Origin of the sequence: Nostoc sp. PCC 7524, from assembly GCF_000316645.1 — a bacterium.
Classification (GTDB): Bacteria; Cyanobacteriota; Cyanobacteriia; order Cyanobacteriales; family Nostocaceae; genus Trichormus.
The window spans coordinates 1384116-1499458 of record NC_019684.1; the positions used below are offsets into that span (position 1 = coordinate 1384116).

54 protein-coding genes and 7 pseudogenes (1 of these 61 only partly in view) are annotated in these 115343 nt (G+C 42.5%); 19 read left to right on the forward strand and 42 right to left on the reverse strand.

Annotated features, from left to right (window positions below; genetic code table 11):
• Nucleotides 1-271: 271 nt before the first annotated feature.
• From NOS7524_RS05905 to NOS7524_RS05915, 3 genes are all read left to right on the forward strand, one after another.
• A complete protein-coding gene (locus NOS7524_RS05905; protein WP_015137569.1) occupies nucleotides 272-484 on the forward strand; it encodes a hypothetical protein in 213 nt (70 codons plus the stop codon).
• 6 nt (nucleotides 485-490) lie between these two features.
• Complete coding sequence (locus tag NOS7524_RS05910) at nucleotides 491-907, forward strand: hypothetical protein (protein WP_015137570.1); 417 nt, start codon at nucleotides 491-493, stop codon at nucleotides 905-907.
• A 447-nt stretch (nucleotides 908-1354) separates the two neighbouring features.
• Nucleotides 1355-2320, forward strand: a complete 966-nt coding sequence (locus NOS7524_RS05915; protein ID WP_015137571.1) for a J domain-containing protein — start codon at nucleotides 1355-1357, stop codon at nucleotides 2318-2320.
• Between the two features lie 285 nt (nucleotides 2321-2605).
• Here NOS7524_RS05915 and nifD read toward each other — a convergent pair whose 3' ends face one another.
• Nucleotides 2606-4048, reverse strand: a complete 1443-nt coding sequence (nifD, locus tag NOS7524_RS05920) for a nitrogenase molybdenum-iron protein alpha chain (RefSeq protein WP_015137572.1) — start codon at nucleotides 4046-4048, stop codon at nucleotides 2606-2608.
• Nucleotides 4049-4182: 134 nt separating this feature from the next.
• Nucleotides 4183-4644: pseudogene (gene nifH / locus NOS7524_RS05925) on the reverse strand (nitrogenase reductase); the annotation flags it as partial.
• 109 nt (nucleotides 4645-4753) lie between these two features.
• Here nifH and NOS7524_RS05930 point away from each other — a divergent pair.
• The 3 genes from NOS7524_RS05930 (at nucleotide 4754) to NOS7524_RS05940 (ending at nucleotide 6979) form a co-directional block, all read left to right on the forward strand.
• Nucleotides 4754-6181 (forward strand): tyrosine-type recombinase/integrase, encoded by a 1428-nt coding sequence (locus tag NOS7524_RS05930; RefSeq protein ID WP_015137573.1) that lies wholly within the window; start codon nucleotides 4754-4756, stop codon nucleotides 6179-6181.
• A 65-nt stretch (nucleotides 6182-6246) separates the two neighbouring features.
• On the forward strand, nucleotides 6247-6501 hold the full coding sequence (locus NOS7524_RS05935) for a UPF0175 family protein (protein WP_041555582.1): 255 nt from the start codon (nucleotides 6247-6249) through the stop codon (nucleotides 6499-6501).
• Nucleotides 6494-6979 (forward strand): DUF3368 domain-containing protein, encoded by a 486-nt coding sequence (locus NOS7524_RS05940; RefSeq protein WP_015137575.1) that lies wholly within the window; start codon nucleotides 6494-6496, stop codon nucleotides 6977-6979. The genes NOS7524_RS05935 and NOS7524_RS05940 overlap by 8 nt, the downstream gene beginning before the upstream one ends.
• Before the next feature lie 87 nt (nucleotides 6980-7066).
• Here NOS7524_RS05940 and NOS7524_RS05945 read toward each other — a convergent pair whose 3' ends face one another.
• The 7 genes and pseudogenes from NOS7524_RS05945 to nifS all read right to left on the reverse strand — a co-directional run bounded on the left by NOS7524_RS05945 (nucleotide 7067) and on the right by nifS (nucleotide 13307).
• Nucleotides 7067-7312 (reverse strand): hypothetical protein, encoded by a 246-nt coding sequence (locus NOS7524_RS05945; protein WP_015137576.1) that lies wholly within the window; start codon nucleotides 7310-7312, stop codon nucleotides 7067-7069.
• 196 nt (nucleotides 7313-7508) lie between these two features.
• Entirely contained in the window at nucleotides 7509-7721 is a 213-nt protein-coding gene (locus NOS7524_RS05950) for a type II toxin-antitoxin system HicA family toxin (protein WP_015137577.1), read from the reverse strand.
• Between the two features lie 11 nt (nucleotides 7722-7732).
• Nucleotides 7733-7957, reverse strand: a complete 225-nt coding sequence (locus tag NOS7524_RS05955; protein ID WP_015137578.1) for a type II toxin-antitoxin system HicB family antitoxin — start codon at nucleotides 7955-7957, stop codon at nucleotides 7733-7735.
• A gap of 185 nt (nucleotides 7958-8142) precedes the next feature.
• A complete protein-coding gene (locus NOS7524_RS05965) occupies nucleotides 8143-10053 on the reverse strand; it encodes an AAA family ATPase (protein ID WP_015137579.1) in 1911 nt (636 codons plus the stop codon).
• Nucleotides 10054-10350: 297 nt separating this feature from the next.
• Nucleotides 10351-10782, reverse strand: a pseudogene (locus tag NOS7524_RS05970) (AAA family ATPase); the annotation flags it as partial.
• Between the two features lie 217 nt (nucleotides 10783-10999).
• Complete coding sequence (gene nifU, locus NOS7524_RS05975) at nucleotides 11000-11902, reverse strand: Fe-S cluster assembly protein NifU (protein ID WP_015137580.1); 903 nt, start codon at nucleotides 11900-11902, stop codon at nucleotides 11000-11002.
• A 202-nt stretch (nucleotides 11903-12104) separates the two neighbouring features.
• On the reverse strand, nucleotides 12105-13307 hold the full coding sequence (gene nifS / locus NOS7524_RS05980; RefSeq protein WP_015137581.1) for a cysteine desulfurase NifS: 1203 nt from the start codon (nucleotides 13305-13307) through the stop codon (nucleotides 12105-12107).
• Between the two features lie 109 nt (nucleotides 13308-13416).
• On the opposite strand from nifS, the gene xisF reads away from it, so the two are divergent.
• Nucleotides 13417-14961, forward strand: a complete 1545-nt coding sequence (xisF, locus tag NOS7524_RS05985; RefSeq protein ID WP_015137582.1) for a fdxN element excision recombinase XisF — start codon at nucleotides 13417-13419, stop codon at nucleotides 14959-14961.
• A gap of 323 nt (nucleotides 14962-15284) precedes the next feature.
• Here the strand turns inward: xisF and NOS7524_RS31150 are convergent.
• A pseudogene (locus tag NOS7524_RS31150) lies at nucleotides 15285-15595 on the reverse strand (IS982 family transposase); the annotation flags it as partial.
• A 259-nt stretch (nucleotides 15596-15854) separates the two neighbouring features.
• Between NOS7524_RS31150 and NOS7524_RS05990 the strand changes: the two are divergent.
• The gene (locus NOS7524_RS05990) at nucleotides 15855-37475 is read left to right on the forward strand and encodes a DUF4347 domain-containing protein (RefSeq protein ID WP_015137584.1); all 21621 of its coding nucleotides are present in this window, start codon (nucleotides 15855-15857) and stop codon (nucleotides 37473-37475) included.
• A 234-nt stretch (nucleotides 37476-37709) separates the two neighbouring features.
• Nucleotides 37710-37967, forward strand: a pseudogene (locus NOS7524_RS05995) (CRISPR-associated endoribonuclease Cas6); the annotation flags it as partial.
• A 48-nt stretch (nucleotides 37968-38015) separates the two neighbouring features.
• Here the strand turns inward: NOS7524_RS05995 and NOS7524_RS28225 are convergent.
• The gene (locus tag NOS7524_RS28225) at nucleotides 38016-38348 is read right to left on the reverse strand and encodes a 4Fe-4S binding protein (RefSeq protein WP_015137585.1); all 333 of its coding nucleotides are present in this window, start codon (nucleotides 38346-38348) and stop codon (nucleotides 38016-38018) included.
• A 102-nt stretch (nucleotides 38349-38450) separates the two neighbouring features.
• Nucleotides 38451-39896, reverse strand: a complete 1446-nt coding sequence (gene nifB / locus NOS7524_RS06005; RefSeq protein WP_015137586.1) for a nitrogenase cofactor biosynthesis protein NifB — start codon at nucleotides 39894-39896, stop codon at nucleotides 38451-38453.
• 71 nt (nucleotides 39897-39967) lie between these two features.
• Between nifB and NOS7524_RS06010 the strand changes: the two genes are divergently transcribed.
• Nucleotides 39968-40162 carry a hypothetical protein gene (locus tag NOS7524_RS06010; protein WP_015137587.1) on the forward strand — a complete coding sequence of 65 codons (195 nt, stop codon included), beginning with the start codon at nucleotides 39968-39970 and terminating at the stop codon, nucleotides 40160-40162.
• Nucleotides 40163-41017: 855 nt separating this feature from the next.
• On the opposite strand, the gene NOS7524_RS06020 is transcribed toward NOS7524_RS06010, so the two are convergent.
• The 3 genes from NOS7524_RS06020 to NOS7524_RS06030 form a co-directional block, all read right to left on the reverse strand.
• Nucleotides 41018-41329 carry a CHAT domain-containing protein gene (locus tag NOS7524_RS06020; protein ID WP_041555201.1) on the reverse strand — a complete coding sequence of 104 codons (312 nt, stop codon included), beginning with the start codon at nucleotides 41327-41329 and terminating at the stop codon, nucleotides 41018-41020.
• Complete coding sequence (locus NOS7524_RS28000; RefSeq protein ID WP_068969768.1) at nucleotides 41266-41883, reverse strand: filamentous hemagglutinin N-terminal domain-containing protein; 618 nt, start codon at nucleotides 41881-41883, stop codon at nucleotides 41266-41268. Before NOS7524_RS28000 ends, NOS7524_RS06020 begins: the two co-directional genes overlap by 64 nt.
• Before the next feature lie 124 nt (nucleotides 41884-42007).
• Nucleotides 42008-42922 carry a DUF928 domain-containing protein gene (locus NOS7524_RS06030; RefSeq protein ID WP_235622404.1) on the reverse strand — a complete coding sequence of 305 codons (915 nt, stop codon included), beginning with the start codon at nucleotides 42920-42922 and terminating at the stop codon, nucleotides 42008-42010.
• A gap of 219 nt (nucleotides 42923-43141) precedes the next feature.
• Here NOS7524_RS06030 and NOS7524_RS06035 point away from each other — a divergent pair, with 219 nt between their 5' ends.
• Together NOS7524_RS06035 and NOS7524_RS06040 are read left to right on the forward strand one after the other, a co-directional pair.
• On the forward strand, nucleotides 43142-44146 hold the full coding sequence (locus NOS7524_RS06035; protein WP_015137589.1) for a zinc-dependent alcohol dehydrogenase family protein: 1005 nt from the start codon (nucleotides 43142-43144) through the stop codon (nucleotides 44144-44146).
• A 471-nt stretch (nucleotides 44147-44617) separates the two neighbouring features.
• Nucleotides 44618-46840 (forward strand): CHASE2 domain-containing serine/threonine-protein kinase, encoded by a 2223-nt coding sequence (locus tag NOS7524_RS06040; RefSeq protein ID WP_015137590.1) that lies wholly within the window; start codon nucleotides 44618-44620, stop codon nucleotides 46838-46840.
• Between the two features lie 182 nt (nucleotides 46841-47022).
• Here the strand turns inward: NOS7524_RS06040 and NOS7524_RS06045 are convergent, their stop codons facing one another.
• Both NOS7524_RS06045 and NOS7524_RS06050 read right to left on the reverse strand, forming a co-directional pair.
• Complete coding sequence (locus NOS7524_RS06045) at nucleotides 47023-47406, reverse strand: tetratricopeptide repeat protein (protein WP_015137591.1); 384 nt, start codon at nucleotides 47404-47406, stop codon at nucleotides 47023-47025.
• Between the two features lie 216 nt (nucleotides 47407-47622).
• The gene (locus NOS7524_RS06050; RefSeq protein WP_015137592.1) at nucleotides 47623-49455 is read right to left on the reverse strand and encodes a ShlB/FhaC/HecB family hemolysin secretion/activation protein; all 1833 of its coding nucleotides are present in this window, start codon (nucleotides 49453-49455) and stop codon (nucleotides 47623-47625) included.
• Nucleotides 49456-49664: 209 nt separating this feature from the next.
• On the opposite strand from NOS7524_RS06050, the gene NOS7524_RS06055 reads away from it, so the two are divergent.
• Complete coding sequence (locus NOS7524_RS06055) at nucleotides 49665-55001, forward strand: CHAT domain-containing protein (protein WP_015137593.1); 5337 nt, start codon at nucleotides 49665-49667, stop codon at nucleotides 54999-55001.
• Between the two features lie 285 nt (nucleotides 55002-55286).
• On the opposite strand, the gene NOS7524_RS06060 is transcribed toward NOS7524_RS06055, so the two are convergent.
• Nucleotides 55287-57434, reverse strand: coding sequence for a pentapeptide repeat-containing protein (locus NOS7524_RS06060; RefSeq protein WP_015137594.1), 2148 nt, complete (start codon nucleotides 57432-57434; stop codon nucleotides 55287-55289).
• A gap of 189 nt (nucleotides 57435-57623) precedes the next feature.
• Here NOS7524_RS06060 and thrS point away from each other — a divergent pair, with 189 nt between their 5' ends.
• The 4 genes from thrS (at nucleotide 57624) to hisI (ending at nucleotide 61786) form a co-directional block, all read left to right on the forward strand.
• A complete protein-coding gene (thrS, locus tag NOS7524_RS06065; RefSeq protein WP_015137595.1) occupies nucleotides 57624-59465 on the forward strand; it encodes a threonine--tRNA ligase in 1842 nt (613 codons plus the stop codon).
• A 76-nt stretch (nucleotides 59466-59541) separates the two neighbouring features.
• Nucleotides 59542-60591 (forward strand): CobW family GTP-binding protein, encoded by a 1050-nt coding sequence (locus NOS7524_RS06070; RefSeq protein WP_015137596.1) that lies wholly within the window; start codon nucleotides 59542-59544, stop codon nucleotides 60589-60591.
• Nucleotides 60592-60688: 97 nt separating this feature from the next.
• Nucleotides 60689-61339, forward strand: coding sequence for a GTP cyclohydrolase I FolE (gene folE / locus NOS7524_RS06075; protein WP_015137597.1), 651 nt, complete (start codon nucleotides 60689-60691; stop codon nucleotides 61337-61339).
• Between the two features lie 102 nt (nucleotides 61340-61441).
• The gene (gene hisI, locus NOS7524_RS06080; protein WP_015137598.1) at nucleotides 61442-61786 is read left to right on the forward strand and encodes a phosphoribosyl-AMP cyclohydrolase; all 345 of its coding nucleotides are present in this window, start codon (nucleotides 61442-61444) and stop codon (nucleotides 61784-61786) included.
• A 159-nt stretch (nucleotides 61787-61945) separates the two neighbouring features.
• On the opposite strand, the gene NOS7524_RS06085 is transcribed toward hisI, so the two are convergent.
• From NOS7524_RS06085 to NOS7524_RS06170, 19 genes and pseudogenes are all read right to left on the reverse strand, one after another.
• Nucleotides 61946-62185 carry a hypothetical protein gene (locus NOS7524_RS06085; protein ID WP_015137599.1) on the reverse strand — a complete coding sequence of 80 codons (240 nt, stop codon included), beginning with the start codon at nucleotides 62183-62185 and terminating at the stop codon, nucleotides 61946-61948.
• A gap of 7 nt (nucleotides 62186-62192) precedes the next feature.
• Nucleotides 62193-62621, reverse strand: coding sequence for a hypothetical protein (locus NOS7524_RS06090; RefSeq protein WP_015137600.1), 429 nt, complete (start codon nucleotides 62619-62621; stop codon nucleotides 62193-62195).
• A 20-nt stretch (nucleotides 62622-62641) separates the two neighbouring features.
• Nucleotides 62642-64528: a hypothetical protein gene (locus tag NOS7524_RS06095; RefSeq protein WP_015137601.1), complete on the reverse strand. Its 1887-nt coding sequence runs from the start codon at nucleotides 64526-64528 to the stop codon at nucleotides 62642-62644.
• A 19-nt stretch (nucleotides 64529-64547) separates the two neighbouring features.
• Nucleotides 64548-66170, reverse strand: coding sequence for a phage tail protein (locus tag NOS7524_RS06100; RefSeq protein WP_015137602.1), 1623 nt, complete (start codon nucleotides 66168-66170; stop codon nucleotides 64548-64550).
• Nucleotides 66151-67104 (reverse strand): baseplate J-like protein, encoded by a 954-nt coding sequence (locus tag NOS7524_RS06105; protein WP_015137603.1) that lies wholly within the window; start codon nucleotides 67102-67104, stop codon nucleotides 66151-66153. Before NOS7524_RS06105 ends, NOS7524_RS06100 begins: the two co-directional genes overlap by 20 nt.
• 42 nt (nucleotides 67105-67146) lie before the next feature.
• Nucleotides 67147-70623, reverse strand: coding sequence for a baseplate J/gp47 family protein (locus NOS7524_RS06110; protein WP_015137604.1), 3477 nt, complete (start codon nucleotides 70621-70623; stop codon nucleotides 67147-67149).
• 6 nt (nucleotides 70624-70629) lie between these two features.
• On the reverse strand, nucleotides 70630-71016 hold the full coding sequence (locus NOS7524_RS06115; protein WP_015137605.1) for a GPW/gp25 family protein: 387 nt from the start codon (nucleotides 71014-71016) through the stop codon (nucleotides 70630-70632).
• Entirely contained in the window at nucleotides 71016-71729 is a 714-nt protein-coding gene (locus tag NOS7524_RS06120; protein WP_015137606.1) for a phage baseplate assembly protein V, read from the reverse strand. Before NOS7524_RS06120 ends, NOS7524_RS06115 begins: the two co-directional genes overlap by 1 nt.
• Complete coding sequence (locus NOS7524_RS06125) at nucleotides 71726-72790, reverse strand: phage late control D family protein (RefSeq protein WP_015137607.1); 1065 nt, start codon at nucleotides 72788-72790, stop codon at nucleotides 71726-71728. The genes NOS7524_RS06120 and NOS7524_RS06125 overlap by 4 nt, the downstream gene beginning before the upstream one ends.
• 3 nt (nucleotides 72791-72793) lie before the next feature.
• The gene (locus NOS7524_RS06130) at nucleotides 72794-73453 is read right to left on the reverse strand and encodes a CIS tube protein (protein WP_015137608.1); all 660 of its coding nucleotides are present in this window, start codon (nucleotides 73451-73453) and stop codon (nucleotides 72794-72796) included.
• Nucleotides 73450-74877 (reverse strand): hypothetical protein, encoded by a 1428-nt coding sequence (locus tag NOS7524_RS06135; RefSeq protein ID WP_015137609.1) that lies wholly within the window; start codon nucleotides 74875-74877, stop codon nucleotides 73450-73452. The genes NOS7524_RS06130 and NOS7524_RS06135 overlap by 4 nt, the downstream gene beginning before the upstream one ends.
• A gap of 4 nt (nucleotides 74878-74881) precedes the next feature.
• Nucleotides 74882-75364 (reverse strand): phage tail protein, encoded by a 483-nt coding sequence (locus tag NOS7524_RS06140; protein ID WP_015137610.1) that lies wholly within the window; start codon nucleotides 75362-75364, stop codon nucleotides 74882-74884.
• Between the two features lie 9 nt (nucleotides 75365-75373).
• A pseudogene (locus tag NOS7524_RS31075) lies at nucleotides 75374-75508 on the reverse strand (DUF6760 family protein); the annotation flags it as partial.
• A gap of 17 nt (nucleotides 75509-75525) precedes the next feature.
• Complete coding sequence (locus tag NOS7524_RS06145) at nucleotides 75526-75888, reverse strand: hypothetical protein (RefSeq protein WP_015137611.1); 363 nt, start codon at nucleotides 75886-75888, stop codon at nucleotides 75526-75528.
• 116 nt (nucleotides 75889-76004) lie between these two features.
• Nucleotides 76005-76445, reverse strand: a complete 441-nt coding sequence (locus NOS7524_RS06150; RefSeq protein WP_015137612.1) for a phage tail protein — start codon at nucleotides 76443-76445, stop codon at nucleotides 76005-76007.
• Nucleotides 76446-76477: 32 nt separating this feature from the next.
• Nucleotides 76478-77578, reverse strand: a complete 1101-nt coding sequence (locus tag NOS7524_RS06155; RefSeq protein ID WP_015137613.1) for a phage tail sheath family protein — start codon at nucleotides 77576-77578, stop codon at nucleotides 76478-76480.
• Nucleotides 77579-77635: 57 nt separating this feature from the next.
• Nucleotides 77636-79081 (reverse strand): phage tail sheath family protein, encoded by a 1446-nt coding sequence (locus NOS7524_RS06160; RefSeq protein ID WP_015137614.1) that lies wholly within the window; start codon nucleotides 79079-79081, stop codon nucleotides 77636-77638.
• A 43-nt stretch (nucleotides 79082-79124) separates the two neighbouring features.
• Nucleotides 79125-79826: a carboxypeptidase regulatory-like domain-containing protein gene (locus NOS7524_RS06165; RefSeq protein ID WP_235622405.1), complete on the reverse strand. Its 702-nt coding sequence runs from the start codon at nucleotides 79824-79826 to the stop codon at nucleotides 79125-79127.
• Entirely contained in the window at nucleotides 79816-80409 is a 594-nt protein-coding gene (locus NOS7524_RS06170; protein ID WP_015137616.1) for a DUF4255 domain-containing protein, read from the reverse strand. The genes NOS7524_RS06165 and NOS7524_RS06170 overlap by 11 nt, the downstream gene beginning before the upstream one ends.
• 426 nt (nucleotides 80410-80835) lie before the next feature.
• Between NOS7524_RS06170 and NOS7524_RS27740 the strand changes: the two genes are divergently transcribed.
• Both NOS7524_RS27740 and NOS7524_RS06180 read left to right on the forward strand, forming a co-directional pair.
• Nucleotides 80836-83208 (forward strand): eCIS core domain-containing protein, encoded by a 2373-nt coding sequence (locus NOS7524_RS27740; protein WP_015137617.1) that lies wholly within the window; start codon nucleotides 80836-80838, stop codon nucleotides 83206-83208.
• Between the two features lie 180 nt (nucleotides 83209-83388).
• Nucleotides 83389-85476: an ATP-binding protein gene (locus NOS7524_RS06180; protein WP_015137619.1), complete on the forward strand. Its 2088-nt coding sequence runs from the start codon at nucleotides 83389-83391 to the stop codon at nucleotides 85474-85476.
• Nucleotides 85477-85938: 462 nt separating this feature from the next.
• Here the strand turns inward: NOS7524_RS06180 and NOS7524_RS06185 are convergent, their stop codons facing one another.
• The 5 genes and pseudogenes from NOS7524_RS06185 to NOS7524_RS29255 form a co-directional block, all read right to left on the reverse strand.
• A complete protein-coding gene (locus tag NOS7524_RS06185) occupies nucleotides 85939-87576 on the reverse strand; it encodes an IS1634 family transposase (protein WP_083882639.1) in 1638 nt (545 codons plus the stop codon).
• Nucleotides 87577-87936: 360 nt separating this feature from the next.
• Nucleotides 87937-88323, reverse strand: a pseudogene (locus NOS7524_RS06190) (response regulator); the annotation flags it as partial.
• A gap of 157 nt (nucleotides 88324-88480) precedes the next feature.
• Complete coding sequence (locus NOS7524_RS06195) at nucleotides 88481-89194, reverse strand: rhomboid family intramembrane serine protease (protein ID WP_015137621.1); 714 nt, start codon at nucleotides 89192-89194, stop codon at nucleotides 88481-88483.
• Nucleotides 89195-89415: 221 nt separating this feature from the next.
• Nucleotides 89416-92703: a PKD domain-containing protein gene (locus NOS7524_RS31155; protein WP_442789475.1), complete on the reverse strand. Its 3288-nt coding sequence runs from the start codon at nucleotides 92701-92703 to the stop codon at nucleotides 89416-89418.
• Between the two features lie 864 nt (nucleotides 92704-93567).
• Nucleotides 93568-115343: pseudogene (locus tag NOS7524_RS29255) on the reverse strand (hypothetical protein) (its annotated part continues 8317 nt past the right edge of the window); the annotation flags it as partial.

The following is a 115343-nucleotide window of genomic DNA, read 5'->3' on the forward strand; positions in this document are numbered from 1 at the left end:
ATTAACTGATTTTCACGATGAAATAGTTTACCCAAGCTGAATGAGGATTTAATCAATCTAGGCGATCGCCTACTCTGTGTCTTTTTTGGGCGTAGCTTACCGTAGCGATCGCCTAGCTAATCAAGTTAATTTCACTATGTTTGTTGAGAGCGATCTTCGTGGTGTAATCTAGGCATCGCTAAAATTTAGACAGGCGTATTCATCAGCTTTGAGAAGAATCAAGTTATTATTAATTAAGCTGTAGAGTAATTATTCTTGAGGTAGAGAACTTATGACCCTATCTGAGATACTTCCTGCCGTTAGGCGACTTTCAGCAACAGAAAAACTCAAACTCATTCGGATTCTAGCAGAGGATTTGGACGTAGCTGAGGATATTTTGCCATTAGAACCTTTCAAAACTTACGATTTACCAACTCCATATAATAGCTTTGGAGCAGGTGCAATTTTGATGGATGCACTCAAGCAATCCGATATAGATCATTAATGATGTATGCGATTTAAGTATTCAACTCTTAGCCCAACACAAAACGAGTTTGATAGTTTACCAAGACTACCACTTGTTTTACGGCGAGGCGATAAAAGTATTGAAACAATTGGCTTAGTGGATAGTGGAGCTACCGTTAATGTTTTACCCTACGAGTTAGGTCTTCAGTTAGGATCAACTTGGAATGATCGCCAAGCTATTATTCAGTTAGCAGGAAACCTCAGTAATCAGTCAGCTATACCTTTATCTGCATCTGCTGAAATTGCAGATTTTCCAGCAGTTGAGTTAGTGTTTGCATGGGTGCATAGTCCAAATGTACCGCTAATTCTCGGTCAAACCAACTTTTTTCTTGAGTTCGATGTTTGCTTTTATCGTTCCCAGCTTGAGTTTGAAGTCAAACCAAAATCCTCAACAGCAAGTTAATTAGGCTTTGTTTGGAATGTGATGGCGATCGCCTACAATAGTTGCTTGATGCGATCGCCTATTGAATCAAGGTAATTGCATGATGTTTATTGGGTGCGATCGCTAACTTTAGCCATTGGTGCGATCGCCAGCCCATGAAGCTAACTCAATCATAGTTGTAGAGTGATTTAGGGGAGCTTACTGCCGATATCTCCAACAATGTGCGTTTTGTTCGATTTCATGAAGAATCAAGTTAATTGCACACTAACCTAAATCAGATTGGGTAATCCGTTTATTATGTTCGGTTTACACCCCATTACACCTCATAGCTTTTTTTATTTGAAAATGTAATAATTTTTTAATCTTAAATACTTAATATTACTGAGTATTTGGAGTTGCATCAGTGCTTGTTCTGTGTCCGATAGATTTAAAATTTCCACTGCCAACAACTCATAATGCAGGTAAATTATGGACGGCTTAGAGCAATATTACCAGATTTTAGAGATTTCCACTGATGCCTCGGTTGATGAAATTAAGCAAGCTTACAGGGATTTAGCTCAGATATGGCATCCTGATCGTTATGCCTATAATCCTAAATTACAGCAAAAAGCAGAAGCAAAGTTTAAGAGTATAAATGTTGCGTATGAGAAGCTAATGGAACATTTTGAAGAATGTACTTCAAATGACTTCGCTAATGATGTTCAACCTGACTATCAAGCACATACCAATGATGAATCTTCAAACGAAGATGAAGGTATGTTAACTAAATTTGTGAAAGGCTTGTTTAAGTTGACACTAAAAGATCAGCTAAATCTTGAATCTGATATTAAGCGTTTTTCTTCTGTGTTTTGGTGGAAAGCAGAACGTCTAGCTGCTGTCGGGACACCTGGTGCTATAACTGGAGCTATTGGTGGGCCTGTAGGTCTAGCAGCGATACCACCTGAACTTGTTTTGTGTGAGAGGAATGCAACTATAGGAGCATTCGGCATAGGTCATTTGTTAGGGTGTCATATTGATTATAATCTAGATAGAGAAATAATCCTTGCTATCTGGGCTGGTGAAGGAACTTTAGAAACAAGAGTTCCGGCAGGAAAAGTTGGCATCAAAATTAACAATAAAGCTCCGTCAGCATCAGCATCTCGTGGTTTGATGGGAGCAGTCATTACATCATCTTTAATTAAAGGAAGTGCTAAATTTTTAGCAAAGCTTTCGGCTAAATTAATTTCCAAAGCGGTTGCTAAGATCAGTGCAAAGATTGCTGCAAAAACTGGAGGCGCAGCAATCCCTGTTCTGGGCGGATTTATTTCTGGAGGCACGAACGTATGGTTAGTGGAGGGATTTATGGATGCGGCGGAACAGTTCTATTCTGCTCAAAATATGAGTCAGGCTGTCTACTTAGTTTTGAAGGATAATCAACTTATATCTGATTTATAAGTAGGCAGTAGTAGCAAGTAGGGTGCGTCAGCATTAACTAATTTCCGTTATGAGATAGTCTACCCAAGCTGACGCACCCTACAACTAGCTTGTTATCATATCGATTGGATGCGATCGCCTAACCACCACAAATTAATCTAAAATAATATCAACAAAAATAGTTTTTCATTTTACAATTTTCATATAGCTGAAATCTAACCAAAACCCAAAAACCAGACCCGATAAGAGTTATATTGTCTTAAGCAGCAAAAATATACTGTTCTCAAATAACCCTACAAACTGCATTTAGGCTAAAAATAGACTTATTTTTCTCCCACTACCAAAAAACCTTACCTCATCTGACATTTGCACCCCATCGCTAGGTTCGGAGTAATCCCAAGAGTGCATTTGACGGAAGGGAAGACCCATCTTTTGGAAGACGTACTTCTCTTTAATACCAGAAGCGATTAAATCAGGCTTCTTAGCTTTAACGAACTCTTCAAATTCGTAGGCGGTAACGTCATCATAAATGATGGTGGCGTTATCGATGTAGTGGGTGGTACGTTTGTAGTCGTCGTTGTGAGCGAACTCGTAACCTGTACCAACAACTTTGATACCCAAGTCTTCAAACGCGGGAACAACGTGACGAGGACGTAGACCACCTACGTACAACATTACGGTGTTGCCTTCGAGGCGAGGACGGTACTTCTCAACCACAGCGTTCATGATTGGAGTGTACTTAGCAATTACCTTCTCAGCGTTTTCTTGAATCTTGGAATCAAATTTAGCTGCGATTTCACGTAAAGAAGCAGCAATCTTGGTGGGGCCGAAGAAGTTGAACTCCATCCAAGGCATACCGTAAGCTTCTTCCAAACTACGGCAGATGTAGTTCATAGAACGGTAGCAGTGGATGAGGACTAACTTAGCAGCAGGTCCTTGGATTAACTCGTTGAGTGTACCATCACCAGACCACTGAGCTACTACACGTAAGCCCATTTCTTCCAACAGCATACGGCTAGCCCAAGCATCACCACCGATGTTGTAGTCACCGATTAATGCTACGTCGTATGGGCTTGGCTCGAAGTCAATTTTGTTTTCTTTCTTAGCCTTGTCGAAGTGTGGGAAGATCCAGTCACGGATAGCGTCGTTAGCGATGTGGTGTCCTAAAGACTGAGATACACCACGGAAACCTTCGCAACGTAAGGGGATAACTGGCTTACCGATTTGCTTAGAAGTTTTCTTAGCAACAGCTTCGATGTCATCCCCAATTAGACCAATGGGACATTCAGATTGAATGGAAACACCACGGTTGAGGGGGAACAGAACGTCAAGTTCTTCGATGAGTTTAGTGAGTTTCTTGTCACCACCGAATACGATGTCGCGTTCTTGGAAGTCGGAGGTGAAGTGCATAGTACCAAAAGAGTTGATACCAGTTACACCTACGTAGTAGTTACGACGACCAGACCAAGACCAGTAACCGCAACCTACAGGCCCGTGGCTGATGTGGATCATGTCCTTAATAGGACCCCAAACCACACCTTTAGAACCTGCATAAGCACAACCACGAGCAGTCATTACACCAGGAACGGATTTGATGTTAGACTTAACGCCGCAGTCAGACTTGCCTTCTTCGTGAACGTTGAGGTGTTTTTCGCGTTTTTTGCGAGATTTTTCGGGATAAGCTTTCAGAACTTCTTGGACGAGTTCCTTATTTTCTTCTACAAGATTCTTCTTTTCTGGAGGTGTCATAGTCTGCCTCAGTGACTCTTACGAATGGGGAAAAAGGATATGGAGAGGGGAGAGGGAGAAGTGGGAAGGGAGAGTGGGAAGGGGAATTGCTTCCGCATCTTCCTTTCTCCGTGTCTCCTACATTACGGCATTATCTATTTGGTAGCTTCTGCGGGCTTACCAATGATTTCAGAGTGCTTGGTGTCGTCGTCTAATAGACCGTATTCGATCAACAGAGCTTCTAGTTCATCCATTTCCATTGGTGTAGGAATGGTGAGTTTGTCGTTGTTGATGATCTTCTTAGCCAATGCACGGTACTCTTGACCTTGGTTGCTGTCTGGTGCGTACTCGTTAACGGTCATCCGACGCAATTCAGCGTGTTGAACGATGTTGTCACGAGGTACGAAGTGAATCATTTGGGTGTTCAAACGTTCAGCCAAGTTCATGATTAACTCGTCTTCACGGTCAACTTTACGGCTGTTACAGATCAAACCACCTAAACGTACACCACCGGAGTGAGCATATTTCAAAATACCGCGAGCGATGTTGTTTGCAGCGTACATCGCCATCATTTCACCGGAGGTAACGATGTAAATTTCTTGTGCTTTACCTTCACGGAAAAGAGCAATGATATGCTCTTAATAGCCGAAAATGTTCATTTTTAACAATGTTTGCTGTCATCAATGTCAATGATGGACAGTTTTTTTATTAGGGTAAATCTAGGGTATGAACAGAACACAGGAAGCATTTGCCGATTTTCAACAAACAGCCATCACTGATGGAGGATATTTAGGCAGAATGCAAGCAGTTACAAATCAAGAAAATCACCTGGCGGAAAAACTGGAAATGGAGTTAAAGGCGGTAAATGCTAGACTAAAAGCTGCTAGGGTGAATGTTTCCATCAGAAAATCTGGTAAAGCACTACAACTGAGAACTACCCTACCCATTAAACCAGGGGATGTTGATAAAAACGGTATAGGAACAAAGCAATACGACATTTCTTTGAGTATTCCGTTTAATTTTGATGGGTTAAATACTGCCGAAGAAGAAGCCCATGAGCTAGGAAGACTAATAGCAAGAAAACAATTTCAATGGAATGATAAATATTTAGGCAAAACTCGCAAGAAAACTACAGCAAAAACAATTGGTGATTTGATTGCAGATTTTGAGAACAATTATTTCCAAACTCGAAAACGTACTTTGAGAAGTGAAAATACATTTAATAGTTATCGCTATATTGCTCAAGCACATTTGCCCAAGGATAAACTAGCAAACGATGGCAATTTTATTGAAGCTGTAAACTGTTGTAATTCATCAGATAGTGTCAAAAATGAGTTAATTAAAGTTATTAGGGTGTTGTGTAAGTGTTCTGGTTTGGAAGTTCCAGAATTAAGTAATCTGAAAATAAAACCTGCTGCTCAACGAAAGCGTGATATACCGACTGATGCAGAAATAGAACAGGAATATCTCAAGTTTGAGACTTACGCCCTGAATCGTCCTAGTAAATTATTGACAAGGGAAGATAGGAATAATTGGAAGTTGTGGCGTTGGGTATATGGAATGTTAGCTACTTATGGATTAAGACCTAGAGAAATTTTTCTCAATCCTGATTTAGATTGGTGGTTATCATCAGATAATACGATGAATACTTGGCGTGTGAATGAAGAATGTAAAACAGGGGAAAGGGAAGCATTACCTTTATATCCCCGTTGGGTGGAAAGTTTTAACTTAAAAACTGATACAGAAGCCATTGACTTATTGAAAGCAAAAATCCAAAATAAAGTTTCTAGTCAACAGATTAATTCAGCACGACATGGTACAGACCGATGGTTTAGATTTGTCGGTATTACTTTTCAACCCTATGATTTACGTCACGCTTGGGCTATCAGAGCGCATTTAATGGGAATACCAATTAAAGCTGCTGCTGATAATTTGGGTCATTCTGTGAATATGCACACATCGATTTATCAAAAATGGTTTAGCTTGGAAAATCGCAAGGTTGCTATTGAAGAAGCAATTAAGAAAAAGTCTAAGGTGCAAGAATTACAAGATATGGTGATTGAACTTCAGCAAGAAAATGAGATGTTGAGACTAGAAAATGAAAAATTGAAGTTACAAATAGAAAACAAAGATTTGATTCGTCTAATGAATTAGATACAATGGCTAATAGTGGCTAATAGATGTTAGCCCAGGAAAAATCTGTAAATCCAACTGAATCTATGACCATACAAATTAGTATCGAACTACCAAATGATGTATTTTCTGCACTCCGTAGTAATCCAGAAACTTTTGTAAAGGAAATGCGTTTAGCGGCAGCTGTCAAATGGTATGAGGTTGGTACGATTTCTCAATCTAAAGCTGCTGAAATTGCTGGAGTGAGTCGCCATCAGTTTCTAGAAGCATTGCATCGCTATAATGTTTCACCTTTTCAAGTAACTCCCGAAGAATTAGCTGAGGAGTTGGAGCGTGACTAGACGATGGGTGGTAAATGCTTCTCCATTAATTGTGCTGAATAAAATTAATCAGATTCATCTGCTGTTTGATCTCTGCGATGAAGTTGTTATTCCTAGTGGTGTGGTTCGGGAAATCTGCGTTGCACCAGATGATGATCCTGCCAAACTCTGGATTTTGAATGAAGGATCTAGCTATATTCAGGATGTCGTACAGATTGATCCAGTAATTGCCGCATGGGGTCTGGGTTTAGGAGAAAGTCACGTTCTCACCTGGATATACAACAATCCTGGCTATGAAGCAATTTTAGACGATCGCGCCGCTAAAACAGCCGCTATGGCTTTAGATATTCCTGTGCGGGGAACTTTGGGTGTAATTCTACTAGCGAAACGGGAAGGAAAGCTAGAAGCCGCTAGACCAATTTTTGCACAGTTGATTCAGGTTGGTTTCAGAGTCAGCACAGAAGTTGCAGAGTCAGCACTGAGGTTGGTTGGTGAGTAGGGCGATGTGCTACGCCTCGCCTTCTTGCGATCGCGTGGCTTGTTGCAGAAATGCTCTATCATTTAATTCTTGGGCGCAGCTAGAAGGCTAAGTCTGCACGGTAAGCATATCAGATAATGTTTGGGCGGCTTCATGGGCATCATAGGGAGACCAGACAACAGCTTCCGTCGATGCTAGTTGCTCTAATAGCAGGTTTTCCGGTTCGTGAACATCAGTTGATTCGAGATTACATCCTTCTTCTTTTGCTACCTCTAACAAGAGAAAATGGATGAGGCGTAGTTTGTCTTGGTGGGATAGCTGGCTGACAGCAGGTATTAAGTGATTGAGAGACATATTGCCACTGATGAAAAATTGGGCGTTGCTGAATGAGATATGAATTTATCTCACGCATTCGCCGCTAGGCGTTCCGCTTGCGGTAGGCGCAAAGGCGCGAAGGTACAAAGGAAAAGAAAGGTATTTCTGGCATTTCATATTCTGATTCAGCAACGCCCCTTTTTTGATATTTTACATTGCTCATATGCTCAAATTCTTATAAATCCTCTGGTTTTAATCCTGTTTTTTTAGCGATACGAGCGAGCATTTTTGAGCCAATTTCATCACTATCCCGAAACGCAAATACATAGTCATCCCAACCTTCTCTTTCTAAGATTTTATGCGACCCTGTTTGTCTTTTAACGATCCATCCAATTTTTTCTAGTGCAGCTAACACTTGTCTGGCTTTTGTCGATGACCACTGACTCATATCACCATCCTTTATGCTGCAATAAAGGTGAGACTGGTTAAACCTAAGCTAATCTCCCCGTGTTCTAGTTTGTCAGCAATCACTCGCAGAGCTAAAGCCTGCACATTAGATATGGCTTGTTGTTGAGTCGCAGCATAAACCATTACACCTGGTATTTCTATAATCTCTGCAATCCAACGACCGTCATCTTCTTGTTCAACTTCAATAGTCAAGTGAGTAGATATCGGACTTTGCATTATATCAACTCCGTTTTTTTATTCATAACAATGTTCATACTCAGATGAATGCTAAACCATTCTAGCTTTGCGATCGCCTTCCCCAAACCAAGCATTAGAAGTGCAGTACACATAGATTTTTGAATATATTCTTTTACTTTAGAATATAACAATTTTATATCGGCTCGTACACAAAACATGAAATACTATATCCAACTTTTTACTTCATTTATCCAATCTGGGACTTTATACGTATTGCCTATTTTCTCAGTATATCTTACTGCAAAAATATATTTATTTTTACCTATATTAAAAAACTTCTCAATATTTTCTGCTTGGGTTTTTGTTATATCCAGTGCAAAATAAACACTCTCTTCAGACACATCATTTTTTTCTTCTAAGAAGCCGAGTAACTCAGGAAATTCTTCCTTAAAAGAAATTAAAGTATCATAGAATTGCTTACCGTTAAGTACATCTTCAATTTCTGTCTTCGGAGCAGTAGGATTTGAACTAATTTTAATTAATTTTGTAACTCTTTCTTGCTCTGAATTGATTATGCGTTTACAAATTAAATTCGTATATTCTTTTGTATCGTAATTAACTAAATCTCTATCAGTGTCAGATAAAAGAATTATTTTCCCTTTAATTTCATCTTTAAACTCTTCATATGAAACCAGTAGGTGATTATATAGTTTTTTAATTTCAGAAGCGCCACCTACAGGAATTATTCTGAGTTTCTTCTTCTCTACGATGTCCTCAAAATATTTACTGAAATAAATTTTCTCTGAAGAACCTTCACAAATTATCCAATTATAAGGCTCATCATTCATTGAACTTGTTATAACTGATTGCACAAAATCATTAATACTTTTTAGCCTAATATCATAAGGTAAATTCCCTCTTGAAGCGTTCTTAAGTTGTCTAATTTGCTCACGATAATTCGTTAAATTAATTAAATCAATCTTATTTTCACCATCTTTCTTAGAAATGATCGCAATACTACCTTTCTCTATAGTTGGAAAGAAACCATACCAATGAGATGCAAATATCAACTGCCTGCATACATGACTAATTTCAAATAGTGAATTAAATTGATCAAAGCAGGCTGACATATGAAGAGAAGATTCTGGTTCGTCTACTGCGATAATTAAATTTTTCCCTCCTTCCCTACGATACCTAAGTAGACTGTAAGCTACATCTATAATTGCTTTCTGTTTTTCTCCAGAACTGAGAGCGCCTATTTCTAACCATTGATCACCCTGCTTTTTACTAAGCTTTCTAACATTAAAGAATGCTTCAATAATCAAATTATAAATATCATTTTTTTTAAGATTTCTTTGTCTAGTTGTTGGTGTTCTGTAAGAATAAGATTTTAATTCTCCAGATAGTATTGATAAAAAATCATTTAATTTTCCATTAATAGCACTTATTTGCTCCGATGTAACTATTTTTTCTAATGATTCAGATAATGTTTCTCCCATGAGAACCTGAATTTCTTTTGTTTCTAATCTAGTAAATAGCTCTGTATCAATTTCTTTTGGTATATAAATATATTCTATTCTGCTTTTAATTTCTATAACGAAGTTATTCAAAATATTTAACTGATCTTCATTGAAATCTTTATCAAATTCATTCTGAAATAATGCCTCACCAACTTTTTTGCAGTTAAAAATACTTAAACTAGGTTTTCCATTATAATCTACGCCTATAGGTAAAATATAATATTTCTCTATATTTTTATTTTGTTTAATCTTAGAAATTTGTGCAGAAAAGGTCTTAAAATGGACTGCATTGACCGGGGCAATATCTTCTTGTTTAATATTCAAAACCGTATCATTTAACGCTTCAGCTTTTGATATTAAATTGTCTGGTAATAAATCTTTTTCGATAAAAAATACTGGTACAATGTGAGCTATCACACCGCTTCCACTCTTTTTAGTAGCTATATTTAGGTTCCATGCTCGACCATTAAAGAAACAGTCAAAAGCCTCCAGTATTGAACTTTTCCCTACTCCGTTATTACCTACTAAGCCACAAAAATTCTCATCATCAGTGAGAGGAATATAATTGATTGCTTGGTATGTTTTAATATATCGTAGAAATACGCCTATGATCATTTATTTATAAACGTATGTAATTTAATATACAATTAGTTTGGCTTTTTATGATTTTATCATATAAAAAGCAAACAGTAGAGATGATATTAATAAATTATTATACATAAGATCCATAACCTATTTCTAAAAAACAATGTATACATCTTTACAATAGGGATAAAATAGGGTAAATAAAGGAATATGGACAAAACAAATTATTAATTTCTCTATTTTTTCCCAGGGAAAAATTAGGGTGATATAAAATCAAAACTCCAAATCAATTACATAATCAAAAACTTTAGCAAACACAGCTTAATCTTCACGGATAGGCATAGCGAAACCACCGCACACAACGTCACCCAATACGTCGTAGGATACGAAGTCTAGGTCTTGGTAAGCACCGTTTTCTTCTAGGAAGTTAATAGCGGTGATGATACCACGACCAGCGCAACCTACACCGGGTTCTGGACCACCAGATTCTACGCACTTAACACCACGGAAACCGGTCAACATTACTTCGTGGAGTTCTAAGTCTTCTACTGCACCACGTTCAGCAGCCAAGTGTAATACGGTGGTTTGAGCTTTGGAGTGGAGCATCAAACGGGTGGAGTCAGCTTTAGGGTCGCAACCTACAATCATGATGCGCTGACCCATTTCTGCCATAGCTGCTAGGGTGTTTTGGGAGGTGGTAGATTTACCGATACCGCCTTTACCGTAGAAAGCTATCTGTCTAATGTTTTCGTCAGTCATGGTTCTCTTTTCCTGCTAGTAGTTGGTTAGTTGGTTGGTGGGTCTTTGCGTTTTGTTTGTCGGCTGCTCACGCCTATTGAAGCTCGGCGGTGAGCTTAGTGTAGAACGTCACCGAAAGGAGGCGATCGCTCTACAGAAAACACACTAGAATTTGTACTCATGATGGTTCGTTATGTAGTTGTAAAAGTTCTTTTGACAGTTAACAGTCAACTGTTAACTAGACTGCTTCGACTACTAGGCTGGGGTTGATGCGATCGCGTAGTCTCGATTCAATCGCTATCTTTAAGGTAGCTGTAGAGCTAGAACAAGAGCCACACGCGCCTTGCAGCACTACTTTAACAATATCGCCGTCTACATCGTAGAGTTCTACATCTCCGCCGTCGGCGATCAATACGGGTCTAACTTCTTCGTCTAATACTTTTTGGATGAGGGCAATCTTTTGAACGTTAGTTAATGGTCGTTTCTGCCCAGAATTAGCAATTTCTTTAGTGGGGTTTACGCCATTTGTGTTGAGATTCGTTACGGCGTTCTTTTCCTTTACATCTTTAATGATATCATCAATCTTAGCTAAACAGGAACCGCAACCGCCACCAGCTTTGATGTAATTTGTTACCTGTTCCGCATTAGTAAGGTGATTTTCGATAACTACACGCCGAACCTTATTTTCGCTGATACCAAAGCAAGTGCAAACTAATGCCCCTTCATCATCGTCATCATGGGCAGCTAGAGGAATGCCACGATAGTTATAGATAGCAGCTTCGAGAGCTTCCTGCCCCATCACAGAGCAGTGCATTTTAGCTTCTGGCAAGCCACCGAGGTAATTAGCAATGTCTTTATTAGAAACTTTCAGGGCTTCATCCAAGGTCAGACCCTTAATCATTTCTGTCAAGGCGCTCGAAGAAGCGATCGCACTGGTGCAGCCAAAGGTTTGGAAGCGAGCATCCAAAATCTTATCAGATTCAACTTCAACTTTGATGTGCAATCTCAGCGCATCACCGCAAGCAATACTACCTACTTCTCCCGTGGCAACCTTCACGCCAGGTTCGCTGTTTTCTTCGATAACCCCCTGATTCTTGGGATCGTAAAACAGTTCTAATACTTTATCTGTGTAGTCCCACATATTTAGTTCCGAGTGCTGAGTGATGAGTGGAGAGAGGTGACAGGTGACAGGTGACAGGTGAGCCACTGCGGTGGACGGGTTCCCCGGCATATAGCAAGTGGCGAACCCCTTTAGGGGTGACAGAGAATTATCTGTTTCCTGCAACCTATAAGCAAGGCGATAAGTGATATCAAATCGTCTGTAACCTGTAACCTGTAACCTATTACCTATGAGCCAATGTTTGTTCTTGGGATTGCAACCAACCCGCTTCATCATTTTTGAAGGGGGAGAGGGCGCGGAGGCGTTCAACAATTTCGGGCATAACCTCGATTACTTTGTCGATTTCGGCTTCTGTGGTGTAGCGACAAAGACTGAAGCGAATCGAACCGTGTAAGGTGGTGTATGGTAAACCCATTGCCCGGAGGACGTGGGATGGTTCCAATGAGCCAGAGGTACAGGCGGAACCGGAGGAGGCACAGATACCGTATTTATTTAACAACAGCAGGATGGCTTCACCTTCGATGTATTTGAAACCGATGTTGGTGGTGTTGGGCAATCTCTGCGTAATATCACCGTTAACTTCGCACTCAGGAATTTTAGCAAGTAAGGTTTGTTCTAGGCGATCGCGCAGCCGTTTTTCTCTCGTAGTCGCTTCTTCTAGGTGCAGCATTTCCAATTCTGCGGCTTTACCTAAACCGACAATTCCCGGTACATTCTCTGTACCTGCACGCCGTCCCCGTTCTTGGTGTCCTCCAATCATTAGGGGACGGAATCTCACACCACGGCGCACATACAATACACCAATCCCTTTGGGTGCGTGGATTTTGTGACCAGACATCGTTAACATATCTACAGTGCTGGTCTTCATATTCAGAGGTATCTTACCTACTGCTTGCACCGCGTCTACATGGAAGATTGCGCCTTTTTCCTTCACCCGCATCCCAATTTGCTCAATGGGGAAAACAGTCCCGGTTTCGTTGTTGGCATACATAATCGTCACCAGGGCGGTGTTACCTGTCAACGAGGCTTCTAGTTCATCTAGATCCAATTGCCCCTGACGATTCACCGAAAGATAGGTAACACTATAACCTTGGGTTTCTAACTGTTTGCAGACATTTAAGACTGCGGGGTGTTCTACCTGGGTAGTGATGATGTGGCGTTTTTCTGGTTGAGCTAACAAGGCGGCGCGAATGGCGGCATTATCACCTTCAGTACCACAACTTGTAAACACAATTTCTGATTCATCCGCACCCAATAGGGCTGCAACTTGTTCTCTCGCTGTTCTCACTGCCTTGGCCAGTTGCCCGCCAAAGGTGTGCATACTAGATGGATTACCGTAATATTCGGTCAGGTAGGGCATGATCGCCTCTACAACTTCTGGATCTACCTTAGTGGTAGCATTATTATCCAAATAAATAACACTCATCTTTATACCCCTAAGATTTCACCCTGACGCTTTTGTAATTGTTCGGAATATTTCTGTGAATAGAAGTATCTGCTATCAAATATAATGAAGGTTGTGTCTATGGGTTGTTATGGAAGTTTGGGGTTACGCCAGAGTTAGCAGTGAGGAGCAGCAAGCCGATAAAGGTGCGTTGCGTAAGCAAATCGAACGCTTGCAGAATGCTGGCTGTGCAAAGGTATACTGGGATATTCAATCACGAACAACGGAAGTCAGGGAAGGGCTACAACAATTAATTAATGATTTGCAGACATCTCCAACAGGTAAAGTAAAATCACTGCAATTTACCCGAATTGACCGGATTGGCTCATCATCGCGGCTGTTTTATTCATTATTAGAGGTATTACGATCTAAAGGGATTAAATTAATCGCTCTAGATCAAGGAGTTGATCCTGACAGTCTAGGCGGAGAATTAACAATTGATATGTTACTTGCTGCTGCCAAATTTGAGGTCAGAATGGTAACGGAGAGATTGAAAAGTGAACGTCGTCATCGGGTAACTCAAGGAAAAAGTCACCGAGTTGCACCATTGGGATATCGTATCGACAAAGATAAATATGTCCGCGATGAATCACCGTGCATTTGTTTGCTGGAAGGACGCAGAGAATTAACTGTATCTGACTTGGCTAGGTATATTTTTAACACTTTTTTTGAGTGTGGTTCAGTTGCGGCGACTGTGCGTAAATTACACTCAGATTTTGGTATAGAAACAAAAGCTTTAAATTGGCATAAATTAGAAAAGTCATCACAAATTGTTAGTGATGACGACTTAGATAAAATTGTATTTACGCCCAATAAAACTAACCACCCCTTGCGTTATCCGTGGTCTGGTTTAAGATGGTCAATCCCAGGCTTAAAAGCATTATTAGTAAATCCTGTTTATGCTGGAGGATTGCCTTTTGATACTTACGTTAAGTCAAAGGGAAAACGCAAACATTTTGATGAATGGAAGGTGAAATGGGGAACTCACGATGATGAGGCAATTATTACCTATGATGAACACGAACGCATCAAACAAATTATCCGAGGTAATCGCAATAACCGATGGAATGCTAGAGAAGATAGCGAAGTTAACCCATTTTCTAATTTACTTAAATGCGCTCATTGCGATGGCTCAATGACACGCCACGCCAAACGAGTAGATAAAAATGGGCAAGCTATCTATTATTATCAGTGCCGTTTGTATAAAGCTGGAACTTGTAATCATAAAAATATGATTTCATCAAAAATATTAGACATCCAAGTAATGGATTTATTGGCACAAGAAGCGGAAAGATTAGCCAACTTGGTGGAAACAGATGAGCAACTTATTGTAGAAGAACCCCCAGAAGTAAAAACTCTCCGCGCATCCCTGAATACTCTGGAAACATTGCCACCAAGTTCAGCCATTGAACAAATCAAAAATGACCTCAAAGAACAGATTGCGATCGCACTGGGAACAACAAATAATGCCTCTAAACAATCTCTGATTGCTAAGGAAAGAATTATACAGGCTTTTGCTCATAAAAGTTACTGGCAAGGACTAAATGCTCAAGATAAACGAGCAATCCTTAATGGCTGCGTGAAAAAAATCTGCGTAGATGGAAATTTTGTTACAGCCATTGAGTATCGTTACTAGGCAGTCTTGTTTTTGGACTTTGTTTTTTGTTCTGGAATAGCCGGAGTAGATCTTAACTCGGCTTTACGTTTTTCCCATTCAAGAACTGTGCGAATTACAACTTGTGACCAAGATTCGTAAATCATAAGTACCATTGTTAGCTAATTTGAGGATAGCGAAAGTTAAAATATTTTTTGTTCATCGCAAGCCATTCGTGTGAAATAAGAATTGTGTGAGAAAATAAAATTTCCCAAGTGTTTGAGATTCGATAAATGAAGGGCTGACAAATGTACTGAAGAATTTGAGATAAATTAAACTGGCTGTTGTTGAAGCTGATTCGCTCATTTTGGGGTAAAAATTTGATTACCCCTAGTTTTGGAAATATCGCTTTGCCATTGGCGCAAGGATACGGCAGCCACGAACGTAGTCTAAAACTTATTCTGCCGCTAAACGTTCATCTGTACTGACTGGTACTACAGAGTCAAGCAAGGGAATACTGCTCAAGCTGCTGAGGCGGACTAACTTGTAGCCAAAGTAATTCATTTTTCAACTGGCACACTACCCATAATTAGCACTGCCAGTGAAATCACTTTAACGGTTGTTGCATTTATAGCCGACTACTAGTATTGCTGAAAGTATCTAACAACAAGGTGCGCCTGTTTCAGTAATTTAAAGTAATATTAATCATAATATTATTTAAGATTAACCTATAGGATAAATAATGCGGGAATAGGCACTCAACAGGTATCTCTGCAATAAAGTAAGTTGTTTATTAGCTGTTTGAGTATTCCTACCAAAACTGGATGCTACCAATTTTTTAAACTCTTTCCGACTTTTCAAGCATCCTCTAAATCTCTTTGATTCATATTAAGTACCAATTTTTACTTACAATCAACAAAGCGTAAAAGAAATTTATGTATTTTACAGAAGATAACTTAATACAACCACAAAATTTAGATGTAAATCAATCTGAAATTCTAAATTTGAAATCCGGATTGGAAATAACTAATTTGGATGCTTTGGTTAATTCTAATACTCTGCTGCCTACTTCCTATCCTATTAATAGCGAACTAATTAATTTCATAAATTTAAATACAAGCCCTGTAAATGATATATTTCCAGTTTCTATTGATGATAGAAATTTAAATTCGAGTATAGAAAATATTAAAAGTACTATAGATACATTAACAGGACAATATTCACATGGTTCTTTGGTATTACCGGAAGAACTAATTTTTATTGATTCAAATGTTGAGGATTATCAGAGCTTAATAAGGGAAATAGACCCTAATACAGAAATTATTATTCTCAATTCAGAACAAGATGGAATCCATCAAATCACTCAAGCCTTGACACAACACCAAGCAATATCTGCTGTACATATAGTTTCTCATGGTGGCATAGGGAGCTTACAGCTTGGTGGTTCAGTTTTGCATCTCGAAACACTCAGCAACTACAGCAGTGATTTCCAGCAATGGGCTAACTTCTTGACACCAGATGCAGATATCTTACTGTATGGTTGTCATGTAGCTGCTGATGATCAGGGATTAGCTTTCATCCAAACATTAAGTACCTTAACAGACGCGGATGTTGCAGCTTCTAATAACTTGACTGGGAATGCGTCTGTTGGCGGTGACTGGGATCTGGAAGTGAAGACTGGGACAATTGAAGCTAGAACAATTTTCCCGAATAGCGCGATCGCTAACTACAATGGGATCTTAGCTACCCTCTCCGGATTGGTAAGTGGAACCAAGAGCTTTAACGAAGATTTGACTATCAATGGTAATCTCACTTTAAGTGGGGATGTGATTATTGATATTTCTGGTTCTGGAACTAATCAGGTAAATTTCTTAGATAGTTTTTCCATTCAGGGAGATGGTCAAGGAGAAAGGGATAGTCTGACCATCAAAGCTGGAAATGGAACTGTTACTATTGGTGGTGATATTGGTGGTGGTGGGTTTGAACACCTAACTATCGAAGCTGGTACTATAAAAATTCTTGATAATGCAACAATTTCCACTCGCCAAATTAATGGCAGTGATTTTCTCAACGATAGTTCAACTGGGAACTCTGGTTTCATCAGGCTAAATGCACCCAAAATTACGGTAGGTAACGGCGCTCAACTTTTAGCTCATGTAGAAAATGGCAGTAGTTTTACAGATGGGGACATCAAGTTAACATCGGAGGATACAGGCACACGAATTGGCTCTTTTACTATATTTGACTTCCAAAACAGAGAAGTCGATATTTCCTTAGATGGTGCAACTATCAAAGCAGCCAATGTCATCTTGACAGCAGACGCTAAAGATAATGATCCCTTTAGTGGAGTGCCTGAACAAGTTCAGAGGATGATTATCGACCCCGTAGTGAAGTCATCGATTTATCAGTTGCAAAACCTGATTCTGCCAGCATCAGTACAGGTACGAGGTGCTGAATCTAAAATCACCCTCAATAATGCAGTCATCACTGCCAGTGGCAAAGTAGATGTGATATCAACTGCCCTAGTTGACGGTAGCCTTCAAGCAATTAGCGTAGTCAATCCCATCAATCCTTTATCTCGCTTTGCAGTAGCATATGGTCAAGCCACAGGTAAAGCCAATGCTCTGATTCAGGGTAATACTAATATCCAGGCAGGCACAGATGTCAATATTAAATCGAATACAACCACGACTGCTAGAGTTGATGCACGGGTATTTGGCAACATCCTGCAAAGAATACAACCAGCTAATGCCAACGAATTAGGTCTTTCAGTGGCTATTGCCAATACAAAAACTGAATCGAAAGCAGAATTAGAAACAGGCTCTGCAATTACAGCAGGTGGTAACGTGAATGTGAATGCTCAAGGCACAGTCACAAGCCAAGCTAGAGCTTTTACGGCAATTTATCTTAGCGGTTTAACAGGGACAGGAATAGGGCTGAACTTCGACGATACAGATATTAATGCCAATGTCAATGGCAGGATTACAGCAGGTGGCTCTTCGATTGGAACGGAGATTGATTTATCCAAGGTTGATTCGACCAACAACACAATTGAATTACCGAATTCTGACAACCCTGTAAACGGAGAACAAATTGTTTACAGTAACGGTGGAAACACCAGTATTGGCGGATTGGAACATGGAAAAAGCTACACAGTCTTGCTGTTAGATGACAACAGCATCAAATTGACAAATGGATCGAGTATTGACATTGACAATTCAACCGTTAATCAGGGGGCAGAACATGGATTCAACTTACGGACTGGATTCCAATTTAACCCGGAGACTGCTGTAAATTTAGACAATGATACCATCACTATTAACAATCACGGTTTAAGGACTGGTCAGTTAGTTGCCTATTACGGAGATCCCCAGGGAGAAGAGATTGATATCTCGACTACACAAGGCTATTATTTTGTGATTGTAGAGGATGCTAATACTGTCAAATTGGCACTTACTCCAGAAGATGTGGCCAATGGGTTAGCTCTGGATCTCAGAAGTCAGGGGACTGGTTCAAATCATTTCTTAACTTTCATTCAAGAACGCAGAAATGAAATCAGTTTTGACTCTGATACTGCCGTAAATCTCAATAATGATACTATCACCATTGCCAATCATCAATTCAAAACTGGTCAGCCAGTTATCTATACCAAAGATCCTCAAGGTCAAGAAATTGATGCTCTATTAAATCTTGGTGATTATTTTGTAATTGTAGAGGATGCCAATACGATTAAATTGGCATCTACCCAGAGCAACGCCTTACAAGGAGTAGCACTAGATTTAGGAACTAAGGGTGCTGGCTCCAATCACATCTTAACTAGCCTGGAGAGTCTGATCAGTTTTGACCCCTCAGATAGTAAAGTCGTCAATAATCAAAACAACACCATTAAAATCCCTAACCACGGATTTCAAACAGGGGATACAGTTGTCTACAGAACAGACCAAAGCATTGTTACCCAACAAACAATCCCAATTAATTTGTCGTTTGACCCCAACACAAGTGTAGATTTAACAAACGACACAATTACCATTGTCGGACATGGGTTAACAACAGGTGATGAACTGACATACCAAATTAACTACTTGGGCAACCCTGGGACTGCAATTGATGGACTAGAAGCCAACCAAAAGTATTATGCAATCGTAGTTGATGACGACACGATTAAATTAGCAACATCAGCAACCGATGCCACCGATGGGATTGCCATTAATTTAGAAACTGGGGCAGCAGGGATTCTACATAGCCTAAGATCATTTGCCACAGTCACAGTTGGTGATGAAGCAATTTTTGGCTTACAAGATGGTGATGATTACTATGTTGTCGTTATCGATGAAAATACTATCCAACTAACAGAATCGGAAATAGAGGCATTTCTAGCTCAACCGATTGATATTGATGCGAGTGTAGCGACGGGTACAGGACACAAGTTACTGCGTCCCGAAGAAAATACAGGGATTGGAGTTAATGCCAACTTAACAGCTCAAAATATAGCTAATTCAAAAGGGGTAGCTGGTTCCTACCCCAAGCTGAGGGATTTTGTAGGAACTCCTCTGGCCTTTGCTGGTGTAATACCTCAGCTCCTCAAACCGGGAACAAGTAAGGAAATACTCAGAGGTGATACAGGAAGTCCCTTTGGACAGATGACTGGTCAAAATCAGTTTGCCGCAGCAGTAGGCTTCAGTTTCAACCTATTTGAACATGATGTAATTGCTAGGGTGGGTGCTGATGGAGTGCTGAAGTCTGGTACTGATGTCAATATCAATGCCTCAACAACACAGAGAATCCAAACACTTGTAGATACGGAAACAGGTAAGAGTGAAACCCCAGGTTTAGGAGGACAAACAGGACAAGGTGTAGCGATCGCGGCTTCTACGGTGATTGGATTATACAACAATAGAGTAGAAGCGATCGTGGACAATAGGTTAGATGGCAATGGAAATATTATCCAAGCCGCAACCATTGATGCTCGACGCAAAGTTAAGGTAACATCCGAACTAATTTATCCGTTTTTACTGGACTTTGAGCAGGAATTTGATTTTTCACAAGACCCAGGAAATTCTACAGGTAATCTCGCCGTTCTCCTGGGAGCATTTGCCTTAGATGGCAAATTAGGATTAACAAATCGCATCTTTAATACTTTTATCACCAGTAAAAATCGAGGAAAAACAAACGAAGCCAAGGGTAATTTAGCCTTTGCCTTGTCATTTGCGTTCACACAATTTAAAAACGAGTCGCAAGCAATTATTCGCTCTGGCGCTCAAATTAACCAGGATTCTAATTACCAAACTGCTATCCAGTCAGTTGCCGTCAATGCCACAACAGATATCATCACCTTGGATGCAGGTGGGGTGATTCACATCGATTTAGCAGCAGATGTTTTAGCCAGGGCAGTTGTTAAAGGATCATTCGATGAGGCATTTACTTTCTTTGGCAACCGAGCCAAAAATGGTGTCGGTGGGACGGCAATCATCCAAAAGATGGATAACACAACCATCGCCAAAATTGAAACCAAAGCCGCAGTTCATACAAGTTCCCTTGGAGATGGCTTAGAGGTAAAAGCCAAAGAAAACATTATTTCTGTGACACTAGGACAAGCAGGCGGTGATGCTCAATTCGTTGGTTTTACCGGAACTGGTGTAGGGATAATCCAAAATAGTGAAACCATTGCTCAGATAGAAAGTGGTGTCAAGATTACTGGCGGATCATTGTCAGTGATTGCTGAATCGGAAGCTACACGCGTCAATGTTGTAGGTTCGGTGCAATTAACAGAAAGTATAGGTATTGGTGCTAGTTTTGCCTTCAACGATATTACTCGTAAGACCAAAGCCATTATAGGTAAGGAACAAACGGATACAGACACAACACCTGGTGACAAAGGCACATTAATTGACGTTACTGGTAATATTGATGTTAAAGCTACAACCAGTGGAAATATCTGGGCATTTTCTCTGGCGGGAGCGATCGCAGTTAAACTACCCACAGACATAGATAATCCTAATCCCTTTGGTATAGGTGTCTCTGGTAGTAGTTCAGTCAACAATATTCATGAAACCACTCAAGCTTACATTAATGATACTGGTAACATCACAACCAAAACTGGTGATCTCAAATTAGAGAGCGAGAATGATACGCTCTTTGTTGCTGCATCTGGTGGTGCTACCATTTTAGCTGGACAAAACATCTCCGGTGGTCTATTTGGCGCTTTTAGCCTTAACGAAATTGATCACACAACTCAATCTTTTATTACTGGTGCAGTAGTAGAGGCAAAGCAAGTCACAGTTAAGGCCAAAGAAAACAGTATCATTCATGCAGTAGCAGTTGGTTTGAGTGGTGGTTTTGCCAAACAGGTATTACCGGCGGTTCAGGTAAGTATTCCCGGTTCATACTCTAGGAACGTTGTCCGCAATCAAACAGAAGCTTTCTTAAAAAATGCAGCAGTTAGTACAACTGGTAACTTGATTGTTACTGCTGATAATAGTTCTGATACTTATGGGATTGGTGGGGTTGCCGGTTTTGGTACAGCATCAATCAGTGCGACGCTAGGCTTTTCGGCAGCTGAAAATAATATTGACAATAAGATTCATGCCTATATTGACAATTCCACCATCTCTAAATCAGGTGACGTAGAACTAAGTGCAACATCAACGGCTAAAATCCTGGCTGTTACCGTGGGTGGAACAGCAGCCGGAAATCCTGGAAGTATTATTTCCTTTAATTCCATAGCATTGGCTGGTGCAGGTGCTGGTTCTGGTAACACCATCAATAACTCCATTGAAGCAGCAATTAAAAATACTGCCAATATCAGTGGCAATAGTGTCACACTCATTGCTGAAGATAAAACCGAGATCACAGCCGGTGCTGGTACTGCTGCCATTGCACTTGTTTTAGGTTCTATCACAAATAGTGGTATAGTTTCCGTCGGAGCTTCAGCAGCAGTTAATGACATTAGAAATAATGTCAGAGCAGATATTGACAATTCTACTGTCTCAACATCAGGTGATGTAAAACTAAGTGCAACATCAACGGCTAAAATCCTGGCTGTCACAGTGGGTGGAACAGCAGCCGTAAATACTGGCAGTCTTAATTCCGGAGTGTTGGCAGGTGCAGGTGCTGGTTCTAGTAACACCATTAATAATTCCATTGAAGTGGCAATTAAAAATACTGCCAATGTCAATAGCAATGCTGTGACACTCACTGCTGAAGACAAAACCGAGATCACATCAGGTGCAGGTGTTGTTACTTTTGGTTTTTCCTTGGAAACATTAAACAGTGGTATAGTTTCCGTCGGAGCTTCAGCAGCAGTTAATGACATTAGAAATAATGTCAGAGCAGATATTGACAATTCTACTGTCTCAACATCAGATGATGTAAAACTAAGTGCAACATCAACGGCTAAAATCCTGGCTGTCACAGTGGGTGGAACAGCAGCCGTAAATACTGGCAGTCTTAATTCCGGAGTGTTAGCAGGCGCGGGTGCAGGTTCTAGTAACACCATTAATAACACTATTGAAGCGGCAATCAAAAATAGTGCCAATGTCAGTGGTAATGCTGTCACACTCACTGCTGAAGACAAAACCGAGATCACATCAGGTGCTGGTACTGCTGCCATTGCAGTCGTTTTAGGTTCTATAACAAATAGTGGTATAGTTTCTGTCGGAGCTTCAGCAGCAGTTAATGACATTAGAAATAATGTCAGAGCAGATATTAACAATTCTACTGTCTCAACATCAGGTGATGTAAAACTAAGTGCAACATCAACGGCTAAAATCCTGGCTGTCACAGTGGGTGGAACAGCAGCCGTAAATACTGGCAGTCTTAATTCCGGAGTGTTGGCAGGTGCAGGTGCAGGTTCTAGTAACACCATTAATAATTCCATTGAAGTGGCAATTAAAAATACTGCCGATGTCAGTGGTAATGCTGTCACACTCATTGCTGAAGACAAAACCGAGATCACATCAGGTGCTGGTACTGCTGCCATTGCACTTGTTTTAGGTTCTGTAGGTTTAGGAAATAGTGGTGTAGTTTCCGTCGGAGCTTCAGCAACAGTTAATGACATTAGAAATAATGTCAAAGCAGATATTGACAATTCTACTGTCTCAACATCAGGTGATGTAAAACTAAGTGCAACATCAACGGCTAAAATTCTGGCTGTCACAGTGGGTGGAACAGCAGCCGTAAATACTGGCAGTCTTAATTTCGGAGTGTTGGGAGGTGCAGGTGCAGGTTCTAGTAACACCATTAATAATTCCATTGAAGCGGCAATTAAAAATACTGCCGATGTCAGTGGCAATGCTGTGACACTTACGGCTGAAGACAAAACCGAGATCACATCAGGTGCTGGTACTGCTGCCATTGCACTTGTTTTAGGTTCTTTAGGTTTCGGAAATAGTGGTGTAGTTTCCGTCGGAGCTTCCGCAGCAGTTAATGACATTAGAAATAATGTCAGAGCAGATATTGACAATTCTACTGTCTCAACATCAGATGATGTAAAACTAAGTGCAACATCAACGGCTAAAATCCTGGCTGTCACAGTGGGTGGAACAGCAGCCGTAAATACTGGCAGTCTTAATTCCGGAGTGTTGGCAGGTGCAGGTGCAGGTTCTAGTAACACCATTAATAACTCCATTGAAGCGGCAATTAAAAATACTGCAAATGTCAATGGCAATGCTGTCACACTCATTGCTGAAGACAAAACCGAGATCACATCAGGTGCTGGTACTGCTGCCATTGCAGTCGTTTTAGGTTCTTTAGGAAATAGTGGTGTAGTTTCCGTCGGAGCTTCCGCAGCAGTTAATGACATTAGAAATAATGTCAGAGCAGATATTGACAATTCTACTGTCTCAACATCAGGTGATGTAAAACTAGGTGCAACATCAACGGCTAAAATCTTGGCTGTCACAGTGGGTGGAACAGCAGGCGTAAATACTGGCGTTATTAATTCCGGAGTGTTGGCAGGTGCAGGTGCAGGTTCTGGTAACACCATTAATAACTCCGTTGAAGCGGCAATTAAAAATACTGCCAATGTCAATGGCAATACTGTCACACTCATTGCTGAAGACAAAACTGAGATCACAGCCGGTGCTGGTACTGCTGCCATTGCAGTCGTTTTAGGTTCTTTAGGAAATAGTGGTGTAGTTTCCGTCGGAGCTTCAGCAGCAGTTAATGACATTAGAAATAATGTCAGAGCAGATATTGACAATTCTACTGTCTCAACATCAGGTGATGTAAAACTAGGTGCAACATCAACGGCTAAAATCTTGGCTGTCACAGTCAGTGGAACAGCAGCCGTAAATACTGGCAGTATTACTCCCTTTAATTCCATAGCATTGGCTGGTGCGAGTGCTGGTTCTGGTAACACCACCAATAACTTCATTGAAGCAGCAATTAAAAATAGTGCCAATGTCAGTGGTAATGCTGTCACACTCATTGCTGAAGATAAAACCGAGATCACATCAGGTGCTGGTACTGCTGCCATTGCACTTGTTTTAGGTTCTGTAGGAAATAGTGGTATAGTTTCCGTCGGAGCTTCAGCAGCAGTTAATGACATTAGCAATGATGTCAGCACATATATTGACAACTCCACCGTCTCAACATCAGATGATGTAAACCTAAGTGCAACATCAACGGCTAAAATCCTAGCTGTCACAGTGGGTGGAACAGCAGCCGTAAATGCTGGCAGTCTTAATTCCGGAGTGTTGGCTGGTGCAGGTGCAGGTTCTAGTAACACCATTAATAACACTATTGAAGCAGCAATTAAAAATAGTGCCAATGTCAGTGGTAATGCTGTCACACTCGTTGCTGAAGATAAAACCGAGATCACAGCCGGTGCTGGTAGTCTTGCCATAGCAGCTATCTTCGGAACTTTTAACAGTGGAGCAGCATCCGTTGGAATTTCAATTGTGGACAACGACATCAGCAATGCAGTTAAAGCCTACATTGATAATTCCACCGTTTCAACCACTAGCAATATTGATTTGACAGCAAATTCTACTGCAACTATTGATGCTTATGCTGCGGCTGGTGCTATAGCTATTACACAAAGTGTAGCAAGCAGTGGAAGTGCAGCCGGAACTGGTACAACGTCTACTAACACTATTGGCAACACTATTGAGGCATTCATTAGCAATAACAGTATAGTAACAACCACCAGTGGGGGAGATATAAATCTGACAGCAGCAGATCATGCCGAAATCGCTGCTAATACAGTAGGTGGGAGTCTGTCGATTTCCGTAGGCGGGGCTTTTGCCGGAGCTATTGCAATTGGTGTAGCACTAGCTCAAAATACTACAAGTAATACAGTCCGAACCTATATTGATTCCTCAGACGTAACTGCTAATGGAAGTATTAACTTAACTGCTTCATCTACCGCCAAAATTGATGCTCTCACCGTAGCAGCTTCCGTGTCGGCTGGAATTTCACAAAGTGGGTTCAGCTTTAGTGGTGCAGGTGCAGATGCTAAAAATACAACAAACAACACGATTAGGGCTGTGATCAGTAATGGTAGTACAGTTACAGCCACGAACTCTGTCACACTAGAGGCAAAAGACGATATAGACATTAAGGCAGATGTAGGTTCCGGTGGGCTAGCAGGTGCAGTGATTGGGGCTTCCATCGGCGTTTCATTGGCGAACAATTCTATCAACAACAATGTTCAAGCATACGTTGATAATGCGACCGTCACCTCTGAGAACAAAAATATTGAGATAGATGCTTCATCAACATCGAAAATTGATGCTTTGACAGTGGCAACTTCAGTAGCAGTTGCTATTGGTGGTGCAGGGGCTGGTGCTGTGTCAGATATAGAACTGAATACAGTGGTGAAAGCCTATGTTACTAATGATGCCGAATTGAATGCAAATAAAGATGTTAAAGTTTCTGCTATCAACAACATCGTCAAGAACAAAGCAGAAACCATCGGTGTTGGTGCTGGGCTTACGTTCGCTGCTGTTGGAGTCAGTAAAGCTAAATCTGATGTTGGTGGTGAAGTAGAGGCTTATATTAATAATGCTTCAGTAACAGCCACAACAGGTGACTTGAATGTTCATGCTAAGTTCATCACAGAGTCGGGCGTTGTTGCCAAGTCAACAGCAGCCGCAGGTGGAATCGGCTTAGTTTTCGTTACAGATACTGAAGCCAAAGTCACGATTAATCCCACAATTAAAGCTTATGTGGGAAATAATGCAGAGATATTATCTGGTAATAATATTACGATCGCCTCAGAGTCTCAAATAGATACTGATGTCAGTGTAACTGGTGTTACGGCTAGTGTTGGTATTGTATCTGTAGGAACAACCAAAGCTGATGCTGTAATTACCCCAGTTGTCGAAACATCTATTAGACGAGGAAGTAATGTCAAAGCAGATGGTGGTATTACACTGCAATCAAAACATAACTTTGGGATGACACAACCACTCTCTAGTATGGGTGCATCTGCTAAGGCCACAGCACCCATAACATTTGGTGTAGGAGGTGCAGGAACGGGAGCAGATGCAAAAGCTACATCGAATGCAGATGTTGATACCTATGTTGAAGATAGTGTAACGCTGAATGCTGGTGCGGCGATCGCCATTTCTTCCCTGTCCCACAACAACGCCAAAGCTGATGCCAATGGACTGACAATTGGTTTACTTGCAGGCGTAGGAACAAGTGTTGCCGAGGCGACAGCTAGCGGGCAGACAGCCACCAGTATGAACGGTTCAATCACGGGGGCAAGCAATCTTGATATCTTTACAGATGCCAGGAATATTGCCGATGCTGATGCTAGTGCTTCCGGTGGTGGACTTATTTTTGCCAGTGATGGTGAAAAAGGCACTGAAGTCAACGCTACAATTGATGCTGATACCTCTACATCAGTGGGAGACAACGCCAAAATCACAGGCATAACTGGCGATATCACTATCCAATCCCTATCTACAACCGATGTGAATGCGAAGGGATCTGGAAGCTCAGGTGGTGTCATTAGAGTCGGTGGTATTGAGACACAAGCAAATCTGATTAACCGCAATCATGCCTCTATTGGAGAAGATGTTGAAATTACTGCTGGTAATAACTTTCAACTGTTGTCCAAATCTAGCAACAATGCTGAGACACAATCCATTGCTGGCAGTGGCGGAGTAGTAGATATATCTAGGGCTGTAACAACTGTCTCCACCGATGACCAAACTACAACTAAGGTAGGCGATGACAGTAAGATAACTGCTGTAAATTCCCTCCAGGTAGAGTCCCAGAGGAATACTACAGCGAATTCTAAGTCCGAAGCAGATACTAAGGGACTAGGAACCAACGCCAGAACCAGGACATCAATGACTCTTGACGGCTTAACTAAAACAACTGTGGACGGTGCTACCCTCTCAGCAAATCAGGTAAAAATACTAGCCCGTGTCACAAATATTGAAGCTGATGCGGTTTCCACATCCAAAGCCAGGGCTTTAGGGGCTGAAATAGCTTCTGATGCTACCCTAACTACAACTTCCACAGCCCAAGTCGATATCGCCGCCCAAGCCAAGATTAAAGGCACAAACCAAGTCAAAATTAGTGCTAGACACGATGAACTCAAGACCAATTCTAAAACCAGTGCGACAACGGAAGGTTTAGGCGCAGACACCAATTCCACCGCAACTACTACCCAAACCACAACCACAAACGTGAATACTGGTACTGGCTCGGAAATCGCTACCAGAAGTTTGTTAGTAGAAGCCAACACCCCATTGACAATCAGCTTTGCTGCAACCCCAGAGCAGAACGGCGCTGTCATCGAAACAGGGGAAGCTACAGGAAACCGCACCTTATCCCTCAACCGAGCAATTGACTTTAACTCCAAGATAGTCATGTTGGGTGCGCCTAGCCCTACCCTAGAGATTGATGCTAACGGTAATGTAGTGCGGCAAGTCAACGTCAACGTCCAGCAAACACCTACCGAGATTGTTGTTGATGATATTACCAACACCAATACTCTAGCGGGAACTATCATCTTCTCGATGCAGGAATCGGTCTATGACACCACGACTACACCAGTAACGATCACAGACGTAGCCGTGATTAGAGGCAACGCCACAGTGGAGTTTATCACTGGATTCGAGCGTGTAGACATCATCAACCGTTCCACCAAGCATCTGAAAATCAATGATATTGATGTCCTCAACACATCAGGGCAGTTAAACAGCAATATTACCGTCAACGTCAGGAATAAAACTGGCTTTAACTACACCACCACAACCAACCCTGGCAATACAGCCATTAGCATCACCAACACCAGCAACGCAGATATCCGCCTCAATGGATTTATTGACAACCCCTTCGGCAGCACACAAATCCTCAACAACGGCGGTAATATCATCACCTCCGACCCCACAGCCAAAATAGAAACAACCGCTTTAACTTTGCAGACTGACAACGGCAGCATCGGTACAGCTAGTAACCGTATCCAAACTCAGTCTAGTGCATTGAGTGCGATCGCCCGCAACAACATCTTCATCAACGAATTTGCCGACGACTTAACCATCACACAAGTCACCGCCAGCAATGGTAACGTAGACCTGCAAGCCCAAGGCTCAATCTTAGATGGTAACGATACAGCCACCGCAGACATCACCGCCCAACAAATCAAACTCAATGCCCTCAACGGTAGTATTGGTAGTCATGCCAATATCTTAGAAGTGAATGCGACTGCCACCACTGCTGGACTCACAGCTTTGGCACAGCAAAACATCGTGATCAGTGACATTGACGGTGGCTTAAGTATTAATGATGTCACCTCCATTGCAGGCAACGTCCATCTGACACTACCAGACCTAGCCAGTCAAGGACAAGATTTAGTCTTGGGTAACGGTAGTAAGATTTTGGCAAATCAGGGAACAGTCAACCTGCTAGTAGGTGACAACATAGCATTAGCCGCCGGTAGTACAGTCACAGCCGGGTCAACAGTCACTATTACTGGTGATTGGACTAACGCCGATCTAGAGGGTACAATCATCGAATTAGCTGGAGAAATCAAAGCTAGTTCTGTACTAATTACAGGGGAAGTAGACGGTGATGTGATTACCCTCCGCAACGTTAACCCCGGAGTCACCACCACCATTGAAACAGGCGGTGGCGACGACATAATTTACATCGGTAGCCAAGCCACACCACAAGCCAACGCCGATGGCATCCTAGACAATATTCGGGGACAGGTAATTATTAGCGGTGGTACAGGAACTGACCGCATAGAATTAGATGAATCTGCCGACAGCAAAATCAACACAGGCACCATCACCAACAACCGTGTTACAGGTTTCGGTATGAGTCTAGGCATTCAATATGCAGATATTGAAGCTATGCAGATATCCTTGGGTAAAAATGCCAATACAGTCAATATTCAAAGTACCCAAGACAACACGGCAACCTTGGTGAATATAGGCGCAGGTACAAACACTATCAATGTCGGCAATACCAACAACCAAGTTAACGAGATTGATGGACTGCTAGAGATTCGCGGTGGGACTGGTACTGATACCCTCAACATCAACGATACAGGCGACACCACTACCAACGCAGGTATCCTAGACAGCAAACGCATCACAGGTTTGGGCATGGGTGCAACAGACCAAACAGCCAGTAATTTAGAACGAGGTATTGTCTACAGTGGCTTGGAGCGCATACAGATCAATCTAGGCAACGGCAATGATCAATTCACCGTCAATGGCATTGATACTGAGACAACCATCAACACTGGTGCAGGGGATGACAGCATCACGGTAGGAGACGAACTACCACGAATTGCCGCACGGCTACTGGTGCAAGGAGGATTAGGAGTAGATACTCTATTAGTCAACTCCAACATTGCCAGCGATTTAACCCTCAACCGTGGTGTCATCACAGGAGCAGATGTACCCGGACGCATCGAATTTGAGCAAATCACAGCCCTGACTATTACCCAAAGTGATAGTAATGACCAATTCACCCTCCTGGATACCACAACACCAGTTACCTTAAATACAGGTGGAGGCAGTGACCAAATAACAGTCGTCAATACTACTGCGGCGGTAAATCTTAACCTTGGTGATGGCGATGATCAAGTCACAGTCCTCAATGCCAATGCTGTACTGGCAATTAATGGTGAAGATAGCGGTGTTGACAGGCTGATTATAGATCGCTCCAGCCAAACTGCGGCGGCGATTGGCGGACTGCTCAGGGATGATACACAAGCTGACTCAGGTGTCATTGAAAACTTAACAAGCAGTGATATTACCTTTAGTGCCATTGAGCAAGTAGAAATGAAACTCGGCACAGGTAACGATGATCTCACCATTGACACCACCCTAGCCAACACCATAGTTACAGTCACGGGTGGTGATGGTGATGATGCCATTACTGTCCGCAGCATTGGTAGATGGGTGGGACTGCTGCCGATTGATAACTTCTACAACGGTGATGATACCATCACTGTCAGCAGCATTGGTAGGCCGGAAACCAACATCTTCGGTGAACTTGGTGTCGATACAGTCACCGTGATTATCGATGGTGTACCCACAGATAACCAGTTTACGAATCTCAATTTAGATGTTGAGACTCTGGTTGTAGACAATAGCGGTAATAACAGCCAGCCTTTAGACTGGACACTCAAGAATGGGGAAATTCTGGAAGCTCAACTTGCTCCTGGTACATTACCCATTTCTGTGATTAATACTCAGGGTGCGGAACTGACGCGGATTATCGGCGGTACTCAGGCTGATACCTTGAATGTTGTGAGTGAGACGACTAACAATATTGAAGGATTCATTGATGGCGATCGCGTTGAATTGCGCTCCGGTTTGACTGTACTGGAGCCTGTAAGTTTTACCAACAATTTTCAGAATTATGATTCTGTAATCAATTTTGATAATTTGGCTAACTCTGCCACCACCTACCTGCAAGCAGGCTTCCAATTGGCAAGTAGTGGTGCAATTATGCTTGACAATAGTATAAGTCCGGCAGCCAAAGCTGGTTCTAGCAATGATACTTTCACTCTCACCTCAGCTACTGGTGCTGGTTTTGCCATCTATTCTATATCTCTGGCTGCCACAACATCAGAAACCGAATCTATAACTTTCACTGGCACTACCATGAATGGTGGTACAGCCATATTCACTGCCGTGGTAGGTAACACAGGCTTTCAGACTTTTGATGTTCCCACTAGCTTTGGCGTATTGAAGTCTTTATCTTGGCAACCGGGTACAACCTTAGTAGACAATATTGTTGCTATAGAATTGTTCGCAAATACTACCCCGACAACTATCCCCACAGCCATACCCACCTTAAACCTGACTGGTAATATTGTTTTCGATACAAATAACCTTCAGATTCGAGTTAATGGTAGTGTCATCAGCAATAGTTCACTTTCTACATCAGTAATTAATGGCAATATTGCTCAGTTCCGCTTTGCGGGTGACATCAACTTTGGCAATAACAGTAGTGTCACAGGTACGGGTAGCCGTGGACTCTCCTTACTAGCTGGTAATGATGTCAATGTCGGTACTGATGTCACCTTCAACTTCTCCGCCAACGGTAGAACACCAGGCATAGGTGGTGGTGCTGGTGGTGGTGCTGGCAGTGGTGGTGCTGGTAGTAATGGTGGTGCTGGCGGTAATGGTGCCAATGGTGGTACTGGCGGTGCTGGTACTGGTGGTACCGTTACCATCTTTGGATCTTATGGTCGCAATGGCGGTACTGGTGGTGCTGGTAATGCTGGCTCTTCCAGCACCATTGGTGGACGAGGTAATAATGGTGGTAATGGCATGAGTGGTATCAATTCACTTAACAGTGGTGGTGGCGGTGGTGTTGGTGGTAATGGTGGTGTTGGTGGTAATGGTGGTGTTCGTGGTAATGGTGGTGCTGGCGGTGGCGGTGGTAGGCCAGGAGATTGGGCATCTGGTGAAAATGGCAGCAATGGTGGTAATGGTGGGCAAGGAGGCAATGGAAACAATGGTGGTAACGGTAATCCTGGAGGCGATGGCTCACAAGGACAAAATACCGGTAATAGTCTGACCATTTCTGGTGGTGGTGGCGGTGGTGCTGGTGCCGGCGGCGGTGGCGGTGGCGGCGGCGGCGGTGGCGGCGGCGGCGGCGGCGGCGGCGGCGGCGGCGGCGGTGGTACCGGCTCTTATACTGTTTTAGTTTTCCCTGTTCGTGAAGGATCTGGTAGTGGTGGTAATGGTGGACGAGGTGGTAATGGCGGTCAAGGCGGTAAAGGTGCCAATGGTACTCCTGGTGGAAACGGCGGTAGTGGCGGTGGTGCCTTTGAAATTATCGCCCAAGGTCAGGTGAATACATCGTTTTCCACATTCTCTGCCCAAGGTGGCGATGGGCAAAACCCAGGATCTGCTGATACTAGCAGCCGTGCGCCCGGAACTAAAGATGCCAGACTGAATGAGGGACGAACAAATGGTGGTCGTGGTAATGGACTAGCTATTCGGGGTGGCGATGGTGGTAATGGTGGCTTTGGCGGCGCAGGCGGCGCAGGCGGCGCAGGCGGCTTTGGCGGTGCGGGAGGTCGTGGAGCAGGTGGAGCAGGTGGAACAGTCAAACTCTACGGCACAACGGTAACTGCTGGTAGTGCAACAGTCAATACTTCTGGGGGTAGCGGTTCTCAAACCGGAGGCAATGGAAGACTGATTATTGGTAGCAACACCTATGCAGGCACCCTACCAGGGACAAGGACAGGAGCAAATACATCCTTGTTCACTGGACAGCGAGCAGACAATCCCTTCCTATCAAATTCCTTTACCACCAATCAACAAACTACACCATTCATTGCTGGTTTAGCGGGAGGTGCAAACACCTACGGTTTATTAGAAGGAATCGATGGCAGAACCCTAGGGATTGACACCTCAAATAATCCCGATGCCTTAGTAGCAGTATATCGACTAGATGTGGGACCATCAGGCTTCAACCAAGACTATGGCAGCTTTAACATCAACGGTACAAAAACTGCGGATTTCGATATGCTGTTGTTCGTTAACCTCACAGACTCCGTGTTGACGAATCCCACACTCGGTATCCTGCCGACAACCTTGACATCAAGCTTTGCTCAAAGTTTAGTCACAGATGGTTTCCGAAATAATTCTACCTTTGGTGGAACTGATGTAGCACAAGTTTTGACAGCACTGAATCCAGGAGCAGTATGGGCAACACTAATTCCAGGTGATGCAGTGAAAGTCAACGCCACCATTACTGGGCCAATCATATCCATCAACAACACCACCCTAATAGATGGACAAGTAGCCTACATTCGAGCCGCACGTCCAGATTTAAACGTGACACCAAATATCACAGGACTGCAATCAATTGTACTCAGCCCAGACAGCAAACATATCTACGGAGTCAGCCCCACACAAAACGCCTTAGTAGTCGTGAATACAGACGGACTCACCCAGCGTCAATTATTCAAAGACAACTTAGAAGGTGTTGATGGACTAGCTGGGGCAACCGATGTTGTGATGAGCAGCGACGGCAATCATGTCTACGTTGCCAGCCCAGCCGATCAAAGCATCGCCATCTTCCAGCGCAACAGCATTACAGGCAACCTGAATTTCCTCACCACAGTAGGGACATCCACCAGACAAGCAGTATTTGAATCCATAGCACTCAGTCCCAATGGCAACTCCCTGTATGCGGCAGGAAACAATGGCATAGTCAGATACAACCGGAACACAGTTACAGGCGCATTGTCACAGAGTACCCTGGTAGTAAATCCTGATAATATCGGTAACTTTAGCAACATCAAAATTAGCAACGACAATACACTCATATATGCAGTCAGCAGCAGCAGTGACACCCTAGTAGTGTTCAATACCAGCGACTTGAGTGTTATCCAGAAAATCACAGGAGCAGCCAACGGACTAGACGGAGCCAAAGGACTAGCCATCAGCCCAGACAACCGCTACATTTACATTACAGGACAAAACGGCAACAGCCTCTCCGTCTTCCAACGCGACAGCAGCAGCCCCACCCTCACCCATGTGCAAACCCTGCAAAACGGAGTCAACGGCATCCGAGGATTACTCGGAGCCAGCGATGTGACAGTAACACCAGACGGCAAATACATCCTTGTCAGTGGCACAGACAGCAACGCCATAGCCGTTTTCTACCAAAACACCAGCAACAACAAATTACAATTCGTACAACTATTACGCCACAACGTCGGCGGAGTCATCGGATTACAGACACCCACAACCATCGTCACCAGTGGCAGCCAGACATACATCAGCAGCCTAGGCACCACAGGCAACAGAGGAGGACTAGCCATCTTTGATACCAACACCCTCCTCCCCGAACCAGTCACCCTACTCACCACATTCGACAATATCGAAGCCTTAGCAGTCAGCACAGCCAGTGGTGAAGACATCATTACCCTACGCCAAGCTCCCTCCCCAGAAGTAGTCACAACCACCATCAACACTGGAGATGGAGATGATATTGTCACCTTACAGGCTTTAAGTTCTACGACGGTAGTTAACCTAGGTGCAGGCAATGACACAGCTCAACTCCGTGCCAACACTCCTCGTACTAACCTGATTGTCCGGGGTGAGACTGGGGACGATATCATCAACATCGAACGAGTCGGAGAATTTAGCCGGACTGAAGTCTTTGGTGGTGATAACCGTGACACTGTACGCGTCTCTGGAGCCAATCTCCCCACCTCTGCTACTACCATTGCTCACGGAGACAACCCCAATGGCGTACCCCAAAACCAAGGCGACATCCTCATCTTCGATCCCCAAAATCCCAACCCCAATACCCCCAACTACACACCAGCCCCACCCACTCCAGGTGCAGGTAATATCAACGTCACCAATAGGGGTGTACTCCAGTACGATACCTTTGAGGGAAATGTCATTGTTATTGCCGCACCTATCATTAACTTCCTGAATCAGCCTTACCAAATCGCTGAAGGTCAGTCAGTCACTTTGCGGGTCAATGTTACACCCCTAGGATTGGGTAACTCACTGTCCGAGCCAGTCGCTTGGGATATTAATGGGGACGGCAGTTTTGGTGAAGCTGATGGGGCAACTTTGACACTGAGTTGGGCGCAACTGGTAGACCTGGGATTAGGTGACGATGGTACATACCAAATCGGTGTCCGAGCCACTAACAGCGATGGTTTCTCTAGTAATGCCTTTACTACCCTGACAATTATCAACACACCACCAAGCATTCAAGTCAGTGGTGCCAATGAAGTAGCAGTAGGCACACCCTATACAGTTAACTTCTCTGCTACCGACCCTGGTAATGACCGCGTATTTGAATGGCGCATTGATTGGGGCGATGGCACACCTATCGAAATCTTTGGTAGTAACACCATCTCAGCCACCCATATTTATACCAATCCCGGCAAAGCGCAAATTATAGTGGGTGCAGTTGATGAAGATTCCGCACCCAATGCCACCTTTGCCGCGCCGAAGACAGTCAGCGTTATAGTTTCAGCCAATCAAGTTAATGCTGGTGGCCCCTATACCATTGCGGAAGGTGAGGCACTCACACTCAATGCCATAGCCGTCGGCACACCCACAGCCTATAGTTGGGATATTAACGGAGATGGTATTTTCGGGGATGCCACAGATGAAAATCCCACCCTGTCATGGACACAGTTACAACAACTAGCTGCCAATCCCATCCAGAATAACGGTACTTACAATGTCCGTGTGCGAGTCAACTACGGCACCGACCAACAAGCCACATCGAACGCCGTCAATCTCCGGGTGATGAACACAGCCCCCACAGCCAACTTAGTTAATAGTGGTGCAGTCAATGAAGGTAGTACCACCACCGTCTCCTTCATCGACCAATTTGATCCATCCCTCAGTGATACAACGGTTGGTTTCCTCTACAGCTACGACTTTAACAATGATGGTCAGTTTGAGATCATTAACAGTCGTTCTAGTTCTGTGGTCGTTCCTGCCCAATTCCTCAGTGATAGTGGCATTAAGACTATCCGGGGCGTAATTCAGGATCAGGATGGCGATACCACGGAATTGTCCACTGAGGTGACAGTGTTGGAAGTTTCCCCAACATTAATAATCAGTGGTGCAGATAGCGCCGTAGAGGGAGCGCCATACATCCTCAATTTAAGTGCCACTGATCCTGGTAATGACACAGTTAGTCAATGGATTGTAGATTGGAATGATGGCACAGTCGAAACTTTTGCTGGGGCTACCCAATCTCTGACTCACCGATTTACAGACAATGGTACACGGGTGATTTTGGTGACAGCCATTGATGAAGATGGAACTTACACGGCAACCAAGACTGTGACAGTGAGCAATGCCGCACCACAACTGCAAAACTTGTCAGCGACAACCGCCTTAGAAGGTGGTACTAGCCGCTTGACGGGCAGGATTGTTGACCCTGGAATTCAAGATAGTTTCGTTCTGGTGGTGGATTGGGGTGATGGCTCATCAGAGACATTTAATTTGGCTGCTGGTACCAGTGATTTTGATCTGTCCCATCAGTATGGAGATAATCAAGATTACGTCATTACTGCCACAGTGACTGACAAAGATGGTGCTAGTCATACTGCCACGACTATAGCCAAAATCAATAATGCTGCCCCCAGCATTGCTGCTCTGGTATTAGCAAACACAACCATACCAGAAAATGGATTAGTCGTAGTCTCTGGCAGAATCACAGATGCAGGAATTGGAGATACCCATACTGTAGTGATTGATTGGGGTGATGGTTTCACTTCTGCGGCCACAGTTGATACCAACACACGGACATTCACCGCTTCCCGTCGCTACGCAGATGATAACCCCACTGGTACAGCTATCGATGACTACACCATTACTGCTACGGTCACTGACGATGATGGTGACAGTGGCACTGCTAGCACGATTGTGACTGTGACTAATGTTGCTCCAGTGATTACGGCATTCCAACGCACTGAAACAAAACTCAATCGTAGTAACTTGGTGTCTATTACTGGAGAATTCAATGATGTAGGACTACTAGATACCCACGCTGTGACTATCGATTGGGGTAACGGTACTACCTCCAATGCAGTAGTTGATGCGACCACAGGCGCATTCACAGCTACCTATGAATACACGGTCATCAGTGGTGATGGTAGCCGCTCTGCGTTAAATGGTACTAGCGGTAATGACCGGATTTTTGGTGGTGTTGGTGCTAAAACCCTTACTGGTGGTGCGGGTAGTGATGAGTTTATTTATACCGACCTCAGAGAATCGAGTCATCGTATTACTGACTTTGAAGTTGGTAAAGACAAAATCAATCTGAGTCAACTACTTGATAGTTTGGTGATTGGCGGTTATCAGGGTACGGATGCTATTGCTGATGGTTATGTGCGCCTGGTACAAGGCCCCACCGCTAATAGCACCATTATCCAAATTGACCGTGATGGTAGTCAGGGAACAGCTATTTTCCGTTCATTCTTAATGATTAATAATGTGGCTCTGGAGGCTATGAATAATCCCAACAATTTCATCTATAACGATGTGGAGCATTACATTGTTACCGTGACTGTCACTGATGATGATGGTGGTGAAGATACTAACACTACTACTATTAGTAAACGCATCTAAATGTAATTGATTAAGTTTGACTTTCCTAACGGGATTGAAACATTTTTGAGGCAGCAACAAGGCTCAAACCTATATAGGGCAAGGAAATTACACAGAAAACTCAAAAAGGCTTCAATCCCAGACATATCAAGAAACTGAGTAAAAAGATATCAAAGTCCTTCTATGTATACGTTTGATGGTTTTTTCGGGCTACTTTTTGTCTAAGTCCCATTAGAACAAAAGCCAACTACATCGGCTCAGTTGCTAACAAATATCCTGGCAGAGCAGATTGAGGAACTGACAGAGATATTTACGGCACAGCGTCAACTTAAGGAAGGCGATCGCACTGATAAAATAGCCGCAACCTGGGCAACTGTTTTAGCTCGTCGAGAAATGGGAGAATCACTCCAGGCGATCGCTAATGATCTAAATATGCCGCCGTTGACTGTTAAAACCTATCTAAAATTAGCTCGAAAAGCTCTCAAGCAAGACAGTTTTCCAGAAGAAAGATGAGCAGTAGAAAAAGTTGAAGAAGAGAGATATTGATTAAACCTTGGGAAATCAGCATTTTCTTTTGTTTGATAGCAAATATTTCTGTGAATAGCAATTAAACCAACGTTCCCAATAGTCTTGTTTTTTTGTCAATTTCGCTATAACTCGGTTGTAGTGAGCAAACCAACCTTCCCAATAATCGCTAGGTACTTTAACGCAACCATCACAGGTAGGGCAACCAGCTTTACATTGTGGGACGGAGTGGATACTGCCAACGCAGTTTGTACATAATTCGGGGTCAATCCACCGCTTACCGTCTTCACCAACTTTGATTGCATCAGTGGGACATACAGACAGACAAAGCTTGCAGGAAATACATTGGCTGGTAATTGTGTAAGCCATGACTATTCTCCTTGTTGGGGATTGGGGGCTGGGGAGAGGTGACAGGTGGCAGGTGACAGGTGACAGGAAATTATCTGTAACCTGTAACCTGTAACCTATTCCCTATTCCCTATTCCCTTCTTTGACGTATTGTTCGTGAAACTCTAGGGCAACCTTTTCAATCACGTCGTAAGCTTCTACAGTCTGTATGCCAGCTTGGAGCAGTTTTTCTTTGGGGGATTCACCAATTTTGGCAACTAAAACTGCTTTGCAATCTGCGATTGTTTTCACAATATTGTCAAATGTGGCGGCTTCGCCGTATCCACCTTGACAATAATGGTCTACCTTACGGTGACTGATAAACCTAACTTCGCTGCCATCGACTTCGTAAACTTGGAATTCTTTGGCATGACCGAAGTGTTGGTTAACTAATCCGCCGCCTTTGGTGGCGACTGCAACTAAGATTTTAGGGCTGTTGGCAGCTTGCTGCTTGTTAGCTAATACCTTATCTTTGGCTGCTTTTAATTCTTCTCTAAATTTCTCAATACCTGCGTGAACTTCTTGGCGTTGCTCGAAGTCGTATTCGGGTGCCATTTCCAAGAATTTATCTTTGGTAAATTCTTGGCTGCGGTCTTCTCCTAATAAGCCTACAGCATCGGCGCGGCACTGGCGGCAATGGCGCATCATTTTCATGTTGCCAGCACATTGGTCTTGCACTGTCTTAAGTTCTTTCTGTGTGGGGCCGCGCTGACCGGTTAAGCCAAAGTGTGTACCGTGTTCTGGTGCAGAAATTAGGGGCATGATGTTGTGCAAGAATGCACCGTTTTCCCGAATCATCTTGTTGACTTCAACCAGATGTTGGTCGTTAATGCCCGGAATCATCACGGAGTTAACTTTGCACAAAATATCGGCTTCTTTGAGGGCTTGCAAACCTTCTAGTTGCTTCTCTAGGAGAATTTTTGCCCCTTCTACGCCTCTATAACGTCTACGTTTGTAGTGAACCCAAGAATAAATCTGTGCGCCGATTTCTGGGTCGATGGTGTTCAGGGTAATAGTAACGTGATCTATATTTAGTTGTTTAATGCGATCGATATATTCCGGCAGCATTAAACCGTTGGTTGAGAGACACAGCTTAATATCTGGGGCTTTGTCTGCAATCAACTCGAAGGTGCGGAATGTCTTTTCTGGGTTCGCCAGAGGATCGCCAGGGCCAGCAATTCCCAAAACTGTCATTTGGGGAATCTTGCCTGCAATTACTAAAACTTTGTGTGCTGCTTCTTCTGGTGTGAGTAATTCGCTAACTACTCCAGGACGGCTTTCGTTAGCGCAGTCATATTTACGATTGCAGTAGTTGCACTGAATGTTACAGGCGGGGGCAACTGCAACGTGCATCCTGGCGTAATGATGATGAGCTTCTTCGCTGTAGCAGGGATGTTTAGCAATGCGTTCTTTAAGCTTTTCATCGATTTCCACGGTGGCGCTGCTTTTGCTGTTGCATCCGCAACCACCTGATTTTGCTGTGGTAGAAGTCGATTCAGTAACGGAAGAGCCTGTAACTGGTGGTGTCATTGAATTTCGCAAAGGTCGGTGGACTAGCTGCCACTGTGGGAGATGCTGTTGCTACCCTTTTTGCCTGACGAATGGAAGTCGCGGCTGTCACACTGCCCGCAGCAGTTTTAGCTGTAGCGGTAGCTGAGGCACTTGTTGAAGGTGCTTCGCTAAGTAGGGCAGGCGATGAAGTCCTTGAGTTTCGGCTGGTGTGTGTCAACTTTGGGATCTTGGTAGAATTTGTGTGTACAGCCAAGCCAGTGCAGTGGGCGGCTATGCCGATTTAAAGCAACTGGCGCGCGACTTCTATTCACGAAGGCATAGTGCTATCTCATCCCTCCACTCACTTTTCGCTTTTGTTTTATGTAGAAGCGTTAAGTGATTGGCGATATAAGATTTATAGCAGTCGTCTTTGACTGTCGCGATGCGCTACTCTGGAATAGAATTTATTGGATTTATTAGATTTGTACTCAAAATCTAAACCTGAGATTTTGAAGACGTTTAAAGAATTTAAAAAATTTTTTTTAGGTGGGGGTTCTAGTATTTTTCGGTCAGGGTACGAGTATTTATGGAAAGGGGTTCAAGATTTAGTTGTACTCATCTGTAACCCAATCACAGCAATGGATTAAGGGCTGTTTGGGCTGATTTTTGACTATACAGTTCTGTACTCAAACCCTCCTGAAATTCTGCTCAAAGTCTTAATTAGCAAGGAATTTAGGAGGGAAAAACTGGAGTAGATTACGTTGTACTACTCCAGATACGTGCGAAATTCAATTCTGTATCCAACATATCATTTTTTTTTAGGGAAAAATGTAATTTATATTTTTTTAATGATTAATTAAAAATGATGTTCAATAGTGTTTATAAGGCTTATATGGCAGGCGTTACAAGATTTTATAAATAGCAATATTGATGCAGATTATTGTCAATAAATTAAACTTTATTTCCGTTTTTATTCTAGGTTTAAATACTCTGAAAAACTAGAAATTATTTGGTCAAATGCAAGTGAAAGTTAAGCTCCCAGCAGCTTTGAGAGCTTAATCTATTTCATGAGTGCTTAGTGGTGAGTAAAAATTTATAGCATCTAGCCTCTAGTCCCTTTTTCCAGGCAGCTACTTCAGCAATCTTGGAGAATTGCATTTTTATTGCCAATTGCCGACTAGGATAAAGGAAGCCCAGTAATAAGGATGTTTATATCTAGAGTCTTCCCCGGAAAGCAGAGCTAGTTGGGCGCGACGCAGAGCTTCTGCTTTAGTTTGATTTTTGGCTAGGTCTTGGTAAAATTGCACCATTAAATCAGCAGTTGCTTCGTCCTTTAAAACTGAGTCTGGTTGTTTATCCAAGGTGATCTGGATATCCTCTAGGGTATTCCTGGCGCGACGATAAAAACCTAATGTTTGTAGTGCCTGGGCTTGGTTAATCTGACTACCAATTTTCCCAGTTGCATCGCCCATTTTACTATAGGTAGCGATCGCCTCTTCCCTAAGCCATTGCTTGTTGCCTGAGATGCTTGTTGAAAAATCTTGAGAGCCTCAGCGTACCTTTGAGCTTGATAGACTTTTAAACCCTGCTCCAATAATGATGGGGCATCTGTCAATGAACCTGCTACATCTAGCCGTGCATTCGTCCCGAAAATAATTCCATTAGGATTGAGTAAATATAAATTAGCTTGTCCGTCTACGCCCAATGTGCCGAAAATCTTGGAGGGATCGCTACCTGTCACCCTCGTTAAAATATTTTCTATACCTGTGGGATTATTAAAGTAAACTCGCTGTCCATCTCCGATGTTGAATTGTAAGAAGCTTTGAAACAGGTTTATGCCTCTGGTAGCTCCACCTTCTATGAGTAAGGCAGGTAAACCACGGACATTGGCATTTGGTGTGAGTTGGCTATTTTCAGCACCTAATGTACCATCGGGGACAATCTGAGCGATCGCAGCATGAGTATAGGCACTTGTCAAACCACTGCTTGCTAAGACATCTGCCAACTTCCACAAGCTTTGGAACATTTTTACGTATTTTCCCTGGATGATACAGGAATTTTACGTGTATTGCTTTAAAAACACAACTACGTATTTTTTGTGGTAAGAGAATTTGCGTTTAAATACAGGGAGTGCGATCGCTGTTGATACTTTACTCTTGGGAACTACAACAAGACAATAGCGGCTTGTTTGCCACTTCTGCCAACTCTACTGATGTGAGTAAGTCTGCCCAATATTTCTTAATTTCGGGATCATTAGGTCGTTGGCGGCTTAAATCAGCCAAGGTACTCAGAGCATTTTCCCACAATCCAGCTGTTGCATACAGAACCACTTGCTCTAAAGGTTGGGTTGTTTGCTGGATCTGGATAGAGAGGTTTTCGTCTTGCACACGTTCAATTTTACCTTCCAGATATAGGTCTTGATCCCGACTGCGAGGATCACAAATCATGGAAAAAGACCAGGTGTATGTTTTGCCTGTTTTTAATGATGGTTGCTGTGCAGGTATGGTTACACTCACAATACCTGCTTTTGCCAGAGGTTTAAAAGTTTTTCTATACAAGGGTGCAATACTTTCATTATCCCGCAAAACAAATTCCAGTCCTTGTATTTGTTGAGCAGTTTCAGGAATGTAGAAAAAGAATGTGGGATGTTCTGCTGTTGTTAGTTGTGCTTCTTTGCTGGTGGGAATCAGAGGAATAGCAGGCTTGCCATTCAAAAAGCAACGTCCCCTGGATGCAGCTGCTCTTAATCTACCAGGTCTTCCCGGTACAAAACTAATCAAACTTCTGCGTTGCTGAATGTAACTTTTGACATTCCTAATAGCTGTTGTGGCATAACTATCATTGGGACGTAGTTGCAGTGCTTGCTGGAAATGTCCTAATGCTTTGCGATAGTTTCTGCGTCTAGTTTCTGTATAACCAAGTTGCATAGCTTGGTTATAAGCTGAGTTGTTTTGTACTATTTGAGCAACCTGATCTCCTGCCAAAACCTTAGTCTGACTGACAAAATCTAAGGGTAGACATACCAAGCTAGCAAGCAGACAGCCTGTCCAGAATTGAAGTTTCATAGGATACATATTTACTGCTACTAATAGGGTGTTGTGGATAACATAACTATTGCTGCTTATGGCATCTGCACTTTTGTCATTCCCCACACTAAGTATAATACGTATTCCTTTGGCTTTATGTTCCCGGTTTTTTAGTAGCGATCGCTTCTCATTCTCCTAATTACACTAAATTGGCAAATAATTAAGTGTGTATCTAGTTGCAACTGGGAGGCAACAATTATGAAAGCAGTCTTAATGACCGCTCCTGGTAGTCCAGAAGTCTTACAATTACAAGAAATCCCGCAACCCAGCATTTTGGGTAATAGGGAAGTTTTAGTACGATTAGTAGCGGCTGGGGTAAATCCCATAGACACTAAACTACGGCAGCGAGGCACATTCTACCCCGATCAAATGCCTGCAATTTTGGGGTGTGATGGTGCCGGGATTGTGGAAGCTGTAGGTACTGGTGTGCAACTGTTTCGTCCAGGGGATGCGGTATATTTTTGCAATGGTGGCTTAGGCGCAGGTTATGGCAATTATACCGAGTATACTGTGGTAGATGAACGTTTTGCTGCACACAAACCAACTTCCTTAACCTTTGCTGAAGCAGCAGCCGCACCTTTGGTACTGATCACCGCTTGGGAAGCTTTGTATGAACGGGGAAGACTAGAACCTGGGGAGAGAGTTCTAATTCATGGGGGTGCTGGTGGAGTTGGCCATGTGGCGATTCAATTAGCTAAACTCAAAGGCGCAAGTGTCTGTACTACTGTAAGTTCGGAAGAAAAGGCGCGTTTGGTGAAACAACTCGGTGCTGATCATGTAATTTTTTACAAACAAACAGACTTTGCTCAAGCTGTCTTAGACTGGACTAATGGTGAAGGTGTAGATTTAGCTTTTGATACCATTGGTGGTGAAACTTTCCAAAAAACCTTTCCGGCTGTGCGAATTTATGGCGATATTGTAACGATTTTAGAACCTCATGCCAATACTGTGTGGAAAGTGGCTAGAAATCGCAACCTCCGCATTGGTTTAGAGTTAATGTTGACACCAATGTTACTAGGCTTGATAGAGGCGCAACAGCACCATGCAGAAATTTTGGCAGAGTGCGCTGATTGGATTGATCAAGGGAAATTAAATATCTGCATTCATCATCAATTTCCTTTAACAGCAGCAGTTCAAGCTCATCAGTTATTGGAAGCAGGAGCGATCGCAGGTAAAATTGTGTTGTTAATTAGGGATGAATAACATACGGCTGTGCATATTAGCGTAACCTGCTATACATCACATACACTAGACATCTCTAAAAAAGAATGTAGAGACGTTCTATAGAACGTTTCTACAAGGTTTCTGGAAAACGCATATTTAATTTCTGGAGATGTCTTAAGTTTTGTACCTCATGCTTGGGGGTTTTACGCATCACGCCGATAAAAACTCCGTACACATCGAACAGGCTCCTTTTCTATTGCAAGAGTGCCTATTGCCTATTCTTAAATTTCATCCAACATTAAATTTGAGTATTCCAGAAAGCAAATCAAATGACTATTGTCAGTATAATTCTGATGAGTTATAACGGCAGTATTATTTGCGGAAAACATAGGACTTTTAAAAAGTATATAAAAATCTACAATAATTAATCAAATAAAAATAAAAATTGTAAATTACATGAACTAATACTCATTAATCTAAAATAATCTAACAAATACTTAATTAATTTTTATGAAATATCCTGTTAGTGAAATGTTGGCAAATTTTCAGAAAGTATTAAAACAGCCAGTGATTATTTGTAGTGCGATCGCCACAGTTTTAATGCTGGGAATGCAGAAACTGCAAGTATTAGAGACTCTAGAATTAAGGGTCTATGACCAGATGATGCAAATGCGTGCTGATTCTGGCTCAGATCCGCGTCTATTAATTGTGGCTGTCACTGAAGATGATCTAAAAAAATGGAACTGGCCTTTACCTGGGGAAGTTCTCGACCGACTGCTGGGCAAATTAGAAGAATATGAACCCCGTGCCATTGGTTTAGATATTTTTCGTGACTTACCTGTACAACCCGGTCATGAAAAACTATTACAACGTTTACAGCAAAGTGATCTTATCATTCCTATTTGTAAACACGCCGATGCTAAAAATGCTGGTATTGCACCCCCACAAGGAATAGAACCAGAGCGAGTAGGATTTAGCGATATTGTGGAAGATATCGATGGTTCCATCCGGCGTAATCTGATCTCAGTTAGTGTCGATCCATCCGAGCTTTGCCAAAGTCCCTATTCCTTAAGTTGGCAATTAGCCCTCAAATATTTAGAAGTTGGAGGGATTCAGCCGCAATTAACCTCCAACAATGAACTGCAATTGCGTGATGTGGTATTTAAACCTCTGCAAAGTAACTCTGGCGGTTATGAAAATGCAGATACCCAAGGCTACCAAATTCTCCTCAATTACCGTTCTCCCCGTCAGGTCGCCCAGCAAGTGACTGTCACAGACGTACTTTCAGGTCAGGTCAAACCCAATTTAGTCAAAGACCGCATCGTCTTGATTGGTTCTACTGCACCGAGCTTAAAAGATATTTTTAACACCCCATTTACTACTGGTAAAGCTGATGATGCTGGCAGGATGGCAGGTGTAGAAATTCATGGCCAAATTATCAGTCAGATTCTCAATGCAGTTTTGAATAACCAGCGTTTGTTTTGGTTTTTACCTGGGTGGGGTGAAGTCATTTGGATAGGGGGATGGTCTGTAGTTGGGGGATTTTTAGCATGGCGCATTCGACATCCATTAGGCTTAGGACTAGCAGAAGGTGGATCTTTGGCAGTCTTATTTGGGAGTAATTTTGTCATTTTTACCCAAGCTGGATGGTTTCCCGTAGTTTCTCCCGCCCTGGGTTTAGTAGTTGCAGCCGGTAGTGTCCTTGCTTATAGCGCCTATCAGAGTAAGCAAGAGCAAGAAAAAATCTTGCAACGGGTACAAGAGCAAAAAGATTTAATTGCTCAGTTGCAACTCTATGCGTCGTCGCAAGAAACCAGGATGCCAACGCAGGGAATCACCCTCAGTCCTACTATTTACCCTGTAGGACAAGAACTGGCTTTGAATACATTACTGAACAAACGTTACAAAATTAGTGAAAGTTTGGGTGGTGGAGGATTTGGCAATACTTACTTAGCTCAAGATATTCAACGACCGGGAAATCCTGTGTGCGTTGTTAAACAGATGCGTCCCAGCAACCAAGACTCGCAATATCTCAGTGTTCTCAGACGCTTATTTAATAATGAAGCATATATTCTCGAAACCTTGGGAAAACACCCGCAGATACCGCACTTGTTGGCATTTTTTGAAGAAGACCAGCAATTTTATCTAGTGCAGGAATTTATTGCTGGTCATCCCTTGTCTGACGAGTTAACTCCAGGAGTAACTCGCCCACGAGTCGAAGTGATGAATATACTCAAAGAAGTTTTGCAGGTACTGGTTTTTGTTCACAGTTACGGTGTGATTCATCGAGATGTCAAACCTAGTAATTTGATGAGACGAAAAACAGATGGACACATTGTTTTAATTGACTTTGGTGCGGTGAAACAAGTTCAACCCCAACTGCAACCACAGGAGCAAGAAAATCAAACCATCGCTATTGGTACTCCTGGTTATGCACCTGGTGAGCAAATGAGTGGTATGCCAAGACTCAACAGTGATATTTATGCTTTGGGAATAATTGTGATTCAAGCGTTAACTGGGGTCAATCCAAAAGTTTTTCGCAGAGATGTGAATACTGGTGTGGTGATTATTCCCACCCCATCTGAAACTGGTGAACAGATTTGGCAATACTGGTGGCAAATAGCAGATACTACTGAGCCATTGACTAAAGTGGTAGATAAAATGGTGCATCTTGACTTTACACAAAGATATCAGTCAGCTATGGAGGTGCTGAATATTGTGGCAAGTTTGTAGGGGATTGGGGATTGGGGATTGGGAAAGACAAGGAAGAATTTACTTCTCTTACACCCTTACACTAGGCTGTTGACTTTGATGAGATTTACCCATTTTTTATTCACACAGTTTTGGTGTCATCATCGGTGGATTAAATTAAATGAGTAATAAGTAATGGGTATTTACTCATTACTCATTACTCATTACTTTTTATCGAAGAAATGATAAATAGTACCTTCTGGAGCTAGACTCATGGCTGCGTTGTAATCTTCAATGGCTTTTTGCTGATTACCCAGTTCTTGATAGGTTTGACTGCGCCAATAATAAAAGAAGGCATTCTGAGGATTTATGTAAATTGCTTGACTATAATCTTCTAATGCCCCTTGATGATCACCTAGATTTTGTTGGCGAAATTTAGCTCTTGCCGTGTAAATTTCTGCACAGTGGGGATGTAGAGTAATTGCTGTATGAAAATGCGCGATCGCTCCCTCGATATCTCCTTGGGCAAAACAATTATGAGCCTGTTGAATATATCCGTTGATATCTGGTATTTGTACTGATCTGGGGTCTTGATGATCGCTATCCACTGTCTTCGAGCTTCTATCTTGAGAGTTTATTAAGGCTGTTATCTTCTAAGATTAACCGCATTTATTGTAGTCGTCAGTATTTGTTATACAAAATAAATGAATATCCTCAACTTTTCCTAAATTCTTCATAATTTTCCAGAATTAAGTCATTAGTTTTTCTCCTTTACACCCCACACCCCACACCCCACACCCGACACCCCAATCCCCACTCCCAACTTAAGGCTGATAGCGCAACCTAAAATAAAAGCCGTCATCTTGGATATTGTTACCTCTGTCTCTTAAATCGACAAAGGGAATGGCGTAGTCTAAACGCATACTCAGACGCTCAATTCCTAAAGCGTTATCCCATAAAACTCCTAAACCTGCACCGGCGAGAAAGGTTTGCTGAGGTAATTTGTTGGGATTATCAGATTGATTCCAGACGACACCCATATCAAAAAACGGTGCTAGTTGTATGCTTGGTATTCCAGCTTCATCCCTTTGAACGATGATTCTGTCTTCTACTGCTAACCTCACACCATTATCACCAGAGCGGATATTTTGGCGATAACCGCGTATAGACTGTCCACCTCCAATTACGAATTGCTGGGAGGGTAATAAACTGTCTGGTGTGAGTTGCACATCTGCTTGGATGAGTAACAAGTTATCATTGCTTAGTCGTTGCGATCGCTGGATTTGACCTAGCCAACTAAAAAAGCGACTATCAGGTCTGGAGCCTGAGTTAATTGTGGCATCAAATATGCCGATACCAAAGTTAAATTGCGATCGCATAAACCAAGCGCCTTGAAGATCGCGCTGCAAATAGTCTTGACTAAATTTAATTACACTGGTACGACTCACCCCATTGTCATCAGGGCCAATGCCAAAGGGGGTGGGGAGTCGATCAAACAGAAAAGTTTGACCTTCTTGATAAGTAAATCCTAATGATAAGGCAAACTCTTTGTTTGGCGATCGCAATAGGGGCTGACGATAATTAATTTCATACAAATCCTGCTCACCCTGGATATTTAATGCCTTAAATGGTGGCTCAGTGATTTTGCTGCTACTAGGTGCAACTCGGACTTGCACGGTTCCGTTCATCGCATTCACGGGTATCTGATAGCTAAAATCAAAGGACTCAGAACCACCTGTGAAGGTACGGTAATAAGCACCTGTGAGTAAATCCCCAAATCCAGTTAAGTTGCGATAAGCCAGTTCTACCCCGAATCTTTCACCACCAACGCTAGGAGGTGAATAGTTATCAATCAAGACGTTACTGGTAAACGATTGAGCCTCTTGTACTCTGACAATTAGCAAACTTTGTCCTACTTGACCAGTGGGACGGAGGCTAGCTTCCACATTGGTAAATAGGGGATCGAGTCGTAGTAATCTCAGTTGCTCCTCTAGCTTAATGCCATTGAGAGGTACACTAGCACCGAGTTGAATGCGACTGCGAATATAAGCAGGGTTGACGCGTTCTGTGCCTTGAATATCAATGTCTGCCAATCGCCCTTCAATCATCCGCAGTACCAACACACCATCTGTAGCACCAGGTGGTGGACTTACAGGAATAGCTCTGGAATTGAGATAATTCTGATTTAAGTAAAGTTGAGTCACAGCATCAGCTGCTTTTCTCACTTCTTCGGGAGTCAATTCCCGCCCTTCAAAGGGTTTGACTACAGGTGCGAAGTCATTTTGATTAAAGACTGTGCTGTCTATCACCTGAATTTGACGTACAAAAAACTTTTCTGGAAATGCTGGTGTTTCTACTGCTGGTGTTTCCGGTGATTCTGGCTCAGGAGGGGTAGCATCTGGTGCTTGTACTAATGCAGGTGTGGGGTGATAGTTATCACTCTCCAATTTAGGGAGGGAGTTATTAATATCACTTGCTAGACTACGCTGTCCAGTGACCATTAATAGACAAACCGTAGGCAAAATCAATAGCAAATTAGACTGGTAACTATGAAAATTGCCAATCTTTTGCCTGGGGACACAACGGGAAGCAAAATTGGCCAGTCTTTGCTGATTATGGCATTCAGGCGGAGTACCAATCTTTGTTCCTTTGCTCATGTCACCTCTGTGGGATGGATTAATTGCACAAAATGGCTGATGTTGATTTTGGCATATGCGGTTGCTGCCTGCGTATCTAGATAGCATATTTTTAACAATTGCTTTTAAAAAGATTTGTAACTAAAAAAGATCATTAAGTAGTAATTTCTCGTAAAAGTGATGATACCGCATTATATTCTGGTAGTAGCTAAAAACCTGGGAGTAATTCCATGTCACCACTGATCTCCATTGTTATCGTTAATTACAATCGGGAACGTTATATTGGGGAAGCGATCGCCAGCGTCTTACAACAGACCTGGCAAGATTTAGAGTTAGTGGTGTGGGATGATGGCTCTACAGATGGGTCAGTGGCGATCGCTCAAAAGTATGCCCAGCAAGATAGACGCGTGCGGGTAATAGCAGCACCCCATCAAGGAACTGTGAAAGCCCGCCAAGGTGCGATCGCTCAAACTCAAGGAGCTTACCTGGGTTGGGTAGATAGTGACGATATCCTAGCGCCTACCGCTTTGGCTCAAACCGCCGCCGTTCTTCATCGTCACCCAGAAGTTGGATTAGTTTATACCGATTACATAGATATTAATCCTGATGGTCAAGTGCTGGGCTATGGTCATCGTTGTCGGATTCCCTACTCTCCCCAAAGGCTGTTGGTAGATTTTATGACCTTCCAATTCCGCTTATTGCGGCGTTCAGTTTATGAACAGGTGGGGGGTGTGCATATATCCGCTTCTGACTATGCCTATGATTATGATCTGTGTTTGCGACTTTCCGAAGTAACGCAAGTGCGGCGGGTGAAACAGCCGCTTTATCTGTGCCGCATTCACAACCAAAGCATCTCTGCAACTAACAGAACAGAGCAAATTCTTTGGTCACAAAAGGCGATCGCTCAAGCCTTGCAACGGCGGGGACTGGCTCATCAATGTCGCATTGACGTAGAATTACCCGCAGGTCGCTTCATCTTGCGGCGTAAGCCAACCTTGGGAACAACTCTCGCCAATATTAAGGGTGTGTTTGCCCAAACTACAGTCTGTGCAGGTATAGCCGGCTTAGGAATGTTGTCGTTATGGGGAATGAATACGGAGATAGCCCAAGCTCAACAGATTCTTCCCGCCGCCGATGGTACAAATACCATTGTCACACCCAACGGTAACAGAATTGACATTACAGGTGGCACAACTTCCAGCAATGGTCTGAACCTCTTCCATAGCTTTCAACAGTTTGGAGTCAGCCCCGAACAAATAGCCAACTTTCAAGCCAATCCCGCCTTGCAAAATATTCTGGGGCGGGTAACAGGTGGTAATGCTTCGGTTATCAATGGCTTAATCCAGGTGACAGGGGGCAGTGCTAACTTATTCTTGATGAATCCCGCCGGATTTATTTTTGGTGGTAATGCCAGTTTAAATGTCTCAGGTGCGTTTACAGCCACCACTGCCAATGGTATAAAATTTGGCAATGATTGGTTCAATGCTGTCGGTAATAATAACTATGCCAACTTAGTAGGCAACCCCACCGGATTTGCCTTTACCATGAATCAGCCAGGGGCAATCATCAATGCTGGTAACTTGGGAGTAGGTACTGGGCAGAGTTTGAGCTTATTGGGTGGGACAGTAGTTAATACTGGACAACTCTCAGCACCAGCCGGACAGATTGTTGTTACCTCCGTACCTGGGCAGAATTGGGTGCGCCTCAGCCAACCAGGAAATATCTTGAGTTTGGAATTGCCAGCACTAACGCCGGATAGTAGCCAACCCAACAGTTGGACAGTGGCGATCGCATCTTTACCAGAATTGCTCACCGTCGGTAACACTAACACAGGTTTAACTACTAACCCTGATGGTAGCGTGAAACTGACCAACTCCAATGTCACCATCCCCACCACCCCAGGCACAACTATTGTGAGTGGAAATGTCAATGTTTCCGGGGAAACAGGCGGAACAGTTAATGTTTTGGGGACAAAGGTAGGTTTAGTTGACGCTAATATTAACGCCTCCGGTACTAATGGTGGTGGGACTGTGTTAATTGGCGGCGATTACAAAGGCGGCGGTACAGTACCCAACGCAACGCAGACATATATTAATTCCAATACCGTTATTAACGCCGATAGTCTGCAAAATGGCAACGGTGGACGCGTGATTGCTTGGGCGGATGATGCCACACAGTTTTTTGGTAACATTTCAGCCCGTGGTGGCGCAAATAGCGGCGATGGTGGTTTTGTCGAAGTATCCGGTAAGAATTTCTTGACTTTCCAAGGACAGGTAGATGTTTCTGCCCCCAACGGTCAATTTGGTACTTTATTATTAGACCCCAGTAGTTTAACTATCATCGATGCCACATTTGGAGGAACATTCGATGCTACTTTTAGTGGCAGTATTTTAGCTGACACTCCTGATATTGGTGCAAATACTATTTCTTGGGGGGCGCTAGTAAGTCTCGGTAGTGGTGCAAATATTAACTTAGAGGCCACTGGTGATATTACCATCGACAACATCACGGGCGTTGTGTCAGGTGAAAACAATTTAATTACATTAGATTCAAGTAATAGCGGCAGTTTTACCCTAAATTCCACTAATGGTGCAGTTAGATTTGTTGATACCAATGACACCATCGCCACAAATGGGGGAGCAATCAATATTTCTGGGGCTGGTGATATCTTGCTGGGTAATATTATTACTACTGGTGGTGGCTATGCAAGTAATATTACAGTCACCAGTAGTAATGGTAGTATCAATACAGGCAACCTGCAAACCCGACCCAGCGATAGTCCAGCATTCAGTTCTAACGAGTATGGCAATGTGAGTTTATCTGCATTTGGTAACATCTCTACTGGCAATATTATTGCTAGTGGTGATGGCTATTCTCCGGGTAACATTACAGTTAACAGTAGTAATGGTGCCATCAACTTAGGCAACCTTGACACTAGAAGTATTTTTGAAGACGGCACCATAACATTTATTTTTGATGATAGTGGTGATGTTACATTATCTGCAAGTGGCAACATTTCAGTAGGTAATATTATTGCTAGTGGTGATGGCTATTCTCCAGGCAATGTCAGCGTAGACAGTAGTAATGGCAACATTAATATAGGAAATCTGGATACCAGCGTCATCAACCAGTCTGACGCTACAGCTGGAACAGTAACTTTGAGTGCCGCAGGTAATATTTTTACAGGTGATATTAATTCTTATTCAGATGAAGGTTTTGATAGTGGTCAAGGTGGTGCAGTAGAGATCACTACATCAGGAGGTAGCATTACCACAGGTGATATTAATTCTTATGTCTTCAAGAATATTGGTGGTGACTTTACAGGAACAGGTGGTCAAGTTACCCTAACGGCTAGTAATAATATTATTGTTGGTGATATTGATGCTTCCGCAGAAGTTACAGAAATTGATGGGACGGCTGAAGCTATAGGTGGCAATGTTACCCTCCAGACAACTAATACTGCGGGCAGTATCATCCGTTTTAATAGCATTAACACCAGTGCCACAACAGACGAAGACAGCAGTATTCAAGCTGGTAATGTAGAAGTCCTAACCAACGGGTTAGTACAAGGAACAGGTACAGGTAATACCATCAACACGGGTGAATTCTACTTAGTATTTGATGAGATTGAGCAGGTTCCTTTCACTACTCCACTTAGTAGTGGTGGTACAGTCACCATTCAACACGATGGTGGGCCGGGTAATGTGCCATTTACTGTAGGTAATAGTAGTATTAATGGCACAGCAGGAGCAATTTATGCTGGTAGTGCTTCTAACAACCTATCTTCTGGTAGTTTCCCAGTCTTGCCTACTGGTGGAGAAGCCAGTGGTACACCCAGTAATATAACTATTAGGTCTGTTAACACACCGCCTACACTAACCGCAAATTCCCCTATCTCCTTAAATGCTCAACCAGGAGTACCCTTTAACTTTACGTTTACAGGCAGCGTTGGGGATGTCAATATCGATAACACTACTGTTGAGATTGTTTCTATTTTGCCTGGGGGGATATTGAGGCGAGGCAATACAGTATTAGAACCTGGAAACACGATAACTATAGGCGAAACGTTAAATTTTACGCCACCAGAAAATATCACTACTAGCGGGAGCATTCAGGCTTTTACCGTTAGAGCTAGTGATGGGGTTTCTGAGTCAAATGTTATCCCTGTAGCAGCAGGCATAGAAGTCACTCCACCACTAGACAATTGCCAAATTTTGCCGTCGGCTTGTAAACCAATAAATGGTAATGGTAATAAGAAGGATGTAGTTATCAATGGCGGTACATATACACCCTATCCAGAAGACAAATTTACTGATAAGTTTGCTAGCCAATTAGGTATATCTAGACCTAAAGTCAAAACCACAGAAGATGCGATTGATTTGGTTCGCCAGATAGAAAAAGCGACTGGTGTGAAACCTGCCTTAATTTACCTCAGTTTTGTACCTGTGGAAATTGCACCCAACACAGCTACAGGGAACACCAAATCTAATAAAGTTTTGGACACCGTAGGCGAGAGCGATCGCGATCAGTTAGAAATAGTAGTAGTTACCGGTCAAGGTAATCCCATCCGTAAGCGTGTCCCCAGCGCCACTAGAGCTAAAGTTTTGCAAGTAGCGCAAGAATTTCGGGATCAAATCGTCAATCCCCAAAACCGCCGCACCACGGGTTACTTACAGCCATCTCAGCAACTTTATAGTTGGATAATTGCACCAATACAGCAGGAATTACAGGCGGAAGGAATTGATAACTTAGTCTTTTTGCCAGACGTGGGCTTACGTTCCACGCCAATGGCAGCTCTCCATGATGGGAAACAGTTTCTTGTAGAACAATATAGCCTGGGCTTGATGCCTAGTTTGAGCTTAACTAACACCGCTTATACCGACATTAAACAATCCCAAATTTTAGCTTTGGGTATTTCTCAAAGCACTCAGGGACAACAACCATTACCAGCTGTTCCCGTTGAGTTATCAACTTTAGTCTCTAAACTTTGGCCTGGCAAGTTGTTGTTAGATCAGCAAGCGACATTAGAAAATCTGAAAATGATTCGTCGCCAACAACCTTTCGGCATTATTCATCTAGCCACCCATGCCGATTTTATTCCAGGCCCCTTGAGCAATTCCTATATTCAATTATGGGAAGACAAATTACACTTAAACCAACTACGGCAATTAAGATTGAATGAACCCCAAGTTGAGATGATGGTGCTGAGTGCTTGTAGAACCGCTTTAGGTGATGAAGAAGTAGAAATTGGGTTTGCAGGTTTAGCTGTACTAGCAGGTGTGAAAACCTCTATTGCCAGTATGTGGGCAGTTAATGATACTGGTACGGCGGCTTTGATGACGAAATTCTATGAATCTCTCAGAACTGCTCCCATCCGTGCAGAAGCCCTGAGAGACGCTCAAATGGCTATGGTAAAAGGACAGGTTTTCATCAAAGATGGGCGGGTGCAAGGTTTAGAAACAGTTCCCAGTATACCTTTACCTGCTGAGAGTATTCAGGAAACTGATTTAAAACTCACCCATCCTTACTATTGGGCAGCATTCACGATGGTAGGTAATCCTTGGTAGCTCTTAACTTGCGGTTAAAAATTCATGCCTAATTCTTTCCTTCTTTAAGTAATGAGTAATGGGTAATGAGTAATGAGTAATGAGTAATGGGTAATGAGTAATGGGTAATGAGTAATGAGTAATGAGTAATGGGTAATGAGTAATGAGTAATGAGTAATGGGTAATGGGTATTTACTCATTACTCATTTAATTTGGTTCACCGATGATCACATCAAAACTGTATGAATAAAAAATGGGTAAATCTCATCAAAGTCAACAGCCTACACCTACACCCCTAAAATATACTTATTTCAGATATAGCAATAAGTTCAAACCGGGGATAGTGCGGGAAAGTGTCCACAAAACTAGGGTGATGTAGAGTAACCCTAAACTCCACTGATACCAAGCTAGTGTGGAAATGATTCCTGGTAGGTGTTCGTCTCTAAGGCGGATGTCGTTAAATCCTAACCTGACTAGGTTATTGAGGCTAAAGTCATAGTAGTTGAGCCAGTTCCAACGGCGATCGCATAATAGGGGCATATATCTTTCCCGAAATATTTGATTTCTGGGGATGACTGGTAAACGCCCAATGAGTAACCGTAACTGGCGAAAGGTTCCGTCTTCGGTGAAGTAGGAAACATTCATTAAGTCGTGATAACGCCCTTGTTTGTACAGGCGGATTAATAACATTAAGGGTAATGGCATGATAATTGTGACAAGACATCCCAGTGTCAGCCAAGGTTGAGCGGCATTGCGGAAAATGGCTAATAAGCTGAAAAATGTTAAACAGCTAAAACTGATGAGGATAGCAATGGTTTCATAGGATGTGGGAATGATGGGTGTAGGATGCAGACGACGACAGCGATCTACTAACCAAAACAGTAAACCAAAGTAAGCGATCGCTACTCCTCCCACACCGAAAACTAGCCACAAGTTTGTGCCGTAGCCGCTTAACAATAACAATACACTCAATACTAACCAAGTCCAAGCTGTAAGTAACCAGTTACCAACTGTCAAGGGTTCGGCAAAGACTAGGCGATCGCTGAGTTGGTTGTATGTGGCTAAATCGATATCTGCTAATGTTAATAATTCGTTGCTGTTGCGAAATGGTTTTACGGCTCGACGTTGGGCGATCGCTTTTACTTGAATATCAGAAAAACCCAACTTGAGCAAACTTGTAAAAGTCGCACGATTAATATTTATCCCTACTAATTCACGAGTCAATTTATCCAGTCGTAATTGTTGTTTGATATACTCCAATTGATTCGCATCAGCTACTTGTTGCTGTTGCCGGAAGTTCTGCCCCAAATTTCGCAAAACATTTTGATTACCTGCCAATGTGGGGACACTAAATATTTTACCAATCTGTCCTGGATTCCCTAAAATTTTGGCTTGATTTGAATTAAATGTCAATCCAGGAACATTTAAAAATGCTTCTCTAGAAAATAGCACATCACTAAAATCAGCTTGGTTGAGAATGCTAGCACTCCGCATATCTACAGGTTGATTAAATAGCACTTCTCGAAAGATGACAGCTTGTTCAAATGTTGCTTCTTTTAAGAATAGAAATTGATTAAAACTAGCTTTTGCAAACTGTGCTTGATTATTAAATATCACCTCAGAAAAATCTGCATTTCCTTGCCACTGGACACTATTAAATTTGGCTAATTGCTGAAAATGAGCTTGATTAAAGTCGGCATTATTCACAAAAATGCTATCATGAAAATCAGCATTTTCTTGAAATTGTGTTTGTTTAAAATTAGCTTTATTAAAAAAAACGCTACCCGAAAAATTACTTACTTGGCGGAAAATGGTAGATTTAAAACTCACAGGACGACTAAATCTGGCTTCACTCCAGTTATTTGTTTGCAGAAATGTAGCATTTTGAGCATCTACAGTCTGAAGAAAAAATGTATTAGCAAATCGCACTTCACCATTAAAGCGAGTATGTTCTAGTGTCAAAGCACCGCGAAAAACCGTCACTTCACTAGATACTGTTGACTGCGTATTTAAAAGGGAGCGACAATCTTTAGAGTTGAGAAAATTAACCGCTAAAGATTGCAAGCAAACTAAACGTAAGCGTTCTAATTGTTCTTGTTCTGGGGCAGTGAAAATCGGAGCGATCGCTTGAGCATATAAAGGTGTTCTTAACCCTAAATCGCTGCCAATAAAATCTCCTTGAATCAAGGAATAACTCAAGTCTAATCCTAAAGGTTTAGCTCCAGTTTTTTGCAATTCTTTGCGGAGCATTTGATAAAAGGCATCACGAAAACTAGCATTTTCTGGACGCAAATCAATCACCATTTGCCGCAAGTCTACAGTTAAATTCCCCTCACGCAGGGTAGGTGTATGTAGTCGTTCCTGCAACAGTTCTAAGGTTAAGGGTGTGCGTTCTGGTTGTGCAGGTGCCGCCCACGTTGGTAGGGGAAGTAAAAAGATTAACAATGCACACACAGCAATTAGTAACCAAGCTTGTTTGCGCCAGATGCTGAGGTGGGGTTTTATACTACGTCGAAAACAGAATCTATCCAAGTCTACTGTGTATTGTTAATCGGCAGAATAATTTTAACTGCGATCGCTCTCATTGCCACTCAAAACTACTTTTTTACGCTAATATGATAACGATTCTCATTCCAGATTGATATGGTCAGTTCCTTAACCCAGTTCCAGAAAGACTTAAGCCAGCACGATAGTGAACAACTTACACGGATGCGTCACACCTGCGCCCATATCATGGCAATGGCAGTGCAGAAGCTATTTCCAGGGACTAAAGTAGCAACTGGCCCCGTCACAGAAAATGGATTTTACTACGACTTCAATTGTCCAGTTAGCATCACTCCCGATGACTTGGAAAAAATCGAGGTAGAGATGCAGCGAATCATCCAAGCCAATCTCCCTATTATCCGTGAAGAGGTACAAAGGGCAGAAATTCGCGCCGAAATTGTCGAATTAAACGAACCTTACAAATTAGAAATTTTAGAACGCATTCCCCCAGAACAGACAATTACCCGCTACTTTATTGGTAGCCCCGAAATTGGTAAACCAGAAGCTTCTTTATTTATTACAGATGTGCAACCAGCAAGTCACTATTGGTGGGACTTATGTGCAGGGCCGCATATTAACTTTACAGGTGAAATTGAGCCTGACGGTTTTAAATTGTTGAATATTGCCGGTGCTTATTGGTTAGGAGATGAAACTAAACCCCAATTGCAGCGCATTTATGGTACAGTCTGGGAAACTAAAGCAGCACTACAAGCTTACCTCCAACAAAGAGAAGAAGCCTTACGTCGTGATCATAGAAAGCTAGGTCAAGAACTAAACTTATTTAGCATTCAAGAAGAAGCTGGTGGGGGTTTAGTTTTTTGGCATCCCAAAGGCGCGAGTATTCGCTACATCATTGAAGATTATTGGCGACAAGCACATTTAGCATCTGGTTATCAATTACTCTACACACCCCATGTAGCCAACCTCGATTTATGGAAAACATCAGGTCATTTTGATTTTTATCAAGAGAATATGTTTGACTCAATGGAGGTGGAAAATCAGGCTTATCAAATCAAGCCGATGAATTGTCCTTTTCATGTTCTCACATACAAACATCAGCTACATTCCTATCGAGAATTGCCATTAAGATGGGCAGAATTAGGCACAGTTTATCGTTATGAACGTTCTGGTGCGTTACATGGTTTGATGAGGGTGAGAGGATTTACCCAAGATGATGCTCATATCTTCTGTTTACCTCACCAAATTGCTGAGGAAATTTTAGGGGTTTTAAATCTCACAGAGAAAATTTTATCAGACTTTGGTTTTAAAAATTATGAGGTAAATCTTTCCACTCGTCCTGATAAATCAGTAGGCAATGATCAGGTATGGGAATTAGCAACTTCAGCTTTAAAAGAAGCTTTGGATACTAAAGGCTGGAATTATGTTGTTGATGAAGGTGGGGGAGCTTTTTATGGTCCGAAAATTGATATTAAAATTCAAGATGCTATTGGTCGTTTGTGGCAATGTTCCACTATTCAAGTAGACTTTAACTTACCAGAACGCTTTGATATGGAATATATTGCGGCTGATGGTAGTCGTCAACGGCCAATTATGATTCATCGAGCTATTTTTGGTTCTTTGGAACGCTTTTTTGGCATCTTAATTGAAAACTATGCTGGTGATTTCCCCTTGTGGTTAGCACCAGTACAAGTACGCTTATTACCCGTGAGTGATGAGGTAAGAGGATATGCAGAATCTGTTATAACTGATTTACAAAAAGCTGGTTTGAGAGTAGAAATAGACAACAGTGGCGAACGTTTAAGTAAGCAAATTCGCACAGCAGAGTTAGAAAAAATTCCCGTTGTTGCTGTTGTGGGTAAAAAAGAAGTAGAAAATCAAAATTTAAGTGTTAGAACTAGACAAGTTAGAGATTTAGGGGTGATGAGTTTAAGTGAATTGGTACATCGTTTACAAGAAGCTATCATCTCTAAAGATTCGTGAAACAAGATACCCTTTCAAAAGTGGGGAATCGGAAACAACCATTTAATTTAGTAGTTTACAAACATCAAATTGCAATATGAATACTGTCACCGCACCAACTCCAAATTTAATTCCTGATATTCCTAAACGCGGAATGCCTGTTACTATCATCACAGGATTTTTAGGGAGTGGTAAAACTACACTGCTGAATCAAATTCTCAAGAATAAACAAGATTTAAAAGTCGCTGTTCTCGTCAATGAGTTTGGTGATATTAATATTGATAGCCAACTGCTGGTTTCCCTTGACGAAGATATGGTAGAACTCAGTAATGGCTGTATTTGCTGTACTATCAACGATGGTCTAGTTGATGCTGTTTATCGAGTCTTAGAACGAGAAGACCGTATTGATTATATGGTCATTGAAACAACTGGTGTCGCTGATCCATTACCAATTATTCTAACTTTTTTGGGAACAGAACTGAGGGATTTAACTAACCTCGACTCTATTCTGACTGTAGTTGATGCTGAAACCTTTAATCCCGAACATTTTGATAGTGAAGCAGCTTTAAAACAAATTACCTATGGAGATATGATTCTCCTCAATAAAATAGACCTGGTTGCTCCAGAAAAAGTGCAAGCAGTAGAAAGCTACATTCATAATATCAAAAATGGGGCGAGAATTCTTCACACTCAACATGGTGAAGTCCCATTGCCTTTAATCTTAGGTGTGGGTTTAACTCCAATAGATGATTATACTGTTCATGAGGCAGAAGATCATCATCAACATCATCATGATCACGAACATGATCATCAACATCATCATCATGAACACCATCATCACCCACATCACTCCCACCATTTAGAAAATGATGGATTTGTCTCGATTTCGTTTCAATCTGATCAACCATTTGATGTTCATAGATTTGAGAACTTCCTCACCGAAGAAATGCCTCAAGATGTGTTTCGTGCTAAAGGAATTTTGTGGTTTAGTGATAGTGAATTACGCCATATTTTTCAACTAAGTGGCCCTCGTTATAATCTACACGCTGATGAATGGCGTAGTCCACCTAAAAATCAGGTAGTTTTTATCGGGAGAAAATTAGATTCTCAACAAATTTATACACAGCTTAACAAATGTTTGGTATGATTAAGAAGTGTTAAGCAATCAGCCCAGTTAGTTAATCGTGTTTCATGACTTTGAACGATTAACTAGCTCCTAATCTATACCGATTAAACAAAAGAACATGACTTTATCGATTCGTCCCGATACAAATTCTGCTGCTCAGGTGGTATCATCGTTATCTACTCAACAGTCACTAACTGTCACAGAAGCAGAAATGGTGCAGGCTGTAAGAACTTTGTTGATTGGATTAGGAGAAAATCCTGATCGTGAAGGGTTACTAGATACTCCCAAACGAGTTGTGAAAGCGTTACAGTTTCTGACTAAAGGGTATCATGAGTCTTTAGATGAACTGCTGAATGGGGCAGTATTTACAGAAGATGCCAATGAAATGGTATTAATTCGGGACATCGATATTTTCAGTTCCTGTGAGCATCATATTCTACCAATTATTGGTCGCGCTCATGTTGCTTACATTCCCAATGGCAAGGTGATAGGCTTATCAAAAATTGCTCGGATTTGTGAGATGTATGCTAGACGTTTGCAAGTACAAGAACGCCTCACTCTACAAATTGCAGATGCGTTGCAAGGTTTACTCAAACCGCAAGGGGTAGCTGTAGTTATCGAAGCTACTCATATGTGCATGGTGATGCGTGGTGTGCAGAAACCTGGTTCTTGGACTGTTACCAGTGCCATGCGTGGTGTATTTGCAGAAGATGCACGTACTCGCGAGGAATTTATGAATTTGATTCGACACAACGCCAAGTTTCACTAAGTCATCAATGAAAATTTAGCGCGTGCTGTGTAGAGGTAGAAATTTTTCACCTCTACATTTTTCATCTAATTTGATTTCGTTGAGTTTCAGAGGTTAGAGACGATGATTGTAGACACTCAAGTTATACAATGTTTAAAGTTTAATGAGCAAGGTTTAATTCCGGCGATCGCTCAAGACTACCGTGATGGTACAGTATTAATGATGGCTTGGATGAACGCTGAATCAATTCATCAAACGCTATCCACCGGTGAGGCTCATTATTGGAGTCGTTCTCGTTCTGAATTGTGGCATAAAGGTGCAACATCTGGTCATATCCAAAAACTAAAAGAGTTTTTTTATGACTGTGATGGTGATACTATTCTGCTAAAGATTGAGCAGATTGGTGATATTGCTTGTCACACTGGAGCCAGAAGTTGCTTTTTTAATAGTGTGCCAATAAATGATTAATTTGGGCTGTTGAATGCTCAATAAGTATCGGAAATCAAAGCCAACCACTTTTCAAACAGCCTCTGAGACATCTCCAAAAAAGTAGAGTAGAGAGGTTCCATGAAACGTCTCTACAAGGTTTCTGGAAAACGCATATTTAATTTCTAGAGATGTCTCTTGTTAACTTTCATCTTGTACTTGATATTGAAAGTTTGATTCCTCTTGTACTTCGTGATGGTTTTCATATCCATTCTGCTCAGTGGTAGATGTAAGTTCTTCCAAAATTTGAATTGCGCCACTAATTCGCAGTAATGTATCGCGCAGATTTGCTTGTTTCGCCTCTAACTCTGCCATAAATTTTTGTCCTGATGCTAACTCAGCTTTGAGTTCAGTAAGGCGTTTTTCTAATTGTTCTTTCATGATTGAATTAGGTTCCTTTAACTTTGAAATTCATAGAAAGAAATGTCCCATTACCAGAATATTGGGGGGTAGCATCGGGTATGGGACTGGGTGCAGATGGTTGTTGTGCGGGAACAAGCACTGTAAATTTGGCTTGGAATTGCCCTCCTTTGAGCAGTACAGGTTTTCCGCTAGATTTAGTTTTTTGGGCTTTTTGGTTGCCAGCCAAGGATTCAATAAAAAGCATTCCCATACCTGGAATACTGTATTGAGGTGTCATATAGGTGCAGCCAGGGACGATGACTTTTTTCTCATCACCATCGACACAGACAAGTTTGCCATTAATTTTATCTTTGCCTGTGCCGATTAAATCTCCGGGGCGCACGGTGACAATTGCTTGTCCAAAGTTAGGGTTAAACATGGCTTTATCGCCAGTCATGAGAATGAAGTCTGCCATTGTTTATGAGATAGGTTTAATTAAGTATTTCTATCTGCAAGGTGTATTGAATTGATAGAATTATGAATTACTCGGATATTTCTATCAGCATCAACCCATGCTTGCCAATAATGCCCTCTCCAAGATGGATGATCTTGAATTGCCCTCATCATAGTACCTACAGGCTTTCCAGCTAATCTGGTCTGAAAATAAACCTTAATTGGATGATTTGCACTTCCCCAATCACCTCGATTGTTACATTGAATAACATCTAATTTTTCAAATATATAGCCGTTAACATCTAGTTTAGCTGCTGGTTCATTTGTGCCAATTCCCACCCCGCCAGAAGCCATCAAGGCAATATGATCTTGTGGATCATTTGATGTGCCAATTTCTAAAGTCATCTGCTCTCTAAGTGGCACACTACGAGAGTCAGGGTTGCGTGAATAATAGCGTATCCATGCTGCATCACCACTACCGCCACCAGGATCTTTAGGAAACATAATGCCATTATTTTCTGCACTGCCAGCACTGGGTGTAATTGCACTATTTACGGTTAAATTGCCTTTAATATAAGTATTTCCTGTCTGACCTTCAACAGCAAATAAGGCATCCCAATTAGTGGACCACAAACTAAATTGTCTGCTTTGATGGAAGTGAATACCGTATCCTGCTTTTTTAAAATATCCTCTAGCTGCACTGTTTTTAATTAAGCCTTCATCCCAATTTTTACTGATATCGCGGTACCAAGTAACTTTAGGCCATTCATCTTGATCACCATCAGTAAATCCGCCTACTTGAACAGAGCCATTAACTGTTAAACTACCGCTAATAGTTTGAGTACCATCAAAGGTATTAGTACCTCGTGTTGCAACTTCGTTCCAAGTAGGATTTGAAGTTCCATTATCCGCAATCTTTCTAAAGAAAATTCGATCATTACTTTGATAGGAAGCAGCTATTTGGAGTTGATGATTATTATTGGTATTACTATGTCTAGCAGTGATGAGATGTGTCCAACCGTGTGATGTATCCGGGACATCTCCTGGAATGTTTTGACCATTATTTTGATAAAAACCAGACATCAGAGGAATGCTAAAATCCGAGATATTACTTTCATATCCCAACTTAGCGGCACCATTAACAGTTAAATCCCCAGCAATTGTTCCTGAAGTAATTTTATCAGCAGGTAGATTCGGAATCCGATTAACACTGAATGTTCCAGAGATAATCTTATCAGCCGACAAATTAGGTATTCTTCCAGTATCTAATTGTCCTGTTGTGATGTTAATGGCATCGATTTTTCCGGAAATTGTCCCATTTACTGTTAAATTCTCATCAATCTGTAAACTACCTGTCAACACTGCTAAGTTAGGATTGGCACTTCCTGCGGAACGTAAGGTTAAAGCTTTACTATTAGCATTGGGTAAGGACAAACCTGAATATTCTCGCACGCTAGGATCAAGAATAATAGGATTTTGATTGATTGTTAATTTTGCTAGCTTGATGGCGATGATGTTTTCAGGAATTTGAGATGCAAATCCCAAAATGGGCTTTTCACTTAAACGAGTATAGCTATCAGGTATATCTTTTTGCTGTTGATTTTGTGGCTCTTCAGCATATTGGATATAAAGCAAACCTTCATTAATATTATTAAAGTTAGAGAAGGTAATATTTGTTTTTAAAACAATCAAATTGCCATTAAGATCTATTGCCGAGCCTGATTGAATTTGGACTTCTTTTTTACCTTGAACAACTTCAACTTCCAAACCTTCAATAATTCCTGAAATATGTAGACTTTGATGATAATAGCGTTGGCGATCGCTCAAATATTTATGTTGCAGTTCAAAATCATCTTCTAGCAAATATTGCCCTGGGAAATAGTTAGGACGTTCATTAGCAAAGTTAGTGAAATCGGTAGTTTTAGCCATATCTTCTCCTGGTTTTTAGCTATATTGATTGACTGATTGTTCCTAAAATGGTGTTACCAGCAACAATTTTGTCTTCCTCATCTTTACTGCAAATTTGCAATATATCATGGGTGGGAACTGCTTTGAGATTAAAGGTGTTTTCTAGTAATTTATAAGTAGATACAAGCTGATTGATATTTAAATCAACTTGCACGATTACTTTTCCGGAAATGTCTACAGGATTAAGATTTTTAATGCTGACTGCTAACTGGTCTATAGTTTGCATAAATTGTTGATAATAGAGAGTGCGCTTAATTGTAATCTTATTCTGATCAATGGTAGTTTCTGGAGTTAATAAATGATCATCAGAGACTTTATCTTGTAGACGAACTGTAATTTTATTAAGCAAATCAGAATCAATTGAGTTAGGCTGAGTAATTTCTACAATAGCTGCTAGTTCTATTTTTTCAATAAGTGCAATTATCTTAGGTTGTAATTCTTGAATTTTAGGTGCTGCAAATGTTTGAAAAATATAGGGGTTAGTCCATATTGATTTTGTTAGCATCATGCCTGATGGTTCTGGCTGGCTAGCCTGTTGAAATATTGTATTGCCTGCAATAATTTCTCCCCGCTTATTTTTACTACAAATTTTGAGAACTGGAGATAAATTTATAGGCTGCTCTAGTAGTGTATTTGTATGTTTAATATCATTGATGTAAAATTCTAGATTAATTGCTAAATTACCTTGAAAGACTTTATCTGTACAATTTGATAAGGTGGCATAAAACCCTGTTAAGTTCCTTTGGAAATGCTGATAATCTAAATTGTATTTAACTGAAAAAGATTTATTTTTAATACTAATTTCAGGTGAGCCATAGGTAATTAATTTCAAGTTACCTTGCATCTGAATAGCTAACTGTTTAGCTAATTGACTCATGGGTACACTATTGCTGTTATTGGGAGTAATGATTATTTCTATAGCAAATCTTTGATTTTGTGGTGGTGCAAATAATTTGAAAGGATAAGCAACGTGCGATCGCTTGGTAAGCTGCATCGTTGGTACAAGTATCTTTAGGGTGTAAAATGTCTGTGCTGGCTTTTCTTGGTCGATAATTGCTTTGGCAATTTTAGCCTGTCGCCAATACTTATCCGGGTCGCGGTCTGGTAAAGTTAATTGTACTTGAAAATAATGGGGAAAATGCTCAAAGTGGTCGAAGACTTCAACATTTTCACCAAATCCAGAGTTTTGTAAATAAATCTTCAGAATTTCAATTAATCCCTGCTTAGTTCCCCGCAAGCGGTATAGTTTGACAATTTTTTGAATAAATGCTTTTTTAACTTCTACCTGCCAGTCATTGCGTAAACTTAAGGCTACCCAACCTGCTAACCAAGGTAAAAATTCCTTTGGAGTGCGTTGAGGATTGAAATAAAGATGAATATTATCAATAATCTCTTCTAAACCAGGAATATTTTGAATCTCTTCTAAACCAGGAATATTTTGATTATTAGCTGTAATAATTTGCTCTTTGCTAGGACTTTCATCTAGTCCACTGAGAATCTTTTCAAATGCCAGCAAAAACTGCCCAATAAAAATATCTTGTTGGAGAATAGCTGGTAAATATTGATGATAGGTGCTAACTGATTTAGAGTTTTTTGCGTTCATTACCAACTTGTACCAATATTGTAAAGTTACTATTTTTGATATCGATGTTAACTAGCTGATGTTCTGCTAAATAAATTTCAGTTTTAGAGTTTTTATCTTTGTCTTTAATTTGCAAATTTTCAACATAATCTACACCTTCCAAATCATCTAATAATTTATACAATTCTGATAGATACACACTCCGCCCAAAAGGCCATCCTTGTCCCTGCCAATATTGTTGCGATCGCAGGGGTGCAAAAAACATCTCTACTGCTTGTTGTGCCTGTGTTTTAACGTTTTCTGCTTGTGCGCCATCCTGAAGCACTAATTCAGCTTCTATAGTTAGAGATATATATTCAGGTTCAACGATATGCAGGCGAGTAGTTAAAAGTTTGCGATGATCAAGAAACTTAAACAAGGCTGTATATTTATCTTTTACCTGATTGTCTTGGCTATCATTTTCTGGAACAACCACTAAACTAATATGTCCCTTAGCAATCTTGTTATCTTGTAACTCTAAATTTCGTTGTGCCAAACATTTAACACGGGCAATCTTTAAACCATTAGCATCTTGTGATTGATTCCAGTCATCAAGCACCAATTTTTCATAATCTTCTGGTGTAACGGCTCGATAAGTTTGGCGTAATTCTAATAAAGTTTTCTGAATCTCCCATTGCAAAATTTTTTGTCGTTCCTGGGTAGAAACATTAATAGGTAACTGCCATTCATCTCCTTTGAGTAAACTTAAAAAACTCGCGTAATTTTCATCAGGAACTTGATTAACCCGATAAAGAACCATTTCTGATAACCATGCTAATAATTCAATCAGAATAATTCCCGTGTCTGTAGGGTTATGATCTGTCCATTCTGGATATTCCAGAGGAATCTGAGAAATTGCCTCTTCTACTAAGTTGGCATAGGTGCGATCATCTAGGTTGGGTAGGGGTAAAGTCATAATAGGTAGATGCGATGGGGGATGGGGAAGAAGAACTATTGCCTATTGCCTATTGCCTATTGCCTTCACAATGTGATTGCCGGAGTAAATCAAGGAATCGGCTGTGAGTGATGAAGGTAAGTTCACTTCTAAAGAATTAACATGATCTACTCCCGAAATGGATTGAATAATGGCGTAAAAATCAGATTTTTGCGGGTAGCGTCCAAATTGCCACCCCGCCCCTGTTCCTCCGGTTAAGGGATGGAGAAAGGTTTCTAAGGTTTGTTTGACAATGTTGATCACCATGTCTGCGTTTTCGAGGGACACAGGGGTTATGGTTGCAGTCACACTGACTTCTTGCCATCTGGGGGCTGTCACTACTAAATCTACTGTGGCTTCGCAACGGGAACGAATATAGGTTTCGACTTGCTCTAGTAGGGCTAAACTGGGGGTGGGTAGGCGATCGCTACTCTGGGGGAGAATAATCAGTTTAACTTGCCCAGCACGGCGGTTAATTTCCTCCAACATTTCTTGAAAGTTAGCGGCTTCGGTGGTGGAGTTAATACCCTGCAATTTCCCACTCAAAGTATCTGCAAATGTCACATCTGGTTTGGTAGGATCGAGCCAAAGTCTTTCATTGAGTGGACTAAAATTAGCTGTCAGTAAATCTGGTGTGACTACTTTAACTCTAGCCACATCTGTAGAAGCTTCATAAGCTAAATCTGCTATATCCTCAAGAGTAACAGCGCGATCGCGGTGGCGTAGTTGCTTGGGTACGCGTGCTTTGAGGCGTTCTAGAGTCTCTTGTTGCGCTCCTCCGCCTGCTGCTTCTAGGTTAATTACCCGATCAATGTAGGGGATAGTAGTTTTTAATTGGCTAATGGTTTGTGTGGTGACGTTTCCCTGTTTACCTCCTCCAGTACGATAAAAAGATAGCCGAATATTATTACGCCCCCTGGGAGGAATCATCCCGGCTTGCCCGTTGCCAAAGCGAATTTCTCCGGTTTGTCGATCTAAAATATAATGGCGATCGCTGGCACTAGAACCGTAAAAATCTGCTACTTCCTGCCAGAGTATCCAAACTTCTTCAATTTCTCCCACATTATCTGCAATTACTTTGATCCGATTCGATTCTATGCCAGAGGGAATTTGTCCTTCTTGAACTTCTAACTGCTCTCCCATCAAAATGGGGGTATTATTAGCCACAAAAATCTGATTTGGCTCGTAGTTACTTGAACCTAAAACTTCTTCTTTCAAACTTATTGCCTGTACTGCCCAAGTAGTATTAGTTAACAAGCGACGTAAACGAGGTTTTACTCGGAAGTTACCAGCTACCCAACGCACTCGCAACCAATATAGTTGTTTTCCAAAGGTTTCTGTGGGGCTAAAATCTGCGGGAGCAATAAATTGAATTAAACCTCGTTGGGAAAATGCTTGAGTTTCGTCATTTACCCCTAATGATTGCCAACCTAAAGGACTAGAATATTCCCAAACTAATTGGGGTTGTTGGGGACGAAGAACTGGGGTGTTTTGAGGATAATCTTGTGGCAGAGGTTGATTGATAGTAACTTGTTCGCCGCTAATATCACTAATAGTATAGTTATCGTATTGTTGAGGATTGATAGGGTTTTGAATTTGCAGGCGATCGCCTTTTCGCCAACCAGTGACATCAGCTAGTTGTAGTGTTTTATCTCTTGCTAGTTCTGTAATGACTGTTGCTGTTGTAATATCAGCTGATAATTCATCTGGTGATGGGGCTTCAACCTGGGCATAGAGAGTAACTGTTTTATTATTAAATGATTGATCAAATCCGAGATATAGGCTTGGTTCTTTGTCTATTGTCGGTGTAAATGCTTGAAAAGATTCTCCTGGGTAAGAATAGATAAAATCATTTTCTGCACAATAAATGGCGTTTTCTTCAATAGTAAAATCATAGGTTACTGTTAAAGATTTAATCAGAGGTGGATCGTAAGTTGGCGGAATTGTTTCCGTAATAATTGACTTACGCATAATCCGAGTGCCAATTTCCAACTTGTTATTCAAGATTTTGTTTTTTAGCGTCAGCTTATTGCCATTTTTATCGATAGCATTAATTTGATTTTCTTCTGGAAATCCATCTTTCAAAGGAAGAATCCGAATTTTATCATTCTCTTTAAATAAATCGAGAGTATCAACTTCAATTACGTTATTATCTTTGAGTATTTCTTTTCTTATAATTGCTAAGTCATCATAAACAGGATATGTGCGCTCACTTGCTGCTTTGCCATAATGACCTTGAATTATGCGTGCGCGAATCCAATAGCGAGTTTCGCCATTAACAGTGCTAGGATTAGGAAGATTTTCTCGATTAGGAAATTTTAACTTTGCCTGGATATCTTTTTCTATAAACTGAATTATGGAGGATGTATTTACCCATTTTACTTGATTATTTTTATCTGCTATTTCTCGCCAAATTTGACCATTACCAATTTCCCAAATAATTTTTAAGTCGTTTATATTGTCAAGTTGACGAGCTAAAGAGATATCAATAGTAATAGTTGCATCCGGCTTAATAAAAGCGTCATGTAAAGCAATATAAAATGTATCATTAATTCCTGGCTGTTCACCAAAAGGATAAAAATCTTTGGTGAGGTCTAAAGGAGTAGCATTAAATAAGCAGACTTCAGGAATTAAATTAGATTGCTTAATCTTGATGCTACCTTGAAGATTAGTAATTTGAGGTAAATTTGCAGATAAAGAGGATATATTAGTTAACTTCGCTTGCAACCATTTCGCTGTTTTTCCCTGAAGTTCAAAGAGGGTGGGAATAGGTAAATTAGCAAAAGTAAAAGTAATTGTAGATTGATTATTGTCAAGGCTGATGCTAGGAGTTGCAATAGCTTGCCATTGAGAACCGTCCCAATAAGACCAATTTAAAGGTAGACTTTGAAATTGATTGATACTATTAGTAGTAATAGTTAGCTTTAATTCTTTTAACTCTGGTAAATCAAAAATTTCGGGACAAGTTATATAAAGAGAATGGGGAATGGGGCGATCGCCTACGAAAGCCCAGAAGGCTGCATCGTTTTGTCCTGTGGCTTCTAGGGTACAATCTCTATACTTATCCTCATCTGGTTCGCGCAGAAATACAGCTTGTAATTGCGTCGTTGTGACAACCAATTCCCGATCTGTCTCAAATACGATTTCTGCCTCTGAACCTTCGGCTGGTGGTGCAGAAACTTGAGTATGAGCAGGAACTAAGCCATCTGTGGTACTTCCCTGTGCTAAGTAAAAGGTTAAGGGAACTGTTGCCGGTTGGGGTGGTTTGAGTTCTCCACCAATTAAATTAAGGAAGGCTAAAAAGTTTTTTTCAGGGACTTGGTTGAGGCGATCGCTTACCACCTTCACCATCCGTCCAAATATGCGAATTAATGCCCTTCCTGCATCTGTTTTACCTTCAGGTGCAGGCTTCCAGTCGGTAAATTGCTCTACTAAACTTTCAGTTTGGTGAACAATTTCTTCATAGGTACGCTGGTCGATTTTGGGAGGTAAGGAAGCCATAAACAATCACTGTATATAAAAAGGATAAACCAAATTAAAAATATTATTTGTTGTGCGAATTTGATAATTTATTTGAATTAAAATCACATTTGGTTGACTTGGATCAGGAATTGCATCCACATCTAAAACATCAATGCGAGGTTCCCATTCAATTAAGGCATCTTTAACATCACTGACAATTTGTCCAATTGTTCCTAAACTATTAGGAGCAAACACCTTTTCGTGAATATCACAGCCAAAATCAGGACGCATAATCCGTTCTCCTTTAGCTGTACTGAGAATCATCCAAATTGAGTTACTCACAGCATTTTCATATCGTGCCATCTCAATTTGACCCTGTGCATTACGTTCGACAGGTAGCGTCCATCCCACACCTAAAAAATCAACTTCCATTACATCACCTCCAACGCACCATCATTAACTTTTACGCCGGCTGAACATTTAATTCCTAAACCAGAGCTTGCTTCTAATTCATATTTTGATTTAGCTTTAATAGTACAATTAGCACCTGCTTCTAATTGATAATTTTGTTGAGTTTTTATTTGCAAATTTTTACATTCAATCGAAATATCATCATCACTACTGTTTAAAATAATTTTTCCTTTAGCAGCAATGGTTAAATCTTTGTCAACTTGAAGATTCATAGTATTTTCTTTAGAATTAATTACGATTTTGTTTTTACCAGTCTTATCTTGAATAATAATTTGTTCTTCCCCGTCAGTATCATCTAAAATAATCTGATGACCGCTTCGAGATTTAATCATGCGTTGATTATTTTTGCCATCATCATTTTTCCCTGGTGGTTTATCTTTCCCATTCCACAAAGCACCAAGAACGTAAGGATAATTTATATCACCTTGTTCAAAAGCAACTAAAACCTCATCATCAATTTCTGGCAGAAAATAAATACCACGGTCATTTCCTGCCATTGGAGTCAAAACCCTTGCCCAGTAACTTTCTTCTGCGTCAGATAACCAAGGAAATTTTACTTTGACTCGTCCTAATTTGTCTGGATCTTGATTATTAGTTACTATACCAACTGTTACCCCATAAAAACGCTGATTTTCGTGATTTTGATTACCTATTAACAAATCTAGTCCATTCATGTGGCATTTCTCCTGACAGTAAATGAAGTTCTATAACCCTGATCCCATATATAAGAATGTTCCACACTATTGAGATAATAAAGTCCGCCAAATCTTTTACCAACACCAGAAATTTCAATTACTTTCCCGGCGCGTAATTTGGGATTACCTTGACAAGCTCCTTCCCCAGTAATATAGGCGATCGCCATATCCTGAAACTGCCCCAACGCCATGTTATCGGCTTCTTCTTTACTTGATACAGGTTGACTGACTATCGTCTGGCTAGATTCTCCAAAAGCTTTTTTAACTGCTTTAGCTCCAGAGGTTGAACCTCCCATTGTGTCACCTTCTTGTCCTACCCCCGCCTTACCTATTACCTCTTTCTTGTCTTTAGAAATCCAACCTCTGACTTCTACTTTTTGTACCTGATTCATAGTGCTTAGTCGGGGTATGAATTCCTGTAATTTTTCTGGATACGTGAGAGTCAAAAGTTTATCTTGTGTATTTTGATGGGGACGAAAATAAAGAATGTTTTCATCGATTGCTACTTCATAACCAATGCGTTTAGCTCTTTCATTTAAAAACTCCCAATCTGTCTGATTGTGCTGCAAGATATACTCTAACTTAACCTTACTATCGGTAACTTTTGCTGTAAGTCCGTTAGTTCTAGCAATTTGATTAACAACCTCACTATCTTTAATTTTTAGGAATGATTTTGTGTGTCTTCCTCGTAACAGCCGATGGCGCAAATCATGACCACGCACTACTAATATTGGTAAATCATCTAGGGTATATTCTGGTTCTAATCCTGTAATTTCCCCCACAATCACAGTTTGAATATCATCTTCATAACCCATCTTAATTTCTACTTCATTACCCACATCAAATACTGTGTCATCAACCCATGTCATTTGTTGTTTTATGATGTCCCAAGTCACTAATCGTAGCTCGAACATACTAGGAGCTTCCAAATCCTCAGACACTAATGCGGAGATCAAATCCAATTCTATGTCTGTCTTTAAGGGTTTGCCTTGAACAAAAATTTGGAGACGAGGATTTAATAAGGAAGCATCAATTGGCATGATTTACTCCTTCTGACTCAAGTTAGTAATTCGCAAAGGAGGAATCGTCAACACAGTACCAGGATTTAATATACGAGGATTATTTAACTTGTTTTCTACCGCAATTACACGCCATAGAGAAGGATCACCATATTCTTCAGTGGCAATACTACTCAAAGTTTCTCCCCGTTTCACAATTCTGACAGGATCATCAATGGGATTCAGAATTTTTGCCTTTTTTTTCGGTTCTTTCCACTCTTTAAATGTACAGCTTAAGGTGGCTCTGACAGGTGTCCCATCCTCCAGAAAGTGAGTCAGTTTTTTAGTGACACTTTCTAAAAAACCGTCAGGTAATAACACGCTATCTTTACCAGAGATAGTTCCCCAAATTAGTTGACAACGAGGGGGACGTTTGGGATTTGTGCCAATGCGCGGTTGAGTTAAACTAAAAATTTTGCGGGTATAGTTTTGGACATTTTCTGGGGGGAATCCCATCAATGTGGTGTCAAAGAATAAATCCAGACTGAGTTGAGTTAATTCTTTTGATGCAACTGGGCCATACTGTTGCATTGTCCAGCCTGTTTTCACGATTTCTACTTGATTAGGATTAAACAGGACTTTGAATTTATCATTAAACTTGTCTTTTTCCGATTCTATTTTGATAGTTAATTTTTCTAGTGTCATCGATTTTTCCCTCTACGTTCACTTTCAATGACTAACCGACGCATCAGTTTGCGTTCAACTTGGCTAGCTATAGCGTTAACGTTAATATCAACATTTCTGGTTGCTATAGGAGAAACTACGGTTTCTGTTGGTGAGACAGCAGGAGCGAAGTTTTTCCTAGGAGATGAATAATCTTGATGAGATGTTGAATTGCGGTTTGATGTTTGGTTATTACTCCTTGATGATGGGGTTGTTTTAGCTAATGGTAAAGGTAAAGATTGAGGTTTTAAGGGTGGGTTAATTGGTGATATAACGGGAACTAGGGGAAGGAAAGAAATGTTTTGATTATTGTTAGTTTTATTAGTTTTTGTAGGGGGGAGATTAATATGATTTGGTTCACGCAGTGGTGCGGAGGTGCGGAGAGTAAGAGTTTGATTTTCTGTTTGTTGGTTGTCAATAGGAACAGATGATTGTGATGTAGAAGGATTTTGTATCTTTGCTGGAATAATCGGTATTGATGGTTCGGAAGTCTGAGTTATGGGTTGGGGTGTGACTACTGGATTCTCTGATGCAGCGATCGCACTTTGAGCTAAGATATTTAATTCGGTGTTTTGGATAGGTTGATTTGGTTCACGCAGTGGTGTGGAGGCGCGGAGAGTTGGCGGTGTTTGATTTTCTGTTTGCTGGTTGTTAATAGGAACAGATGACTGTGATGTAGAAGGATTTTGTATCTTTGCTGGAAGAATCGGTATTGATGGATCAGAAGTCTGAGTTATGGGTTGGGGTGTGACTACTGGATTCTCTGATGCAGCGATCGCACTTTGAGCTAAGATATTTAATTCGGTGTTTTGGATAGGTTGATTTGGTTCGCGCAGTGGCGCGGAGGCGCGGAGAGTCGCAGGTGTTTGATTTTCTGTTTGCTGGTTGTTAACTTCTGGGAGTGTTGGTAATGGCAATTTTTCAGTTGTTGGTTGTGGTGAAACTACTGGAATTTCTGGGGAATTAATTTCAGATTGATTAATTTGGGTTTCTAAATTTAGAAATTGGGTAGTTTTATCTGTAAAAGTAGAGTTTGATAAGTCTGTTGGAATTGGTAAAGATTGAGAATTATCTAATTTTCGTTGAATGATAGTATTAGAGATGTTAGCAGTGGAGAATATTGATTGAGAATTACTTAATCTATTTTCTATTGGCTGTACTTTTGCTAATGTTATGGGCTGTGCATATACAATAGGCATCGACTCTGATGATAGAGTATTGGTATTACCCCAACGTTGCATTTGTTGATTGAGCAGGGGTAAGCGATTTAAAAAGCGATCGCAACGATTAATAATACGCTGACCCATCGCCATATTCATCATTCCTGGTTGACGTAACGGACGCGTCAGGCGATTTACTAACCGATGATCCAGGACATCTTGCCAATTTGATAAAGAATTTGTCATAATTCTATAACTTAGAAATTCCTTGATGCACCAGTTCAATTTTTTCTACAGCAATTTCATCGTTACTAGCGTTAAATTGGGGTCCTTCCCACTTGACGGGATATGCTTTTTTAAACGTCCACCACATTACCGGAATTTGCTGATTATCAAGTACGAGAATTGTCCCATTTAATTGCTGAATCCACCCTTGGCTAGTGGCTTTATACCAAATATAAAATAAATCAATATTTACTAATCCTCGACTTAAAACTAAATTGGGATAGGTGGTATGTTTGGGAAATTTATGAATATAATCATTTAATCCTCCCTCCTCATAAGATTCCAGTTCAATTTCACTACTTAAACCACTAACTTCGCTAAAACCACCAACAACAACTCCACCAATTTCTACAGCGAAGTTATAAGCCATATAGGGGTCGTGTCCTAGTAAACTGGCTGTTGAACCTGCGGCTAAAGCAGCATTGAGGGCGATAAGTCTGGGATTCATTTTTTCTATTTACTCGCTAAGTCGCTGATTAATTTGTGCTACCTGCATCACCCACTGCTGACGTTCTCGGTGTTCCATCCCCATAATCTGTTCATAAGACCAGTGAAAATGATAAGCAAGGTAGGCTACCTCCTCCAGCAGTCTTTCTGTGGGGTAGCAAACTACTCCCCCACCGGCACAGTTTCCACTTCAAACTCTCCCTCACAATGGGGACAAGCTACCCTTAAACGACTATGACCATTTTGGTTAATTCTTTGATAAAAATCCTGTAAATAGACTAAATCTCCTGAAAATAAACCCTCGATTACTTTGGTATTAATTTGGTCTAAAGTTCCTAGTTTGACTATTGTTCTAGCTAAGAGAATAATCACCAAATAACCAGGATTTTTCTGTACCCTGGGATCTCGCATTGGGGCAATTTCATCATAGGCAGTTGCTAGGCGCATCATGCCTTCATTATGAGTATTACCTTCTGAGTCGAGATATCCTTGAGGTAAGATAAAAGGAAATTCAGTTTGCTGCATGATTTTGTTGTTAGGCAATAATTAAAGGCAATAGGGAATAGGCAATAGGCAATAGTTAAGAGGCAATAGGGAATAGGCAATTAGTTTTTCTCTCCTATACCCCTACTCCCTAGTTTCTAACCAACAGTTATGCCTTCATGCACTAACTCTAATGTTTCTATCGCCACTTCATCAGAGGTAGCATTGAAATCAGGTGCATTCCAAGTTGTCGGCCAACAGTTTTCTAAGTTCCAACGAATTTTTTCTTCTCCTTTGTCATCGGCTAAAATAATCGAAAGGTTACGCCGATCTGCCTCACCATTTTGTAATTTTTTGTGCCATTCCCACAGTTCTTGATTGTCAGTAATTCCCCGTTTGAGGGTAATATTGCCATAACTATTCAGACCGGGAATTTGACGTTGGCTTAATGCTTTATCTGTTCCTTCTCTGTAAGTTCCGGCGTTACGAGTTGCTGTTAAACCACTACATTCACGAAACCCTGCATGAACAATACCATCCCATTCCACCCAGAAGTTATAACCACTGTAGGGATCGTGGGGATTAGAAATTGTCGGCATAAAATAATCTCCTGCAACAAATTTAAATTGAATTAAGTAAGTGAAATACCGCTACTACTTTGCACCAGTAATAGTTGGATAAATTCTCCGGGGATGGTGGGGGCTAAACCAATTTCTGCTACTACCTTTCCCGTGTCTCGATTTTCTCTTGGGTTAGTTTCGGCATCACATTTGACATAAAATGCCTCTTGGGGGGAAGCACCTTGTAGCGCACCTTGTCGCCACAGGGATTCACAATAAACTCCTAATTCCCTTTGCAGTCGCACCCATAAAGGGAAAGTATTAGGTTCAAACACTGTATCGGCTAAGTTAAGATTCACCCAGCGTCCGAAGGTGAGAAATATACGACGCACGTTGACATATTGCCATTCCGTGATGGGGCTGAGGGTACGCACTCCCCAGACTCGCATTCCTCGCCCTGGAAAGCTACGGATATAATTGACTCTCTTGCCAGTTGTGAGATGCAACTGTTCTTGTTCAGTAGAAGTGAAGGAAAAACTCAGATCCAATACGCCTTCTAGGGGTATATTTGCAGGTGCGCCATGTACTCCGACTGTGCGATCGCAAGTTGCATATATCCCGGCAATATGACCACAGGGGGGAATAGGATCAGGACTAGATTCTACTTTTAGCCAAGGTGCATATAATGCAGCGTTGTGGCTCATGAGTTTTGTCTGTTGCTCGTTCAGTTTTTGTACATCATTGAAAGCATCAAGAATTGCAAAGCGATCGCCCATGCGTTCACAATGTTCTAAAACTGCTTGCTGCATTGCCACGACTTCCGCATCCGCCAGCCGCATGATGTCCGGTACACAAACCAAATCGACATTTTCTAAGACTTCGCTAGCCTCTAAACCTTCTTTGAGAGCTTTCAGGGTATTGTCAGATAAGGCGATCACATAACAAAGACGACCTCCGTTTTCAAAAAAACCTGCGATCGCATCTGCTAAATAACCCTCAGCTTTCTCAAAATACTGCTGAAAATGCTTTGCTAAGGTCAGCCTTTTAACTTCGTTCACTCCAGGCGATGCCAAACCAAAGAATACCGGCACCCCTGTCAGTAACTCAGGTTCTGGTGTAGGAACAACATTATTAAGAGAGATACCCGGTATTTTTGATTCTCTAGTTTGCATCAGATTCACACACAGTCAATTACCTATTGCCTATTGCCTATTCCCTATTACCCATTCCTATTTCCCCGCACCAGCCCATTGACTGAGACGGAAAATTACGAATTCTGCGGGTTTAACTACTGCTAGGCCAATCTCTGTGACAACTTGACCCAAATCCCGCACTTCTGGGGGGTTGTTTTCAGCATCGCATTTTACATAAAAAGCTTCTTCGGGTGTTGTGCCGAACAACGCACCTCTGCGCCACTCCATGACTAAAAAAGCACTGATATTGCGGCGGATTTTTGCCCAGAGTTCGGGAGTATTGGGTTCAAATACAGTCCATTGCGTCCCTTTATCAATGGAATCTCTCAAATAACTGAAGTGGCGGCGAATATTGACGTATTTGAATTCTGTATTAGCATCTCCGCCCAAAGTACGCGCACCCCAAACGCGGATATTCCCGTTTAACTTGCGAATCACGTTAATACCATCGGGATTGAGACCATCTTGTTTAGCTTTGCTGAGATTGTATCTTAAATCTAAGGCTCCCAAAATAGTTTCATTGGCTGGGGCTTTGTATACTCCCCTTTGTCCATCTACCCGTGCATAAACTCCGGCAATATGACCGCTTGGGGGAATATAAATATTGCTATTGCTGGCTGGATCAAACACTTGAATCCACGGGAAGTATAAAGCTGCATAGGTAGAATTGAAGGGTTTGAGCTTTTGTACCTCTTTAGGATCACTGAGGGTGATGTCTTTCTCACTATCAAGAACTGCAATGCGATCGCCCATTTTTTCACAATGGTCTTTAATATCATCTCGCAAAGCTAGATTTCCTGGTGCAACAATGATGCTAATCTCATCAATTGCTTCCAACTCCTCTAAAACACTACGGATTTTGTTTTCTCCAGTTATCCAGGTGACATAACAACGCGTTCCACCATTTCTAAAAAAGCCATAAACCGCATGAGCTAGGGTGTTTTGCCCTTCGGTATCGCCAGTAGGGGGTAAAAAATCACCAAAGAATTTTTTAAATTCACTAAAGTTTGTACAGAGTTTAATTTCCCCTTCTTGAGCAATGTTAGGGTCTATAGGAGTCACTGTTGCAGGTACTTCAACTTGATAATATCCGGTAATTTTTGCCCCTGAAGTCACCGCATCTTTAAACTTTATAGTTGCAGATTTATCTGCATCATTATTAGTAATAGGGTTTGTGTCATCTAAAACTACAGGATTTCCATCCACGAAAAACCCATACGTCCCCAAGGTAGTAACTACAGGGTAATCTCCTGTTTTTAATGAATAATTTTTTTTGGTTCCACCTTGCCCTGTACCAATTTCATCTGGATTTGTCGAGCTACCCACAGACCTAACTGATGGGCTGCTAGTCTTATTTGATGACCAAGCATTAGCTTTTATTGTACCAATAAAAGCCGCAATACTGGTTCCAACTCCCACAATTGGCGCAGAACCGGAAGCTATTTCTTCGACGTAAACACCTGGGGAGAGATAGGTTGGCATTTGATGAACTCCTGGCTGTGATAAATCAGAAAATAGTGAGTATTTATTTAGCTATCAGCGCAAAATTTTGCTCAGAAATTACTTCTCCACGCTGAATTTTTAGGGTTTGGGAAACTTGTTGATAACCTGTAGCTGAGGCAATCAAGGTAATATTCCGTTGACCTGATGGGGGTGATTTTAAGTCAATTAATAGATAATTCCCTTTTTGGTCACTAATGGTGCTATCTCCGCTATCTTGGATTTGAATTTTGGCATTGGCAATCAACTTTTTGGGGTCATTGACATCAGTAATTGTGCCTTTAATGCCAGTAGGTGAAAGCACAATCTCCGTCATTGTTGTAGGTATTTTGCCATTGACAGGTGCAGATACTTTTGCTGTGGTTCTGACTTTTTTGTATCGATTTAGGCTAGTAGGTAAAGATGCCTCTAGAAGATAGTCTCCAGGGGGTAAATTAGTAAAGTAAAAATAACCATCAATACTGGTCATTTTGCGGTCAAGTCGCGCGCTCATTTTTTCCCATTGCGAACCATATTGCAGTGCTTTTAGGGATAAAATAGCTCGAAATTTTTCTGGCATGGCGATAATTTCAACTATTGCCCCAGAAATAGTTTTTTCAGTTTCTCCTTGCAAAACTTTACCCGCGATCGCTATTTGTTGGTTAACTATAGATAGCTCAAGCATCGCTACTCCTAATACCATTGACTCATAGCTGTAACCTGTAACCTGTAACCTGTCACCTGTCACCTGTCTTAGGTTGATAAACTCCCACCAGTCGCACCTCTTCCCCAGTTTCATCTACAGGAACAGAGATAGTCACAGTACAATGCAAAACAACCTTGGGTCTAGTTCCTTCTTTACCTCCCATTGCTTGCCAAAATTCCCCAAAACTTTGTAAGTTACTCGGACGTAAACTAATCAGTCTCAAGGGAAGTTCTTGTCCTTCTAAGTTATCTGCAACAAAATTTTCGGGAAGTTTGCGATATCGCAGTAACACCTTCATCACTTCTCCTAAAAGTTGGTGTTCTGTCTGCACATCCTCGTCATTTTGTGGCCAAGCAGTAATTAGATAGGAACAATCCACCCTAGCTGGGGGACGTTTTCTCTTGGCTCGGCCACTACTTTGGCGTTCCACTGACCATGCACTGTTGCGTAACTCTAGATTCTCCTGTACATCATAAAGAAATAAGTTAATCGCTGGCTTTTGTTTAATTGCTCCTTGATAGGGAGTCACAAAACTGATAAAAACTTCCGTGTCTCCAGAAGGAATATCAGGTGGAAGCTCTCGCTTTAGGAGTAATTCTAAAGTGCTGTCTAGACCATCTAACATAATCTAAACAATGTGTATTTGATAACGCAGTAGCATTTGCAAACTAATACAATGAAATTACTGCTAGTCCCAAATAATACAACCAGTTAGTAGCAAATTGTACAAAATATACATTAAATATTATTTATAAATATTGCAACTATTGCTAATAAGTATAAAAACCGTAATTTTTTGAAAAAGTTGGAAATTGAATGAATTGGCTTGGAAGATATGAATTTGTGATTTCGGAATTTTGCGACTGTGCTACAAATCAGTCTCCAACTTTTCTCAGTGATTTCGCAAACATACGTAACAATTAAACCTAAAAATTACGTTATATAATAAACACGCAAAATTTTTAGCTAACGTAAATAATTAAGTAATAATTAAGTATAGTTCAGCACTATTCTTTTATCGCAATCCTTCATTTGATAGAGGAGATCATCCATGTACCACCAGCAAACATCTCAAAAAGCTTCTGCCTCTATTAGAACAACACCAAAAAATCAAGACATTGCTCCCAGTCAAAGTTATGGGTCATTATCCTCAGTGGTACAGAGAGTGCAACAAGACCCAAATAGCGTCAGTGAAGATGAGAGACAGCAGTTAGAGAGTGCGATCGGTACAAGGTCAACAAAAGAGATGATTGCCGGGAAGCAAACGCCGTGGGTTCCTGAATTTCAAGGGATTTCCGCGCAGCTTTGGGGAAATTCTGGACAAGCACCAATACAAGCCAAAAGAATGGATGATGTTGGTATATGTGAAGCGCAGCCAGAAAACAAAACTGGATTACCAGATCACCTCAAGGCTGGGATAGAAAATCTCTCTGGGATGGCGATCGATGATGTGAGTGTTCACTACAATTCTTCCCAGCCATCACAGTTACAAGCGTTAGCCTACACACAGGGAAGTGATATTCATCTTGCACCAGGACAAGAGCAGCATTTACCCCATGAGGCTTGGCACGTTGTACAGCAAAAACAGGGAAGGGTAAAACCGACGATACAGGCGCAGGGCGTAGGGATTAATGATGATCAGGGTTTGGAGAAAGAAGCCGATGTAATGGGTACGAAAGCATTGCAGATGAGACATTCTCAGCAAGTTGCTCAATCGATGACAAGGAAGATACAGCAGGAAAAGGCGGGTGGAGGTAGCGATCGCGTAATCCAACGGGTGGGGGGTGTGAAAATTGGTTTCGACTATAATATCTCCGATGATGAAAAAGTGAAAGAGGGTCAAAAACTCTTAAAAACTACATGGGAAAATGCTAGAAAGGCTCGACACGACGCAAAAATAGGAACTGAGAAGACCGATATTGAGAACGCCGCCCAAGAGATCATTAATGTTCGTAAAAGAGCGAAAGAACGCGAAGAATATAAAGCTAACCAACTAAAGGAACCGAGCAACTATCCCGCATCTGTCGATGACGTACTTCCGGAAATTAAAGCAGACAAGACTAAACGTGGCTTCAGTCAGTATTACGCGGAAAAGCTGACATCTGATAATAAAAATAAGCAGGAAAAGCTATTAAAAGCAACTGAACCTTTTAAAGACGGTAAGCTCCGAATTGCCCATGATCAAGTAACAATCGAGTACAACCCTAACGAGAAACCTTACCAGAAAAAAGATTATCTCAAAATTGCTACGCTGAAGAAAGGCACTGACGCTTTCACCATCAAGTTCCCGGCGGAAACGTCTGGTTCTGCCCGTGATATCTACTTGAAGTATGGAGTTGAAAACAGCTTTACTACCGATGACCCCAAGGAATATGTGAAGGATAGCCGTGGGGTGATGACCCGCCGCTACGCCTATGTCGAGAAGAACTACTATCAAATGATGGAGTTTTTCATGACTCATCACATGGAGGGTCGGTTTCAGTCCTATATGCGTGCGGCTGGGGAGACTAAGCCGAATATCTATGAACACCGGGATGAGGGCGTGGATCTGGTTCGAGGAAGCAGCAAGACGAAGGATGAGACAGTTCCCCTGACAATTGAACAGCTCGCCGTTGCTCACCAGAAGCTTGGTAGCGGACCTCAGCAGCGCGGTGTGAGCCTGACTGCAACGCCTAAAGTGAACGCCACTTATGTGAACACAGGTGAGAACTTCCGTACAAATCGCGGCTTCCGCCTGAAGGTGGATCTCTCCAAAGTCCCACAGGGAGTAACAAACGCGCCTCTACTGATCAACCATTACTCTCAGGGCGGCGTGATCGATGCTGAAAAGACAGGCGAAGGCTATGATACCTCGCGTGTGCGCGGGGAAAAAAGCAAGTACCCATATAAAGAAAGCTCTATCCATGCACGAGAGCTGTTATTAGAGCATCTCAAGCCTGAATGGATCGTCGCCATAGAATATCACGATCAAGATAACAAGACCGGGACGGGAACGGGCAGTACAATCATTGACACCAAAACAGACCTGAAAGGTAAGAAGTCAATACTCGAACTGGCGAAAGAACAGTTTGGTGGAAATAAATATCAGGAAGGTTTCAATTTTGGACTCCGCCGGGACAAAAATACCAAGGTAACCAATCCGTATTTTGATGGTGACAAGAATTTTCAGGAGGGTTTTGAAGGTGGCCGACTCTTTGTCACTGGATGGACAGAAGGACAGGGAGAATATAATCGAAGTGGCAGGATGACAGATGAGACAGAACGATTAAGAACAGGCCTCACAATGCCTCAGCATATCTATGATCAGACTATGAAAAAGAAAGAGCATGAGGACAAGTTTGATTTCTACCGCATGGGCTACCTTTGGGGGCGCTCAGGGAAGGCACTGATTACGTCATATGAGGATCTGCCGACACCGAAGTAATCAGCTTTTGAAGGGTACTGTTGAGTTAAACAGAGAGATCGCCACATACGGTCAATGATTTTAAGTGCGATCGCCTGATCTTGTCGGGTAAAAACTAAAAGCGCGATCGCCCAAATACTCTGCTCCATATTCATATATTACCAAAGGAATATCCAGTGGATTCGACAACAGCAGGAACCCATGTTTCCAGAAATAGAAATTAGTCCCGATTTAAATGGCTTGCAACCTCTCCTACAAAGATTAGATTGGCTAATCCAACAAGCTATGTCTGCTCTCCAATCTCAGCAAAGATCAGAGGGAGAAATGGGCGTTTCATGGTTACAAAAAACTCAAATATCAGCACCAAAAATTACAATTCGTGCAGATTCGCTCTTAGCATGGTTGCAAAGAACTTCTAACTTATCCGATTTTGACTTGGATATATTAGCGATTTCCCTAGCACCAGAATTAGATTGTCACTATGAACGGATCTATACTTATCTTCAAGATGATCTGAGTAACAAAAGACCTACTGTAGATATGGTCTTAAACTTGCTCTGTTCTACTATTCCCGAAAAGCTATCACGCCGTCAACATTTTACAACCAATGCACCCCTAATTTACCACCGTCTACTCCATCTCTCCCCAGAACCTCATCAGCAATCTACACTTCTGGCGCATCGTCTGATACTCGACTCTCAAGTGGTGAGATTGCTATTGCAGCAACCGGGGTTAGATTCGCGCCTGGGTGATTGTTGTCAATTAATAGCACCCAGCATATATTCTGTTAGTTTATCTCTCAAACCAGATGTGCAAACAGCACTAAAAGCTTTAGTAAGAGAAGACTGGCAAAAACAACAACCTCTACTACTCTATTTTCAAGGAACTGATAGCACTGGTAAACGTCGCAACGCCGAAATTCTCGCTCATACTCTGGAAGTTCCGTTGTTAATCGCTGACTTGGTACGGATGGTAGAGGATAAAGCCAGTTTTGCGGAAAAACTACAAATACTGTGGCGGGAAGCTTGGTTTTTTAACTATTTGCTGTATCTGGATAACTTCGATGTTCTCTACCTTCCAGAACATCAAGTTCTCCATCACTCCTTTTGCAGAGAATTAGAAAAAAATCGAGGTATTACTATCATCTCCGGGGTGCAGAATTGGATACCCACAGGCACAACCGCAACCGGGTTAATTACAGTCAACTTTACCATTCCTGAGTCCAACCAACGTAGAGAATGCTGGCAAACTCAACTACAAGCAGCCCAGATAACTATTACAGAGCAAGAGTTAGATGTTTTGAGCGATCGCTTCCTATTGACTCCAGACCAAATTGCTGATGCTGTCGCTACTGCCTATAATACCGCCCGTTGGCAACAAATTAACTCAATCGGCAGCACAGAAAAACCACTACCATCATTTTTGAATTTATGTAACGCAGCTCGCGCTCAATCCGGGCATGATTTAGGGAACCTCGCCCAAAAAATTACACCCAAATATACTTGGGATGATATTGTATTGCATTCTAATCAAATAACACAATTAAAAGATATTTGCAAAGAAGCAGAATATCGAGATTTAGTACATCAAAAATGGGGGTTTGCAGCTAAATTATCTTATGGCAAAGGTCTAAATGTGCTATTTTCTGGTGCTTCCGGTACAGGTAAAACTATGGCAGCCGAGGTAATTGCTCATCAACTGCAACTAGACCTTTATAAAATTGATTTATCACAAATAGTTAGTAAATATATCGGTGAGACAGAAAAGAACCTCAATCGGATTTTTACTGCTGCCAGTAATTCTAATGCTATCCTGTTTTTTGATGAAGCCGATGCCTTATTTGGCAAACGTTCGGAAGTGCAAGATGCTCGCGATCGCTACGCCAATATCGAAGTAGGTTATCTATTACAAAAAATGGAAGAATATGACGGTATAACAATTTTAACTACCAATCTCCGTAGCAATATAGATGCAGCTTTTGAGCGCCGACTCCGATTTATTATTGAGTTTCCTTTACCAGATATCAGCAATCGTCGCCTGATTTGGCAGAAAATTTTCCCCAAAAATGCCCCCTGTAGTCCTAATCTGGATTTAGACTTCTTTGCAGATAATTTTGAAATTACAGGGGCTATTATTCGCAATATCGCATTAACGGCAGCTTTTTTAGCAGCCGATGATGGCGGAGTAATTGAGATGGTACATTTAATTCGCGCAATACGTCGAGAGTTTCAGAAAATAGGACAAATTCTCAGGGATAAAGATTTAGGTCAATATGTAGATTTACGTTGATTACACTAGACATCTCCAGAAATTAAATATGCGTTTTCCAGAAATCTTGTAGAGACGTTCCCTGGAACATCTCTACTATAGCAGTCGCCATATAAATTAGGACATCCAAAAATCCTAAAACCATTACAACCCACATTCCGCACCCATAAGTATCACAGAGTGAAATAACGGAGAAGAAACATCGAAGTGAGAATAAAAACAGACATACTGAGTGTCAAAAGACATTTGAGTAACAATAAACCAGCAAAAATGGCATCAAAACCTATTCTCAATAAGTACCAATAAGAACTAAGGGAATAGGAAGGAGTGAGAGATAAATAAAAGAAGACGTTGAAGAGGAAAATGATAAATTAGACTCATAAAGCCTGCGAAAAACCTAAATTATTGGCAAAAAGAAAAAGAGCTATGAATCAAAGAGATTAGCTCATGATATTGGAGAAATAAAATTAATAGAGAGAAGAGTTAGCTGGCTAATTGATAATAAATTAAACAATCATCAGGTAAAAGATTTAAGATAAAGTCTCTTTCGGGATTCCAATTAGAGATGTGTTTTTCATTCTTAAATTTAACTAAATGAATAGACTGAAAGCATTGAAAAATCCAGCGTAAAGTGGGGCGGTCAGTCGATTTACCTAACTGATTCTTAATTGTTGATTGAGATTTTCTGAGTGCAGTCCTGATTTGACGTTGAGCCAAGGTATAAACTAGCAGACATAAACCCATAATCATTGCCAATGACTCTATTCTCTCTGGACTTTTGAGGAAAATACTGTCGGCAAAAAATAATGGGTCTTTCAGGAAAGCAAATCCTCTTTCACAAGACTGCTGGGCTTTATATTCATTCAACATCGAGTCATTGCTAAGTTCATTTAAATCTAAAACATTAGTGGCAATAATGAAACGTCCTGCACCCAGAACTTCTGTGTTAATTTTACTTTCGTCCTGGGAAACTGTCGCTGATATTTGGTATGCTGTTTCTACTTGATTATCTTGATTTTTGAACTTGATTTCAGTAACTTGGCTCGACTGAATTTGATGGTATTTAAATTGTTTTGATAGTTTGGTTAATGCCTTGACAGCATCAACCTCACAAGCAAATTTATCTTTTGATAATTCTTTTAACTCAAGAACAGCTTTCGATTCAGCTTTCGTAATTTTTTGTGAAAGTTTACGCAGGTCTGATGCTTTTCGCTCTTGACTTTGCACTACCAACCATCTTTGCTCTATTCCTGCATAACTTACAATTTTTGCAGCAAATTTATATCCTGGTAAGTTACTATCAATAAATTCTGATGCTGCTAATGTTGATATTAATGATTGTGCTGCTTTAATGGTTAATGGCACTCGACATAACCAACGTAAATCCGACATTAATTTCAGATTTGATTCTGTGTATAAAGCCGAGTCTGCAACTATGAGACTATCAACTTCTAATTGTTTTTGATACTCTACTGCTATTTGACCAAAGCAGGATGAGTCAGCTTGATTTCCAGATGCTAATTTTAAAAATATTGGTATATCTCCATCTCCCGAACATATTAGTTCTATGATAAATTGTTTTAAGTCTGGTCTATGGTCACGGGAATAGCCATAGGTGATGGTAATCTCTTTTGGTGATTTTACTACTAATTCTTCTGATTCTTGGGTATTTCCTATTTGTTGATTCTCAAATATTACTTCTGGTAATCTGGTGTTGTACTGCCCATGTACGTGCATTGATGACGAATCTAAATGTGATGATGACAGAGATACACCAAATTTTTGGGCAGCTTTTAAGGCAATGATAGAAAATATTGTATCCAGTCCTTTGATAAATAGTTTATCCATGACTCTTCCCAGCTTATCGTCGTTGAGATATTCTGGTTTTACTCCTACTCCCATTAAATGCTCACAGGCTATTGTTTCAAAATATTTGGGAAACATATATAAAGGTTTGGATACAAATCCTAACCCATTCAATATCATGGCTTTGACAACATGACCTGAACTGATTTTTTCTCCTTTTTCAACTCCTATTAATTCATTGATTATTTCTACTAATCCTATCCTATCTATTATTCCTGCTACTATCCCTAGATGGTCTATGTTCTGAATTTCCATTTCTTGGGGTGGCAATTGCACAACAGATTTCTCCACAGCTTCTGTTGTGATTTTCTCATTTATCTTTTTATGAGCAATTAATTTTTTTCTCTGAACTTTTCTTTTCCTTTCTTTTATCTCTGCGGCAAAACTTCACTTTCTCACTCCCCCTGTCGATTTTAATGCAACTTATTCTCATTACCTCTCTTAGCAATTGAATTGACTTTAGTTCTTGTGTACTACTTTGCTGGCTTTGCTTGATGTGTGACAGTTAGGGTGCGGAAGGTGGGTTACAATGAAAGGCTTCCAATTCTGTCACCTGTCACCTATCACCTGTCACCTGTCACCCGTCACCTATCACCTATCACCTGTCACATAATTCTATCCAGTTTTCGACTGAATCAAACTAGCGATCGCTTCCATCAATTCATCTGGATCGATGGGTTTGGGTATGTGCATTTGAAACCCGGCGGCGATCGCTTGCTGTTGGTTGACTTCTCCGGCGTAAGCTGTCAGTGCGATCGCTGGGATATTTCCTCCCTGTTGTGCTGGTTGCTGTCTCACCTGACGTATCAGCATATAACCATCTATCTCTGGCATAGCAATATCACTAATCAACACATCTGGTAGTGATTCAGACATTGCTTCTAAAGCTTCTGATGCTGAGGTGACAGCCGTTACTTCCGCACCATATTCTTCTAATATAAAAGTCACCAAGTCTCGGATATCCGGTTCATCATCTACTACCAACACTCGTGAACCTGTCAGCATAGGGAATTGAGAATGAGAAGTTGTTAATTATTTTTCCACACTGATTAATTTATCACACCTAAATAACATGGGAAGATGGTAGCCCTGTTCGCGCTAGCGTCGCGAAGGGAAGTGTTGAGCAGGGTGGGAAGTGTTGAGTAAAAATTACTAGACTCTAGCCCCTTTTCAACCCCGATAACTTTCGCATATAAGCTGCACCAATAATCATACCTATAATCTGCATCCAGTAAGCTAGGCTAGCCTGATTTACACCTACAGGCGGAATGTTTAAACTGCCGATGCCGTAGAATAACTGTTGAATAAACCACCAAAATAAGTAGAAATAAGCTGGTAGCTGAATTGGGATATATATCAAAATTAAGGGCAAAATTGTATCTATTTTGGCTTGGGGATATTTCATCACGTAAGCCCCTAAAACAGCTGCGATCGCTCCATTTGCCCCAATCAATGGTACCGTTAAACTCGGTTCAATGAGGATTTGTCCTATTCCTGTTAAAACACCAGCAATAAGATAAAATCCCAAATACCGTCTATGTCCTAGAATATTCTCTACAGTCTTGCCAAACACCCACAAAAATAGCAAATTACCTAAAATCTGACTAAAACTGCCGTGAAGAAAGATTCCCAATAATAGAGAAAATAAACGTCCTACAACCACTATCCAAGCGGCAGGATTAATGAACAGTGCATGATGAATAGCTGTACTCATCTGGGCTGGAATCACACCCCAAGCATTGACAAAAGCACCTAACTCGCCGCTAACTTCTAATTTGAGTTCCCATAAAAATATCAAGATATTAATACCAATCAACCAATAGTTAACCATTGGTTGCTTATAAGAACGTAAATTATCACTAATAGGAATCATAAGGGTTAGTCAATAGGTAATAGGCAATAGGCAATAGGCAATAGGCAATAGGCAATAGGCAATAGGTAATAGGCAATAGGTAATAGGTAATAGGCAATAGGCAATAGGCAATAGTCATTAGTTATTAGTTTTTCTCCTCTGCTCCCCTACTTCTTCCCAACGGTATCCGATGCAGGGATACATACCAAGCAGAGTAACTCTTTAAATTTACAAAGGTTAAGTTACATAATTTGTACCTCAATCGAATTCGTCGTCAAATTTCCAGCTATATCAGTAGCATGAAGGGTCAATATACGGACACCTGTTTGCACACCGGATAAATTCAATTCCTGGTCGAATTCCCCATTATCATCTACACTCACAGTTATTTCATTTCCCTGATCAAACTGATAAGTTAAATTAGCAAGACCAGAGCCATTTTCTTGGACTGTGCCTTGCAATCTAGAGCCTAGTTGCAATTGTGCATTTGCAATTGGACTTGTGACATTAAGTAAGGGAGCCTTAGTATCAACTCGCCATTCAAATGTGGAGGGGAGACTAACGTTACCAGCAGCGTCTATGGCTTTGACACTAATTTGTTGAACTCCATCAGCCAAAGCAGTAGCTTCAATTTGCCAGGTTCCGTTACTGGGGGTTTTACCTAAAATCTCAACCTGATTAAATAGCTCAACCCAGGTGTTAACTTCTGCTTCTCCCGTCAGTAGTGGGCTATTAGTATTTACCTGATCTACAGTGATGTCTGTGGGTGCAAGAGGATCTGTGGTGTCTAAGATAAAGTCAAGAGCAAAAGTTTTTTCTTCTTTCCAGGCATTCATAGCTTTAAGTGATAAGGTGTAGCTACCATCCTGCAAGTTTTGACCATTTATTTGGGCTAACAGTTGTCGGCTTAAGACAAAACTACCATCTGGTTTTAGCTGAGACAAGATATCGACAAAACCATCAGTTCCTAACAGACTGGCTTGTAGTTGGGTAATTGGCGTTAGAGATAACAGATTACCCTCCACTGCAAAATCTGAAGTGATACCATCCAATTGGCTTATACCTGTATCATTAACCAAAGCAGCCAGTAATTGGGGAGATGTGTTGTTAAATGTGCCGTTATCTAGGGCATACTTCAACAATCGCTGACCTAAATTTGTTTGTGACCAAACCTTGCCTTTAGCGATTAATTCAGATAATGTCAATCCTTTACCAACAGCACCTTTGAGTTGGAAAATAATGTCATTAAAATCCTTGTCAGATTTGCCATCTAAACGCAAATCTTCAAAACCGAAGACACCACCATTCAAATCGCCAGGGTCTAGCCGTCCCATTTGAGTTAGTCCTCTAGGATTAGCCGCAGATATGGAGAATAAAGGACGTTTAGCACCATTAATGGCTGCATTATTGAAAACTTCCTGTACAGTGCCATTGGGAACAAGGACAAAGGCAAATCTGGTGTTGGCGTTGAGTTGAACAGTGATCGGTGCTGAATAAATACCATCATTTTTGTCTACTTCTCCTAATTCACCTTGGAAGCGCGCTCCTTGGATAGAATCGGAGATGAGGATGTAGCCTAAATTTGAGTTACTGAGGGCGCGACGGGCTGCTTCTCTGACAAATTCCGTAGAACCAGGAGCTAATGTGTCCATGCCTTCTAAGCTGAAAAGAGCCAGTTCTCCATTATAGGTACCTGCATCGGCTAAAAAGTCAACAGTGATTTGCCCAGTGAGATTGACTAGGAAGATACCAACTGGTAAGGATTCAACAGTCAATGGTGGTTGTACAGGAGGGGGTGAGACAATTGTAGCTTGATTGAATGGTTTGACCGTGACGGTTAGGCGATCGCTAGTTACAGCACCATCATCATCAGTAACTGTCAGGGTAACAGTAAAAGAGCCACTTTCTGTGTAGGTGTAGATGGGTTTGAGAGTTCCTGTAGCTGTAACGCCATTGCCAAAGTCCCAATTAATGGTATGGGTGTCCAAAGTACCAACATCGCTGAAACTGCCACTCAAGTTAATCAAGCCACCTTTGTTAATAGTTTGAGCCTTACCAGCTTTGACTACTGGAGCAACATTGTTCACTGTGACATTAAATTGTTGAGAAGTTACTCCACCATCATCATCTGTTACGGTAAGAGTACCGATATAAATGCCATTATCACCATAGATATGTTTTACTGCTGAACCAGTAACTTTAGTGCTACCATCACCAAAATCCCAAATATAGGTAAGGTTGTCATTTTTAACATCAGTTGCTAATGCACTGAAACTACCTTCTTGTCCTTCATTTAAGGATGTGGGAACTTCAATGCTGGTAATACTGGGTATAACATTATTAACTATCAAGTTAAAGCTGATTTGTGTTCTAGCACCCTCGCTATCTTCTGCAGTGATGATGACTGTTTGAGTTTCATTTGGTCCATCAGTGCTGTTAAATTCCCAACTCCAAGTACCATCTTGTTTTTGGGTTACTGTTCCTCTTGATGCTGTGAGGGTGACAATATCATTACCAATGTCACTGAATGTACCACTGTTAATAGCAGTCTGTCCTTCTTGAATATTGACTTCACTCTCAACAACAGTCAATTGAGGTGCAACATTATTAACCGTGACATTCAAACTCTGACTCGTCTCACCGCCATCTCCGTCGGAGACAATGACAGTAATAGTATAGATTCCGTTGTCACGATAGCTATGATTAACTTCTGCTCCGGTGACTTCTGGGCTACCATCGCCAAAGTTCCAAGTATAAGTTAGGGTATCATTTCCTGGGTCAGACGCGATCGCTCTCCAAGTTCCTGGCGTTCCTTCGTTGAGGTTAGTATCACCCGTTAGGCTGCTAATCACAGGAGCAATATTGTTAACCGTGACATTCAAACTCCTACTTGTCTCACCACCATCATCATCGGTAACGGTGAGGGTAACAGTATAGATTCCGTTGTCACGATAGCTATGATTAACTTCTGCTCCGGTGACTTCTGGGCTACCATCGCCAAAGTTCCAAGTATAAGTTAGGGTATCATCTCCTGAGTCAGACGCGATCGCTCTCCAAGTTCCTGGCGTTCCTTCGTTGAGGTTAGTATCACCCGTTAGGCTGCTAATCACAGGAGTAATATTGTAAACCTCGATGGTTTCGTCATATCGTGCTGTACCTTGGTTGACGGTGAAGATTTCGTTAACAGCAGCAGACTGAGGCGTATGCAGAGTATCTACATCATTAGAAGAACCACTATCGCTGAAGCTAACAAAAGTGCCACCAGTTAGGCTATTTCTCAGGTTAAAGGTATCTGATCCTTCACCTCCATCAACATATACTCTTTGAGCATCAGCATCATTGATGTTAAATTTGTCTGCCCCTGCTTGACCAGATATCCGTAAGACTTCAATACCACTGTAATTAACTACATTATCTGTTCCCAAAGTAACAGCGTTGGTGTGCAGAACTAAATAGTCATCTCCAACGCTACCCAGGAGCGTGAGTTGATCTGCATTGTTTCCACCTGAGTCGCTGACTGTTGCATCCACAACTTGATCCAGGTAGATTTTGATTTGGTCAGAACCACCCGCACCATCAACGTGAACTTCACCACTCCATTGCTCAACCGTGATGACATCACCAGCAGCACCACCCGTTAGAGTTGCAATTGCTACGTTTTTAAGTTCTAACTCATCAAAGTTATTAACCGTGAGCAGATTATCAACCAAGCGTAAATCAGCATCAACATTGACATTAAGGTGGTTGTCATCAGCACCACCATCGAAGCTAAACTTGCCGTTAACTGGAACGTATTCAGCCCCTTCCGGTAGTTCGTCACCCGATTGAGCATCGCCAAAGTCACCAGATAGAGTATAGCCTTCTGCTCTGGGTGGGGTAAGATTTTCTGAGAGAACTGTTAAGGTGTCATCCCCTACGCCTGTTTCCAGACTAAAGTTCTGTAGCCCTAAAGCGGTTAGACCAGCTTCTTCTATCGTGATTTGGTCGTTGGCGTTACCTGTTCGGACTCCCACATCTGCCACATCAAAGAAGTTGAAGTCAGATATAGTCATTCCTCCCACCGTACCTTTCAACACATTTGCCTGACCACCTGTAAGGAGAATTTCATTATTGATAATGTCTGTGACGCGGGTGGGGGGAGATACTTCCCGCAGATAGACATAACCCGCTCCAGACGTATCAATTGGAAGACCAGGACGGCCATTAAGTTGCGGCGCTCCGAGCATGACTGTGTTACCACTGATAGCTACGGCATAACCTAGTTGATCCCCAGCCCCAGTATCTTCATTATCCAAGGGATCAACGACAGTTTCGAGTCGCCAGTTGCCATTCTTATAGCCATAAGCGAAAGCTTCTCCGGTATCCTCTAGAACGGTATTTGAGTTAATTATCCGATCACGCCCATACGCACCTACTACAATGCGTTCGCCATCAATCGTAACCGCGTGACCAAAGTAATCGTTGGTTTGACCAATGCCTAGTTCGAGTTTATTCGTTTCTACCCAATTGTTACCATTCCAGTTAAAGGTGTAGGCTGCACCTTTATTATTATCTCCGGGAGCGCCGACTACGAGCCATTCATCGCTAATGTCTACCGATTGACCAAAGTCGTCGTCAATGATTGCATCTGAATATTTCAAGCCAGCCTGGAGTGTCCAATTAGAACCATTATCGGTATAAACATAAACGCCACTATCTACGAAAATAGGACCTAAACCACCTAAAGTCCCTCTACCTCCTGGTGAGCCGATAGCAATAGTATCACCATCTACTGCGACGGCTGTGCCGAATTCACTCAAGTAGCCAAAGAAACCAGGATATGATAGTCTATTACTCAGTTCCCAAGTGTTGATGTTGAGTTCATAAACGAAAGCACTGGCAGATTCTGCTGCTCCCACTACCAGAGTATCTACATCAATATCTACGGCTGAACCGAAGCCACTGGCACTATTGCTCAGGTTAGTTTGCTGCGTCCAATTGTCCCCAATGCGATTGAAGACATAGACACTGTTTGCACCCGTCGCTCCGATTGCCACTGTGTCGCCGCTAATTGCCACACTCGCACCAAATTTGTCATCAAGTTCAATGCCTTCAGCTTGTAGGGTTGCTTCTAAATTCCAAACTCCCGCCTCATTTTGGGTGTAAATAAACGCAGCCCCGCGTCCGTCATAATCCTGCGCCCCTACTACGGCGGTGTTGCCGTCTATTGCCATGCTGACACCGAGTTTGGCAGTTTTTAGTTTGTCTGGCGTGACGACTGTATCAATAGCAGTCCAAGCTGGTCCGCGTTGACGGAAGTTGTAGAGGGTTTGGGGAATGCTAGAAACAGTGGGATCTGAGCCAATGATATAGTGACCTTCACTGATAATCGAAGAACCCACCCCAAAGCGACGATTCTTAGTAAGGTCATTTTGCATTTCGTTGGTGGAGCTATTCAGTTGATAGGGATAAAGGGTAAGGTTTAAGAAACTGCCAGAGGAGGCATCAAAGAGATAAGTTAAGCCTGTGTTGTTGCTATCGATCGGATTACCAATCAGCATCCGATTTCCTTGAATACTAATTTCACTTCCAAAACTAGTGGAGCTACCTTTTGTCCAATTACTGCCACTGCGAGTATAGGTAGTCACATTATACCAGTTATTGAAGTCTGGCAAAGGTTCGGAAACATAAAATCGGGAAGAGTTGTAAGCTGCGATCGCTCTTCCGAGTCCAGTTCCTTGTTCATCATCGAGATAAGTTGGTCGAGTTGGGGTGTCAAAAACATCAGTGCTGCTACCATCCATGACTCGCACCCGCCAAGGAGAATATTCACTTAGACCCAGGTCATAAACCGCCACAGCATCTTGACCTGGTGCGCCGACAAAGACCTGATTGCCGACAATATCTAGCTCTGCACCCCACTTGGAGTTTCTTAGAGCAGAATAAGATTCTCGGAAAATGTCTCTATTAGGAATTGTACTCAGTAAAGTAAACCAAGTATCATTATCGCTGCTGCCAAAATCTTCAAAGTCAAATGTACCACTACCTTCAAGTGTTTTATAGTAACCAACACCAGCTACCGAGGACACCACGCCAATTGCGTTGCCAGAAACACTCATTTGCTGGTATGTACCATTCGGAGGAGTGTGGTTTCCAAGACCATAGTTATACGTGTTGTTTGAAATTGTTACAGACCCTGTAGCAGATCCGTTCAGAGTACCAACTAACAACAGGTCGATATCATAATTGTCATCGATACTATGGTTAACAGTCGTGAAACTATCAAAACTGTTATTGACTCGGTAACTCATATCATTATCGCCATAAATAGAGACCATGAGGGCATAGGTTCTTGGAGCAAGTGTAATTCGACCGTTGCTCAATCCATAACCTCTATCACTTGGTTGTGTATGCAAACCTAAACCAAAATAACCCGATCCTTCAATCCAAACTTGATTCCAACCACTAGGTTCGTAGTAATAGGAAGTGGTTTCTGGCAAATCATTGCGATAAGGCATCAAAACGCGGTCTCGCGTCCAAGAGCTACCATTTAACTTAAAGGTATGGATAACGCCAGTTGCGCCTAAATCAATCTCATGACCTGTATCAGCACGGTTAGTAGAGTAATAACGAAGATTCGCATCTTCTGCTCCAACTACTAAATTCGAGCCATCAATTGCCACCGAAGAACCAAAGCGACCATTTCCGTATAGAGAACCGTTAAGAATCGAGGAAGGACTATTTGACCATTCCTCTCCAGTCCAGGTATAAACATAAACTTGGTTACTACCTGGCGCACCAATTACTAGACGATTGCCATCGGAGTCAATATCCGCCCCAAAACCACTTGCCCCAGTAAAGGTAGTAGAAGGTCGCCAATAGAGTCCTTCGTTAACATAACTGAGTACCGTATTGCTATCATCGGCAGCCACAAATAAGGTGCGAGTGCTTGGATCATAGTGAGTAAACTCCCCGAATCCTGCCAGATTATTAACCAAGGTTTCTGCTCTGAGATTCGGGTTGGTGACTGCCGGAAGAACATTATTAGTAGTAAAGGTGCGGAATGCTCCCACATCTCCTCGGACAATCTGATTACTATTATTGACATCATTAAAACCTGGCATTCCCACAATCACTTTCGTTCCAGCAACAGCAATCCCAGCACCAAAATGATCCGCTAAGGGAGCATCAGGGTCAGACCCAGCCGGAGAATTTGCCATCAAGCGTCCAGAGCTACTTGCCCCACTAGAGCGTACCCAAGTCTTGCCATTGCCTGAACCCAGATCAGGGAGTTCATAGAAAACGTAGGCTGCCCCCACATCAATGTCATTAGCATCATCGTAGCCAGGCGCACCCACTGCCACATAATCACCATCAAGTGCAACACTCAGACCGAAGCGATCGCCTGCTCGTCCCTCACTAGAAGCGTCTGCTGAGGGCAGACCTCCATCCGCAGTCAAACGCGCCACTCGTTCCCAATTATTACCAGAGCGGTCAAACACAAAGGCACGACCTTGGTCTGTTGCACTATTCCCGATACCATCCCACAATGGCGCACCTACGACAATCCGGTTTCCATCCATTGCCAAAGCATGACCGAACGCTTCCCCTCGATTAGCTTCTGAAGGAGTCAGAGTATCAGTATAAGACCAAGAGCCATTGTTATTTCGATAAACCTTAACAATTCCTGCCCCATTCGCATCGCTAGAGTTAGGCAAGCCAACCGCAGCGTAATTTCCATCAACAGTCACGGCTTGCCCTAAGTCTCCACTTTCATTCCACCTTTGCGTCTGACTCCAATTACTTCCACTGCCTTCAAAGATATAGGCACTATCATTAGTATTATTTCCAAACCCAGGCGCACCCACAATCACTACACTTTGAGAAATATCTACCGCTCTCCCAAAGGCATCACCTGCTTCAGCATCTAGCGGAGTTAATTTCGCAACTTGTTGCCATCTCCCGTTACTACGTTCAAAGATATAAACTGCACCTGCATCAGTACCATTGCCATCATCCTTTGGCGCACCCACCACAATTTGATTATTTTCAATTGCCACCGCATAACCAAAACCTTGTCCTGCCTCTGCCTTATCTTCAGGATAGAGTTTCGCGGTTTCTTTCCAAGCACTGCCATTCCACTCATAGACATAAACTACACCGTAGTCTGCACCATCTAGTTGCGCTCCCACAACCATCGTGTTGCCATCCACTGCCATTGCATTAGCTTCTGGCATGAAGGAGAGAGGATTGTTTTGGCTATCATACAGTCGCCCGTTGTTCTCTGTGAGAACATTTCCTCTGCTATCAACCCACTTTCCATCGTCCTTTCGGCGTTGGATTTCTCTTCCATAGCTGTCTATAAGATTTCCGACTGCACTGCCTAGATAGAGTGGCTCTAAAGCATCATCAATGGTGAGCTTTTGCTCTTGCGTCCAAGTAATTACCCCATCAACAGTTACTACCTGCAAACTGATTGAAGTCAGTTGTAAATCCTCTATCGCCACTGAACCTAAGCTGAGATTAGCTTGCTCATCAGGCGTAACCACTTGGAAATCTGGGAAGCCGTGAACCACTAACGGTTCTATATTCGTCAGGTTAAATTGATTACCATTGAGGCGAATTTCGCCGGAACGGTTGTCTGTACTGCTAGGAATGTATTCTCCTCCAGTTGTCGTACCATCACCAGCCAAGCGGAACTTATCACCAATGATGTCGTTAGTGCCACCATTAAAGGTAACGTTGAGATTGGTAGCAGAAACTCCTGTTTTAAAATCAGCAAAGAAAATATCATCCCCTGCTTGTCCATTGAAGACTACGCTGTTACCTTGTAAGTCTACTGCGTTTTCGAGGTTAAACGTATCTTTTCCTGCACCACCGTCAACAGTAATATTGTGGTCATACTGATTATTAGTCAACTGCACCACATCGTCACCGCTACCTAAAGTAACTCGTATAGTTTCGGTAGTCAGAGAATTGATATTTAATGAACTGTTTTTTCCTGCATTAGAAAGAACAATACCCGCATAGTTGTGAGTGGTCGGGTCTTCGCCCAATACTGTGGTGTAAAAGTCCAAGAAGGTATCAGAAATACCATCTGCGTCATCGCTATCATCGGTGGGGAAAAGTTGAGCAAAACTATTTTGGTTAAAGGCTAGATTCGCATTGGCTTCATTGGCATTATCGAGGAAGTGTAAGACATCATTACCTCCTTGCCCGTTAATAATCAGTGGGATACCTTTAACGCTATCGGCAGTGGGATTTTCAAGATCAATGGCAAAATTATCTAAGCTGTATGTGCCGGTATTGCCAAGTAGTTCACCAACATAGATTTGATCTGCTCCTAATCCCGCATTAATCGTAAAGCTGGCGGCTTTTCCGCCTAGAACATCTTGCTCTCGGTGCGTACCTTCGACATTAATGGTGTCGTTTTCTTGACCGGCATTCAAGACTAGATTTTCAATAGTGCGATATTGCACATTTGCTATACCACTCCGGTTAAAGGTGGTGGTATCTATAGGCCAATTTGTACCATCTTGAAGTTGGCGAGTTCCAGTAATTGCATTACTAAAGGTGTAAGTTTGAGAAATGTTACTATCTTGATCATTAAGATAGAGAGTATCGTTGGCTTCGGGACCTTCCCCTTCAATTATGAGTTGCCCTACGATTTCATCAAGGCTACCCTTGGTTTCCTGACCCGATACAGTTCCTATATAGACCGTATCAACGCCTCCACCCGTTTTCAGAGTCGTGGTCAAATCTGCATCAGTTTTTGATACATAGAAAGTGTCATCTTGTTCACCCAAGCGAATCTCAATGACGTTGACGTTGGCAAAGGTGACAGCACCTGTCATGTCTAACCCAGTAACAGTATCTCCTCGATACGTTCCAATATTGGCGTTGTCATCACCTGAATCATCCAGAATTAGGGTTTCGCCATCTAACTGCACTATTCCGCGCAGGAAATCTACTCGCTTAGTAAAGTTAGGTTCAAGTCCGGTAGCTGTAGAACTAACGGTGAGGGTATCATTGCCACCATTACCAAAGATATTAGTTTCCCCTTTATAGGTGCTATCAATGACAAAGCTATCATCTCCTGTACCCAGTTGCACATTAACGGTTTCGACATCACTGCTGATGGTATCAAGTCCGTTGGTAGTGGTGCGAGTGGCGTAGTAAATTGCCCCTGGATAGTTACCACCCAAGTCATCGTCATATCCTGCACCAAAGCGAGTATGGGTGCTGAGGAGTCCATTATTCCCCATTTCTAGCCCAGTGATACTAATGGCACTGAGTTGGTCGGGGTCAATTCCAGTCTGTGAATCAAGGGGTGCGGTGGCGTTACCGAAAACATTAAGGGTATCTTCCCCGATTCCACCCTTGAAGGTGACAATACCACTAATATCAGCTAAGGAATTATTGTCATTTCCCACATTGAGGATATCATTTCCGCTTTGGCTATAGACTTCAGCAATAGTCTGGGCAGACAAGCCTTTGACCCGGAAGGTATCATTCCCACTGCCCAAACCAACCATCAAGAAGGCACTTTGGAAGCCGTTTTCTTGACTATCGGCGGGAATATCGAGATCAATCTGTCCACTCATGCCGAGTCCAGTCAGGGTATCCACGCCATTAGCATTGGTGATTTCTCCGGTAACAGGGTTGGTGCTACCGATGGTGCTGGCATAGACTACATCCCGTGTTCCGCCATTACCACCCAATCCAGTTTCAATGGTAACAGTCGCCTGAATTGTATCGAGAGTACCATTGAGAACCGTCAAGGGGTCAACGGCATGATCATCAAAGAAGCCCTGGGTCATGAACAGGTCTTTGGCTGCATTGCTACTGAGGTAGTAGCGGTCTGCACCCTCTTGTCCTTGGAGGGTCAGGGGAATTGCCGTTCCCTGGACAAAAAAGCGGTCTGCGCCCGCATTCCCTTGCAAACGAGTAATAATTCCGTTGGCGTTAATTCCTGCCGTTCCTAATAGTTGGATATAATCAACCTCATTTCCCCCAGTAATTTCTACTGTAGGTGCTTGAACATCTCCCTCAATAGTGATGGTAGTCCCGATATTTTCATCTCGTTCTTCTCCGTCAACCCCGCCATAGTCGCCTCGCAGAGTGGCAGTTGTGGCTGCTTGGATAAGGGTAGATAAGGGAATATTAATGTCGTCGCCAGCATCTATAAGGATTGAGCCATTTGGTGCAGTGACAATCCCACCGGTTACAGCAGTTCCTATGATAGTTGTGCCATTCCCAGCCAGGAGGTTGAAGTTTTCGGGTAAGGGGTCACTACTGCCAGCAATGGTATCCTGAGTATCTAGGACGCTGAGGCGAATATCTCCAGTGGTGGCTTCTACCCGCATCACATTTAGAGAGCCGTTAATCTGTTTGAGGTAGATGTCTTGGGTTGCAGTGCTGTAGAGTCGTCCTTGTTCTGGTATTCCTGTTGTGATTTGGAGAGAATTATTTTGTTGATAACTGCCAGCACCGTATATTTCTAAATCATTGTCCACTGCACCGATGCTTCCACCATTGACGATTAAATCGAGGTTCGTCCCTTGGATATCTGCTAAGTCTTCGGTTTCAACAATACCATCAAGAATTGAACCTGATAGGGTGAGGAGGGAGACATCTGCGTTGTTAGAAACTACTCCATCTAGACTGAGATTGCCTGCGGTTTCGGTGAGGAAGATACTGTTATTGGCTTCGGCGTAAACATGACCAAGAGAATTAAAGGAGGAGTCAATTTCAAAGAAGTCAGTAGCTGTCCCAATTCCGGCGGTGGCATTGAGGGTGATATTGTTACCGATGACCAAGGCAGTTGCACCGTTATCTCCTGGCGTACTTTCAAGGATTCCGCCATCAGAGACAGTTAGGACGACATCACCAGCATTTGCCTGGATACGGTTAACTCGGAGATTTCCTTCAGTTTCAACAAAAGTGAGATTACCGTGGAATAAGGCACTGATATCGCCACTATCACCATGATTGGTGTTGGCAATCAAATCAATTTGCGGATCATTAGTTTCGCTGTTAGCAGCTTCTAGGTTTATATTCACCCCGTTAATTTGATCAAAGGTGAATCCGCTATCTATATTTACAGCTTGGCTAGTATCGGCAAAGAGGCGGAAGTCTAGGTCTGAAGGTGCTGTTGAGGTGTCAGGGCGGAAGAATTCTTGGTAAGTAGTGGAAGTTCCGCCATTGACAGAAACTTTTACACCTGCTGCTGTTCCTGTGGCTTCAGTTTCTTGCACAGAACTTTGGAACTGAAGATCGACATTGCCGAGGGTGGTGAGAGTTCCGCCCTTAAACTGGGCATTGTTAGCATCGGTATCTCGTAAGCGTCCGGTAATATCTAGCCAAAGGTCATTAGTGGCTGTGACATTGAGATCAGTCGGTCGGTTGGCACTGCGAACTAAATCAATGGTGGTACGGTTAGTGCTTGTTCCCACTCCCTTAGCCGTGATGAGTTGGATTTGATTACCTCGGAGAATACCGCCATTGTTGAGTAAGTTTCCGCCTTGATTTTCTACCTGAATCAAGCCGATGGGATTATCGATCCAGCCTTGGAACTCAATATCACCACTGCCTTCGTTGAGAATGTCAATTTCTATATCTCCGGCAGGGGCAAGATTACCAACGTTAAAGGTGAGGTTAACTTCTTGAGCATTGAGATCAACATTGGGCTGGAGGTTGGAGTTAGCGAGGCTAATGTCTCCAATCAATAGCTTTTTATCGGATTTGTTGACTATTTCAACCCCGGTAAAAATTGAGCCACTACTGAATGTGCCACCGCTTCCTGTTAGGATTCCATTACCTGCGCTCTGATTATCGCGATCACCAACATTATTGATGTTAAAGTTAGCTGAACCGACATTGTTGTTCGCGATCGCGTCAATAGTAATCGTTTCCCCTGTGACTGTTACGCCCTCCCCTTGACCACCATTAACAGTGATATTTTCTGCGGTAACAATAGTGCCATTGCTGTCAATCAGTAGATTTGGAGCAGGTGCAGCGATAAAGGTAACATTACCATTCCAATTAATAGTACGACGGGCATTAAATTCTCCTGATTCATTTTCATCGGCACTACCAAAGACATCAACATCAGCATTAGTGCGACGGTCATAGTTAATAATGTTTTGGTTGGAGGTGACATTGAGTATTCCCGCAGCAACGGTTGCACCACTAGCAACGGTTACTGTATTTTGACTATTATAATCGGTGCGTGAGTTGGAGTCAGCATCCCCATAGAGGGCATCAGTATCCGCATCGGAGCGAGAGCGAATATTTACACCACTGTGATTGGCGTTGATATTAACCGTTGAACCTGTAATACCAGCGTTAGCGTCAAGGGTAACGTTGACATCATCAAAGATATCTAAATTAGCAGTGGCATCGGCATCTGCTCCTGCTCCTGCTGCTTCAGACTTCGCTTCTACATAGGCATCTAGTTTCGTGGTGCGTGCTTGTATGGTAATTTGATCAGCTTGTAAACGAGCATCCATGCCAATTCTGGTTTCAGTTGTCGCTTTATTTTCACTACTACCAATGGTTACTTCGGAAGTGGTGTCAGCAGAAGATCCCAATCCAGCACTATCAGAGTCAGCTTTTGCATCTATATCTAAACGACTCTCGGCATCAATCACCAGGGAATTCTTAGCTTTGAGGTCAGCCCCCGCCCCAACGGTAATTACTGAGCTATAGTCCAGATTAGCGGTAATATCAGCATCAGCAAAATCTACCAATCCGCCACCATCACTGATCGCTAAAACATTGGCATTTTGATCCGTTTGCGTGTTGAGGGTAATTGAATCTTCAGCTAGAAGAGTAACATTGTTACCAAGGGTGAGAGTGCTAGTGGTGTTAACAGTAATGGTACTTTCAGCGTCACCCACAGACACTAAGCCACCACCACTGTTGGCAGAAGAGGCAGAAACATTACCCTTTGTGGTGGCATCAACATCAATGAAATTGGCGACTACGGTAGCCCCTTCCATAATATGGACGGCAACGGTGGGTGTGGATGTGGCGGTGGTATTTGCTCCCGCAACACGGACAACACCACCACTACTACCACTAGCTGAAGCGGTGACTACCCCATCCCCAGAAGGTGCGGAGGCAAAGGCTCTTGCGCCACCAACTCCTTCAAAGCGTTGGCTACCAGTCCCGACACTGGTGATATCTAGAACTAGCTTATGGCTACCACTACCCGCATTTGTGAGGTCAATGCCTTCAGTACCTAAAGTATGGTTTCCGCTTAAGGTGATACTACTATCTTCTGAATCTGTGCCGTTGAGCGCGATCGCATTTCCGTTACTATCGAGAAGTCGGAATTTATCGTTATCAATGTGATCAACGTAGTAGGTGATACCGTCACTGAGTCCACCGATGGGTTGATCCGTTACTTTCAGGAGGCTATGAATTACCTTGCTGGCTTCTGAGCCTTTGTTGGGATTCAAGACTAGAGGGGTGATGGGAATGATTGTGTCATCGCTGGTATCGTCAGGAGTACCATTATCGTCAGTTACCCCTACGGCTTTTTCATAAGTGGCTGCCAGTTGAATTTGTTCTGGGGTATTGGGGTCATAAATAACAAAGTACCGTTCGCCATTAACCAGATTCCCGATGGTTTCTCCTTCGCTGGAGTAAATTACTTCATCTCCACTTTGGAAACCGTGACCTGCACCAAGATAGATATTGTTGTTATTGTCTGCATTGGTTAAGAAGTCTTCTCCTGTGCCAGTAACATCAATCGAGGGAGAGCTAAACACTGTGGCTTTCGGAGCGCGATAAGTTATGGCTTGTCCGTCGCTGAAGTTGTGATTATCAAGAGAGATAATAGTAGTATCGCTTCCGACATTAATATTATTGCCAGAGAATTTCTGGGCAGTGGCAGGGGGATTATCAGGGTCAATGAGTTTGATAGTGGTGTCATTAATGTATCTCACCTCATAGGTCTTGCCACTGATTAAGCCACCGACGATGGCTTCATTGGCAGTGTAGATAACGCGATCGCCATCTTGGAGGTTATGCCGTCCTGAAAAGTTAATCGTATCTCTGTCTACATCAATAACAGGATTGTCTTCAAAGTCAAGGGAGTTGAAGATTGTCCCTAGTTGGAAGGCTTGATCACTGGATTTGATAATCCCATACTCACGTCCGTCTGTAAGACCTCCGACTGGTGTGGTTTGACTATTTTGGTTATAAGTAACGGTATCCCCTGTAAGCAAACCATGATTATTAGCAAAGGTAATTGTATTGCTGCTGGAATTAACTCCTGTTGTGGCACTAAAACTACCGTCGGAGAAGGTAGGTGGATCTTGACCATGAACAGCATTCACCACAACCCCTAATCCAGCTTCTAAAATCGCGTTCGAGCCAATATCAGCACGAATGGTGGGGTTACTGGTTGCAGTAGCATTTAACGTAGTAACGTCAACTGCACCACCAGAACTACTCTCAGAATCTGCATCTGCATCAGTTTGAGAGATGGCAGTTATTTGAATATTATTAGCTGATTGGATTGTTCCTCCGGCGAAGGCACTCACAGTAGATGTGATGTTGGCAGCTACATTAGCAACCCCAACAGAAATCAAACCACCGCCCGCAGTTTTTGCCCCAGCAGCAGCTTGATCCACGGCTGTAGCGTTAATGGTGACGTTACCCGCTTTACCATCAGCAGTAATGCCAGTTACGACCCCATCAATGAGGGCTTCTGTAATACTATTAACCGTAGCTGTGGGATTGCTTGTACCCACTTTTAAGAGTAAACCCACACCGAGACTCTCTATTTCCGACTCTGCTTGGTTAGTAGCATTAGCATCAACCTTGACTGCACCTTGTGCCGAGCGTACCGTTGCTCCTGATGCGATCGCAGCGCGAGTGGTGTTGTTCAGTGTGGTATCCACCGTATTAACCGCAATGTCAGCAGCAGAGAAGGTCTTACTAGAAGTGTTTGTGGTTCCGGAAATATCAGCCGTCGCCAACACATTAAGGTCGCCGTTGGTAAGAGTAATATCTGCGCCAGAACTTACTTCAGCTGCGGTTGTACGGGTGATATTAACAGTAGATTTGGTAGTTGAGATCGTAATTGCACCCCCCGCTCCGATTTCTGTGACTGGAGTAGCAGTGACCTGATCTTCGGCAAGGATATCTAGTTTATTAGCATCAACAGTGGAAGTTCCGGTTAAGTAGGCACGAGTTTCACCATCAAGGGTGACTTGGGATTCCATCACCGTAACGCCAATAAGTCCTACAGATAAGCCTTTGATTTCGGGTTTGGCAGTGGTGGTAGAGTCGGCACTAACGATAATCTCGTTGTCTATTGCTGTTAAATTACTGCTATCAACATAAGCTTCAGTGGTGCCATTGATAATTGTTTCAGCACTTCCGCCAGCACCTGACCCACCAAAGCCAAGGGCAACTGCCCCAACTTCACTGAGGGTTTCTATGGTGGGAGTAGAGGTGGCGATTACGGAAATATCGCCCTCTGCCTCTGCGGTAACTGTGGAGTTAGTGATATGTGCAGTGACATTATTACCGATTTCGTTCTGTGCGAGGACAACTCCCGCCGAGAGACTAACGAAACTTCCAGATCCTGCAAAAGCAATGGTTTCTGAGTCTACTGTTGAAGTATCTTGAGCTTGAACTTTCACCTCGCCATTGGCGGTAACGGTGCTGTTTGCAATTGCTGCGGTAACGTGAGTAGTTAGAGTGTTAATAGCTTCGGTAACAGCCAACGCCCCTGCTCCGCCGGAGATAATGGAGATACTGACAGCAACACTTGCTGCTGCGGTTAAGGCGGTAATATTAGCAATTTCGTCGGCGGTAATTGTAATGTTACCGACAGAGGCAGTCAGTTCATCAGCATTCTGGATGTACGCTTCGACTTGGTTATTAATAGTATTAGTGGCAATTGCTGCACCCACTGCAATAGAAGCACCTGCTAAACCAAAGGAAGCAGCTACCGCAGCAGATCCAGTATTAGCCGTAATCGTGGAGGTATCATCAGTGTTAATGGTGACACTATCAACGCTAATTCCTTCAGTCCCATCACCATCAATATAAGCACCAATATTTGCAGCAATTTGGTTACTAGCACTTGCACCAGCCCCTGCTAAACCCACTCCCACCGTACCTCCAGCAATGGCTACAGACCCAGCCAGAACTAGAGCGTCAATCTCTTGATTGGCTACTGCGTCTATGGTTAGCGCATCTGCGTTGGTAATACTGGAATCTTCGATGTATGCCTGTACCTGTCCTGTATTTTCTGTCCCGTCGCCAATTTTGTTAGTTGCTAGAGCAGCACCGATGGAAGCCCCGACTCCTGCGATTCCGCCAACAGCGAGAGAGAAAGCTGCACTGATGATGGTGGCATCAATGGTGGAGGTGCTATTAGCATCTAGGTCAACGTTCCCCGCACTTTCAATTGTGCTGCTATCAATGTATGCGTTGGTATTAGCATGAATAATATTGGTTGCCTCAGCACCTGCACCACTAACCGCAATTCCAGCTAAACCTGCTAAACCAGCCGCTAATGAGGCAGCACTGGAAGTTGCTGCGATAGATCCAGCCTGCACCGCCGCAATGGTGATGTCGCCCCCAGTGGTCTGCACTCCATTATCAGCATTGAGGATTGCGGCTTCTACAGAGCTAGTAATGGTATTTTTGGCAAGGGAAACCCCGACGGACACAGAAACTCCAGCCTTTCCACCGATAGAGGCTGCCAGGGAAACAGCACCGGCGATCGCGTTAATCTCAGAAACGTCCTGAGCGGTGATAGAAATAGCATGAGCGCGAATTCCCTCAGTCACGCCACCGGCTGTGTCAATAGCGCGATCGCCCTCAATGGCAGAGGTGACATCCACATCAATCTCATTCTCAGCGAAAACACCAGAACCGCTTACGGCAACCCCGGCTTTCCCCCCGACTGCTACCCCGGCTGAACCAGCCAGAACGATAGAATTAATCGTTTGTGAACCAATGGCATTGAGGGATAAGTTACCTACGCTGTCAATGCTGGAATTTTTAATTGTCGCTCCTACTTCCGGTAAGATGCGATCGCTTCCACCTGGTGTAATGCCGATGAAGTTTCTGGCAACGGCAACTCCGATGGATACTCCAACACCAGCACTACCACCTCCACCAATGGCGAGAGAAGCAGCAGCAATTGTAGATTGAATAGTTGAGTTACTAGCTGCACTGACTACGACATCCCCGGCACTGATCACATCGCTACTGTCGATAGTGGCATTGGTGGTACTGAGGATCACATTCTCAGCCACTGCTCCAGCACCTGAGACAGCAACCCCGTTACCTCCGCCAATGCCAGCAGCCAGTGATGCTGCTGCGGAAATGGCGTTAATGTTGGTCTGAGTCACCTCTAGAGAATTACCGTTGCGATTGAGAATGTACGTTGTGCCATCAGGATCAACTACCGCCCAGCGTTGATTTTCTTCAAGGATTGTGACTTTGAGTTTGTCGATTAAGACCCAGTTGCTAGTATTGCCGTAGTTCTCATTACTGAGGTTAATGTTATTGCGATCGCTACCGACATAACGGTAAACTCGACCTTTCTGACCAGTCCCAGTGAAATCATCGGTGATTTTAACTGTATCCCCTTGCCGCAGATCTTGACTTTCTGCCTCATTTGTGGTGTATTTGGCTTCTGTGCCGACGGTATCGTTAAAGGAAAGAGTTTTTCCTTGAGAGGTAAAGAGGGAACGAATCTTGGCTAGGATTGCCTGATCAGCTATGAGGTCTATGGTATCTTCCGCGATCGCGTTATCAGGGTTATCTTCATCCGCTTTTGCTACATCATCTAATTGGGCAAAACTCAACCCCGCATTACTCAATTCAGAAGTACTGGCGTTAAATACTGGTCGTCCCTGAGAGGTGGCACTAACGGTAACATCACCGCTTGTAGTCTCGAAACCATTATCAGCATTCTTAATCGAGGCTTCGACATCATTGGCAATCTCATTAAAGGCAAGGGAGAGTCCCACCGAAACCCCTACCCCTGTGTTTCCACCAACGGAGGCGGCTAGGGAAGCAGCCCCGGCAATTGCTTCAATGCTTGAAGCATCCGTAGCCGTGAGGCTGGAACTATCAACTTTGATACCTGTTGCACCGTCACCATTTACCGTTGCTTTTACTACCGACTGAATAACATTCTCGGCGTAAACTCCTGCACCACTCACCGCAACCCCAGTATTTCCACCACCTGAAAGAGCAGCAGAAGCAGCAATCACAATGGCATCAATGGTTTGTTCTGCATCCGCATCCACTGTTAATGCACCAGAGGCATTAATACTGGTGTTGGTAATCGTGGCTTGTACCTGGGCTGCTGAATCACTGAGGTTAATCTGTTCCCAAACGCTAGTATCACCGTAGTTTTGAGTATCGAGATCAATACCTGCGCCATCGCTTAAGTCAGAGCCAAGATAGCGGTAAACGTCACCACTGCGAGGTCCATTAACAATCTTGACTCGCGTTCCTGTGGTGAGAGTAGTGGGATTTTGATCAGAGTTAATATCGGCAGATGTATCGTTATCTAGACCATAACCAATAAAGTTGCGTGCTACCGACACCCCAATGGAAACGGCAACCCCTGTACTTGCACCGATACCCACCGCAGCCGAAGCAGCCCCGACAATGGCTGAAATTTCAGCATCACTGCTGGCATCGAGGTCAACCGCCCCAACCTGGTTAACAGCCGAGCCAAGGACGCTATCTTCTAGATCAGCATTGGTTTTACTCAGGATGACATTCTGAGCAACTGCACCACCTCCAGACACAGCAACACCAGTCCCAGAGAGGGATACCCCTGCTGCTAAAGAAGCAGCAACGGAGACGGCTTCTATGGTGGCGGTGTCGGTGGCACTCACTTTCACATCCCCACCACTGGTTAAGAGAGTACCAACCCCTTTGATATATGCCTTGGTTTCATTATCAATTGTATTAAAGGCTAGGGAAAGACCAATTGCTGCGGAAACGGCACTACTAGAAGCCGATATGGAAGCCCCAATAGAGACGGCTTGAGCATCGGCACTTACTTTTGATTGGTCACTGGCGGTAACGACGACATCTGTGCCTGTGGTGGTGACTGTGGTGGTATCACCCTCAATGAAGGCTTTAACTGCCGTTGCTACATAGTTAAATGTGAGGAGACCCGCAGCAGATACTGAGGTAGCACTACCACCACTCAGGGCTGCGGCAACGGTGGTGGCGTTAATGGTGGCGTTAATATTAGCGGTTGAGGTGGCAGAGACAGTAACGCCATTGGGGGCAGTGACTTGGGAGTTGCGGATATACGCTTGAACGTCTAAGGGTGTGCGGGTAATGATGTCGCTAAAGCCCATGCGGTTTTCGGCATAGGAGACTCCAATACCGACGGCTGTAGCACTATCTGATCCCAGGGTAACGCCTACCGCGATCGCGCCAACTGTAGCGTCAATATCAGCACTATTTGTTGTGGTGACGGTAACTCTACCTGCTTTTACATTGGGACTGTTGGCAATGAAGGCATTTGCTCCGCCTAAGATCACGTTAACTGCCGTTGCACCGCCTCCTGCCACACCAATTGACTTATCGGAGAGACTACCCGATAAGGCTACAGCAACAGCGCGGGAAGTAGCCTGAATGCTGGCTGCTTCATTCGCACTCACGACAATACTGCCGTTATTAGCCTGAACGGAAGTGGCATCAGTAATGAAGGATTGCAGGACATTGCGAATCTCATTCCGGCTAACACTCAAACCCACAGAAACCGAAGTTCCAGACCCAACCCCCGCAGCCACGGCGATGGATGTGGCTTTTACTTCAGAATTAATCTGAGATTCATCACTAGCACCAACAATAATGTCCCCATTCCCTGCAATTAATGACTTTGTACCATTCCCATCAAGGGACGCTGCAACGAAGGTACTGAGTTTATTGAGGGAAACAATCGCTCCCACTGAAATAGCTTTATTGTCGCCAAAGCTGGCTGCAATAGTTGTAGCCGCATTTTCAACGCTGGCATTGATATTGGCATTGAGGGTTGCTGTGGCACTGATGCCCCCCGCAGCGTTAATGCTGGTGTTATCGGTATAAGCCTTAACCGTTGCTGGCTGTTCATTGGCAATATCAGTACCAAAGAGGGTATCAATGCTATTGAAAAGGATATTCTGAGAAGCAATGCCGATGGTGTTGAAGGACAGAACTACCCCAACTGAAGTTCCGTTAGACTTGATGATGCTGTTGACGGTGGCATCAATATCGGAAGTGTTCTCTGCATTGAGGATCACATCGCCATTACTCGTTGTATCGACAGAGCTATTGGTGATGTAGGCATCAGCACCACTTAGAACTAGGTTAGTGACAATCACGCCGTTAATCGCTAGGGAAGTTCCACCACCAAAGGTACTGCCCCCACTAGAGGTAACGGTACTTTCATCCTGGGCGAAAATCGTGGCGGTTTCTAAGGCATCAAGCTGCACGTTACCAGCGACATCAACATCGGAGTTGTCTATATAGCTGTCTACATCACTGCGGACATCATTGCGGACAACCAGACCGCCAAAGGAGGAGGAGTCAGAGTTGGTAAGATTAAAGCTAACCCCTGGAATGGTTTGTCGTAGGTCAACGGTGGATAGTTCGCGCCAGCGTGAGGTATTGCTAAAGTCCTCGCTGCTAAGATCCAGGGTGACGGTATCAATAAGTTTCCAGAGAATATCGTTGGCAAAGTCAATGGTAGAGAGGTCAAGATTTTTTTGGCTGATAGTGCCGAGATATTCATAAACTTCGCCAACTTGAGAATCACCGTTGTTGGCTTTGACTTTGATGCGATCGCCTAACTCGATAGCAGCTACAGTGCCATCGGTACTGAGATAGTCAACCTCATCATCTGCGTAGAGTTCATCCGCAATAAATTGATAGACTCCGCCTGGGGTAAAACTCACTTCTTTCCAGAGGGCGGTATTATTGTAGTTATTTGCACCGAGATTATCTAAGTCTGGGGTAGTCAGGGGTGAAGTGCCGATGTACTCAAAAACTTGCCCTTGAGTTGCCGTACCGTCAGCAAGATTAAAATCAATTTTGATGCGATCGCCTGCAACAACTTCTGCTGGATCACTGGTGGAACTATTGTAATCCACATCATCAATGCGAACCTGATCGCTAAAGCCTACTTCTTGCGTCCCTGAGCGGTCAGTAAATTGGTATTCTCCTGCCAACTTATCAACGAATTGGGTCAGCAAACTCAGCCCACCATCGTTGGTGGTAGAGGAAATAGCAGCTAACTTACTATTGCTGATAATACTCGCATTATCTTCAGCCAGGATGGTGAGATTCCCATTCTTGGCATCAATATCATTTTGAACCCCTGTAGTGTCTGTGGTGTCGATAAAGGCATGAGCCTGACTATTAACCAAATTCTGACTAATGACCACACCAACGGCCAAACTATCTGCGCCATTTCCTACCCCAAAGGAGTAAGCTGCTGTCTCGGTTTCGTTTGTTACTGTTGCATTCACGCTGGCAGTGGAGATGGCTGATAGATGAATTCCACCCGCCGAGTCTATATCCGTATCGCGGATATAAGCTTGAACCAAAGCCGGATTCTGATTGCCAAAGGCATTAGAAATGAGGGGATCACCAAGAATTGTGTCAATGGCATTAAACAGCCAATTTTGAGAGTCCCAACCAATTTGGTTAAATGCTAAGGTCACGCCCACACCCTTCGCTCCTGCATTGGTCGCGCTCAAGGTTTTGGCATCAACTGTTGAGGTATTGTTCGCATCAACGGTAACATCACCTGTCGTAGTGGTAACATCACTGTCTTGAATAAAGGCTTGGGCAGAACTTAATACCCCGTTGGTGGCAATGACTCCATTTACCGCCAGAGAATCACCTTGACCTGTGAAACTGCTACCCCCAGAAGATATTGCTGTACTGTCTGCTGTTGCCTGAATGGTGGCATTTTCAATCGCATCAATATCTATACTGGCAGCCGTCACAGTGATGCGCTCAATGCGAGCTTCCACATTACTCCGCAGGTCGTTGAGGACTACCAGACCCCCGACTGTAGCAGAGTTAGATTCATCAAAATTAATTCCCCCTGGGAACAGTTGGGTTTCTAGGACTTGCTTCCAGAAGCCAGCATCAGTATAGTTTTGGGTACTGAGGTCGAGGTTTTCCCCAGCTTCATTTGTCCCCATGAACTGATACACACTGCCCGGTTTGCCTAAATTACTGTCATAGCTATCAGACAACCGTACCCGCTCACCAAATTTAATATCAACCGTGCCTTCGTCGGTGCTAAAGTCAGCAGGGACAAAATCATTAACAGTTTCACTCGCAACACCAATGCCACCGTCGTTAGTGGTGACGGAGGAAGCAACAATCTTGGTATTGGCGTAAATCCCAGCATTGTCCTCAGCCTTAACGATTACAGTCCCCCCAACAATTACTTCATCAGCATCTGCTCCCAGGACAGGCTGGTCTGCCGTTGTTTCAATGTAGGCTTTCGCGCCACTGTTTACCTTATTCATGGCGATGAGTCCGCCGAAGGCTTTACTGGAGGCATTAAAGAGGGCTGAACCTGCTGATTTAGTGGCGTTACTGGCGGTGGCATTCAGTTGAGCAGAATTGTCAGCCGTGACTGCTAAATCACCAGCAATATCTAGAAAACTGTTTTTGATAAAGGCTTTCGCTTCAGAAGGGTTTTCACCTCCTAACGCACCAGAAATGAACGGATCGCCGAGAAGTGCCTCTACAGTGTTAAACAGAACATTCTGAGATTTCCAACCCAGGGTATTGAAGGCAAGGGTGATTCCAATACCTTTGTCCCCAGAGTCGGTGGTGGAGAGGAGGGTAGCATTAATGGCGGAGGTGTTTTGGGCATCAACCGTTAAGTCGCCAGTTGTTCCGGTATTGGTGGTTGTGATCTCGCTGTCAAGGATGTAGGCATTTGCCTGACTTTGTACAAGATTAGTGACGATATTGCCATTAACGGCAATTACCTTGCCTTCCCCTAATTCTTTAAAGGCACTACCACCAGAAGCGGTGACGTTGCTATCGGCGGAGGCGAGGATGGTAGCATTTTCGATGGCTTGAACTTTTACTTCCCCCGCATTGATAGTTGTTCCTTTGATGTAAGCCTCAACATCAGTGCGTACATCATTAACAACTACCAAAATGCCGTAGGCGCGGGCATCTGAGGCAGTCAGGTTGCCAAAGTTGGGGTAGCTATCATTAATATCGTCAGCCCCTCCGGTGATCTTTTGCCAACGGTTGGTATTGGTGTAGTCCTCTTTCCCTAAGTCAATTGGGGTTGGAGATGATTCCTGACCCACATATTTGTAAACTGCCCCTGGATCACCGTAGTCTTCGCCATTGGGTCCTTGGTAGTTAGCGCCGAGACGAACGCGATCGCCCACGAAAAGGGGTTTGGTTTGTCGTTGCCAGAGGTTGATATCACCGTAGTTTTGCTGAGATAGGTCTACAGGGCTATTGACATCAACACCAATATACTCATAAATCTCACCACTGCTACCGCCATTAATATCTTCTTGCAGTTTGACTCGGAATCCTTGTTTGAGAGCATCAACTAAGGTTTCAGTGTTGGAAATGGTACGATCAAAGCCTGTATTTGTTAAGGCGTTAAATAATGCTGTATCTGAAGAGGAATTGAGTAAATTAATTTCACCAGATGCGGTAGTGTAGGAATATCCATCAGGTAAGAGGTTGCCAAGGAGCGTGACTACATCGCTGAGGGTGTTAGTGGTAATTGCTTGGGTAGCAACTTTAGTATTGGCATCAATCTGAGCTTCATCTCGTGCTGCAATGATGATTGTTCCATCAACTTCAACGATGTCACCACTTTCAGAGTTATCAATGTAGGCTTTCGCCTCACTCTTAACGCGGTTACTCGCTAGAGTCCCACTGGCACTCATGCCGTTTTTACCATGTTTGGCATTAATTAAGAAGCTGTTGGTGGTGTTTGATACCTGCTCATTACCGATTGTGGCATTGAGAATAGCACTAGCATCAGAGGTGACACTAAGATTTCTGGCTGCGTCTACTGCTGAATTGAGGATGAAGGCGCGAGCGCCATCTTGTTTGTCTTCGACTAGTCCTGTGAGTAAGGTATCTCCGAGTAAAGCATCTAGTGCTTGGAAGAGAATGTTGCTGGCATCCCAACCAACGGTATTAATAGCAACAACAACGCCGATAGATTGGCTGGCTTTGGATTGGGTAAGGGATGTGGCATCGAGACTCGCAACGTTTTGGGCATCGACCACTACATCACCTGTGTTGAGGGTGGTGATTTCACTATCTTCAATGTAGGCGATCGCCTGACCCTGAAGTTGGTTGGTGGTAATTAAACCTCCGATTGCTTCATTATTGGCTTGGGTAATACTTTGATCAAAGGCAGTCATGGTGGCAGCTTCAACTGCGCTGACTTCAATGGCGTTGACTTTACGCCAGAGATTGCGATCGCGATAGTCTTCAGTGGTTAAATTAATTGCCTCAAGGCGCTCTTCACCCACATACTCATAAATTTCCCCAGCCTTGGCTGCACCAATATCAGTTGTCAGTTTAACCCTAGTTCCTACCTTTAGCTCATTCGCTGTCTCACTACTGAGCAAGTCAGCCACAATATTACCTGCTGCATCAACATCCGCATTGTCGATGTAACTTACCACCTGCCCCTGGACATCATTACGAATCACAGCCCCGTAGTAGCTCTTACCTGTGCCGATGCTTTTGCCAAAAGCTTTAACTGCTGCTTCAGCGACCTTGGAGGGAATGAGGTTATCGTCGTTAACAACTTTCCACCGCTCGAAGTTACTGAAATCTTCACTCTCTAAATTAACACTACTCTCATCTGCTCCCATAAACGTAAAGAGTTGACCTACGGTTTCTTGGGTTGGGTCAACTGCATTATCAGGTAAGCCATAGTCAGAAGCTACAAATACTTTATCGCCGAAAACCAGATCCTGAGTTCCAGACTTAGTAGTGTATTGGTACTCAGACTTGAGATTATTCACCAAGTCATTGAGTAGGTTAGCCCCTAACTGATTCGTCTTGGTTGCTGTGTTGCCTAAAGAAGTGAAGGCATCCATCCCCGAAGCATCATCTGCCAGAACACTGACACTACCTTCTGCTTGAATTGTGCCTTGCTCGGCGGTAAATTCAATAA

What these genes read in the sequence shown, in the direction of transcription:
- NOS7524_RS06010 (WP_015137587.1), top strand. Translation starts at nt 39,968, where the DNA reads ATGGAAGTCGCGGCTGTCACACTGCCCGCAGCAGTTTTAGCTGTAGCG.
- NOS7524_RS06125 (WP_015137607.1), bottom strand. Translation starts at nt 72,790, where the DNA reads ATGCCAATTGATGCTTCCTTATTAAATCCTCGTCTCCAAATTTTTGTT.
- NOS7524_RS05945 (WP_015137576.1), bottom strand. Translation starts at nt 7,312, where the DNA reads ATGTCTCTCAATCACTTAATACCTGCTGTCAGCCAGCTATCCCACCAA.
- hisI (WP_015137598.1), top strand. Translation starts at nt 61,442, where the DNA reads ATGATTGTAGACACTCAAGTTATACAATGTTTAAAGTTTAATGAGCAA.
- NOS7524_RS06140 (WP_015137610.1), bottom strand. Translation starts at nt 75,364, where the DNA reads ATGAATCCCAGACTTATCGCCCTCAATGCTGCTTTAGCCGCAGGTTCA.
- NOS7524_RS06145 (WP_015137611.1), bottom strand. Translation starts at nt 75,888, where the DNA reads ATGCAGCAAACTGAATTTCCTTTTATCTTACCTCAAGGATATCTCGAC.
- NOS7524_RS06095 (WP_015137601.1), bottom strand. Translation starts at nt 64,528, where the DNA reads ATGGCTAAAACTACCGATTTCACTAACTTTGCTAATGAACGTCCTAAC.
- NOS7524_RS06110 (WP_015137604.1), bottom strand. Translation starts at nt 70,623, where the DNA reads ATGGCTTCCTTACCTCCCAAAATCGACCAGCGTACCTATGAAGAAATT.
- NOS7524_RS06035 (WP_015137589.1), top strand. Translation starts at nt 43,142, where the DNA reads ATGAAAGCAGTCTTAATGACCGCTCCTGGTAGTCCAGAAGTCTTACAA.
- NOS7524_RS06030 (WP_235622404.1), bottom strand. Translation starts at nt 42,922, where the DNA reads ATGAAACTTCAATTCTGGACAGGCTGTCTGCTTGCTAGCTTGGTATGT.
- NOS7524_RS05990 (WP_015137584.1), top strand. Translation starts at nt 15,855, where the DNA reads ATGTATTTTACAGAAGATAACTTAATACAACCACAAAATTTAGATGTA.
- NOS7524_RS06150 (WP_015137612.1), bottom strand. Translation starts at nt 76,445, where the DNA reads ATGCCGACAATTTCTAATCCCCACGATCCCTACAGTGGTTATAACTTC.
- xisF (WP_015137582.1), top strand. Translation starts at nt 13,417, where the DNA reads ATGGAAGTTTGGGGTTACGCCAGAGTTAGCAGTGAGGAGCAGCAAGCC.
- NOS7524_RS06055 (WP_015137593.1), top strand. Translation starts at nt 49,665, where the DNA reads ATGTCACCACTGATCTCCATTGTTATCGTTAATTACAATCGGGAACGT.
- NOS7524_RS06070 (WP_015137596.1), top strand. Translation starts at nt 59,542, where the DNA reads ATGAATACTGTCACCGCACCAACTCCAAATTTAATTCCTGATATTCCT.
- NOS7524_RS05930 (WP_015137573.1), top strand. Translation starts at nt 4,754, where the DNA reads ATGAACAGAACACAGGAAGCATTTGCCGATTTTCAACAAACAGCCATC.
- NOS7524_RS06040 (WP_015137590.1), top strand. Translation starts at nt 44,618, where the DNA reads ATGAAATATCCTGTTAGTGAAATGTTGGCAAATTTTCAGAAAGTATTA.
- NOS7524_RS05935 (WP_041555582.1), top strand. Translation starts at nt 6,247, where the DNA reads ATGACCATACAAATTAGTATCGAACTACCAAATGATGTATTTTCTGCA.
- NOS7524_RS06130 (WP_015137608.1), bottom strand. Translation starts at nt 73,453, where the DNA reads ATGACACTAGAAAAATTAACTATCAAAATAGAATCGGAAAAAGACAAG.
- NOS7524_RS05955 (WP_015137578.1), bottom strand. Translation starts at nt 7,957, where the DNA reads ATGCAAAGTCCGATATCTACTCACTTGACTATTGAAGTTGAACAAGAA.
- NOS7524_RS28000 (WP_068969768.1), bottom strand. Translation starts at nt 41,883, where the DNA reads ATGTTCCAAAGCTTGTGGAAGTTGGCAGATGTCTTAGCAAGCAGTGGT.
- NOS7524_RS28225 (WP_015137585.1), bottom strand. Translation starts at nt 38,348, where the DNA reads ATGGCTTACACAATTACCAGCCAATGTATTTCCTGCAAGCTTTGTCTG.
- NOS7524_RS05965 (WP_015137579.1), bottom strand. Translation starts at nt 10,053, where the DNA reads ATGATCATAGGCGTATTTCTACGATATATTAAAACATACCAAGCAATC.
- NOS7524_RS06155 (WP_015137613.1), bottom strand. Translation starts at nt 77,578, where the DNA reads ATGCAAACTAGAGAATCAAAAATACCGGGTATCTCTCTTAATAATGTT.
- NOS7524_RS27740 (WP_015137617.1), top strand. Translation starts at nt 80,836, where the DNA reads ATGTACCACCAGCAAACATCTCAAAAAGCTTCTGCCTCTATTAGAACA.
- NOS7524_RS06170 (WP_015137616.1), bottom strand. Translation starts at nt 80,409, where the DNA reads ATGTTAGATGGTCTAGACAGCACTTTAGAATTACTCCTAAAGCGAGAG.
- NOS7524_RS06085 (WP_015137599.1), bottom strand. Translation starts at nt 62,185, where the DNA reads ATGAAAGAACAATTAGAAAAACGCCTTACTGAACTCAAAGCTGAGTTA.
- NOS7524_RS06050 (WP_015137592.1), bottom strand. Translation starts at nt 49,455, where the DNA reads ATGAGCAAAGGAACAAAGATTGGTACTCCGCCTGAATGCCATAATCAG.
- NOS7524_RS06100 (WP_015137602.1), bottom strand. Translation starts at nt 66,170, where the DNA reads ATGAACGCAAAAAACTCTAAATCAGTTAGCACCTATCATCAATATTTA.
- NOS7524_RS06020 (WP_041555201.1), bottom strand. Translation starts at nt 41,329, where the DNA reads ATGGGCGATGCAACTGGGAAAATTGGTAGTCAGATTAACCAAGCCCAG.
- NOS7524_RS06090 (WP_015137600.1), bottom strand. Translation starts at nt 62,621, where the DNA reads ATGGCAGACTTCATTCTCATGACTGGCGATAAAGCCATGTTTAACCCT.
- NOS7524_RS06185 (WP_083882639.1), bottom strand. Translation starts at nt 87,576, where the DNA reads ATGGAAATTCAGAACATAGACCATCTAGGGATAGTAGCAGGAATAATA.
- NOS7524_RS06120 (WP_015137606.1), bottom strand. Translation starts at nt 71,729, where the DNA reads ATGAATGGACTAGATTTGTTAATAGGTAATCAAAATCACGAAAATCAG.
- NOS7524_RS05950 (WP_015137577.1), bottom strand. Translation starts at nt 7,721, where the DNA reads ATGAGTCAGTGGTCATCGACAAAAGCCAGACAAGTGTTAGCTGCACTA.
- NOS7524_RS05915 (WP_015137571.1), top strand. Translation starts at nt 1,355, where the DNA reads ATGGACGGCTTAGAGCAATATTACCAGATTTTAGAGATTTCCACTGAT.
- thrS (WP_015137595.1), top strand. Translation starts at nt 57,624, where the DNA reads ATGGTCAGTTCCTTAACCCAGTTCCAGAAAGACTTAAGCCAGCACGAT.
- nifS (WP_015137581.1), bottom strand. Translation starts at nt 13,307, where the DNA reads ATGAGTGTTATTTATTTGGATAATAATGCTACCACTAAGGTAGATCCA.
- NOS7524_RS06115 (WP_015137605.1), bottom strand. Translation starts at nt 71,016, where the DNA reads ATGGAAGTTGATTTTTTAGGTGTGGGATGGACGCTACCTGTCGAACGT.
- NOS7524_RS06105 (WP_015137603.1), bottom strand. Translation starts at nt 67,104, where the DNA reads ATGACTTTACCCCTACCCAACCTAGATGATCGCACCTATGCCAACTTA.
- NOS7524_RS06180 (WP_015137619.1), top strand. Translation starts at nt 83,389, where the DNA reads ATGTTTCCAGAAATAGAAATTAGTCCCGATTTAAATGGCTTGCAACCT.
- nifU (WP_015137580.1), bottom strand. Translation starts at nt 11,902, where the DNA reads ATGTGGGACTACACAGATAAAGTATTAGAACTGTTTTACGATCCCAAG.
- folE (WP_015137597.1), top strand. Translation starts at nt 60,689, where the DNA reads ATGACTTTATCGATTCGTCCCGATACAAATTCTGCTGCTCAGGTGGTA.
- nifD (WP_015137572.1), bottom strand. Translation starts at nt 4,048, where the DNA reads ATGACACCTCCAGAAAAGAAGAATCTTGTAGAAGAAAATAAGGAACTC.
- NOS7524_RS05910 (WP_015137570.1), top strand. Translation starts at nt 491, where the DNA reads ATGCGATTTAAGTATTCAACTCTTAGCCCAACACAAAACGAGTTTGAT.
- NOS7524_RS06160 (WP_015137614.1), bottom strand. Translation starts at nt 79,081, where the DNA reads ATGCCAACCTATCTCTCCCCAGGTGTTTACGTCGAAGAAATAGCTTCC.
- NOS7524_RS05905 (WP_015137569.1), top strand. Translation starts at nt 272, where the DNA reads ATGACCCTATCTGAGATACTTCCTGCCGTTAGGCGACTTTCAGCAACA.
- nifB (WP_015137586.1), bottom strand. Translation starts at nt 39,896, where the DNA reads ATGACACCACCAGTTACAGGCTCTTCCGTTACTGAATCGACTTCTACC.
- NOS7524_RS06135 (WP_015137609.1), bottom strand. Translation starts at nt 74,877, where the DNA reads ATGACAAATTCTTTATCAAATTGGCAAGATGTCCTGGATCATCGGTTA.
- NOS7524_RS06195 (WP_015137621.1), bottom strand. Translation starts at nt 89,194, where the DNA reads ATGATTCCTATTAGTGATAATTTACGTTCTTATAAGCAACCAATGGTT.